Annotated in this window: 104 protein-coding genes, 1 tRNA gene and 2 pseudogenes (2 of these 107 running past the window's edge); 50 read left to right on the top strand and 57 right to left on the bottom strand. The window is 64.4% G+C overall.

Features of this window, described 5'->3' with window-relative positions; all coding sequences use genetic code 11:
- Together AB7M16_RS15030 and AB7M16_RS15025 are read left to right on the top strand one after the other, a co-directional pair.
- Nucleotides 1-1,423: the 3' portion of an acyl-CoA dehydrogenase family protein gene (locus AB7M16_RS15030; protein WP_453944344.1), read on the top strand. It extends 362 nt beyond the left edge of the window; only the last 1,423 of its 1,785 coding nucleotides appear in the window; its start codon lies off the left edge, out of view; it ends in the stop codon at nt 1,421-1,423.
- 201 nt (nt 1,424-1,624) lie between these two features.
- Nucleotides 1,625-2,713 carry a Zn-dependent alcohol dehydrogenase gene (locus AB7M16_RS15025; protein WP_453944343.1) on the top strand — a complete coding sequence of 363 codons (1,089 nt, stop codon included), beginning with the start codon at nt 1,625-1,627 and terminating at the stop codon, nt 2,711-2,713.
- A 147-nt stretch (nt 2,714-2,860) separates the two neighbouring features.
- On the opposite strand, the gene AB7M16_RS15020 is transcribed toward AB7M16_RS15025, so the two are convergent.
- The 8 genes from AB7M16_RS15020 to AB7M16_RS14985 all read right to left on the bottom strand — a co-directional run bounded on the left by AB7M16_RS15020 (nt 2,861) and on the right by AB7M16_RS14985 (nt 10,958).
- Nucleotides 2,861-3,214 (bottom strand): nuclear transport factor 2 family protein, encoded by a 354-nt coding sequence (locus AB7M16_RS15020; RefSeq protein WP_453944342.1) that lies wholly within the window; start codon nt 3,212-3,214, stop codon nt 2,861-2,863.
- Between the two features lie 162 nt (nt 3,215-3,376).
- Nucleotides 3,377-4,849 carry an amidase gene (locus AB7M16_RS15015; RefSeq protein ID WP_453944341.1) on the bottom strand — a complete coding sequence of 491 codons (1,473 nt, stop codon included), beginning with the start codon at nt 4,847-4,849 and terminating at the stop codon, nt 3,377-3,379.
- Nucleotides 4,850-5,091: 242 nt separating this feature from the next.
- On the bottom strand, nt 5,092-6,063 hold the full coding sequence (mbfA, locus tag AB7M16_RS15010) for an iron exporter MbfA (protein WP_172787040.1): 972 nt from the start codon (nt 6,061-6,063) through the stop codon (nt 5,092-5,094).
- 65 nt (nt 6,064-6,128) lie between these two features.
- Complete coding sequence (locus AB7M16_RS15005; protein WP_453944340.1) at nt 6,129-7,277, bottom strand: alpha/beta fold hydrolase; 1,149 nt, start codon at nt 7,275-7,277, stop codon at nt 6,129-6,131.
- A gap of 118 nt (nt 7,278-7,395) precedes the next feature.
- Nucleotides 7,396-8,262, bottom strand: a complete 867-nt coding sequence (locus tag AB7M16_RS15000) for an MBL fold metallo-hydrolase (RefSeq protein WP_453944339.1) — start codon at nt 8,260-8,262, stop codon at nt 7,396-7,398.
- Between the two features lie 16 nt (nt 8,263-8,278).
- Entirely contained in the window at nt 8,279-8,890 is a 612-nt protein-coding gene (locus AB7M16_RS14995) for a glutathione S-transferase family protein (protein ID WP_212260054.1), read from the bottom strand.
- A gap of 166 nt (nt 8,891-9,056) precedes the next feature.
- Nucleotides 9,057-9,899: a fumarylacetoacetate hydrolase family protein gene (locus AB7M16_RS14990; protein ID WP_453944338.1), complete on the bottom strand. Its 843-nt coding sequence runs from the start codon at nt 9,897-9,899 to the stop codon at nt 9,057-9,059.
- Between the two features lie 207 nt (nt 9,900-10,106).
- Nucleotides 10,107-10,958, bottom strand: a complete 852-nt coding sequence (locus AB7M16_RS14985) for an MBL fold metallo-hydrolase (protein ID WP_453944337.1) — start codon at nt 10,956-10,958, stop codon at nt 10,107-10,109.
- Between the two features lie 127 nt (nt 10,959-11,085).
- Between AB7M16_RS14985 and AB7M16_RS14980 the strand changes: the two genes are divergently transcribed.
- Nucleotides 11,086-11,562 (top strand): DUF3775 domain-containing protein, encoded by a 477-nt coding sequence (locus AB7M16_RS14980; protein ID WP_453944336.1) that lies wholly within the window; start codon nt 11,086-11,088, stop codon nt 11,560-11,562.
- 185 nt (nt 11,563-11,747) lie between these two features.
- Here AB7M16_RS14980 and AB7M16_RS14975 read toward each other — a convergent pair whose 3' ends face one another.
- Nucleotides 11,748-12,530 carry an SDR family oxidoreductase gene (locus AB7M16_RS14975; protein WP_212260058.1) on the bottom strand — a complete coding sequence of 261 codons (783 nt, stop codon included), beginning with the start codon at nt 12,528-12,530 and terminating at the stop codon, nt 11,748-11,750.
- A 139-nt stretch (nt 12,531-12,669) separates the two neighbouring features.
- Nucleotides 12,670-13,181, bottom strand: a pseudogene (locus tag AB7M16_RS14970) (CvpA family protein).
- Between the two features lie 121 nt (nt 13,182-13,302).
- On the opposite strand from AB7M16_RS14970, the gene AB7M16_RS14965 reads away from it, so the two are divergent.
- Nucleotides 13,303-14,064, top strand: coding sequence for an SDR family oxidoreductase (locus AB7M16_RS14965; protein ID WP_172787048.1), 762 nt, complete (start codon nt 13,303-13,305; stop codon nt 14,062-14,064).
- 116 nt (nt 14,065-14,180) lie between these two features.
- Here the strand turns inward: AB7M16_RS14965 and AB7M16_RS14960 are convergent, their stop codons facing one another.
- Nucleotides 14,181-15,773 carry a GMC family oxidoreductase gene (locus AB7M16_RS14960; protein ID WP_453944335.1) on the bottom strand — a complete coding sequence of 531 codons (1,593 nt, stop codon included), beginning with the start codon at nt 15,771-15,773 and terminating at the stop codon, nt 14,181-14,183.
- A 357-nt stretch (nt 15,774-16,130) separates the two neighbouring features.
- Between AB7M16_RS14960 and AB7M16_RS14955 the strand changes: the two genes are divergently transcribed.
- Nucleotides 16,131-16,207, top strand: a tRNA-Met gene (locus tag AB7M16_RS14955).
- 78 nt (nt 16,208-16,285) lie between these two features.
- Here AB7M16_RS14955 and AB7M16_RS14950 read toward each other — a convergent pair.
- Genes AB7M16_RS14950 through AB7M16_RS14930 form a run of 5 tightly spaced genes read right to left on the bottom strand, consistent with a single transcriptional unit; the run spans nt 16,286 to nt 20,256 of the window.
- The gene (locus tag AB7M16_RS14950; RefSeq protein ID WP_453944334.1) at nt 16,286-17,053 is read right to left on the bottom strand and encodes an ABC transporter permease; all 768 of its coding nucleotides are present in this window, start codon (nt 17,051-17,053) and stop codon (nt 16,286-16,288) included.
- On the bottom strand, nt 17,050-17,814 hold the full coding sequence (locus AB7M16_RS14945; RefSeq protein ID WP_212260065.1) for an ABC transporter permease: 765 nt from the start codon (nt 17,812-17,814) through the stop codon (nt 17,050-17,052). Before AB7M16_RS14945 ends, AB7M16_RS14950 begins: the two co-directional genes overlap by 4 nt.
- Complete coding sequence (locus AB7M16_RS14940; protein ID WP_453944333.1) at nt 17,811-18,617, bottom strand: ABC transporter ATP-binding protein; 807 nt, start codon at nt 18,615-18,617, stop codon at nt 17,811-17,813. The genes AB7M16_RS14945 and AB7M16_RS14940 overlap by 4 nt, the downstream gene beginning before the upstream one ends.
- Complete coding sequence (locus AB7M16_RS14935; RefSeq protein WP_453944332.1) at nt 18,614-19,318, bottom strand: GntR family transcriptional regulator; 705 nt, start codon at nt 19,316-19,318, stop codon at nt 18,614-18,616. The genes AB7M16_RS14940 and AB7M16_RS14935 overlap by 4 nt, the downstream gene beginning before the upstream one ends.
- Before the next feature lie 11 nt (nt 19,319-19,329).
- A complete protein-coding gene (locus AB7M16_RS14930) occupies nt 19,330-20,256 on the bottom strand; it encodes an ABC transporter substrate-binding protein (RefSeq protein WP_453944331.1) in 927 nt (308 codons plus the stop codon).
- Between the two features lie 112 nt (nt 20,257-20,368).
- Between AB7M16_RS14930 and AB7M16_RS14925 the strand changes: the two genes are divergently transcribed.
- The 8 genes from AB7M16_RS14925 to AB7M16_RS14890 all read left to right on the top strand — a co-directional run bounded on the left by AB7M16_RS14925 (nt 20,369) and on the right by AB7M16_RS14890 (nt 26,951).
- Complete coding sequence (locus tag AB7M16_RS14925) at nt 20,369-21,358, top strand: fumarylacetoacetate hydrolase family protein (RefSeq protein ID WP_453947184.1); 990 nt, start codon at nt 20,369-20,371, stop codon at nt 21,356-21,358.
- A gap of 73 nt (nt 21,359-21,431) precedes the next feature.
- Nucleotides 21,432-22,208, top strand: a complete 777-nt coding sequence (locus tag AB7M16_RS14920; protein WP_453944330.1) for a cyclase family protein — start codon at nt 21,432-21,434, stop codon at nt 22,206-22,208.
- A gap of 472 nt (nt 22,209-22,680) precedes the next feature.
- Nucleotides 22,681-22,908 (top strand): hypothetical protein, encoded by a 228-nt coding sequence (locus AB7M16_RS14915; RefSeq protein WP_453944329.1) that lies wholly within the window; start codon nt 22,681-22,683, stop codon nt 22,906-22,908.
- Between the two features lie 13 nt (nt 22,909-22,921).
- Nucleotides 22,922-23,986: a SagB/ThcOx family dehydrogenase gene (locus tag AB7M16_RS14910; RefSeq protein WP_453944328.1), complete on the top strand. Its 1,065-nt coding sequence runs from the start codon at nt 22,922-22,924 to the stop codon at nt 23,984-23,986.
- The gene (locus AB7M16_RS14905) at nt 23,983-25,065 is read left to right on the top strand and encodes a SagB/ThcOx family dehydrogenase (RefSeq protein WP_453944327.1); all 1,083 of its coding nucleotides are present in this window, start codon (nt 23,983-23,985) and stop codon (nt 25,063-25,065) included. The genes AB7M16_RS14910 and AB7M16_RS14905 overlap by 4 nt, the downstream gene beginning before the upstream one ends.
- The gene (locus AB7M16_RS14900) at nt 25,058-25,669 is read left to right on the top strand and encodes a hypothetical protein (RefSeq protein WP_453944326.1); all 612 of its coding nucleotides are present in this window, start codon (nt 25,058-25,060) and stop codon (nt 25,667-25,669) included. The genes AB7M16_RS14905 and AB7M16_RS14900 overlap by 8 nt, the downstream gene beginning before the upstream one ends.
- On the top strand, nt 25,666-26,220 hold the full coding sequence (locus AB7M16_RS14895) for a class I SAM-dependent methyltransferase (RefSeq protein WP_453944325.1): 555 nt from the start codon (nt 25,666-25,668) through the stop codon (nt 26,218-26,220). The genes AB7M16_RS14900 and AB7M16_RS14895 overlap by 4 nt, the downstream gene beginning before the upstream one ends.
- Nucleotides 26,221-26,228: 8 nt before the next feature.
- Complete coding sequence (locus AB7M16_RS14890) at nt 26,229-26,951, top strand: class I SAM-dependent DNA methyltransferase (RefSeq protein ID WP_453944324.1); 723 nt, start codon at nt 26,229-26,231, stop codon at nt 26,949-26,951.
- Between the two features lie 681 nt (nt 26,952-27,632).
- Here AB7M16_RS14890 and AB7M16_RS14885 read toward each other — a convergent pair.
- Nucleotides 27,633-28,328, bottom strand: a complete 696-nt coding sequence (locus AB7M16_RS14885) for a DUF899 family protein (RefSeq protein WP_212260072.1) — start codon at nt 28,326-28,328, stop codon at nt 27,633-27,635.
- 215 nt (nt 28,329-28,543) lie between these two features.
- Between AB7M16_RS14885 and AB7M16_RS14880 the strand changes: the two genes are divergently transcribed.
- The gene (locus AB7M16_RS14880; protein ID WP_453944323.1) at nt 28,544-29,440 is read left to right on the top strand and encodes an alpha/beta fold hydrolase; all 897 of its coding nucleotides are present in this window, start codon (nt 28,544-28,546) and stop codon (nt 29,438-29,440) included.
- 100 nt (nt 29,441-29,540) lie between these two features.
- On the opposite strand, the gene AB7M16_RS14875 is transcribed toward AB7M16_RS14880, so the two are convergent.
- Nucleotides 29,541-29,960 carry a RidA family protein gene (locus AB7M16_RS14875; RefSeq protein ID WP_453944322.1) on the bottom strand — a complete coding sequence of 140 codons (420 nt, stop codon included), beginning with the start codon at nt 29,958-29,960 and terminating at the stop codon, nt 29,541-29,543.
- 547 nt (nt 29,961-30,507) lie between these two features.
- On the opposite strand from AB7M16_RS14875, the gene AB7M16_RS14870 reads away from it, so the two are divergent.
- From AB7M16_RS14870 to AB7M16_RS14860, 3 genes are all read left to right on the top strand, one after another.
- Entirely contained in the window at nt 30,508-31,719 is a 1,212-nt protein-coding gene (locus AB7M16_RS14870) for an OpgC domain-containing protein (protein WP_453944321.1), read from the top strand.
- Between the two features lie 41 nt (nt 31,720-31,760).
- Nucleotides 31,761-32,249, top strand: coding sequence for a DUF2059 domain-containing protein (locus AB7M16_RS14865; protein ID WP_453944320.1), 489 nt, complete (start codon nt 31,761-31,763; stop codon nt 32,247-32,249).
- Between the two features lie 140 nt (nt 32,250-32,389).
- Nucleotides 32,390-34,003: an acyl-CoA synthetase gene (locus AB7M16_RS14860; protein WP_453944319.1), complete on the top strand. Its 1,614-nt coding sequence runs from the start codon at nt 32,390-32,392 to the stop codon at nt 34,001-34,003.
- Between the two features lie 36 nt (nt 34,004-34,039).
- Here AB7M16_RS14860 and AB7M16_RS14855 read toward each other — a convergent pair whose 3' ends face one another.
- Both AB7M16_RS14855 and AB7M16_RS14850 read right to left on the bottom strand, forming a co-directional pair.
- Nucleotides 34,040-34,990, bottom strand: a complete 951-nt coding sequence (locus tag AB7M16_RS14855) for an AraC family transcriptional regulator (protein ID WP_172787063.1) — start codon at nt 34,988-34,990, stop codon at nt 34,040-34,042.
- A gap of 203 nt (nt 34,991-35,193) precedes the next feature.
- On the bottom strand, nt 35,194-36,393 hold the full coding sequence (locus tag AB7M16_RS14850) for an MFS transporter (RefSeq protein ID WP_212260079.1): 1,200 nt from the start codon (nt 36,391-36,393) through the stop codon (nt 35,194-35,196).
- 186 nt (nt 36,394-36,579) lie between these two features.
- On the opposite strand from AB7M16_RS14850, the gene AB7M16_RS14845 reads away from it, so the two are divergent.
- From AB7M16_RS14845 to AB7M16_RS14835, 3 genes are all read left to right on the top strand, one after another.
- Nucleotides 36,580-37,383, top strand: a complete 804-nt coding sequence (locus AB7M16_RS14845) for an MBL fold metallo-hydrolase (RefSeq protein ID WP_453944318.1) — start codon at nt 36,580-36,582, stop codon at nt 37,381-37,383.
- A 145-nt stretch (nt 37,384-37,528) separates the two neighbouring features.
- Nucleotides 37,529-38,545: an alpha/beta fold hydrolase gene (locus AB7M16_RS14840; RefSeq protein WP_453944317.1), complete on the top strand. Its 1,017-nt coding sequence runs from the start codon at nt 37,529-37,531 to the stop codon at nt 38,543-38,545.
- Nucleotides 38,546-38,560: 15 nt separating this feature from the next.
- A complete protein-coding gene (locus tag AB7M16_RS14835) occupies nt 38,561-39,508 on the top strand; it encodes a fatty acid desaturase (RefSeq protein WP_453944316.1) in 948 nt (315 codons plus the stop codon).
- Nucleotides 39,509-39,564: 56 nt separating this feature from the next.
- Here AB7M16_RS14835 and AB7M16_RS14830 read toward each other — a convergent pair whose 3' ends face one another.
- Both AB7M16_RS14830 and AB7M16_RS14825 read right to left on the bottom strand, forming a co-directional pair.
- Nucleotides 39,565-39,813 carry a hypothetical protein gene (locus tag AB7M16_RS14830; RefSeq protein WP_027574962.1) on the bottom strand — a complete coding sequence of 83 codons (249 nt, stop codon included), beginning with the start codon at nt 39,811-39,813 and terminating at the stop codon, nt 39,565-39,567.
- 137 nt (nt 39,814-39,950) lie between these two features.
- Nucleotides 39,951-40,931: pseudogene (locus AB7M16_RS14825) on the bottom strand (helix-turn-helix transcriptional regulator).
- An 87-nt stretch (nt 40,932-41,018) separates the two neighbouring features.
- Between AB7M16_RS14825 and AB7M16_RS14820 the strand changes: the two are divergent.
- Nucleotides 41,019-41,663 (top strand): glutathione S-transferase family protein, encoded by a 645-nt coding sequence (locus AB7M16_RS14820; RefSeq protein WP_453944315.1) that lies wholly within the window; start codon nt 41,019-41,021, stop codon nt 41,661-41,663.
- A gap of 9 nt (nt 41,664-41,672) precedes the next feature.
- On the opposite strand, the gene AB7M16_RS14815 is transcribed toward AB7M16_RS14820, so the two are convergent.
- The 4 genes from AB7M16_RS14815 to AB7M16_RS14800 all read right to left on the bottom strand — a co-directional run bounded on the left by AB7M16_RS14815 (nt 41,673) and on the right by AB7M16_RS14800 (nt 45,657).
- Nucleotides 41,673-42,458: an enoyl-CoA hydratase/isomerase family protein gene (locus AB7M16_RS14815; RefSeq protein ID WP_260381067.1), complete on the bottom strand. Its 786-nt coding sequence runs from the start codon at nt 42,456-42,458 to the stop codon at nt 41,673-41,675.
- A gap of 15 nt (nt 42,459-42,473) precedes the next feature.
- The gene (locus AB7M16_RS14810; RefSeq protein WP_453944314.1) at nt 42,474-43,580 is read right to left on the bottom strand and encodes a cyclic nucleotide-gated ion channel; all 1,107 of its coding nucleotides are present in this window, start codon (nt 43,578-43,580) and stop codon (nt 42,474-42,476) included.
- Nucleotides 43,581-43,741: 161 nt separating this feature from the next.
- Nucleotides 43,742-43,960 (bottom strand): hypothetical protein, encoded by a 219-nt coding sequence (locus AB7M16_RS14805; RefSeq protein ID WP_035997220.1) that lies wholly within the window; start codon nt 43,958-43,960, stop codon nt 43,742-43,744.
- Between the two features lie 251 nt (nt 43,961-44,211).
- On the bottom strand, nt 44,212-45,657 hold the full coding sequence (locus AB7M16_RS14800) for a TAXI family TRAP transporter solute-binding subunit (RefSeq protein WP_453944313.1): 1,446 nt from the start codon (nt 45,655-45,657) through the stop codon (nt 44,212-44,214).
- A gap of 398 nt (nt 45,658-46,055) precedes the next feature.
- On the opposite strand from AB7M16_RS14800, the gene AB7M16_RS14795 reads away from it, so the two are divergent.
- Together AB7M16_RS14795 and AB7M16_RS14790 are read left to right on the top strand one after the other, a co-directional pair.
- Nucleotides 46,056-46,403, top strand: a complete 348-nt coding sequence (locus AB7M16_RS14795) for a DUF3307 domain-containing protein (RefSeq protein ID WP_172787180.1) — start codon at nt 46,056-46,058, stop codon at nt 46,401-46,403.
- A 192-nt stretch (nt 46,404-46,595) separates the two neighbouring features.
- Entirely contained in the window at nt 46,596-46,994 is a 399-nt protein-coding gene (locus tag AB7M16_RS14790) for a hypothetical protein (RefSeq protein WP_453944312.1), read from the top strand.
- Here the strand turns inward: AB7M16_RS14790 and AB7M16_RS14785 are convergent.
- Together AB7M16_RS14785 and AB7M16_RS14780 are read right to left on the bottom strand one after the other, a co-directional pair.
- Nucleotides 46,991-47,305: a YkgJ family cysteine cluster protein gene (locus AB7M16_RS14785; protein WP_453944311.1), complete on the bottom strand. Its 315-nt coding sequence runs from the start codon at nt 47,303-47,305 to the stop codon at nt 46,991-46,993. The genes AB7M16_RS14790 and AB7M16_RS14785 overlap by 4 nt on opposite strands.
- 5 nt (nt 47,306-47,310) lie before the next feature.
- Nucleotides 47,311-48,009 (bottom strand): helix-turn-helix transcriptional regulator, encoded by a 699-nt coding sequence (locus AB7M16_RS14780; protein ID WP_453944310.1) that lies wholly within the window; start codon nt 48,007-48,009, stop codon nt 47,311-47,313.
- 127 nt (nt 48,010-48,136) lie between these two features.
- Between AB7M16_RS14780 and AB7M16_RS14775 the strand changes: the two genes are divergently transcribed.
- Entirely contained in the window at nt 48,137-48,430 is a 294-nt protein-coding gene (locus AB7M16_RS14775) for a hypothetical protein (protein WP_212260088.1), read from the top strand.
- A 38-nt stretch (nt 48,431-48,468) separates the two neighbouring features.
- Complete coding sequence (locus AB7M16_RS14770; protein ID WP_453944309.1) at nt 48,469-49,197, top strand: glutathione S-transferase family protein; 729 nt, start codon at nt 48,469-48,471, stop codon at nt 49,195-49,197.
- A 256-nt stretch (nt 49,198-49,453) separates the two neighbouring features.
- Here the strand turns inward: AB7M16_RS14770 and AB7M16_RS14765 are convergent, their stop codons facing one another.
- The 6 genes from AB7M16_RS14765 to AB7M16_RS14740 form a co-directional block, all read right to left on the bottom strand.
- Nucleotides 49,454-50,605: an ABC transporter substrate-binding protein gene (locus AB7M16_RS14765; RefSeq protein ID WP_260381064.1), complete on the bottom strand. Its 1,152-nt coding sequence runs from the start codon at nt 50,603-50,605 to the stop codon at nt 49,454-49,456.
- Nucleotides 50,606-50,695: 90 nt separating this feature from the next.
- On the bottom strand, nt 50,696-51,115 hold the full coding sequence (locus AB7M16_RS14760) for an acyl-CoA thioesterase (protein ID WP_172787078.1): 420 nt from the start codon (nt 51,113-51,115) through the stop codon (nt 50,696-50,698).
- Between the two features lie 23 nt (nt 51,116-51,138).
- A complete protein-coding gene (locus AB7M16_RS14755) occupies nt 51,139-51,900 on the bottom strand; it encodes an SDR family NAD(P)-dependent oxidoreductase (protein WP_172787079.1) in 762 nt (253 codons plus the stop codon).
- Between the two features lie 233 nt (nt 51,901-52,133).
- A complete protein-coding gene (locus AB7M16_RS14750; protein WP_439401612.1) occupies nt 52,134-54,017 on the bottom strand; it encodes a feruloyl-CoA synthase in 1,884 nt (627 codons plus the stop codon).
- A 10-nt stretch (nt 54,018-54,027) separates the two neighbouring features.
- Nucleotides 54,028-54,837, bottom strand: a complete 810-nt coding sequence (locus AB7M16_RS14745) for a crotonase/enoyl-CoA hydratase family protein (RefSeq protein ID WP_172787081.1) — start codon at nt 54,835-54,837, stop codon at nt 54,028-54,030.
- Between the two features lie 125 nt (nt 54,838-54,962).
- Entirely contained in the window at nt 54,963-55,808 is an 846-nt protein-coding gene (locus AB7M16_RS14740) for an SDR family NAD(P)-dependent oxidoreductase (RefSeq protein ID WP_172787082.1), read from the bottom strand.
- Nucleotides 55,809-55,988: 180 nt separating this feature from the next.
- On the opposite strand from AB7M16_RS14740, the gene AB7M16_RS14735 reads away from it, so the two are divergent.
- The 4 genes from AB7M16_RS14735 (at nt 55,989) to AB7M16_RS14720 (ending at nt 61,402) form a co-directional block, all read left to right on the top strand.
- Entirely contained in the window at nt 55,989-57,485 is a 1,497-nt protein-coding gene (locus AB7M16_RS14735) for an aldehyde dehydrogenase family protein (protein WP_172787083.1), read from the top strand.
- 119 nt (nt 57,486-57,604) lie between these two features.
- The gene (locus AB7M16_RS14730; RefSeq protein ID WP_453944308.1) at nt 57,605-58,732 is read left to right on the top strand and encodes an alkene reductase; all 1,128 of its coding nucleotides are present in this window, start codon (nt 57,605-57,607) and stop codon (nt 58,730-58,732) included.
- A gap of 240 nt (nt 58,733-58,972) precedes the next feature.
- Nucleotides 58,973-59,476 carry a GFA family protein gene (locus AB7M16_RS14725; RefSeq protein ID WP_453944307.1) on the top strand — a complete coding sequence of 168 codons (504 nt, stop codon included), beginning with the start codon at nt 58,973-58,975 and terminating at the stop codon, nt 59,474-59,476.
- Between the two features lie 264 nt (nt 59,477-59,740).
- Nucleotides 59,741-61,402, top strand: coding sequence for a thiamine pyrophosphate-binding protein (locus AB7M16_RS14720; protein ID WP_453944306.1), 1,662 nt, complete (start codon nt 59,741-59,743; stop codon nt 61,400-61,402).
- Between the two features lie 137 nt (nt 61,403-61,539).
- On the opposite strand, the gene AB7M16_RS14715 is transcribed toward AB7M16_RS14720, so the two are convergent.
- On the bottom strand, nt 61,540-62,919 hold the full coding sequence (locus AB7M16_RS14715; protein ID WP_453944305.1) for an LLM class flavin-dependent oxidoreductase: 1,380 nt from the start codon (nt 62,917-62,919) through the stop codon (nt 61,540-61,542).
- 273 nt (nt 62,920-63,192) lie between these two features.
- Here AB7M16_RS14715 and AB7M16_RS14710 point away from each other — a divergent pair, with 273 nt between their 5' ends.
- The 6 genes from AB7M16_RS14710 to AB7M16_RS14685 all read left to right on the top strand — a co-directional run bounded on the left by AB7M16_RS14710 (nt 63,193) and on the right by AB7M16_RS14685 (nt 68,928).
- Entirely contained in the window at nt 63,193-64,578 is a 1,386-nt protein-coding gene (locus AB7M16_RS14710) for a M20 family metallopeptidase (RefSeq protein ID WP_453944304.1), read from the top strand.
- An 87-nt stretch (nt 64,579-64,665) separates the two neighbouring features.
- On the top strand, nt 64,666-65,577 hold the full coding sequence (locus AB7M16_RS14705; RefSeq protein WP_172787089.1) for an amino acid ABC transporter substrate-binding protein: 912 nt from the start codon (nt 64,666-64,668) through the stop codon (nt 65,575-65,577).
- 129 nt (nt 65,578-65,706) lie between these two features.
- Nucleotides 65,707-66,438: an amino acid ABC transporter permease gene (locus AB7M16_RS14700; protein ID WP_035997279.1), complete on the top strand. Its 732-nt coding sequence runs from the start codon at nt 65,707-65,709 to the stop codon at nt 66,436-66,438.
- 3 nt (nt 66,439-66,441) lie between these two features.
- A complete protein-coding gene (locus AB7M16_RS14695) occupies nt 66,442-67,134 on the top strand; it encodes an amino acid ABC transporter permease (protein WP_212260105.1) in 693 nt (230 codons plus the stop codon).
- Between the two features lie 12 nt (nt 67,135-67,146).
- Nucleotides 67,147-67,878 (top strand): amino acid ABC transporter ATP-binding protein, encoded by a 732-nt coding sequence (locus AB7M16_RS14690; RefSeq protein ID WP_260381056.1) that lies wholly within the window; start codon nt 67,147-67,149, stop codon nt 67,876-67,878.
- A gap of 189 nt (nt 67,879-68,067) precedes the next feature.
- Complete coding sequence (locus tag AB7M16_RS14685; RefSeq protein WP_212260108.1) at nt 68,068-68,928, top strand: D-amino-acid transaminase; 861 nt, start codon at nt 68,068-68,070, stop codon at nt 68,926-68,928.
- A gap of 130 nt (nt 68,929-69,058) precedes the next feature.
- On the opposite strand, the gene AB7M16_RS14680 is transcribed toward AB7M16_RS14685, so the two are convergent.
- From AB7M16_RS14680 to AB7M16_RS14670, 3 genes are all read right to left on the bottom strand, one after another.
- Nucleotides 69,059-69,520 (bottom strand): carboxymuconolactone decarboxylase family protein, encoded by a 462-nt coding sequence (locus AB7M16_RS14680; RefSeq protein ID WP_172787094.1) that lies wholly within the window; start codon nt 69,518-69,520, stop codon nt 69,059-69,061.
- Nucleotides 69,521-69,546: 26 nt separating this feature from the next.
- Nucleotides 69,547-71,160 carry an MDR family MFS transporter gene (locus AB7M16_RS14675; RefSeq protein ID WP_453944303.1) on the bottom strand — a complete coding sequence of 538 codons (1,614 nt, stop codon included), beginning with the start codon at nt 71,158-71,160 and terminating at the stop codon, nt 69,547-69,549.
- Between the two features lie 117 nt (nt 71,161-71,277).
- Nucleotides 71,278-72,459 (bottom strand): HlyD family secretion protein, encoded by a 1,182-nt coding sequence (locus tag AB7M16_RS14670; protein WP_453944302.1) that lies wholly within the window; start codon nt 72,457-72,459, stop codon nt 71,278-71,280.
- A 214-nt stretch (nt 72,460-72,673) separates the two neighbouring features.
- Between AB7M16_RS14670 and AB7M16_RS14665 the strand changes: the two genes are divergently transcribed.
- Nucleotides 72,674-73,585, top strand: a complete 912-nt coding sequence (locus tag AB7M16_RS14665; protein WP_212259287.1) for a LysR family transcriptional regulator — start codon at nt 72,674-72,676, stop codon at nt 73,583-73,585.
- A gap of 188 nt (nt 73,586-73,773) precedes the next feature.
- On the opposite strand, the gene AB7M16_RS14660 is transcribed toward AB7M16_RS14665, so the two are convergent.
- Nucleotides 73,774-77,223 carry an indolepyruvate ferredoxin oxidoreductase family protein gene (locus AB7M16_RS14660; protein WP_453944301.1) on the bottom strand — a complete coding sequence of 1,150 codons (3,450 nt, stop codon included), beginning with the start codon at nt 77,221-77,223 and terminating at the stop codon, nt 73,774-73,776.
- Nucleotides 77,224-77,375: 152 nt separating this feature from the next.
- On the opposite strand from AB7M16_RS14660, the gene AB7M16_RS14655 reads away from it, so the two are divergent.
- Both AB7M16_RS14655 and AB7M16_RS14650 read left to right on the top strand, forming a co-directional pair.
- Nucleotides 77,376-77,831, top strand: coding sequence for an Lrp/AsnC family transcriptional regulator (locus AB7M16_RS14655; protein ID WP_453944300.1), 456 nt, complete (start codon nt 77,376-77,378; stop codon nt 77,829-77,831).
- 373 nt (nt 77,832-78,204) lie between these two features.
- Nucleotides 78,205-82,311, top strand: coding sequence for a bifunctional diguanylate cyclase/phosphodiesterase (locus AB7M16_RS14650; protein WP_453944299.1), 4,107 nt, complete (start codon nt 78,205-78,207; stop codon nt 82,309-82,311).
- Here AB7M16_RS14650 and AB7M16_RS14645 read toward each other — a convergent pair.
- The 5 genes from AB7M16_RS14645 to AB7M16_RS14625 form a co-directional block, all read right to left on the bottom strand.
- Nucleotides 82,285-82,626, bottom strand: a complete 342-nt coding sequence (locus AB7M16_RS14645) for a hypothetical protein (protein ID WP_453947183.1) — start codon at nt 82,624-82,626, stop codon at nt 82,285-82,287. The two genes, AB7M16_RS14650 and AB7M16_RS14645, sit on opposite strands and share 27 nt — an antisense overlap.
- Before the next feature lie 224 nt (nt 82,627-82,850).
- Nucleotides 82,851-83,843, bottom strand: a complete 993-nt coding sequence (gene galE / locus AB7M16_RS14640; RefSeq protein WP_172787101.1) for a UDP-glucose 4-epimerase GalE — start codon at nt 83,841-83,843, stop codon at nt 82,851-82,853.
- Between the two features lie 19 nt (nt 83,844-83,862).
- Nucleotides 83,863-84,666 (bottom strand): WecB/TagA/CpsF family glycosyltransferase, encoded by an 804-nt coding sequence (locus tag AB7M16_RS14635; protein ID WP_453944298.1) that lies wholly within the window; start codon nt 84,664-84,666, stop codon nt 83,863-83,865.
- Nucleotides 84,659-87,034 (bottom strand): exopolysaccharide transport family protein, encoded by a 2,376-nt coding sequence (locus tag AB7M16_RS14630; RefSeq protein ID WP_453944297.1) that lies wholly within the window; start codon nt 87,032-87,034, stop codon nt 84,659-84,661. Before AB7M16_RS14630 ends, AB7M16_RS14635 begins: the two co-directional genes overlap by 8 nt.
- Before the next feature lie 291 nt (nt 87,035-87,325).
- Nucleotides 87,326-88,126 carry a class I SAM-dependent methyltransferase gene (locus tag AB7M16_RS14625; RefSeq protein WP_453944296.1) on the bottom strand — a complete coding sequence of 267 codons (801 nt, stop codon included), beginning with the start codon at nt 88,124-88,126 and terminating at the stop codon, nt 87,326-87,328.
- Between the two features lie 321 nt (nt 88,127-88,447).
- Between AB7M16_RS14625 and AB7M16_RS14620 the strand changes: the two genes are divergently transcribed.
- Nucleotides 88,448-89,476: a glycosyltransferase family 2 protein gene (locus AB7M16_RS14620; protein ID WP_453944295.1), complete on the top strand. Its 1,029-nt coding sequence runs from the start codon at nt 88,448-88,450 to the stop codon at nt 89,474-89,476.
- An 11-nt stretch (nt 89,477-89,487) separates the two neighbouring features.
- Here AB7M16_RS14620 and AB7M16_RS14615 read toward each other — a convergent pair whose 3' ends face one another.
- Nucleotides 89,488-90,474: a glycosyltransferase gene (locus AB7M16_RS14615; RefSeq protein ID WP_172787106.1), complete on the bottom strand. Its 987-nt coding sequence runs from the start codon at nt 90,472-90,474 to the stop codon at nt 89,488-89,490.
- Between the two features lie 251 nt (nt 90,475-90,725).
- Between AB7M16_RS14615 and AB7M16_RS14610 the strand changes: the two genes are divergently transcribed.
- Genes AB7M16_RS14610 through AB7M16_RS14600 form a run of 3 tightly spaced genes read left to right on the top strand, consistent with a single transcriptional unit; the run spans nt 90,726 to nt 94,327 of the window.
- A complete protein-coding gene (locus AB7M16_RS14610; protein WP_453944294.1) occupies nt 90,726-91,829 on the top strand; it encodes a glycosyltransferase in 1,104 nt (367 codons plus the stop codon).
- 3 nt (nt 91,830-91,832) lie between these two features.
- A complete protein-coding gene (locus AB7M16_RS14605; RefSeq protein WP_453944293.1) occupies nt 91,833-93,185 on the top strand; it encodes an O-antigen ligase family protein in 1,353 nt (450 codons plus the stop codon).
- Nucleotides 93,182-94,327: a GNAT family N-acetyltransferase gene (locus AB7M16_RS14600; RefSeq protein ID WP_453944292.1), complete on the top strand. Its 1,146-nt coding sequence runs from the start codon at nt 93,182-93,184 to the stop codon at nt 94,325-94,327. The genes AB7M16_RS14605 and AB7M16_RS14600 overlap by 4 nt, the downstream gene beginning before the upstream one ends.
- 21 nt (nt 94,328-94,348) lie before the next feature.
- On the opposite strand, the gene AB7M16_RS14595 is transcribed toward AB7M16_RS14600, so the two are convergent.
- Nucleotides 94,349-94,888 carry an RBBP9/YdeN family alpha/beta hydrolase gene (locus tag AB7M16_RS14595; RefSeq protein WP_453944291.1) on the bottom strand — a complete coding sequence of 180 codons (540 nt, stop codon included), beginning with the start codon at nt 94,886-94,888 and terminating at the stop codon, nt 94,349-94,351.
- Between the two features lie 122 nt (nt 94,889-95,010).
- Between AB7M16_RS14595 and AB7M16_RS14590 the strand changes: the two genes are divergently transcribed.
- Nucleotides 95,011-95,487, top strand: a complete 477-nt coding sequence (locus AB7M16_RS14590) for an Lrp/AsnC family transcriptional regulator (protein ID WP_453944290.1) — start codon at nt 95,011-95,013, stop codon at nt 95,485-95,487.
- 36 nt (nt 95,488-95,523) lie between these two features.
- Here the strand turns inward: AB7M16_RS14590 and wrbA are convergent, their stop codons facing one another.
- From wrbA to AB7M16_RS14575, 3 genes are all read right to left on the bottom strand, one after another.
- Nucleotides 95,524-96,123, bottom strand: a complete 600-nt coding sequence (gene wrbA / locus AB7M16_RS14585; protein WP_453944289.1) for an NAD(P)H:quinone oxidoreductase — start codon at nt 96,121-96,123, stop codon at nt 95,524-95,526.
- 151 nt (nt 96,124-96,274) lie between these two features.
- Nucleotides 96,275-96,973 (bottom strand): pirin family protein, encoded by a 699-nt coding sequence (locus AB7M16_RS14580; RefSeq protein ID WP_453944288.1) that lies wholly within the window; start codon nt 96,971-96,973, stop codon nt 96,275-96,277.
- Between the two features lie 37 nt (nt 96,974-97,010).
- Nucleotides 97,011-97,763: an SDR family NAD(P)-dependent oxidoreductase gene (locus AB7M16_RS14575; RefSeq protein ID WP_453944287.1), complete on the bottom strand. Its 753-nt coding sequence runs from the start codon at nt 97,761-97,763 to the stop codon at nt 97,011-97,013.
- Between the two features lie 119 nt (nt 97,764-97,882).
- On the opposite strand from AB7M16_RS14575, the gene AB7M16_RS14570 reads away from it, so the two are divergent.
- Nucleotides 97,883-98,818, top strand: a complete 936-nt coding sequence (locus AB7M16_RS14570) for a LysR family transcriptional regulator (RefSeq protein WP_453944286.1) — start codon at nt 97,883-97,885, stop codon at nt 98,816-98,818.
- A 152-nt stretch (nt 98,819-98,970) separates the two neighbouring features.
- On the opposite strand, the gene AB7M16_RS14565 is transcribed toward AB7M16_RS14570, so the two are convergent.
- Nucleotides 98,971-99,228 carry a hypothetical protein gene (locus AB7M16_RS14565; protein ID WP_172787117.1) on the bottom strand — a complete coding sequence of 86 codons (258 nt, stop codon included), beginning with the start codon at nt 99,226-99,228 and terminating at the stop codon, nt 98,971-98,973.
- 145 nt (nt 99,229-99,373) lie between these two features.
- On the opposite strand from AB7M16_RS14565, the gene AB7M16_RS14560 reads away from it, so the two are divergent.
- Nucleotides 99,374-100,360, top strand: a complete 987-nt coding sequence (locus AB7M16_RS14560; RefSeq protein ID WP_453944285.1) for a tripartite tricarboxylate transporter substrate binding protein — start codon at nt 99,374-99,376, stop codon at nt 100,358-100,360.
- 96 nt (nt 100,361-100,456) lie between these two features.
- On the top strand, nt 100,457-100,813 hold the full coding sequence (locus AB7M16_RS14555) for a hypothetical protein (protein ID WP_172787119.1): 357 nt from the start codon (nt 100,457-100,459) through the stop codon (nt 100,811-100,813).
- A gap of 53 nt (nt 100,814-100,866) precedes the next feature.
- Here the strand turns inward: AB7M16_RS14555 and AB7M16_RS14550 are convergent, their stop codons facing one another.
- The 4 genes from AB7M16_RS14550 to AB7M16_RS14535 all read right to left on the bottom strand — a co-directional run bounded on the left by AB7M16_RS14550 (nt 100,867) and on the right by AB7M16_RS14535 (nt 103,772).
- Entirely contained in the window at nt 100,867-101,721 is an 855-nt protein-coding gene (locus AB7M16_RS14550) for an adenylate/guanylate cyclase domain-containing protein (RefSeq protein WP_453947182.1), read from the bottom strand.
- Nucleotides 101,722-101,766: 45 nt separating this feature from the next.
- Complete coding sequence (locus AB7M16_RS14545; RefSeq protein ID WP_172787120.1) at nt 101,767-102,249, bottom strand: YbaK/EbsC family protein; 483 nt, start codon at nt 102,247-102,249, stop codon at nt 101,767-101,769.
- Between the two features lie 41 nt (nt 102,250-102,290).
- The gene (locus AB7M16_RS14540) at nt 102,291-103,022 is read right to left on the bottom strand and encodes a haloacid dehalogenase type II (protein WP_453944284.1); all 732 of its coding nucleotides are present in this window, start codon (nt 103,020-103,022) and stop codon (nt 102,291-102,293) included.
- Nucleotides 103,023-103,160: 138 nt separating this feature from the next.
- Nucleotides 103,161-103,772: a TetR/AcrR family transcriptional regulator gene (locus AB7M16_RS14535; protein ID WP_212259306.1), complete on the bottom strand. Its 612-nt coding sequence runs from the start codon at nt 103,770-103,772 to the stop codon at nt 103,161-103,163.
- A 114-nt stretch (nt 103,773-103,886) separates the two neighbouring features.
- Here AB7M16_RS14535 and AB7M16_RS14530 point away from each other — a divergent pair, with 114 nt between their 5' ends.
- From AB7M16_RS14530 to AB7M16_RS14520, 3 genes are read left to right on the top strand one after another with little or no spacing between them, the layout of a single operon-like run.
- Nucleotides 103,887-104,321 carry an ester cyclase gene (locus AB7M16_RS14530; RefSeq protein WP_453944283.1) on the top strand — a complete coding sequence of 145 codons (435 nt, stop codon included), beginning with the start codon at nt 103,887-103,889 and terminating at the stop codon, nt 104,319-104,321.
- Between the two features lie 43 nt (nt 104,322-104,364).
- Nucleotides 104,365-104,853 (top strand): DUF3237 domain-containing protein, encoded by a 489-nt coding sequence (locus AB7M16_RS14525; protein ID WP_453944282.1) that lies wholly within the window; start codon nt 104,365-104,367, stop codon nt 104,851-104,853.
- Between the two features lies 1 nt (nt 104,854).
- On the top strand, nt 104,855-105,556 hold the full coding sequence (locus AB7M16_RS14520) for an aquaporin (RefSeq protein ID WP_453947181.1): 702 nt from the start codon (nt 104,855-104,857) through the stop codon (nt 105,554-105,556).
- A 53-nt stretch (nt 105,557-105,609) separates the two neighbouring features.
- Here the strand turns inward: AB7M16_RS14520 and AB7M16_RS14515 are convergent, their stop codons facing one another.
- Entirely contained in the window at nt 105,610-106,533 is a 924-nt protein-coding gene (locus AB7M16_RS14515; protein WP_453944281.1) for a LysR family transcriptional regulator, read from the bottom strand.
- Nucleotides 106,534-106,645: 112 nt separating this feature from the next.
- On the opposite strand from AB7M16_RS14515, the gene AB7M16_RS14510 reads away from it, so the two are divergent.
- Entirely contained in the window at nt 106,646-107,341 is a 696-nt protein-coding gene (locus AB7M16_RS14510; protein ID WP_439364698.1) for an alpha/beta fold hydrolase, read from the top strand.
- A gap of 160 nt (nt 107,342-107,501) precedes the next feature.
- On the opposite strand, the gene AB7M16_RS14505 is transcribed toward AB7M16_RS14510, so the two are convergent.
- Together AB7M16_RS14505 and AB7M16_RS14500 are read right to left on the bottom strand one after the other, a co-directional pair.
- On the bottom strand, nt 107,502-110,912 hold the full coding sequence (locus AB7M16_RS14505; RefSeq protein WP_453944280.1) for an AAA family ATPase: 3,411 nt from the start codon (nt 110,910-110,912) through the stop codon (nt 107,502-107,504).
- 238 nt (nt 110,913-111,150) lie between these two features.
- Nucleotides 111,151-111,625, bottom strand: partial view of an AAA family ATPase gene (locus AB7M16_RS14500; RefSeq protein WP_453944279.1) — the final stretch only. The gene runs 2,936 nt beyond the window's last position; only the last 475 of its 3,411 coding nucleotides appear in the window; its start codon lies beyond the right edge, outside the window — the gene reads right to left on this strand; it ends in the stop codon at nt 111,151-111,153.

The following is a 111,625-nucleotide window of genomic DNA, read 5'->3' as shown; positions in this document are numbered from 1 at the left end:
CATCATGGGCTGGCCGGACAAATACCCTGTTGTCGCCAAGCATGCCTTCACCTTCCTGTTCAACCAGACCGAATTCGGCATGGGCTGCCCGATCAACGTCACCGACGGCTGCGCCAAGCTCCTGGCGAATTTCGGCAGCGAGGCGCTGAAGGCGAAATATCTCGACGGCCTGACCTCGACCGACATGAGCAAGCTGACGCAGGGCGGCCAGTTCATGACCGAGAAGGAAGGCGGCTCCGACGTCGGCACGCTGACCACGCGCGCGGTGCAGGAGGGCGACCATTGGCGCCTCTATGGCGAGAAATGGTTCTGCTCGAATGCCGATGCGAAAGTCGTGATGCTGCTGGCGCGGCCCGAAGGTGCCGGGCCCGGCACGCGCGGCGTCGGCCTGTTCCTGATGCCGCGCTTCCTCGACGACGGCACGCAGAACCACTACCGGATCGTGCGCCTCAAGGACAAGCTCGGCACGCGCTCGATGGCCTCGGGCGAGATCAAGCTCGAAGGTGCGATCGCCTACGCCGTCGGCAAGCTCGACCGCGGTTTCGTGCAGATGGCCGAGATGGTGAACTCCTCGCGGCTCTCCAACGGCGTCAAGTCCACCGCGCTGATGCGCCGCGCCTATCATGACGCGATGACGGTGGCGAAGAGCCGCGTCGTGTTCGGCCAGCGCATCATCGATCTGCCGCTGGGCCGGCGGCAGATGCTGAAGATCATGCTGCCGGTGGAGCAGGGCCTGTCGATGAGCTTCCTCACGGCGGATGCGCTCGACCGTGCCGAGGCCGGCAGCCAGGACGCCGCGGCGCTGCTGCGCATTCTCACGCCGACGCTCAAATTCCGCGCCACGCGCGATGCACGAAAGGTCTGCGGCGATGCGCTCGAGATGCGCGGCGGCATCGGCTATATCGAGGAATTCGCCACCGCCCGCCTGCTGCGCGATGCGCATCTCGGCTCGGTCTGGGAAGGCACCGGCAACATCGTCGCGATCGATGCGCTGCGGCGGGCGGTCGGTCGTCACGGCGCTGAGGCCGCACTCGCGGCCGATCTGCACGCCCGGCTCGACGACAGCGCCTCGGTGCCGCAGGCCTGGCGAGATCATCTGCGTGGCCTCACCGACCGCGCCGTCGGCTTCGCGCGCGAAGTCGCGGCCAAGTCTGAAAACGAGGCCGATGCGCGCCGCGCCACCAGCGTGCTCTATCACGTCGCCAGCGCAGTGGCCCTCGCCTGGGAAGCACACCGCATCCACGACATGCGCGGCGATGCGCGCCGGCTGCTGCTGTCGCGCCTCGTGATCGACCATCGCGTGACGCCGAACGATCCGTTCCGGCTGACGGAAAATGCCGCGCAAGCGAAGATCGCCGAACTTCTGCTCGGCGATCGCGCAGCCAGCATGAGCGAGGTTGGCGAACTGGTTCTGGCGGCGTAGGCTAACTGTGGCAGCGAGCGCAGTTCACCTCTCCCGTAGGGAGAGGTCGGATCGCGTAAGCGATCCGGGTGAGGGATTACGCGCTCACGTGAGACCCGAACCCCTCACCCGGAATCGCATCTTCGATGCGCTTCCGACCTCTCCCTTCGGGAGAGGTGCAGAGTCGACGACGAGTGAAACAAAAACAACGAGGAAACACCGATGAAGGCCGCCGTCCTCTATGAAGTCAACCAGCCGCTCGTCATCGAGGACATCAGCCTGCCGAAGCCCGGACCGCGCGAGGTGCTGATCCGCACCGCGGTCGCCGGGCTCTGCCACTCCGATCTGCACTTCATGGAAGGGCTCTATCCGCATCCGCTGCCTGCGGTGCTCGGGCACGAGTCCGCCGGCGTGGTCGAGCAGGTCGGCTCCGACGTCACCTATGTCAAGCCGGGCGACCACGTCGTCACGTGTCTCTCCGTCTTCTGCGGCACCTGCGACAATTGCAGCACCGGCCGCACCGTGCTCTGCACCGACGCGACGGTGAAGATGCTGCCGGGCGTCTCCAACCGCATGCAATGGTCGAAGCCGGAGAAGCTGCACCAATTTCTCAATCTCTCCTCCTTCGCCGAGCAGATGCTGGTGCACGAGAACGCCATCGTGAAGATCCGCAGGGACATGCCGCTCGATCTCGCCGCGCTGATCGGCTGCGGCGTCATCACCGGCTATGGTGCGGTGGTGAACACCGCGAAGGTGACGGCCGGCGAGACCGTCGCCGTGATCGGCTGCGGCGGCGTCGGCATGGCCGCGATCAACGGCGCGCAGATCGCCGGCGCCGGCCGTATCATCGCCATCGACACCAATCCGGCAAAACTCCAGCTCGCGACCAAGCTGGGCGCGACCGACATCATCAACCCGGCCGACGGCGATGTCGTGAAGCAAGTCCGCGACCTCACCAATGGCGGCGTACACCATTCCTTCGAGGTGCTCGGCCGCAAGGAGACTGCCGAGCAGGCGTTCGGCATGCTCGCCTCCGGCGGCACCGCCACGATCGTCGGCATGATCCCGTTCGGCCAGAAGATCGAGCTGCACGGCTTCGACTTCCTGCGCGAGCGCAAGATCCAGGGCTCCTCGATGGGCTCGAACCATTTCCGCGTGGACATGCCGCGCCTGGTCGATTTCTACCTGCGTGGCCGGCTGCATCTGGAGGACTGGATCTCGGCCAAGCTGAGGCTGAGTGAGATCAACGAAGGCTTTGCCAACATGAAAGCCGGCAAGACGCTGCGCAGCGTGATCGTGTTCGATAGTTGATCCAAAATGACGGTGTCATCGCCCGCGAAGGCGGGCGATCCAGTACGCCGCGGCGGTCGTTCGTCCGCCCAACTGCCGCCGCGGCGTACTGGATGCCCCGGTCGAGCCGGGGCATCCAGCGGAGAGTGTGTGGTCAGTGTGCCTTCTTCACCGCGACACGTGCGCCGACACTGCCAGCCACGTTCCGTTCGTCTTTGCCCAGCAATCGGTGTATCGCCCGCTCGCCTGCTGACCGTCCGCCGTCGTGTAACTTGTCGCGGCGTGGATGATCGCGAAGTCGCCCATGATGCGGATCTTGACGTCGTGTGCATGCAAATTGCGGATCGCGATCGGCCGCGCCGTCTGCTCCAGGAAGGCGGCGCGGTCGACCAGCGTCTTGTCGGGATTGGAGCAATAGAACTCCGGCGCCAGGATCTCGTCGAAGCGCTTGACGTCGCAGTTCTGCACGGCGGCGACGTAGTCGCGATTGAGTGCGGAGAGCTGCTCGAGATCCTGGCTCATGGTGCTTCCTCCCCGTCATTCCAGGGCGCGCGGAGCGCGAACCTGGAATCTCGATGGTATCTTACTCCGTCATTGCGAGCGAAGCGAAGCAATCCAGAAATGTCTCCGCGGACGCAGTCTGGATTGCTTCGTCGCAAGAGCTCCTCGCAATGACGGGAAGGACTAATCACCAAATAATGGCGGCGGCACGAAGCCGCCGAACTCCCGCTCGATCAGCTCGGCGAGCTTGAGCGGCGTCCTGTCCTCGAGGAAGGGACCGACGATCTGCACGCCGACGGGCAGGCCGCCTTTCGACAGGCCGAGCGGAACCGCCGTCGCAGGCAAGCCCGGAAGCGTTGCGATGCCCGGCCAGGCGAGCTGGTCGGAATAGGGGTAATCCTTGCCGTCGATGCTGATCGTTCGCAGGCGCTGCTCCGGCGAGTGATCGTGCGGAAAGGCCGGCGTCGGCATGATCGGGCAGATCACGGCGTCGAAGCTCTTGAATAGTGCCCGCCATTGCGCGCGGAGGCCAGCGCGGCTACCCGCATCGAGCACCCAGGCGCGATGGCTCGCGGTGATGCCGCGCAGTCGCTCGGCGCCGAGGCTCGTGTCCTCCGGCGAGAGTTGGCTTGCCCCTGCCTGCGCATCCGCCAGTTCGTCGGGAGGTAAGAACGCGCCGAGGAAGCCCAGCAGCATGCGCATGTAGAGCCGCGACGTCTCCGCGAAGTCCGGAAGCCGCGCGCTCTCGCGTGCAACGGTGACGCCGGCCTTCGCAAGATCGGTTGCAAGCTTGTCGATCGCGCCGCGGACATCCTTGTCGCTCGGCAGCAGCGGATGGCTGTCGATCACCAGGACACGAAAATCCCGCAGCGATTGATGCCGTGCGGCAGGCAAGTCGAGCTTGTAGGCGATCCCCCCGTCGAGCGGATCGGGTCCCGCCATGACGTCGAGCAGCAAGGACAGGTCCGCCGCCGTGCGCGCCATCGGTCCGATGACGGCGAGGTCGCCCTCGCGCGGAATCGCTGGAAACGGCGGCGGGGTCTCGCCGCGCGCCGCGCAGAGATTGATGGTCGGCTTGTGGGCGAAGACGCCGCAATGAAATGCCGGCGCACGCAGGGAGCCGCCGATGTCGGATCCGGTGGCGAGCGCGCAATAGCCTGCGGCGAGGGCTGCCGCCGATCCACCGGACGAACCGCCCGGCGTGCGGCCGAGATCGTAGGGGTTGTTGGTGGTGCCGTAGATGTCGTTGTAGCTCTGCCAGTCGCCGAGCCCGACCGGCACGTTGGTCTTGCCGAGGATCACGCCGCCGGCCTGCTTGATGCGGGCCACCGCTAGCGCGTCTTCCACGGGCTTGAAGTCCTTCTGCGGCACGAATCCCCAGGTCGTCGGCAGGCCGGCGATGTTGAAGGATTCCTTGATTGTCGTGGGCAGGCCGAGCAGCGGCTTGCGCTCGCCGCGCGCCAGCGCCGCATCCGCTTCGCGCGCCGCGACGAGCGCGCGATCGAAATCGCGCACGCACACCGCGTTGATGCTGCCGTCGTGCCGGTCGATACGCGCGATCGCATCCTGCGTGATCTCGACCGCCGAGACCTTCTTCGCATTCAATGCGGCCGACAATTCGACCGCGCTCTTGAAACTCCATTCCGATCCGGCCACGCGCTTCTCCCGCTCTGGTTGTTCGAGGATGATGCGCAGTTTGGCCCAACCTCGCAACGTCTGTTTGATCGAGATTGATATGCTGCTAGCCCTTAGCGGCACGGCCAACACCAAGTCGGTGTCATCGCCCGGCTTGACCGGGCGATCCAGTACTCCGCGGCGCCAGTTGTGTGAGTGAACTGCCGCCGCGGAATACTGGATGCCCCGGTCAAGCCGGGGCATGACAGCGAATGTGATGCGAACTACGCCGCCCCGATCACGATCCCCACCGCCAGCACGATGGCGCCGCCGAGCACGATCTGGAACACGGCCTGGAGGAACGGCGTGTCCATGTAGCGCGAGCGGATGAAGGCGATCGCCCACAATTCGAAGAATACGACGACGCAGGCGATCGCCGTCGCGATCCAGAACGCATTGGCCCAGCTGTCGGGCACCAGATAAGGCGCGGTGTGGCCGAGCCCGCCGAGCGTCGTCATCGCGCCGCAGGTGATGCCGCGCAGCCAGGGCGAGCCGCGCCCCGTCAGCGAGCCGTCGTCGGACAGCGCTTCCGCAAACCCCATGCTGATTCCGGCCCCGATCGAGGCGGCAAGGCCGACCAGGAATGTCTGCCAGTTCTGGTGCGTGGCGAACGCCGCCGCAAACAGCGGTGCCAGCGTCGAGACCGATCCGTCCATCAAGCCGGCGAGGCCCGGCTGCACATATTGCAGCACGAACATGCGCCGGCGCGTGCGGTCCTCCTCGGCGCGCACGTCGGGCTTCAGGATCTCGTCGGTCAGCCTCGCCGCGGTGTGCTCGTGGCTCTTCTCGGCCTCGGCGAGATCGCCGAGCAGCCGGCGTACGTTGACGTCCTCGGCCTGCTCGGCGGCCTTGGCATAGAAGCGCTCGGCCTCGAGCTCCATGGTCTCGACTTCCCGGCGGATCGTGTCGAGCGGCAGGTTCTTGGTCAGCCAGATCGGGCGGCGGCGCAGGAAACCCTTGACGTCCTCGCGGCGGATCGGCGGCAGGTGCTGCCCGAAGCGCTGCTCGTACAATTCCAGCAGCATGTGGCGATGGCCGCGCTCCTCCTCGGCCATCTGCTCGAACAGTTTTGCCGAGTCCGGATAGCGCTCCTTCAGATCCTCGGCGAAGGTCATGTAGATGCGGCTGTCCTCCTCCTCGGAGGAGATCGCGACCGCCAGCACCTCGCGCTCAGTCAGATCGGCAAAAGTCTTCACGGCGGCCCTGTCACTATAGTTTAGAATAGTTCTAAACTATAGGGCGCTGCCGGTTCCGGGTCAAATCAGGCCGTGTGGGCCTTTGCGAGGAAGTCGAGCAGCAGCCGGCTCACCGCGGCCGGCTGCTCCTGTTGCACCCAATGGCCGGCGCCGTCGACGAGATGGCAGCCGAGCATCTTGGTGCAGCCGCGGCCCTGCATCGCCTCGAATACGCCCGGCCGCTGATAAGTGCCCCAATCCTGCTTGCCCGAGATGAAGCAGGAGGGCACGTCGATGCTGCGGCCGGCAAACAATTGCATCTCGTTGTTGAGCATGCCCGACGTGCCGTAGCGGTACCATTGCAGCCCCCCCTGAAATCCTGTGCGGCTGTATTCGGCGCTGTAATAGGTGAGGTCGCTGTCCGGCAGCCATAGGTTCGCGGCGATTGCGGCGGGCGAGGGCATCTCCTTCGCGACCGTCTCCGCCATGGTCTCGTGCAAGTCCATCACGTAATAGGTCGGCAGCTTCGCCAGCTCCTGCGCCGACCATGCTTGCAGCGGATAGGGCTTGTTGTCGGTCCAGTCCGCGCTCTTGTGATGATAATAGGCACGCAGGAAATCATGCACGCCTTGCGGCGCGTGCTGCATGTCGGCGTTGGCCGGACGGGTCGCGTAGTACCATTGATAGTGCTTGCGCGGCCGCGGCAGCGCGGCGAGCTCGCGATGCACGGGGTCTTCCTCCGCGGGCTTTGCCGGATTGTCGACGGTGCCGAACGGCAACGGCGGCGGTCCGCCGAACGGCGCGCTCATCAGCGTCACCGAGCGAAACACGTCGGGCCGGATCAAGGCGCACCAGGCCGCAACCGGGCTGCCGAAATCGTGCCCGGCGAGATCGACCTGCCTGTAACCGAACGCCGACACCAGGCCGAGCGCATCGCGCACGAGATTGAAGAGCGAGAACGGCGCGAGATCGTCGCCATGCTCCGCGCTCCATCCCGTCGTGCGCCCATAGCCGCGCTGGTCCGGTGCGATCACGTGGTAGCCGGCCGCGGCGAGTGTCGGCATCACCTTGCGCCAGGAGAAGGCGAGTTCGGGAAAGCCGTGCAGCAGCAGGATGCAGGGCCGGCCCTTGGTCTCGAAGCCGGCCTCCAACACATGCATCCGCAAGCCGTTGATGCCGTCGACGTAGCGCGAGCGGATCCCGGCGGGGAGGGGGATGTCGGGGAGTGCGGTCATGGTATTCTCCACACGGGCAGTACCGTAGGGTGGGCAAAGGCGCAAAGCGCCGTGCCCACCATTCTTCAACGCTAGACTCCGTGGGCACGCTTCGCTTTGCCCACCCTACGACATCTCGCTAAACCGCCGCGCACACGAACGCGTTGCCCTTGCGCCGGATCTTCCCCACCGACGGCGAGGGAAAATGCGCCGTGCAGCACAGCGTGTCGGTGTCGCAATAGCGCTCCAGGAAGCTGCGGCGCGTTTTCGCGGCTGCGGCCGGATCGACGTCGAACTTGATCGACAGCTCCGGATAGAGCGTCTGCAGCGGCGAGTGCATGAGGTCGCCGGAGAACACGGCATCGTCCTTGCCGCGGCCCATCGTGATGGCGATATGGCCGGGCGTGTGGCCGGGTGTCGGCAGGATGCGGACGTGGTCGCCGATCTCGTGGTCGTTGCCGACGAGCTCGTGCCTGTTAGCCTCGACCACCGGCAACACGCTGTCAGCGAAAGGCGGGATCTCCGTCTTCGCATTCTGCTCGGACCAGTGATCGAATTCCTGCCTGGCGAAGATGTAACGCGCCTTGGGGAAGGTCGGCACCCAGCGGCCGTTCTGAAGCCGCGTGTTCCAGCCGACGTGGTCGACATGCAGATGTGTGCACATCACGAAGTCGATGTCGTCGACCCCGAACCCGGCGGCGCCGAGGCCGCGCAGATAGGTGTCGTCGGTCTTCATGTTCCACTTCGGACGCGGCCGCGGCTTGTCGTTGCCGATGCAGCTGTCGACCAGGATGATGTGGTGCGGCGTCTTCACCACGTAGGACTGGAAGCACAGCAGCAGCACGTCCTGCTCGTCCAGCGCCTTCGCCTCACGCATCCAGGCCCGGTTCTCGGCCAGCACGTCCGCCGTCAGTCCCGGCAGCATTTCCAGCGCCGGGACGAACGAGGTCTCCTGCTCGATGACGCGATGGATGGTGAGATCGCCGACCGAGAATTTGAGGCTCATGAGAACTCCCGAAATTTTATGCGGGCGGCGGCACCGAGATTTTCACCGAGGGCCGCTCCAGCATCTTCTGGTGGAAGGCGTCGAGCTTCGGATAGGCCTTGCGCCAGCCGCAATCGGCGAAGCGGAAGTCGGCATAGCCGAGCACGCAAACGAGGCCGATCTGCGAGATGTCGAACGGGCCGTTCAGCACGTCAGGCATGTTCTCGAAGCGCGCCATGCCGGTCCAGGCCCTGTTCCAGTGATCGTCCGACCAGGCCTGCCATTGCAGGCCCTGCGGCCGCACCATCTTCTCGTAGCGGCACAGCAGCATGGAATCGAGCATGCCATTGATCAGCGAGTGATTGGTCTTGGCTTTCCAGCGCCGCGGGCCGTAATCCGGGATCAGGCTGCCGCCGGCCATCTCGTTGAGATATTCGACGATGACGTAGGAATCCAGGATCACGTCGCCGTCGTTGGTGATCAGCACCGGCAGCTTCTTCAGCGGCGTGATCTTCGAATAGTCCTCGTTGGCCGTGCCCGGCGCGACGCTCGCGGGCACGAGCTCGATCTTGTCGATCAGCCCGAGCTCGATCGCAGCGATGCGCACCTTGCGGGCAAAGGGCGAGGCGGGGGAGAAGGTGAGCTTCATGGGAATGTCCTGCGCGGTGACCGGCAATTGGTTTTCGTCATTGCGAGGAGCCCGCGACAAATTGCAAAGCAATTTTGCGCTGGCGACGAAGCAATCCAGAGTGTCGCCGCGGTGGGATTCTGGATTGCTTCGCTTCGCTCGCAATGACGGGGAGAGAGCGGAGGCCTTACGCCGCGATGATCTCCTGGCGCTGCTCGCCGAGACCTTCGATGCCGAGCGTCACGACGTCGCCGACATTGAGGAAGGTCGGCGGCTTCATGCCGAGGCCGACGCCGGGAGGGGTGCCGGTGGTGATGACGTCGCCGGGCAGGAGCGTCATGAACTGCGAGACATAGGAGATGCACTTGGCCATCGAGAAGATCATGGTCTTGGTCGAGCCGGTCTGGCGGCGCTGGCCGTTGACGTCGAGCCACATCGACAGGTTCTGCACGTCCTTGATCTCGTCCTTGGTCGCGAGCCACGGCCCGAGCGGGCCGAACGTGTCGTGCGACTTGCCCTTGGTCCACTGGCCCAGGCGCTCGATCTGGAAGGCGCGCTCGGAGACGTCGTTGCAGACGCAATAGCCGGCGACGTGGTTCAGCGCGTCGGCTTCCGAGACGTATTTGGCGCGGGTGCCGATGATGGCGGCGATCTCGACCTCCCAGTCGAGCTTGGTCGAGCCGCGCGGCTTCTCGACCGGATCGTTCGGGCCCGACAGCGAGGTGTTGGCCTTCATGAAGATGATCGGCTCGCTCGGGATCTCCGCGCCGGTCTCCTTGGCATGATCGGAATAGTTGAGGCCGATCGCGATGAATTTCGAGATGCCGGTGACGGGCGCGCCGAACCGCGGCTTGCCGGAGACGGCGGGCAGCGAGGCGGGATCGAGCGCCGCCAGCTTCTTCAAAGATTCCGGCGAATAGGCCTCACCCGTGAGGTCCTTCACATGCGCCGACAGGTCGCGCAACTGGCCGGATCTGTCGATCAGGCCGGGCTTTTCCGCCCCCTTCTCGCCATAACGAACAAGCTTCATTCTCGTTTCTCCCTGGAGATTGGACCGATCGGTTGAATAGCTTCTTGGAACAGGGCGGCAGGAAATTCAACCGCTCAAAAGCGGCGCATTGCAGCCCCCCGATTCCGGCGCTCGTAGGGTGGGCAAAGGCGCAAGGCGCCGTGCCCACCATCTCTTCCAGTTAGCCCGGACCGGTGGGCACACTTCGCTTTGCCCACCCTACGAAGCCTATGATTGCAGCGCCACAAACCTGAACGCGTCCCCATCCCGCTTGATATGCCCGGCCGAATAGTGCCCGCCGATCACCAGCGTCGGCGTGTCGGCGAAGCGCGAGAACACCGCGCGCCGGCTTGCCGCCGATTGCGCGGGGTTGGTATCCACCGTCGAGCACCACTCCAGATGCGCCATCTGGCACGGATGATGGGCGACGTCGCCGGTCAGCAGCGCCTGCTCGCCGTCGGATTCGATCAGGACGCTCATATGCCCCGGGCTGTGACCGGGGGTCGGAATCAGCTTGATCTCCTCGCAGAGCCGGTGGTCGCTCGGGACCAGCTCGGCCTGGCCGGCATCGACCACCGGCTTCACGGAATCGTTGAACACCGCGACCTTGTCCGGCTCGGCCGTGTATTCACGCCAATGCTCATATTCGGTCTTGCCGAAGACATAGCGCGCCTTCGGGAAGGTCGGCACCCATCGGCCATCGACCAGTCGTGTATTCCAGCCGACATGGTCGACGTGAAGATGCGTGCACAGCACGGTGTCGATGCTGTCGGGCGGAAAGCCGGCCGCAATCATCGTCTCCAGGAACGGCGAGCTGCGGTTGTTCCAGGTGGGCACGCTGCGGCCCTGCTTGTCGTTGCCGAGGCCGGTATCGACCACGATGCGGCGCGAGGGTGTCTCCACCACGAGCGAATGGATCGACATCTTCAGTCGGCCTTCTTCGGTGGCGAAATGCGGGATCAGCCAGGGCAGCCTCTGGATCTCGTCATGGGTGGCTGCCGGCAGGATGAAGCGGGTCGAGCCGACCGTCTCCATTTCGACGAATTTGGTGATCCTGACCTTGCCGACCTTCCACTGCATCCGGCGCCTCCCCGTATTCTTGCTCTTGCGCTGGAACATGCACATTTTCTGCCATCGAGCGCAATGGATCATCTGACGCGGTGCGGCGTTATCGCCGGAACCCGAGACAGACGCCGAAGGGGAAGCCATGCCAGAGCTTGCGATTTCCGCGGAGAAGGCCGCCTTCATCATCGAGAAGGCGCGCGAATTCGACGTCAAGGAGGGGGCATCTGATCCCGACTCCGGCTCGAACGCGGCCGATGACGATATGATGGACGTCCTCGACGACGACGGCTCCGACCCTGTCGTCCAGGAGCTCGGAAGCTTCATGATCGCCTTGAACGAGGACGAGCAACTCGATCTCGTCGCGCTGACCTGGCTCGGCCGCGGCGACGGCTCGATCGATGAATGGGACGATCTGCGCGCCCGCGCGGTGGAGGCGCGGCGTGAGTATGGCAGCCCGCGCCGCGAAACCGTGCACTATCTGCTCGGCGAGCCGATGCTGGGCGACCTGCTTGCGAACGGCCTCGACGAATTCGGCGTCGATTGGACCGATGAGCGCACCACTGCCGATTCCTCCGCTCCGAGCCAGCAGGATGAGGACGAGCCGACCAAGCAGCGGTGATGATCTTACCTCGCCCCGCTTGCGGGGAGAGGTCGGCGCGAAGCGCCGGGTGAGGGGGGACTCTCCGCGAGTCCGACTGTCACCGTGTTTGCGGAGAGAGCCCCTCACCCCAACCCTCTCAGCGCGAGCGAAGCTCGTCGCGGCCCCGTAAGAATGGGGCGAGGGAGTACACCTGCGATGATGCGTTACAGCGTCCCCGGGAAAGCACCACCATCCAGCAGAATGTTCTGTCCGGTGATGAAGCCGGCCTTGGCACCGCACAGGAAGGCGCAGGCATAGCCGAACTCGTCGGGCTGGCCGAAGCGGCCGGCGGGGTTGAGCTTGGCGCGCTCCGCCAGGATCTGCTCAGGGCTGACGCCGCGCTTGTCGGCCTCGGCCTTCGCGGTGCCGGTGAGGCGATCGGTCTCGAACGGGCCCGGCAACAAGCCATTGATGGTGACGTTGTTGATGACAGTCTTGCGCGACAGGCCGGCGATGAAGCCGGTGAGGCCGGCGCGCGCGCCGTTGGAGAGGCCTAGGATGTCGATCGGTGCCTTCACCGCAGCCGAGGTGATGTTGACGATGCGGCCGAACTTGCGCGCCATCATGCCGTCCACGGTCGCCTTGATCAGCTCGATCGGGGTCAGCATGTTGGCGTCGATCGCCTTGATCCAGTCGTCGCGGGTCCAGTTGCGGAAATCGCCGGGCGGCGGGCCGCCGGCATTGTTGATCAGGATGTCGGGCTCGGGGCAGGCCTTCAGCACCGCCTCGCGGCCCGCCGGCGTCGTGATGTCGCCGACGATCTCGGTGACCGTCACGTCGGGGTAGGCCTTGCGGATCTCATCGGCCGTCTTCTTCAGCGCGTCAGTGCCGCGCGCGGTCAGCGTGACGTGAACGCCGGCCTCCGCCAGCGAGATGGCGCAGGCGCGGCCGAGGCCCTTGCTGGATGCGCAGACGATGGCGCGGCGACCTTTGATCCCAAGATCCACTGTTTCACTCCCGTAACTATCAGGCAGGTTTTGGACGGGCCGCACTCTAGCCAAGTGCGACGCCGCTGATAAGGGAGGGGCTCGCACCAAAATGCATGGCGCGCGATCGGGTGATGCAAAAGCGCGGGCATGGTCCGGACTAAATCCGCCGCTCCTGCTTGAGGCGATCGATTGCGGCGGCGGCTTCTGGCGGCAGCGACTTGAAGCCCATCTGGCCCACGGTCGAGAACAGCGGCCGCAGATGCGAGCCGGCGAGGAAGGGCGGCTGGCGGTTCGTCGGCACGATCTGGTCGAACACCAGCACCAAGGTGGTGGCGACGAGGCCGACCCTGGCGGCGCCGAGCGCGGCGCCGCCGAGCCGGTCGCCGATGCCGGCCTCGCCGATCGTGTCGTTCAGCGCAATGCGGCCGATCTGGCCGAACAGCATGCCGACGACCACGAAGATGGCGAAGAACCAGATCCAGTTTTGCAGCAGCGGCGAGTTCGGATTGCCGGCGATCTGCGGTGCGATCAGCGGCATCAGCGCCACCGCGATCGGCGCGGCGAGCAGATAGGCGAGGATGGTCATGGCGCTGCGCAGCAGCCCGGTCCGAAAGCCAAGCCGACCGCGACGGCGAGCGCGGCGTAGACGGCGAAATCGAAACTGTTCATGCGCGAAAGCCCTGCCTCGACGGAACGAATGAACGCCGAGCCGATCATTCCGGTTTCAGATCGCTAAAATCGTCTGTATTGGTGGCTCCAAAGCCCAAGGGAACCGCGCAAGGAACGCGTCATGTCAGACCTATTCGACGTCAGTAAAGAAACCATCCTCGTCACGGGTGCGAGCCAGGGGCTGGGCCGGCAATTTGCCCGGGTGCTGGCGGCGCATGGTGCGGCCGTCGCGCTGGCCGCACGGCAGACCGACAAATTGAAGAGCCTGGAAGAGGAAATTCGCGGCAAGGGCGGCCGCGCTGCGGCGGTCGCGCTCGACGTCACCGACACCGCCTCGATCGCCAAGGCGGTCGATGCCGCCGAAGCCGCGCTCGGCCCCGTCACCGTGCTGATCAACAATGCCGGCATCGCCATCGAGAAGCTCGCGACCGAGCAGACCGAGGCGGACTGGGACGCGGTGATCGGCGCCAATCTCAAGGGCGCCTATTTCCTCGCGACCGAAGTGGCGCGCCGCATGATCGCGCGCAAGCAGCCGGGCAACATCGTCAACATCGCTTCCGTGCTCGGCACCGGCGTCTTGAAGGCGCTCTCGCCTTACGCGATCTCCAAGGCCGGCATCATCCAGGCGACGAGAGCGATGGCGCTGGAGCTCGCGGGCCAGAACATCCGCATCAACGCGCTCGCGCCCGGCTACATCGACACCGAGATGAACCACGCCTTCTGGTCGACGCCATCAGGCGAGCGCCTCGCCAAACGCATCCCGCAACGCCGCGTCGGCGCCGAATCCGATCTCGACGGCGCGATTCTGCTTTTGGCGTCGAATGCGTCGCGCTACATGACGGGGAGCGTGGTGACGGTGGACGGCGGGTTCTTGTTGAGTTGAACGTGTATTCGCCGCCCTATCCACATCGTCATTGCGAGCGCAGCGAAGCAATCCAGAGTCTTTCCGCGGAGGGATTCTGGATTGCTTCGCTGCGCTCGCAATGACGGGAGGCGATGCTACCGCATCTCCCCCCGGATCATATCCGCCGCCTTCTCCCCGATCATGATGGTCGGCGCATTGGTGTTACCGCCGATCAGCGTCGGCATGATCGAGGCGTCGACCACGCGCAATCCTCCGACGCCATGGACCTTCAATGCCGGATCGACCACGGCCTTCGCGTCCGTGCCCATCTTGCAGGTGCCGACGGGGTGATAGACGGTGTCGACCCGCGCGCGCAGAATGGCGCGGATGTCGTCGTCCGTTCTCACGTCGGACGTGAACATGTCCTTCTTCTGTAGCGCTCGCAGCGCAGGCGTCTCCATCAGACGCCGCGTCGTCTTGAAGCCGGCGACCATCGCCTCGACATCCTCTTCCTCGCCGAGGAAATTCGGATCGATCATCGGTGCTGCCAGGGGATCGGCGCTTTTCAGCCAGATGCTGCCGCGGCTCTTCGGTCTGAGCAGGCAGACATGGCATGAGAAGCCGGCCTCCTTGTGCTTCTTGCGGCCGTGGTCGTCGAGCATCGCGATGACGAAGTGGAGCTGGATGTCCGGGACGTCGAGATCAGGCCGGGTCTTCAGGAAGCCGCCGCATTCGGCGAAATTGGTCGTCATCACGCCGCGCCGCTCGCGGCGATAGCGTTGGATGCCGCGCAGCAGGGAGGGTAGCCGACTGATCGAGGCGTGAACGAAGTGCGGATAATCGGAGGCGTAGACGAACACGAAGTCCGGATGGTCCTGCAGATTGCGCCCGACGCCCGGCAGGTGATGCACGACGCCGATGCCGTGCGCGGCAAGCGCATCGCCGTCGCCTATTCCCGACAGCATCAACAGCTGCGGCGACTGGAAGGCACCGGCGGCGAGGATCACCTCGCGGCGGGCGCGCAGCTGCTTCTTTTGTCTGCCCTGCACATATTCGATGCCGACCGCGCGCCCGCCTTCGAACAGGATCTTCGTTGCCTGCGCTCCGGTCTCGACCCGCAGATTCGGCCGCTTGTCGATGTGGGGAGCCAGATAAGCGCGCGCCGCGCTCCAGCGCTCGCCGTGGCGCTGGGTCACCTGGTAGCTGCCGAGCCCTTCATGGTCCTCTTCATTGAAGTCCTCGCGGATGCGGAACTGCGCCTCGCGCGCGGCCTGATGGAAGACGTCATGGATCGGGTTGTCCGAGCGCAGCCTGTTGACGTGCAGCGGGCCACCCTTGCCGTGATATTCGCCGTCGAAATCGGCGTTGTTCTCCGACCGCTTGAAATAGGGCAGCACGTCCGCATACGACCAGCCGGCATTGCCGAGCGCGGCCCAATGGTCGTAATCCCATTTGTGGCCGCGGATGTAGACCATGGCGTTGATGGCCGAGGATCCGCCGAGGCCCTTGCCGCGCGGTTGATAGCCGATGCGGCCGTTCAAGCCCTTCTGCGGCACGGTATCGAAGGCCCAGTTGGCCGCGGCATAGGGCAAAGCGAGCCCGAATGGCGTGGTGATCCGCCAAGTGTCGTTGCGTCCGCCCGCATCGAGCAGCGCGACGGATGTCGGCGCATCCTCCGACAGCCGACCTGCGACGGTGCAGCCGCCCGAGCCCGCGCCCACGACGACGAAATCGAATGTGTCGGTCAATTGTTGTTTCCCCCGTTTACCGTCATGCCGGAGCGCGCGAAGCGCGAACCCGGAATGACCCCCGGCGTTTCAGCCTTAATCTTGTTGCCGCAAGCTGGTCCTTTGTGGAACTTCTGGCAAGAGCGCGCGGAACGGCGCGGAAATTCGCTCATCCCCCTGTCACAAAGTCGAAAAAAACGTTCCCGCAGCCCTTTCCAAAGGCAGCCCGCCTTGATACATACCCCCCGCACCCGACGGGCATTGCCCGGGGGTCGCCTTCCAAGGAAGCCTTTGGGACGGAAGCGGCAAGCCAGCGCGACCAGCGCCGGCCTCAACCGACCGTCCCCAGGATTTAACCGAAGGCGCGCAAAGGTTTAACGCGGGGTGGAGCAGCCCGGTAGCTCGTCAGGCTCATAACCTGAAGGTCATAGGTTCAAATCCTATCCCCGCAACCAAATTCGGATTGACCGGATCCGAGACGACAACGGCCCGCTTGATGCGGGCCGTTTTTGTTGGGCGATGGGATCGCCGCGCTATCTCGCCGCGGTCTGCCAGGCGAGTAGCCGCTGCTCGACCAGTGACATCGCAATCGACGTCAAATATCCGGTCGCGCCGAGCAGGATGACGCCGGCGAAGAGGTCGGCGGATCGGAACGCGCGTGCCGAGAGCAGGACCCAGTGACCGAGGCCATCGAGGCCGGCCAGGATCTCGCAGACGACCGAGAGGATCAGCGCGACCGTCAGGCTGAGCCGCATGCCCGCGAGAATATCCGGCAATGCCGAGGGTAGGGCGATCTTGACGATGATTGCGGTGCGCGACATCTGCAGCGAGCGGGCGACCTCATAGAGCCGCGGCTCGACCGCGGCAAAGCCGTGAATGGTTGCGAGCATGATCGGCCAGATCGCGCCGAACGCGATCACGAACAGCGCCATGCCTTGCGTCAGCCCGAGCATCGCGATCGCCACCGGGATGATCGCCGAGACCGGCAGCGGCCGCAGGAATTCCAGCGACGGCGCGACATAGGCCCGCATCATCTTGGACGAACCGATCAGCGCGCCGAGCGCAATGCCCGCGATCGAGGCGGCGAACCAGCCATAGGCCATGTGCTCCAGCGTGCCGATCAGCTTGCCCGCGAGATCACCGCTCGAAAAGCCGCGCACCAAAGCGGCCCAGGCCCGGTCCGGACCGGGCAGGAACACCGGCGAGACCAGCTTCAGATTGGCGATGAGCTGCCACGCCGCGATGAAGCCGGCTGCGACGAGGACGCTGGCGACACGCCAGAGGATCGCTGCGCGGTTCATGGATTGTCTCCGGCAAGCGCGGCGCGGCCGAACAGGCGGCGCTGCGCCGTGATCAACAGGATGTTCAGCGCGTAGCCGATCACGCCGATCCAAACGAGATAGGCGAGCATCAGGTCGGCGCGCAGTGCCTGCTGCGCCAGCATGATGCCGGCACCGAGGCCAATCGGATTGATGGCGATCTCGACGGTGACGGCGACGATCAGGGCGATGCCGGCCGACAGGCGGAAGGCGACGAAGATTCGCGGCAGTGCGGCCGGGATCACGATCTTCGCGATCCGTTGCGGCGCGCTCAGCCGCAAGGCCCGCGACACTTCCATCAATCGCGGCTCGATGCTGCGCACCGCGCTGCGGGTCAGGATCAGCATCGGCCAGACGCAGGCGAACGCCACGATCACGATCTCCATGCGGTAGCCGAAGCCGAGCGCGATCAACGCAATCGGCAGCAGCGCGATCGAGGGAATCGGGCGGATCGCCTCGACCGTCACCTCCATCAGCCGGTCGAGGGGACGCGAAATGCCGAAGGCGATGCCGAGCGCAAGCCCGATGGCGCTGCCGATCGCAAGGCCTGCAAAGGCGGCGAACAACGTGTCGCGGGTCGCGATCGGAATCGAGAGATCGGCAAGCGCATTGGCCAGCGCCGCGAGGATTGCGCTCGGCGGTGCGAGGCTGTCGCTTTGCAGATGGGCGAGGCGCGCCCACAGCTCGAACGCCAGCATCAGCGCCAGCGGCAGCAACAAAGGCTTCGTGCGGTCGAGGCTCAATGTTCGGTCGCCTTGATGAAGTCGAACAATTGCCGGCGCAGCCGCAGGAATTCCGGATGCTCGCGGGTGGCGAGCTGGTCGCGCGGACGCGGCAGGTCGACGTCGAGCTCGATGCCGATCCGGCCGGGATGCGGCAACAGGCCGATGACGCGGTCGCCGAGATAGATGGCTTCGTCGAGATCGTGGGTCACGAAGATCACGGTGGTCTGGCTCGCCTGCGTCAGCGACAGCACCTCGTCCTGCAAGCCCTGCCGCGTCATCGCATCCAGCGCGCCGAACGGCTCGTCCATCAAAAGCGTGGTCGGCTCCTGCGCAAGGCAGCGCGCGATCTGCAGGCGCTGCTGCATGCCGCCGGACATTTCCGTCGGATATTTGTCGGCATGGCCGGGCAAGCCGACCTTGCGCAGCAGCGCCTCGATGCGCGCGCCGCGTTCGCGCGCCGGAACACGCGAGGCTTCGAGCGCCAGCGAGATGTTTCCGGAAGCGGTCCGCCACGGCAACAGCGCCTTGCCGTAATCCTGGAACACGATCGCGACCTCGCGCCGCGGCGCGGTGATCTCTTCGCCGTCGAACGTCACCGCGCCGCTCGTCGGGCGATAGAGGCCTGCGGCGAGCCGCAGCGCCGTGGTCTTGCCGCAACCGGAGGCGCCGACGATGCAGAGGAATTCGCCCGGCCGCACCTGAAGATCGAGATTCTCGATGATGGTCTTGCCGCCGAGCCGCAGCGTCGCGGCATTGAACGCGATCAGCGCTTTTTGCCGCCGCGCGGCGCGCGCCTCAATGAGCTTGGCAACGACGCTCATGATTGCTCCCCGCTTTCAGGCGGATAGACGAACTTGATGGTCGAGTGCAGATGCGCCGCCAGCATCTTCTGCGCGGCGGCCACGTCGCGGGCGAGCACATGGTCGGCGAGCATCTGGTGACTGCGGATGAAGCCCTCGCCGCTATCGATGGCGCTCATCATCACGCGGCGGTAGCGGTAGGCCTGGTCGTAGAGGTCGGAATGGGCGGCCAGCATGCGCCGCGAGCCGCAGGCGGCGAGCAGCGCGGTGTGAAAGCCCTTGTGCAGCCGGTCGAAATCGGCCGCGCCCTCGCGGAATTCGTTGCCGGTGCGCTCGATGTGCCGGCGCATCTGATGCAGCGCGCTGACGATGCCGGCCTCCCAGGCGACATCACCGTGGAGGATGGCGAGCCTGACCGCCTCGATCTCGATCGCCGTTCGCATGCAGGTGATGTCGGCGAGATCCTCGCGGCTGACCTCGGCGACGCGAAAGCCGCGCTGGCCGATGCCGACGATCAGGCCGCGCGACATCAGCCGCGACAGGCCTTCGCGCAAGGGGGTGGCGCCGATCTCGTAGCGCTGCACGAGGTCGATGATGCCGAGCCGCGATCCCGGCGCGAGATCTCCGGCCAGGATGTCCTGTTCGATCAGGCTTGCGGCGCGCTCGCTCAGGGTTCCGGTCTCAGCCGGCGGGCGTTCGAGAGTGCGCTCGGGAGCAGGCATCGTCGATATCCCTAGTTCAGCACCAGTTTCGCGGTGTCGAGCTTTGATTGCAGCATCTTCTGCGACGACATCACCTCGATCCACCAGCTGAGGTTTTGCGGCTTGAGGTTCGGCTCGGACTGGTTCGGCGGCGTCGCCTTGACGAGATCGAGCGGCTGCTTGGTGAATTTGGCGATCGAGGCCGAGGCCTTCTCGGGGTCGCTGTTGACGATGACGGCGGCCTCGGCGATGGATTCGCGGAATTTCTTCACATTCGCCGCATTCTTCTCCGCCCAGTCGCGCGATGCGGCATAGAAGATGATCGGATCGGTACGGCCGAGCTCGGCGCCGTAGCGCGCGCCGACCGAGCCGAGCCCCGCATTGCTCATGCGCGTGACGAACGGCTCGGCCGTGAGCACGGCATCGACGCCGCCTGATTTGATGATGTCGGCCATGGTCGGGAAGGTGACCTCGACGAAATTGACGCTTCGGGGATCGACGCCTTTCTCGACCAGCCATTTCACGAACAGCACGTGCAGGAAGGCGTTCAGGCCGGGCGCGCCGACCTTTTTGCCGGTGAAGTCCTTGGGATCCTTGATCGTGATGCCGTTGCGGACGAACGCCGCGATCGCGGTGTTCGAGGTCGGGTTCATGACCGAGGCGCCGGCGATCGCGACCAGGTCGAGGCCGCCGTCGACGGCCTGCAGGAAGACGGTGGAGGTGGGGCCGCCGACCTGAATCGAGTTCGACAGGATCGCCGCCGGGATGTTGGAGTTGATCGCGATCGCCGTCATCTCGACGTCCAGCCCGTGCTTTCTAAAAATGCCTTCGTCGACCGCGACCATGGCCGAGGCGCAGTCGGAGGTCGCGGTGCAGCCGATCTGGATCTTGGCCTGCGCCAGCGCTGTCGGCGTCAAGGCAACCGACACCCCGACGCCGAGCGTGAGACCTGCCAGCATGCTGCTTATCTGCGTTCGCCTCACCGCGCTCTCCCCAGTTTGTATTTTTCAGGCTTGTTTATCGATATTTTATCTGATCATATATTATGAACGATAGCAAGGGGTGCCCAAGGTGAAGCTCGCAACGTTCAGATCGGCCGGTCAGGAGAAGATCGGCGCCGTCCACGCCAATGACAGCCAGGTGTTCGACCTCGCCGCCGCGGCCGCACGGGACGGCGGGGCCGATCCGGCCTTCGCCTCGATGCTGGCGCTGATCGACGCCGGGCCCCGTGCGCTCGATTCTGCCCGGGCCCTGCTGGACAAGCACGGCCAGGACGCGACGCTGTCGGTTGCGGTCAGCGCCGTCGACATCCTCGCGCCGGTGCCGGAGCCTAGGCAAATGCGCGACGGCATGTCGTTTGCCCTGCACATCCTGCAAGCGCCGCGCGGGCAGCGGAAGCTCGCCGCACGCGCCAGGGGCGACATGGCGGAATTGGCGCGCATCGACGCCGAGCCGCTCGGCGAGCTGCCCGAGGTCTATCGCAAGCAGCCGATCTACTACATCACCAACCGCTTCAGCGTCCGCGGCACCAACACCACGGTGAAATGGCCGCGCTACAGCAAGGTGATGGACTACGAGCTCGAGTTCGGGATCATCACCAGGAACAAGGGCGCGAACATCACGCCTGCGAAGGCTGGGGATCACATCTTCGGCTACACCATCTTCAACGATTTCTCCGCGCGCGACGCCCAGCGCATCGAGATGGAGGGGCGGCTCGGCCCGGCCAAGGGCAAGAGTTTTGACGGCGGCAACGTGATGGGTCCCTGGATCGTGACGCCGGACGAGATCGGCGATCCCTATCGTTTGAAGATGGAAGCGCGCGTCAACGGCGAGACCCGCTCCAAAGGCGTCTCCGAGGGCATGCTGTTTTCCTTCGAGGAGATCATTGCCCACGTCACCCAGGACGAGACGCTGATGCCCGGTGAATTCATCGGCTCCGGCACGGTCGGCAATGGCTGCGGCCTCGAGCTCGGCTGGTTTCTCGAGCATGGCGATACGATCGAGCTCGAGGTCGAGAAGATCGGCATTTTGAAGAACCGCGTCGAGCGGCAAGAAACCTGAAGAAGACGTCTGAAGGCGCGTCTGAAGCGACCGCCTGACGGCCGCCAACGAGAACAATCAACGAGGAAGCGCCATGACGAGCAAGCTGATCGACATCTCCGTCCCCCTCCAGAACGACGTGCCGGCCGATCCGCCCGGCAATCATCCGACGATCCAGTATATCAATCACCAGCAGGGCCTGCCGCGCATGCTGCAGTTCTTCGACGGACTGAAGGCCGAGGATCTGCCTGATGGCCAGGGCTGGGCGGTGGAGCAGGTCAGCCTCTCCACCCACAACGGCACGCATCTCGATGCGCCCTGGCATTTTCACCCGACCATGAATCGCGGCGAGCGGTCCTGGACCATCGATGAGGTGCCGCTGGAATGGTGCTTCCAGCCCGGCGTGAAGCTCGACTTCCGGCACTTGCCGGACGGCTACGTCGCAACGGCGAAAGACGTCGAGGCCGAGCTGAAGCGCATCGGCCATGAGCTGAAGCCGCTCGAGATCGTCGTGGTCAACACCAGCGCCGGCGTCAAATATGGCCGGCAGGACTACGTCACCTCGGGCTGCGGCATGGGCTATGAAGCCACCATGTACCTGCTCGAGCGCGGTGTGCGCCTGACCGGCACCGACGGCTGGAGCTGGGACGCGCCGTTCGTTCACACCGCGAAGAAATACGCCGAGACGAAAGACGCCAGCCTGATCTGGGAAGGGCACAAGGCCGGCCGTCATATCGGCTATTGCCATCTCGAGAAGCTGCACAATCTCGAATTGCTGCCGCCAACCGGCTTCAAGGTGTCATGCTTCCCCGTGAAGATCGAACGAGCCTCGGCAGGATGGACAAGAGCGGTCGCGATTTTGGAGGGGTAGTTTCTTGAGGCACGAGTTGGGGAATTGCGGTGACAGTCGAGCGTTGTCACCGTGATTTCTGTCACCGTAATTTCGGGCTTGACTGGCAATGCCCCCCGGGGGCGCCTTCCAAGGAAACCTTTAGAATGGAAGCAAAGCCAGCGCGACCCGCACCGCTCTCAAACCTACCGTCCCCCCGGATTCAAGCGAAGGCGCGCAAAGGTTTAACGCGGGGGGGGGGGCGGTCCGGCAGCTCGCCAGGCATCGCCGACGTCCACCGAGGGGTCACTGCAGGTCACGAAGCGGCCCCTTAGTCCGCCGGAGGCTGCTGACCGTGTTCATCATTTGCAGGTGCCGCCGGCCGTAAATGCGGCTCCGGATACGGAGAAGCCGTTGGCTCACGCGGCAGCAAGGAGCGAAAAAGAAGTGTTGATAGAAGGGACCTTTGCTAATAACCTTTGATTGTATTGCAGTCCATTTTGAAGGTGCCGCCATGGCTGAAAAGCGTGACTTTCAGATTTCGCGTCCCCAACTCAAAGACCTCGTCCAACGCGCCGGCAAAGGGGCTGTCGAGGCAGCGCTGATCCAGAATGGTAGCGCCCCCGACGAAAAAGCCGCCTTCACGCTTTCGCCCGCCCAGCTCAAAAAGCTCATTGAGCACGCTGGACCTGAAGTCGTTGAAAGAGCTTTGATTCAAAACGGCAGTGCGCCAACCGATTAACGGGCGAGTGTTTATGCATCTGCGCATAAATCCTCTTCTCTTAATCTATCCCTCGACGATTAATGGGAACCGCAGTTTTGTCATCCAGACGAGTGCGTCCCGATCGCCACTCATTCAAAAAAGCGCCGACGTTGCTTGGGCGCTCGCTGCGTTGCCGGAGCGGTTCACAGTTGAGGATGCTACTCAATGCTGGTCGGAGGTTATCAGCATCGACGCCGCCACAAATTTGTTAGACACGCTAATTGCCGAGCGGGTGATCGTCGCCGAGGACGAGGGGGACGCCTCTATAGAACGAAGCGATTGCTGGATAAGCTACGGCTGGAACGAGGCGGCGAGCTTCCAAGAAGCGACCCGTGATTACCCCTTTGTGAAGATGAACGATCCGGGCGCTTTCGACGTCGATCGCCGTAGAATGCAATCTTACGTTGAAATTTCTCCGCCTCCGTCGATCTATCAGACCTTTGATGCTGCATTTTCAATCGAGTTTCCACCGCGTCTCGAAGGCAGCGAGTCTGCTAATGCAGCGCTGCGCAAGATGTCGCCGAGCGATAAGCGAGGCGTTCCCGGTCTGGGCCTCTTTTTTGATGTTTGCTTCGGCAAGCGTTCAGTCGAACCTTTCGACATTCAGGGAGAGTTTCTGAGAAAATCAATACCTTCAGGCGGCGCGCGACACCCGACCGAGATTTTTTTTGCCGCTTTCGATAATTCGCCGCTTGCAGCGGGTTCTTATCACTACAACGTCGAGCACCATCGGCTCGATTGCATTCGGCCAGGTAATCACGCGGTCGCTATGCGAAAAGCGACTTTCGACTTATTTCAGAAATTCGATCGTCATCCGATGGGGTTGATCACGTTCACATCTCTTGTAGAACGCGCTATGTGGCGCTACCGCGATCCTAGATCGCCGCGGGCCATTCTCATCGACGTCGGGCATGCTTTGATGATTTATCGCACGGTTGCGAATGCTCTCGGTTTCGACACTTATACGTATCAGAAGATCCGCGACTCGGAGCTTTGCGACGCAATCGGCATTGACAGGATCCGGCAGCCTCCGCTTTTTGTGGGAACGCTCGTATGAAGGGCTCACTACTTACGACCTCTCCCTTCTTCTTTGTTGCGCCAGCGGAGCGGAGGTGGAAGGCTATTGAGCTGTCATGCAATGACCGGTTCAAGAGCGTTGCTCGCGAGGTCTTTGAAGCCGCTGCTTATTTCTTGAATCCAAAGACCCGACAAGAGGCCGAAGAAAGCGGTATCTTGTCGGAAGCCATCGATGCGGGTCTGGAGAGCAAGATCCTGGTGTCTGCCGACGACCCTACATTGCAGAACATGCGTCTGTGGGAAGATTCACATTGGTCGAGGATAGCCTATGTCCTCTTCTCGCAGCAAAATCTGCGGTATCTTGAACCAACGGAAAACGATCCACCGCTAACGGACCTGGTTAACTTCCGTCGGAGTTCGATCAGGAACTATTTGGACGCGTCTGCTTATCCACCCCGTCATCTGGTGGAAGTCCCCCTAGCTATCGTCGACTTACCGCCGCAGCCCACCCGCCCTGCCGCGGATCTGGACGCTCTATTGCGGCGCCGTAGCATTCGTAACTTTTCTTCGGAACAGGTTGATCTCGAAACGTTTACGAAGACTCTTTCGGACGCCACTCACTTCGTGCGTGTTGCCGACCAATCGAAGCGCGGCGGTGATCCCTTTTTCTTACTAAATTCATTCTATACTTGGCTCGAACTCTATGTGGTCGTGCAAGGGGTCGAGGGTTTACGCTGCGGCGCTTATCAGTACGACATGAATGGCAATCGTTTGTTGGCCATCGACTGGGACGTGACGGACGAAAACATTTTGCCCTGTATCCAGCACCAGGATTGGATTGGAGGAGCTGGGTTCTGCGTATTTATCTGCGTGGATTGGCTACGATACCTCTGGGTTTATAGGCACGGCCGGGCATACGTGAATCTGGTCATACAGTTAGGAGAAATTGGGCAAGAAATTCTTCAATCAGCTTATCGGTACGGTCTTGTAGGATGGCCGACGCCGGCAGTTCATGAGAGCAACTGTGCTAAACTCTTGCAACTGGACAATCGCCGCCGCGACGCCATGTACTTTATAAAACTCGGCTTGCCGAGAGGAGGGGCTGCGGAACGTGATTGAGGTGTTGCGCAAAGACGGTTGGCTGCGCCTTTCCCGGAGTGATGATTTCGCGGAGATTTCCCTTCTGATCGCGGAGATTGAAGAGGACACGCCGCTGATGCGAGATATTGAGATCGCCTCATCCGGAAGCAGAGCACAGCTTCAGGCTAGCAGAGAGCAATTTGATTTCCATACCGATGGTGTCTTTTGGCAGGTGCCGCCGCGCTGGATGTGTATCGAAGTACTTAGGGCTGATTTTGGAGGAGCCTTGCACGTGGTCGACCTTAGACCTTTGAGTGAGGTACTTGATGCTTTCGGTCCGGTTTTTTTTGGTAATGGAAATGGCGGGCTTGTCGCGCGAGCGGTTGAAAATCATGACGGAAGTCAAGTTTTGCGTTATCGACAGGACTACATGCATTCCGTTAACGATGCAGAAGGGGTCAACTGGGGCGGCTTACACCTTACTGCTGCGCACCACATGCATCGACGTGCGCATCGCGTTGGTGAGCTCCGGGCAAACGAATGTCTTTTTCTTGATAACTGGCACTTTGCTCATTTTAGGGCGGCATTCTCAGGCGAACGTGTTATCCGTCGACTGTGGTTTGGTGGGGTATCGCATAGATGAAACCCTTCAACGTCCATACGGAAGCATTGCTTAGAGCCGCCCTGCCAAGCCCATCTTTGATTCTCGATGTCGGCTGCGGTCATGGAGAAATTGCGTTCTGGCTCGCAGAAAATGGCGGTCATACGGTCTACGGTATCGATCCTAGGCTTCCGTTGCCGCAAGGTTGCTGGCATTCGGTGACTGACTTATCAGGCGGCGAAGTGAATTTGTTAAACGGTACGATCCGAAGCTTAAAGCCTGCCCACGGATTTGACTGCGTTCTTGGACTTGGCTTGCTACACTCGCTCGGTAGCCGCGATGACGTCGACTTCGTGCTTAGGTATATGTGCGCTTGCGGTAGGCCAGGTGCACGGCTGGCCCTTTCATGGCTTGTGGCCACACGCTCTTTACAGAGCCGCCATTCCGAGGCCTACCATCCTCCTACCGAAGAAGTGTTCTCCAGCATGAACGAATTTGGCGGGACTTTGCAGTACAAACTGGAGGCCGAACTAGTGCACTACGATGGCGGCCTTCATAGCCACCAAGCGACCTATGCGCTGTGGCAGATGTAAGAATCAAGATGACGGCGACTTATGATGACTTCGCCCACGTTTATGACCGGTTGATGGGCGATACATCTGTTCGCCGATACGGTTCCTTTGTAAGCGAGACGCTGGAGGGGCTGGATGGGCGGCGCTTAAAAATCCTAGACCTTGCCTGTGGCTCGGGGCGCTTCGCGTCCTATCTGCTTCAGCGGGGACACGAAGTCACAGGTGTCGACCTTTCGCCAAAAATGCTTACATGCGCGCGGTTTAACGCTCCCGGCGCGCGCTTTGAACATTTCGATATGAATGCGCCGGTGCAACTTGGGCGACGTTTTGACGCCATCATATGCCTGTTCGATAGTGTTAATCATCTTTTGTCGATCTCTGCCGTGACGCGGCTATTTACCTATGCGCGCGAAGCCATCGCTTCGGGCGGAGTGTTTATCTTCGACGTCAACACTGCGGATGGCTTTGCAGCGCGTTGGAAGGGCGGTCTTTCTTATATCCAAAGCGACCTAGTCGTTGCAGGTACCCCTAGCTGGAACAGTCAATCCCTTCGCGGTATTTTCGCGCTAGCGTGGTTCGAAAGATCAGACGAACTGACCGGCGGCTGGACTAGACATGATACGAGGATTGAGGAGGCGGCGTATTCTGACGCCGATCTCTCGGCCGCTCTTAAAGCGGCCGGATTTGCCCGCTTCCAAAATGCCGAAATGATGGGCGAAGCGGGACGAACATTTTGGATTGCACGCGTTTGATCGCAGAGCCGCGGACACGTCTAGGAGCATCGGTCACTACTCATGAGCGGCACCTCGATAAGAGGGTGGGCACCTCGCATTTTGGCAGGTCAGACCTCTGCCGGGTCTAAGTCTTTGCAATTGCTAGAAATCTCTCGGCGGAAGTCCGTGGAGGTCACTGTTGCGGGTCCCCCGCATCCAAATTCGGATTGACCGGATCCGAGACGAAACGGCCCGCGCGACGCGGCCGTTTTCGTTTTTGAGGGCGCTGAAACCTGGACTTCGTCGGCTTTGCGAGGCCTTTGTCGCTGTCGCGATCTCTCTTCGCAGTCTCACCCAATGCTCCTGCCACACCCGGTTCGGTGCTTACGGTCGCGCATCACCCGGAGCTGCAATCAGCCGTTTCTCGCCAGGAAAACCGCGGAAGGCTCCACCTCCACGACGAACTCATCTCTGGCAAGGCTTGGCACGCCAATCCAGGTCGTACACGGCGGATGATCGCCAAACGCTGCCTTGAGGGCGGAGCTGATGGCTTTGCCTTCGTGGAGGTGACTCTGCTTGATGTAGAGCCGCAACGCACCCACCTGATCACGTTTCGCACCAATCGAGGCCCGCGCGACGCGGGCCGTATTTGTTTTGGGCCTTACGAGCTTGCATGCCCCGTGAAGCCGCGGCACGCATGACCAATGACAGGAGAAGCCCTCAGTACGCGAGCTTTGGATACCAGTCGGTGCCGCGCCCCTCTGGCGTGGTGTCGAGGATGGTCCAGAGCGGATCGATGTCGGGCGCGCCGCGTGGGTCCTGTTGTGGGTCGGCCATCGTGGCCCCCATCTCGCCGGACCAGAAATGCCGGATTGTGCCGTCGCGCTGCGTGAACACGCTGTAACCGGGCACGTCAGCGTCTTCGGCGCTGACGTAATCGCGGGTGTAATCGCCGGAGATGTCGGAGAAGATCTTGTGTCGTGACCAGCCACGCGCCTTCTTTGCCTCGATCAAACGCGCGATCGGCGACCGCGCGATGAAGACGAAGGCAATACGCTGCTCGACGTCGGGCAATTTGTGCTCCCACGTGCTCATGAATGAGGTGCACATCGGGCATGGCGTCTGCCGCTGCGGCCCGAACATGTAGCTGTAGATCGCGAGCGTCTGCTTGCCGTCGAACAAGTCGGAGAAATTCGCTTTGCCGTTCTCGCCCTCGAACACGTAGTTTTTCGTCACCTCGCCGCCGGGCGGCAGCGCCCGGCGCAGTTTAGCCACACGCTCGATTTGGCGACGCAGCTCGATCTCCTCGGCCAGCAGGCTTTGCCGGGCGCGGCGGTAGTCGGCGCTTTCGTTGGGAAAATGGGCCTTGTTCGTGCGAGCGAGTTCGGAAGCAGGCCTCAGGATGGAACTATCCATGGCTTAACCTCTGGTTAGGGCCGATATCTCTGAAGACGTTCGGCGACGCCTCGTTCCGACACCTCCACTCACCTATTCGGAATGTTTTCGCGATCGCAACATCGTTCGAACGACACGATATCGCGGCGGAACCCAACCTGCATCCGCGGCGTCGATGTCAGATGGCGGGATAGGATTGCTTCTTGGTTCGCCGTCGTTCGGAAAGGGCTCGTCCCATGAAGTTTGAGGATTTTGAAGCCGCCGATGTTCAGGCCGAGGACGCGCGGATTTTCATACGCCGGGGCGGTTCTGGACCGGCCATTCTCCTGCTGCACGGATTTCCCCAGACGCATCTGATGTGGCGAGACGTTGCGCCGTTGCTCGCGCAAGACTTCACCGTCGTTTGTGCCGATCTTCGCGGATATGGTCGCAGCGCTTGTCCGCCCTCCAGCCCGGACCACGCGCCATATTCGAAACGGGCGATGGCAAAGGACATGGTGTCCGTCATGACAAAGCTTGGCTTCACCCGTTTCTCGGTAGCGGGCCATGATCGCGGCGGCCGCGTCGCTTATCGGCTTGCGCTCGACCATGGCGAACGCGTGGAACGGCTCGCCGTCCTCGACGTCGTTCCGATCGCCGATGCCTGGGAACGCGCCGACAAGAAACTGGCCGTCGGCTATTGGCCTTGGTCATTGCTCGCGCAGCCTGAGCCGCTCCCCGAGCGCCTCTTGTCCGCAGCACCGGATACCGTCGTCGACAATGCGCTCCATGGTTGGGGGTCGAGCGCAGACAGTTTCAGTTCAGCCGTACGGGCGGCCTACGTCGAGGCGTTGCGCGATGAGGCGCATGTTCATGCGATCTGCGAGGAATATCGCGCGGCGGCGACAATTGATCACGAGCACGATCTGGCCGATCGCAATTCCGGCCGTCGGATCGATTGCCCTGTTCTCGTCCTCTGGAGCGGCCGCGGACCGTTGAATTCATGGTATGCGGGCGCGGGTGGCCCCTTGGGGTTATGGCGAAACTGGGCCGGCGACGTGCAAGGAAAGCCGCTCGATGGAGGACATTTCTTCCCGGAGGAGCTTCCGCAGCAGACCGCCGACGAGTTGAACCGGTTCTGCGGCATGCGCTAACGGCGTGGCCGGCATGCCGCCACCGTGATTCCTTGCGGCCAAACGCAATGCTCCTGCCACGGTCGGTTCGCTTACGGTCGAGCATCACGCCAGAGCTGAATCAGCCGTTTCGCGCCACGAAAACCGCGGAAGGCTCCACCTCGATGAGGAACTCCTCTCTGGCAAGGCTTGGCACGCCAATCCAGGTTGTACACGGCGGATGATCGCCGAACGCCGCTTTGAGGGCGCAGCTGATGGCTTTGCCTTCGTGGAGGTGACTCTGCTTGATGTAGAGCCGCAACGCACCCACGTGGTCGAGTTTCGCACCAACGGATGCCAACGCAGCGCCAAGGTTTTCCAAGCTCTTGCTGAGTTGACGGCCGATGTCGCCAGCGCCGACGATGTTCTGTTCTGCGTCCCAGGCAACCTGGCCGGATACATACACGACGTCGCCAAACGGCGTGGGGACGGTCGCAACCTGCGCAAACCCGTAGCGCAGGCTATCGAAAATTCCGACAGGAACATGCACCGATCGGCTCATGAACGCTTCCCCTGGCCAGAGCGCCAGTCGGCGGCGCCATCAGTAGTGCAGAAAGCCAGCAAGCGGTGAAACGCAGCAGCCCGAACCCCGGCCTGTCCGACCTCCTGCGATGATGCCACTATGCTCCTGTTTTGCCCGACGAAGCAAATCGCGGGAGACGTCATTCGGAATGGGCGGCAACGATCGCGGCCAATTCTCCTCGGCTCGCTTGGGCAAACCGGACAGGGCGAGTCAAACCACGATCCCTTGGCTTTTTCGCTCCTGAATTCCTGCCCGACCCGCACCCAATCCCGCTCCCCACCTAACCCATTGACCTTGCAACCATCGTCTACTGTGCATGGGGTTGTTTTCGCAGTTTTGAGGTCGGGCTCGCCTGTTGCAGCGCAAGAGCGCAGCTGGCTGCCCCACAAGTCCCTTGCGTGGCTCCCGGGGTCGGCTACCGTTGCCGGGCTAGCCAATGCGGCAGTCGACCTTTTGATTCACGTTTTTTAGCATCCGATTGTTCGGCGCCGCTTTTGGCGCGACGCCCAGCGAACGAGGCGGGGCCATGATCACACGGGACCAGTCGGCATTGTTGGCGCCGGTCGAGCGCGATTTGCGGCTCGATCTCTTCCGCGGCATCGGCTTGTGGATGATCTTCCTCGACCACATCCCGCACGATGTCGTGGCCTGGCTGACGCTGCGCAATTTCGGCTTCAGCGATGCCGCCGAGTTCTTCGTCTTCATCTCCGGCTATCTCGTCGGCTGGATCTACGGGCCGATCGTCGCCGGCGGCTGGTTCCTCGCCGCGCTCAAGCGGCTGTGGCGCCGCGCGGCGGAGATGTACGTCGCCCACATCATGCTGTTCCTGCTGTTCACCGCGCAGATCGCCCGCACCGCGCGCCGCTTCGACAATCCGATGTACGAGCACGAGTTCAACGTGTTCAATTTCCTGGCGCATCCGGACGAGCTGATCGGGCAGGCGATCCTGTTGAAATACAAGCCGGTCAATCTCGACGTGCTGCCGCTCTACATCACGCTGGTGTTGGCCGCGCCCTTCATCGTGTGGGGCCTGGTGCGGCGGCCGAACCTGACGCTCGCCGGCTCGGTCGTGCTCTACATTCTGTCGCGCTGGTTCGACTGGAACGTGGCGTCCTATCCGCCCGGCAGCCACTGGTACTTCAATCCGTTCTGCTGGCAGCTGATGTTCGTGTTCGCGGCCTGGTGCGGCATCGGCCAGATCGACAAGATCGCCCGCTGGGTGTGGTCGAAGCCGGCGATGGCGCTGGCTGCGGCCTGGCTCGTCTTTGCGCTGCTGATCGTGATGACCTGGCACGTCCACGCGCTGGAAGCCCTGATCCCGAAATGGATGATCAAGGCGATCTACCCGATCGACAAGACCGACCTCGACATGCTGCGCTTCACTCACTTCCTGGCGCTGGCGATCTGGGTGACCTACTTCCTGACGCGCAAATGGCGGCCGCTGTACCGCGGCTGGCTGCGCCCCGTGATCCTCTGCGGCCAGCATTCGCTGCCGATCTTCTGCCTGGGCGTGTTCTTGTCGTTCTCGGCGCACTGGATCCTCACTCAGTACAACAAGGGCATCTGGGAGCAGCTTGCCGTCTCCATCGCCGGCATCGTCATCATGATTGGCGCGGCCTGGCTGCTCGACCGGGCCAAGCGGGTGCCGAACCTGTTCGTGAAGGTGACGGAGGTCGAGGAGACGACATTGCAAAGCACGCCGGCGGCGACGGCCGCGGCAGTGCCTGCGGCTCGTTGAAACATCGCGCATCCGGCTACCACGCGGCGAAGGAGAGATTCATGTCGAGACGTGTGTTGACCATCTCCGGCGTCCTGCTGCTCCTCACTTGCGCTGCATCGGCACAGACGCCCTCGCCGGAGGCGATGGACGCGGCGCGCAAGCTCGTGGTCACCTTGAAGATCGCGGACCCCTATCGCGCGCTATTGCCGCAGCTGCTGCTCAAGCTCCGCCCGGTGGTCGCGCAGGACCGGCCGGAGATCGAGCGCGACTATGACGCGATGACGGCCGCCGGCTCCGAGATCTACGCTCCGGCCCTTGCGGCGATCACCGACCAGATCGCCGCGCTCTATGCTGCGAGTTTCAGCGTCGACGAGTTGCGCCAGATCGAGGCGTTCTATGCCCAGCCCGTGGGGCAGAAGTTCCTGGCCAAGTCGGATGCGCTGGCGCAGGCGAGCGCGCAGGTCGGCCAGGACGTCAGCCAGAAGGTCGCCGACGACCTGAAGCTGCGTCTGATCGAGACGCTCCGGCAGAAGGGGCGCAAGCCCTGAGCCCTACTGATGTGCGGCATCCGTCGCGCAGATCCATTCAGCTGCGGCCTCAGTTTGACGGCGCTGACAGCGCCGACTACGCTCCGCGGAACACGAAAGCTCGCGGCATTTGTGCCGAGCGAAAATTCCACGGGGAAGAAATGACCGTCGACACCGCAGCCACCATCTCGAAAGCGCGCGAGCATTCCATCGGCGATCTGCTGCGCCGCTCCGCAGGCCGCGAGCCGAACAAGCTCGCGGTGAGCTGCGGCGATGTGAGCTGGAGCTTTGCCGAGATGGACGCGATCTGCAACCGGCTCGGCCGCGGCCTGCTCGGGCTCGGCGTGAAGAAGGGCGACCGCCTCGCGGTGCTCTCGCGCAACTCGCACGCCTTCGCGGCGCTGCGATTCGCCGTGGCACGGATCGGCGCCGTGCTGGTGCCGATCAACTTCATGCTCAATCCGGACGAGATCAATTTCATCCTGAAGAGCTCCGGCGCAAAGCTGCTCGCGACCGGACCCGACTTCGTCGAGCCGGCACGCGCGGCGAGCGCGAAGGATTGCGCGGTTGAGAAGATGATCTGGCTGCCGGGCGAGGATCCCGCCACCGCGCCGGCCGGCCTCACCACCTTCGACGATCTCTTGCATGCCGACGGCTCGTTCCTGGAAGCGTCGGTGGACAGCCGCGATCTCGCGCAGATCGTCTACACCTCAGGCACGGAATCGCTGCCGAAGGGCGCGATGCTGTCCCATGAAGCCGTGATGTGGCAATATGTCAGCTGCGTCATCGACGGCGGCATGAGTGCGGACGACAAGTTCCTGCACGCCCTGCCGCTCTATCACTGCGCCCAGCTGGACGTGTTCCTGGGCCCGCAGGTTTATCTCGGCGCCTCCGCCGTCATCACGGGCAAGCCGACCGCCGACAACATCCTGGCGCTGATCCAGGCGCACAGGATCACCTCGTTCTTCGCGCCGCCGACGATCTGGATCGCGATGCTGCGCTCGCCGAACTTCGACAAGACCGATCTGTCGACCTTGCAGAAGGGCTATTACGGCGCCTCGATCATGCCGGTGGAAGTCCTGCTCGAGCTTCAGCGCCGTCTGCCCGCCGTGAAATTCTGGAATTTCTACGGCCAGACCGAGATCGCGCCGCTCGCGACCGTGCTGCGGCCGGAGGATCAGCTCCGCAAGGCCGGGTCGGCCGGCAAGCCCGTGATCAATGTCGAGACGCGGGTCGTGAATACGGCGATGGAGGACGTCAAGGTCGGCGAAGTTGGCGAGATCGTGCATCGCTCGCCGCATCTGCTCTCCGGCTATTACAACGATCCGGTCAAAACCGCGGCGGCATTCGCCGGCGGCTGGTTTCACTCCGGCGATCTCGCCACCGTCGACGAGGAAGGCCACATCACCGTGGTCGACCGCGTCAAGGACATGATCAAGACCGGCGGCGAGAATGTCGCGAGCCGCGAAGTCGAGGAGATGGTCTACCGCATCCCCGCCGTCTCCGAGGTCGCGGTCGTGGGCCTGCCCGATCCGCGCTGGATTGAGGCGGTGACCGCCATCGTCGTGGTCAAGACCGGGGAAAAGCTCGACGAAGACACCGTCATCAAGCACTGCGCCGGCCAGATGGCGCATTTCAAGGTCCCCAAGCGCGTGATCTTCGTGGACGCCTTGCCGAAGAATCCGAGCGGCAAGCTGCTCAAGCGCGAGCTGCGCCAGCGCTTCGTCGGCGGCGAGACGCTCGACAAGGCGGTGCAGAAGAGCTTCGGGACCTAGCAGGCATCGTTCCGGCGCCGTCGCGGCGGAAGCGGCCTATTCGGCCTCGCTGGCCAGCTTCCTGACATCGTCGGGCGTCGCCCCGAAACGGCGGCGAAACGCGCGATGGAAGTAGGAGACGTCGTGAAATCCAGCGAGGTGCGCGATCTCGATGATCTTGCGCGAGCGCAGGCCCGGGTTCCGAAGCAGCCGCTCGGCGCGCAGCAGACGTTGCTCGAGCACGAAGCCGCTATAGGTGATGCCGGCCTTCTCGAACAGCAGCTGGATCGTGCGCGCGCTGATGCGGTGCGTGGCCGCAATGTCGGACAGCGACAGCGCGGCGCTGTCCAGCTGCGCCAGAATGTCGGCCTTGATGGCTTCGAAACGCGCCGCCGCAAGGCCGCGCAGTCGCGCCTCCTCGGCGACATCGCCGCGCGCTCCGATCATCAGCACGGCGAGGTCGAACAGGTGCTGCGAGACCGCATCGAGCTCCGCGGGGGCGAGCTTGTCGGCATGCGCGTGTGCGAGGTCGTAATACCGCAGGAACATCGACGTGATCGGGTTGGCACCAGGAATCGCGCGTGCAATCAGGTCCTCGGCGTTCGGGCACGCGCGCAGCAGCGCCTTGCGCGGCAGCAGCGCGGTCTGGAAATTGCCATGCGTTATCTGCGTGATGCGGGCGCCCTTGATCGAGGGATCGCCAATCGTGACGTCGCCCGCCGCGATCTCCAGCGGGCGCTTGCCCATCGCCCCGCTCAAGGCCGAATTGGGCGACATCGTAACGATCAACTCATCGTTCGTCCCCAATGACACGAAAGACATCGGCGTGCCGAACGAGGCCGAGAGTCTGAGGCGGGGAAGAATGGCCGGCGCAATGGTCCGGTGAACCCGTCCTTCGCCCACCGGCACGAAATCGACGTTAGCGACCTGCCGACAGAACTGCTCGCGCCATTGTTCATAGGCTGCACCGTTCGGGTCGCCATCGAATGAGAGCTGCGGCTGGGTCATCGATCGCCGGAACGCCTATTGCCGATTCATTGCGGTTCGCACTTTCGTCGGCGCGCCGGGGATGCGGCAACTCAAAAAGCACCGGATTGCGCAAAAAACCACTCGCAACTACGCGCCGAGCCAGCGACCAGGTGCCGCAGCCTGCTTATTGGGCAGATCGAAGGCGGGCAGTTTGCGCCGCGCCGGCCGTGCGGCGCTGTGGCTCAATACTTCTTCACCGCCGCGCCGAAAGTCAGCCATAGCGCGATCGACGCGAGGCCGAAGCCGCCAAGCAGCAGGAAGGTCGGCCCATAGCCGATCCATTGCGCGATCCAGCCGCCGAGGGCGGGACTGAGGCTCGCGCCGACGCCCTGCACGGTGATCACGGCGCCCTGGCCGAGATTGATGCGGCCGGTGCCGTTGAGCGAGCGCGCGACCATGCCGGGGACGGCGACGGTCTGCAGTCCGGTGCCGATGCCGTCGAGCACCTGCATCGGCACCACGCCCCACCATCCCGTGACGAAGAAGGCGAGCACGCCGCGGACCGGCAAGAACATGAAAGACACCAGGATCACCGGCCAGTAGTTGCGCTTGCTCGCGGCCTTCATCGCGATCAGCGACGTCACGGTCATCACGCCTTGTGCGATCACCACGGTGGTTGCGACGAAGCTCGGCCCGTTGGCTTGTCCCTCGGCGACCGCGGCAAGTCCGTACAGCGGCACGATCGCGGCATTGCCGAGATGGAACAGCGCGAGGGCGAGAGCCAGCACGAGCAGCGCCTTGTGCTTCAGCAGCATCGCCATCGCATCCGGCGGCGCCTTGGAATCGTCTTCCTTGCTGCCGCGCGCGGCACGGTCGTCGATCGCCTCGGCTGGAATCATCATGACGCAGGCGATGGCGATGGCACCGAACACGGCCGCCAGCGCGAACACGGCGACATAGCCGAACTTGTAGCCGAGATAGCCCGACAATGCGGCGCCAACCATGTTGCCGGCATGGTTGAAGGCTTGGTTGCGGCCGTTGAGCGCATTGAAGCCCTTCTGCTTGGCGATGCCGAGCGTGATGCCCGTGACCGCCGGCACGATTGCGGCGCTCGCCAGCGATTGCGCGACTTGCGAGAACGTCACCGCCCAGAAATTTTGCGAGATCAGGATGATCGCGGATGCGAGGACGACGCAGATGCCGGGAATGACGACCCAGAGCCGCTTGTTGCGGCTGGAATCGATGAAGCCGCCGATCGGCGTGGTGATCAGCATGCCGGCGACATTGCCGATGGTCATGGCGGTGCCGATCAGCCCGCTGGCCCAGCCGCGCTCCTGGAGGAAGACCCCGACGAACGGCCCGATGCCCGACTGCATGTCGGCCATGAAGAAGTTGAGCGCGAACAGGGGCCAGATGCGAGACGTTGAAGGGCGCGATGTCATCGAGACGCTGAACTTGATGCTGCCGATCGAATCGGATCTCGCATGAGGCGGGGTCGGCGGGCGCTGCGGGTGCCCGAGGCGGACCAGAACTTAACCTGCTCTCATCGCATTGGTTCCGGTTGCTCTTGCGATCCGACGACTGCGACGTCATGTCTTGCAACGATGGAATTAAGATGGATCACCGCAATGGCCTTCTGGACCTGCGCAACCTGCGGCGCTCAATTCCCGGATAGCAGAAATCCCCCTGCGGCCTGTCCGATCTGCGAGGACGAGCGCCAGTTCGTCGGCTGGAGCGGTCAGGCCTTCCTCACGCGCGAGGAGCTCGCGCGCGAGCACCGACTGGTGATGCGCGACGATCTCGGCCTGACCGGGATCGGGATGGAGCCCAGCTTTGCCATTGGTCAGCGCGCGCTGCTGGTGCCCGACGGCAATGGCTGCGTGATGTGGGATTGCCTTCCGCTCGCGACCGACGAGGTCAACCAGCACGTCGCAGCACTCGGCGGCCTCAAGGCGATCGCGATCTCGCATCCGCATTACTATGGCGCGGCCGCCGACTGGAGCGACACGTTCGGCGGCGTGCCGGTCTATTTGCACGCCGACGATCGCGCCTTCGTCACGCGGCCTCATCCGGCGATCGTGCACTGGACCGGTGAAAGCCATCGCCTCTCCGAGGGCGTGCTGCTGCTGCGCACCGGCGGCCACTTTGCCGGCGCCACGGTGCTGCACTATGCGCATGGTGCGGACGGGAAGGGCGCGTTGCTCACGGGGGATATCGCGCAGGTGACGATGGACCGGCGCTTCGTCAGCTTCATGTATTCCTATCCGAACTACATGCCGCTCAACGCCGCCGCGGTGCGGCGCATTGCGTCAGCCGTCGAGCCGCTCGCCTTCGACCGGATCTACGGCGCCTGGTGGGGCCGTAACATCGCCAGCGGTGCCAAGGCTGCGTTTGCTGCGTCCGTCGCGCGCTATCTCGCGGCCATCGCCTGAGCCGGGCTGCGGATCGGATTTATCTTGCCGCTCTCGAATAACTGTACTAAAGGTACATTATAAGGCGAGCGGCGCAACTGCGAAAGCCGGCATGATCGATGCATCGCGGTCGCCGAGAAGGCCGCCGTGAGCGGGAGCTGGGTGCATGACGGCGCAACGCGATTACGAGATTTTCAAGGCCGGCGACGTCACGCTCCAGTCCGGGACCGTGTTTCCCGCGCTGAAGCTCGCCTACAAGACCTACGGCACGCTGAGCGCCGACAGGGACAACGTCATTCTCTATCCGACCTCGTTCAGCGCGCAGCACACCGACATTGAATGGCTGATCGGTCCCGACGGCGTGCTCGATCCCACGCGTTATTTCATCATCATCCCGAACCTGTTCGGCAATGGCCTGTCATCCTCGCCCTCGAACACGCCCGCGCCCTTCCCCGAGGTGAGCTATCACGATGCCATCGCGGTCCAGCACCGGCTGCTCACCGAACACTTCGGCATCTCGAAGCTTGCGCTGGTCTATGGCTGGTCGATGGGTGGCATGCAGGCCTATCACTGGTCGGCGCTGCATCCGGACATGGTCGCGCGCGCCGCGGTCGTCTGCGGCAGCGCCCGCTGTGCCCCCTACAACCACGTCTTCCTCGAAAGCGTGAAGGCCGCGCTCTCGACCGATCCCGCCTTCCGCGACGGCCGTTTCGTGGAAAGACCTGTCGCCGGCTATCGTGCCATGGGGCGCGTCTATGCCGGCTGGGCGATGTCGCACGGCTTCTATCGCGACGAAGTCTGGCGCGAAGCTGGCTTCACCTCACTCGAGGATTATCTCACCCGCGCCTGGGATGCGACCTTCGCGCGGCGCGATGCCAACGATCTTCTGGCGCAAATCGGCATCTGGCAGCGTGGCGACATCAGCCGCTGTGCGGCCTTCGCCGGCGATCTCGACCGCGCGCTGGCGGCGATCAAGGCCCACATGCTCCTGTTGCCTGGCGCGACCGACCGCTATTTCGACCTCCGCGATAACGAGGACGAGCTCGGCAAGCTCGTCAATGCAAAGTCAGCCGTGCTGCATCCGATCCCATCGCTGCATGGCCACCGCGCCGGCAACCCCGTCAACAATCCGCACGACCAGGCCTTCATCAAGGCCGAGATCGCCGAGCTTCTCCGCAAATAGGGCACGCAACCGATCATGAGCGACGCAACCAATTCGGACGCCGGCCATCGCCTGAAGCCGTTGACGCCGGCCACGCTGCGCGAATTGTCGGTTCGCTCCGACGTCAGCGGTGCGGTGCAGAGCATCAGTCATTACGGCGTGATCGTGCTGATGGGCGCGCTGATCTTTTTCGTTTCGTCGAGCTGGGGCGTGCTCTGGGCGCTGCCGCTGATGGTGGTGCAGGGCTATGTCGTCGCCTTCCTGTTCATGGCGGTGCACGAGACCGCGCACAAGACCGCGTTCAGGAGCCGCGGCCTCAATCTCGGCGTCGGTTATCTCTCGGCATTCATCATCGGGCTGCCTTACGAATATTACTGCCTGTTTCACTGGGACCATCATCGCTACACGCAGGATCCGGAAAGGGATCCCGAGCTGATCGTTGGCGTGAAGCCGACGTCCGACACCCAGCTTGCGCTCGCCTATAGCGGCCTGCTCCAGGTCGCCGGCCGTCTGCGGCTGATGCTGGGCCATGCGATCACCGGCAAGGTCGTCGTGCCATGGATACCCGAGAGCAAGCGCAGCACCATCGTGGCCGAGGCGCGCGCCTATGTCGCGCTCTACGCCCTGCTGCTCGCGCTCTCGCTGTGGTTCTCTTCAGCGCTGCTGCTCTGGGTCTGGATCGTGCCGCTGATCATCGGGCAGTGCTTCCTGCGGCCCTATCTCTATGCCGAGCATACCGGCTGCGACCGCACCCGCAGCGCCTTTCAGAACACCCGCACCACCTATACCGGTGCCATCGTCAAATGGTTCGCGTGGAACATGCCCTATCATGTCGAGCACCACGCTTATCCCTCGATCCCCTTTCACGCGCTGCCGAAGCTCAACGCGATCGTCGATGGCGAGATCGTCCATCGCGGCCGCGGCTACATCAGAACGACGCGCGAGACCTGGGCCTGGTTTCGCCGGCAGCGGCAGGCGGGCTAGCTCAATGCAAAACTCCGGCCGCGATGCGACCGGAGCTTTGTCGTGAAGGCGAGATATCAGTAGATCCCGTAGGCGCAGACATTCACGACGCGCACGCGCAGGCCGTGACGGGTCTGGACCAGGCGCTCCTGGTAGCAATTGCTGACGCCGGTGTTGACATAGACGCCGCCGAAGCCCCAGCCGGGACCCCAGTGATGACCCCAGTGGTGATGATGGAAGCCACCGGCCGAAGCGGCGGTGGGCGCGAGAGCGGCAACGCCGAGCGAACCGGCGGCGATCAGACCAAGTGCAAGCTTACGAAACATCTTCATTCTCCATTCGGCGCTAGGGCCAGTGTTGCGTCCCTGGCTTTCGGTCGAGACGAGACGCGATCGCGTTCATGGCAGGCGCGAAGAATCGTGTTTCAGGAATGTTTCGTCGGCTGCAGCAAAATGTGCCGCGATCAGGCTTTGCGCGCCGCGGGATAGCGCGCGGCCATCGCTTGCGTCATCTCGGCCATCTTGGCGCGGAGATCGGCGGGTTCCAGGACTTCGGCCTCCGGGCCAAGCCGCAGCAGTTCGGCCGCTGCGTGCCACGACGTCTTGCCGACCGGGACGCGCGCAATGCGCCAGCCGTCTGCGTCGGTCGTCTCCTCGAGCTGCGTGCGCGCCTTGACGTAGGGCTGGCTCAGCGCGTCGAGCAGCTTGACGCCGAACGGCGACAGCCGGACGATCGCGACATTGGGATGCATCTCGGCTTCGAGACGAAGTGTCGCAGCGTGCCAGTAAGCAGCGAGATCGAAATCGGCGGGGCGGTCGAAGCGGTCATCGAGCGCCGCGCAGTCGAGCACGCGTGCGACGCGATAGGTGTGCACGCTGCCGTCGACTTGTCCTGCGAGATACCAGCTGCCGCCCTTCAGCACGAGGCCGAGCGGTGCGACACGGCGCTGCTTCTCCGCACGCTAGCTCTGGTACCGAATCCTGATCAGCGTCCCGCGCAGCACCGCGCCGGCGATGGTGCGCAGGTGCTTCGGGTCTTCCGCTTCGCCGAACCAGCCGGGCGCGTCCAGGTGGAAACGCTCCTGCATCCGCCCGGCATCCTCCCGCAGATTCGCAGGCAGGGCCGCCATCAGCTTGTTTTGGGCGGCGATCATCGCGGCATCGAGCCCGAGCGCCGCGGCCGGGCCTGGCAACCCCGCCAGGAACAGTGCGCCGGCCTCGCTCTGCGACAGCCCGTTCAGCCGCACGCGATAGCCGTCGAGCAGGCGATAGCCGCCTTCCGCGCCACGGTCGGCGTAAACGGGAACGCCGGACGCCGCGAGCGCGTCGATGTCGCGATAGATCGTGCGCACCGACACTTCGCAGGCCTCCGCGAGTTCGGGCGCGGTGACCTGTCCCCTGGCCTGGAGGGTGGTGAGGATCGACAGCATCCGGCTCGCGCGCATGATCCCTTAAACCATACCTGACACAGGATGTCAGGTATGGTTCGCTACAAGGCTCGCCTCGCCAGACGGCACCGAGGAGACCCCGCCATGACCGATTCGAACCGCATCACGCTGTATTATTCGCCCCAGACGCGCGCCACCGGGACGCGGGTGCTGCTGGAGGAGCTGGGTGCGCCCTACGATCTCCATGTCCTCAACATGAAGGCCGGCGAGCAGCGCAAGCCCGCCTATCTCGCCATCAACCCGCTCGGCAAGGTGCCTGCGGTTCGCCACGGCGAGGCGCTGGTGACCGAGCAGGTTGCGATCACCATCTATCTCGCCGATCTGTTCCCGCAGGCGGGGTTGACGCCCGCTCTGAACGATCCGCTGCGCGGGCCTTATCTGCGCTGGATCGCCTATTACGGGTCGTCGTTCGAGCCGGCCTTGATCGACAAGTTCATGCAGCGTGAGCCAGCGCCGATCACGCAATCGCCTTATGCCGATTACGATACGATGCTGGGTGCGCTCGAGGCCCAGCTGGCGAAAGGACCCTATCTGCTCGGCGAGCGCATGACGGCGGCGGACGTTTTGTGGGGCGTCGCCTTCAGCTGGACCATGATGTTCGGCATCGTGCCGAAGAAGGACGTCTTCGTCCGTTACGCCGAGCGCATGACGGCGTGGCCGGCGTTCCAGCGCATCACCGCGGCGGATGAGGAGATGGCGGCGCAGCATGCCGCTGTGGCGGGCGAATGAGAGGGCGCTTCAAAACCGCGGTGCCCGCTTCTCGGCGAATGCCTTGATGCCTTCCTTGATCTCGTCGCCGCGCATGCTGTCGCGGTGGCGCCGGTCGGCGGCGGCTTCGTCGAGCTCGCCGCGGGCGAACTCGTTGATCGCGCGCTTCATGCCGCGCATCGCCTGCGGCGCGTTGCCGGCGAGGATCGCAGCGAGCTTGTCGACCTCCTCGTCCAGGAATTCGATCGGCACCATCGCCGTGAGATAGCCGATGCGCAGCATCTCCGGCGCGCTGATCTTCTGCGCGGTCAGGAACAGCTTCTTCGCATTGTCGACGCCGAGGCGGGTGACGTAGCGTTTGATCCCGCTCGGGTAATAATGCAGGCCGAGCCGCGCCGCCGGCATGAACATTTCCGCGGTATCGACGCCGATGCGGAAATCGCAAGCGAGTGCGAGGTCGGTCGAGCCGCCATAGACCCCGCCATTGAGCCGGCAGATCGTCGGTACGCCGAGATCCTCGAGCCGGTTGACCACCGCCTCGAAGGCGGAGCCCGCGCTCTGCTGCTCGCTCGCGCTGACCGCGCGTTCCGCCACTGAATTGAGATCGTAGCCGGCGGAGAAGGCGCGCCCGGTTCCGGTCAGCACCAGCACGTGAATTGCGGGGTCGGCCTCGATCCGGTCGAACAGTCTGACGAGCTCGTCGAGATCCTCCGCCTGCAGCCGGTTGAGATGTTTCGGCCGGTTGAGGCGGATGGTGGCGCGGGCGCCGGTGACTTCGAGCAGCGGGCCGGTGGCTGCGTCGGCTGTGTCCGACATTCTTGTCTCCATTACTTACTTGTTTTCGCGCGCGCGCCGCTTTGCTTCCGCATCGATGGTTTCGGCGAGATCCGGATGCCGTGCCATCAGCACGCGGAAATCGACGAGGTCGAGCACCAGCAGCTGCGACACCTTCGTGGTCGAGACGTTGGCCCCGCGCTTGTTGTTGCCGAGCAGCGCCATCTCGCCGAAGAAGGCGCCTTCGCCGAGCTGCACCTTCTTGCCGGGCAGATCGACCTCGACCTCGCCGGCGGCGATGAAATACATGCAGTCGCCCTGCGCACCTTTGCGGATGATCGTGCTGCGCGCCGGCAGCTCGATGGTGCGCAGCATGTGGGTGACGTCGGCGATCGCCGCCGGTCCCAGGGTTGCGAAGAACGGCACCTTGCTGACGGATTCCCAGGTCTTGAGGAAATTGTCGCGCCGTGTCTCCGCGGCAAAACCGGTCGCCAGGATACCGGTCCAGAGGCCGAACACGCCGAGGCCCGAGATCATCACCAGCGCTGCCACCAAGCGGCCAAGGGGGGTGACCGGCACGACGTCGCCATAGCCGGTCGTGGTCAGGGTCACCACCGCCCACCACAATGCGCTCGGGACGCTGCCGAATGTCTGCGGCTGCACGTCCCGCTCCAGGAAATATTCAGCGACGGAGGCGAGGAAGACCACCATCAGGAAGATCACGAGCACGCTGACCAACGGCCCCGATTCCAGCACCAGAACGCGGCGCAGCTGCCGCAGACCGGGAATGCCCGGCACCACCTTCAGCACCCAGAGCACGCTGAGCAACCAGGCCGTCTTCGGCTCGACGCCGAGGAGAAGCGCGGCCGGTACGGCCAGCGCCCCGATCGCATCGACGATACCGGCGGAGGAGGAGACGTAGAGCGAAAGCCGCCCTTGCCGCGCCATATGGCGCAGTCGCACCAGCCATTCGAACACGAAATAGGCGAGGCAGGTCCAGAGCAGGGCGCCGACCCAGCCCCACGCCTCTTTGGCCCGGTTGTCCGTCAGCAGCACCATGCCGAGCACGCCGACGGTCACCGCGACATAGGCCGCCTTGGTCATGTTGCGGCCGGCCGTGGCGGCCGCGAACTGGGCCAGAGCGGAGATCAGCGGCTTGGACATGCGAAGAAGGCTATTCGGTCTCGGGGCAGGTCTCGAGGCCCCGAATGGGACGTCGGCGCCAAAGTGCCTGCCCGGGCGGAGGCCGTCAACGACGGTGCAGGTCGTTTTGCCGGCGTCGCTGCGCCGGGCCCGCCGTCGGTGCCGCCATCGCCGGCGGGGTGCTACCTGAAATGTGGCGGTTCGTCGTAGCCGCGGCGACTGCTGAAGAACAGCAGCACCATCAGCCCGACGCCGACGATGACGGAAAACCCCGCGCCCAGCGCCAGTGCCACATAGCCTTCCGTCGGGATCGGCTCACCTTCGACCGCCATTGCGGAATAGGCAAAGTAGCCGGCCGCCGCCAGCATTGCCAGAAGGAGGATGATGAGGAGTGCACGCATGCCGCGTTCTCCGGTTGCAACCGGAAACCAACGGTTGCGAATGGGCAGGGTTCCAGGCGGCTGATCGGACGGGAAGCCTCCGCGTCGTGCCCCCGGACGCGGCGCAGCACGAAGTGATGCGTCGCAGAGCCGGGGCCCATGTGGCAACGCATACCGTGGTCGGTTCCTGGGTCCCGGCTCAGCGCTGCAACGCCTTCGGCATTACAGCTTGTCCGGGACACGAAAGTTTCTACTTGTCCAATCCGGCGGTATCAGGCGCTCTGGGCGGTCTTCACCACCACGACGTTGCTGTCGTCCAGCGGAGCCGGCCCGGCATCGCGCCCCGTCTTGTCAGCCTCGCCGGCATGACGTTTCAGATAGTCGCGGCGCATGCCGATCTCGTCGCGGACGAACTCGTAGCCGAGCTTGAAGGTGTCGAGCCCGTCGGTACTGATCGTGCCGTCCCTGAGGCCGATGACGGCACCGCGCAAGATGGTCTCGAGCTCATCCTGTAGACATTCGAGCTGATCCAGCGAGTGGGCGTGCTCGATCCGCTCGCCGATGTCGAGAATGGCAGTCGAAAGCTCGCTGGCCTTCTCCGGCGCGATACGGGTGATCTTGGCGTAGATCGCGGCGAAGATCGAGCCGATGATGCTGAGCGCTGCGGCGCCCAGATACATCAGGTCGCTGTATTTATCCATGAACGACTTGGTATCGTCGTTGATGTAGTCGGCGGCGCCCCGATGCGCGATCACGAAGGCGTCCTTCTCGACCGAGGCCGGCTCGATCCTGGTGGCAAAGCCGTTGTCGAGCCCGAGCGCCGACTTGTTCTCGTAGACGATGCGCGCGAGCTCGCCGGCCGTGGTCGGGGACATCCTGGATTGCGCGACCAGCAGCCATTCGAGCCCGATCGTGTCGAGATCGTCGTCGGGAATCTGCGGGGACGTCGACACCGAGCCCGCTGTCACGGTCTCGTCGGAAATGCCGGGGAATTTGCGCGCCAGCGTCTTGGCTTCGTCGATGGCGTTCAGCGTGAAGCCGCCGCGCTTGGCGGCTTGCTCGTAGGATTTGTCCCGGATCGCCTTCGAGGCATGGACGATGGCGATCACTGCGCTGAAGCCGTTTGCCGGGGCAAACAGCTTGTCGAGCGTCGCGCCCTGCGGCGCCATCTGGATTTTCGTAGCCTCGGGACCATCGGGGACGTCGAGGATGCTGCGCACGAAGGCGAGCGAGGATTCGTTCTCGGCGACGACGGCGACTTTCTTCTTCTTCAATTCGGCGAGCGACTTGATCTTCTTGTTGCCGGGACCGAGCAGGAGCACGAGATCGTGCTCGAGGATCGCGAGTGTACGCGCCCGCAGCGGCACCTTTGCGTCCGTGCGCAGCACGGTGAGGTCGGCCTGCCTGCGGTCGAACTGCGCGAGCGCCTTGGCATTGTCGGCGTTGCTGACGATGTTGATCCGGAAGCGCGATGCGTTGTTCTTCAGGAGGGCGGCGAGCTTGGCTGCGAACAGCGCCTCGTCGCTGTTGGGACCGCCGACGGCGAAGGTCAGCGTCTCCGAATTGTGCACCAGCGTGCGGCCGGCCCAGACGGTGGCAAGCGACAGCAGCAGGGTCAGCACGACGTAGAGGAAAACCTGCTGCTGGTTGGTCTTGATCACCTTGGGACGCCGGGGCGGTGGCACGGTCGGCGATGCAGTGGGGCCTTCAGTACTCATGGCAGCACTCTGGCCTTATCGTTTGGCTGACGGCGCCTGGCTTGGAAGCGCAGCCGGCCCGGTAATTCGTAAACGCCTGAAAAAAGAACGTTATTCCCGATCGCCGATGATAGCGCGAAGGGAGCGGAATGCAAATTTCGAGCCGGAGGTAACCTTACTCGAGATCTCCGCGGCGATTGGTCATCCTATCACCAGTTAGCCACACTTGGCGATTTTCCAGTTCCACCCGGCTGCATTCCGCCGCGGGAGATGTCATAAATCACGCGTCCCGGCGATTTGACCGGTCCAAGAAGAAGTTGCGCTGAACGCTCCAATTCTTCTCGTCACGTCAATGAGGCGTCAGCTTGTCGTTTCCACCCATGTCATCGGCGATTCCGGTTGAAGCGCTCATTGGCTGGATGTCGCTGCTCACCTTCAAGCACGTCATCGCCGATTTCGTTCTTCAAACCGCCTGGATGGCGCACGGCAAGGACCAGAAGCATGGCTGGGCCCTGCCGCTCCTGGTGCACTGCCTGGTCCACCTTGCCGTCGCGCTGCCGCTGATCGTGATCGTGGCGCCGAGATTCTGGTTCGTTGCCTTCATCGACTTCGCGATCCACATCACGATCGACCGCGCCAAGGGATTCGTCTCCGCCAATTTCGGCGTCGACCTCGCCCATCCCTGGTTCTGGACCCTGATCGGCGTCGACCAGGCGCTGCATCACCTGACCGGCTTCGGCCTCTCCATCTTCATGGCGGCGAACTGAGGCCTGCGGCCCAGTGGCCAGACGTGGATGGCCGGGCAAGCCCCGGCCATGACGCTGTGGTGGCATTTGCGCTCCACTGCGCCACTCTGATTCACGGTAAGGGCGCAAGCACCCCGGGTGACTACCGGGCAGCGTGGTTAACCTTTCGTTAGAGAATTGCGCTGCATCTTCCCCACACGAGGGAGAACTGCAATGTTTTCAAGCCGCGATGCCTTTGAAAGCGATTTCTGCCCGGTCCGCGACGAACTCCTTGGCGAGATGTATCGCGCCAGCGAGAGTGGCCTGCCGAGGCTGGTTGAGAGTGTTTCCCCTGACGTGCGCGCCAGGCTGGCGCTGTTCTGCTACCACCGCAGCCATTTGCACTCGCTGGCGGTCGCGATCGCAGCGAGCTGCAGCGAGCGCGACCTGATCGAGAATGGCGGCCGCGTCGGCTCGACGCTCTTCGTGCTGTCGCGCGAACGCACGGCGAAAGCTTCAACGTCGCTGTCGGGAGGGCGCAAGCCGATCACGCTGTCGACCAAGCCGCTCTCGGTGCTCGCACCGCTCGATGACGAGCTCGACGACGAGATCGGCGAAGCGGTTCCGGCCTAAGAGATCTCGATAACGGGCAGGCCGAACTTCCGCCGCGCCATCGCGCATTCGGCGTCGCCCGGCATGCAGGTGCGGCACACCTCCGGCCGCACGTCATAGATACCGCAGGCCGTCGTCTTTCCGATCTCGCCTTGCAACGCCGCGCAGCGATCGCCCTCGCAGCGCATGCCCGATTGCCGGTCGTTGACGAGCGCCGCCGGGATCAGCGCAAGCTCCTCGTCGCTCTCGATCGAGAAGCGCGGCCAGTCTTGCGAATAGCCGCAGCAGGCACCGCAGCCCTGGCAACAGCTCGACAGCTCGGTCTCGTTCATCGTCCTCACGTGTCCTTCGGCGGACCCCAGACCAGACTCTGCCGCCATCTCGCGCGCAGCACGTCGCGCCGCTCCGGATATTTCTCGTCGAGATAGGTCGCCTCGACCACGCGGTCGGTGCGGAAGCTGCGGAAGTCGCCGCGCAGCTCGCACCAGGCCGCCAGCAGCCGCACCGCTTCGGGATAGCCGACCGAGATCGGCCAGATCATGCGCTCGCTGGGGCGGCCCTGTTCGTCGCGATAGCGCAGCATGATCTTCTTGCCTTCGTGGATCTGGGTGCGGGTGCGCGCCATGTCCAGGCGGTCGGGTTCCCGGTTCCAGCTCGGCCGCGCCCGACTCGCCGGCTCCAGCACGAAGGGGCGCAGGCGCTCCGGCACGGTGTCGGCGATCTTGGCCATCAAGTCTTCGGCCGCGCGCGCCAGCGCGGAATCGGCGTGCCCGGCGACCCATTGCGCGCCCAGCACGGCCGCCTCGATCTCGTCGGGCGTCAGCATCAAGGGCGGCAGGTCGAAACCCTTTTCCAGGATGTAACCCATGCCGGCTTCGCCGCGGATCGGCACGCGCTGGCCGATCAGGGTTGCGATGTCGCGATAGATGGTGCGCTTCGAAGTCTCGAGCTCGGCCGCGATCGCGTCCGCCGTCAACGGCTTACGCGTGCGTCTCAGCACCTGGATGATTTGAAACAGCCGGTCGGCGCGTCTCATGACAGGTCTCTTGTCGCTGCTTTTTCTAAGGTGGTGTTTTCAGAAGGCGGCGCGCGGCTGCTGACAGGATGTTGGCAGCAGGGGAGTTCTATACCGGGACAACACATCGACTGAAGAGGATTTGTCCATGATCATTCCAACCCATTTCGGCCAGGCCGGCCCGTTGTGGCGGAGCCAGCCTTTCCAGGTCCAGCCTTTCCAGGTCAAGGCACGGCAGGCTTGGGCCTTCAGCCGCCTCGTCTCGCTTGACGTCACAACAATTGTCGACCTCCGCCTCGCGCTCGCGACCGCCGCGACGCGATCGCTGGTCCATGCTGCGGACGCGCTGGTCCGCCATGTGATGGGCCGCGCCTGGCGAGGGGCCCGCTTCGCAGAAGATATCACGGCTGCTGCCACCATGGTGGCAGCAGCCGGCCGCTAGGTTCCTTCCACTCGTTCGACAGGTTCAGGAGAGCTTGCATGATCACGCTTTACGGCTTTGGCGCTGGCTTCGGCCTGCCGGAAATCAGCCCCTTCGTCAGCAAGACCGAGGTGCAGCTCAAGATGGCAGGACTGCCTTACCGGAAAGAGCGGGCGATGCCGCCGGCTTCGCCCAAGGGGCAGCTGCCCTTCATCGACGACGGCGGCGAGGCTGTGGCCGATTCCACCTTCATCCGGGCCCATATCGAGCGCCGCTACGGCTTCGATTTCGACGCCGGCCTCTCCCTGGCTGAGCGCGCGCAGGCCTGGGCGTTCGAGCGCATGATCGAGCATCACGTCTATTGGGCACTGGTCGGCGCGCGCTGGGTCGATCCGGTCAATTTCGCCAAGGGTCCTGCGCATTTCTTCGACGGCGCGCCCGAGCACAATCGCGAGAAGCTGCGCGAGGATGCGCAGTTCCGGGTCGCCGAGAACTATCTGCTCTCCGGTCTCGGCCGTCACGCGCCGGATGACGACGTCGATCTTGCCGTGCGTTCGCTGTTCGCGCTGTCGGTGCAGCTCGGCGACAAGGCGTACCTGATGGGCAACAGGCCCTGCGGCGTCGACGCGACCGCCTTCGGCGCGCTGGCCGGAATCCTGACGCCGTTCTTCGAATCCGCCTTGCGCGAGCGCACGGAGGGATTTCCGAACCTCACCGCCTATGTCGACCGCATGATGGACGATTATTATCCGGAGTTCGCCTGGACCCCGCTGCGGCAGGCGGCTTAGCCAAAGTGGGTCCGCGGGCGCGGTGCAACCTCTCCCGCTTGCGGGAGAGGTCGGCGCGAAGCGCCGGGTGAGGGCTTTCTCCTCTGGGGATTGTCTCTGCAGGCCTCGGACGGTCCCAACGCGGAGGCACCCTCTCCCCAACCCTCTCCCGCAAGCGGGAGAGGGGGCGCAGCAACGCTCGTAGCCACAGCTCGATCCACACATGAAAAGAGCCGGCCCATCGGGCCGGCCCTCGTCGTCTCAAATCTCGCTAAGCCTACTTCACCAGCGTGTACTTGCCATCCTTCACGGTGAGCAGGATGCGGGAGCGCTCGTCGAGGCCGTAGCGGTCCTTTTCGGTGAAGTTGTAGACGCCCTGGCTCGCCGCGAGTTCCTTCTCCGTCAGCAAGGCCTGGCGGATCGCTTCGCGGAATTCCGGCGTGCCGGGTTTTGCGGTCTTCAGCGCGGTCGGGATGATGCGCTTGAGGATCTCGAAGGCATCGTAGGAGTGACCTGCGAACTGGCTGCGGCTGTTCGGGCCATATTTGGCCTCATAGGCCGAGTTGAGCGCGAGACCCGGCTTCTTGGTGGCGGCTTCATCCGGCTGGTCCTCGGGATCCATGACGGGACCGGAGGCCATCAGCACGCCCTCGGCCGCTTTGCCGGCGATGCGGATGAAGTCCATGCTGGCGGCGCCATGGGTCTGGTAGATCAGGCCCTTGTAGCCGCGTTCGCGCAGCTCGGTCTGCGGCAGCGCGGCCGCGGTGCCGGAGGCACCGACCAGGATGGCATCGGGATTGGCGGCGACGAGCTTGAGCACCTGGCCGGTCACCGAAGTGTCGGGACGGGCGAAGCGCTCCTCGTCGACGATGGTCATGCCCATCGGCACGGCCTGCGCCTTCAAATCGTTGAACCAGAGGTCGCCGTAGGAATCGGAATAGCCGATGTAACCGAGCGTCTTCACGCCCTTGGCCTTCATGTGGTCGTACAGCACCTTGCCGACGATCGGAATCGGCTGCGGCATCGCCACCGACCACTTCATGCGCTCGGGCGTGATCGGGAACGGCGCCAGACCAAAGTGCGGGATACCGGCTTCATTGGCGACGTTGGAGACAGCAATGGTCGGCGGCGTCAGCGCCGAGCCCATGATGATGTCGGCCTTGGATTCGGTGACGAAGCGGCGGGCGTTGGTGGTGGCGGTGGTGGGATCGCCGCCGTCGTCGAGCACGATCACCTTCAGCGGCACGCCGCCGATCTCCTTCGGCACGAATTCCAGCGCGTTGCGCTCGGGAATGCCGAGGGCTGCACCCGGGCCGGTCGTGGTGGTGGTGATGCCGATGGTGACTTCGCTGGTCTGGGCCAGCGCGGGCAGCACTGGCAGCGCCAGCGCAGCCGCAGTGATGGCAGCGGTCAAATAAAAGCGTTTCATCTATTCCTCCCTTGACGTGTTTATTTGAAAGCAGAAATCGCGGGGTAATTCAGCCCCCTCTTTCGGTGATGCGGCGATTTAGCTCCGGACTTAACTCCCCGTGAATTTGGTGACCATTTCCGCCGGGAATGGTGCGGATTTCAGCTTGTCGGGATTATCGGGATCGCGGCCGACCAGGACGCGGGTCTCGAAACCCTCGATCGCGAGCGCCTCGCCCTTGTAGACGTTGTGCTTCACCTCGAAGCTCGAGCGCTTGATGCTCTCGATTCTGGTCTCGATGGTGATCCAGTCGCCATAGGTCGAAGGGATGTAGAACTTGGCCCGCGTGTCGACCATGGGGATGCCCACCAGGCCGTATTTGCGGACCAGGTCCTGCTTGGAGAAGCCGGCGGCCTCGAACAGGGTCGAGGTCGAATCGTCGAACATCGCGAAATAGCGCGGGTAATAGACGATGTTGGCGGGGTCGCAATCGCCCCACTGGATCTGGACCTCGCGCCGGTTCACGAACATCTGGCTGGCCTTACTCTGCGAATTTACTTGGGCGCCATGCGCAGCGAGCCGTCGAGGCGCACCACTTCGCCGTTCAGATAGGCGTTCTCGACCATGTGCAGCGCGAGCGCGGCGAACTCGTCGGCCTGGCCGAGCCGGCGCGGGAAGGGGATGGCGGCGGCGAGCGAGTCCTGGGCCTCCTGCGGCAGGTTCGCGAGCAGCGGCGTCAGGAACAGGCCGGGCGCAATCGTCAGCACGCGGACGCCGAACTGCGCGAGCTCGCGCGCGATCGGCAGCGTCATGCCGACGATGCCGCCCTTGGAGGCCGAATAGGCGGATTGGCCGATCTGGCCGTCATAGGCGGCAACGGAGGCGGTGTTGATGATGACGCCGCGCTCGCCGGTCGCCTGCGGCTCGAGCTTGGACATTTCGGTGGCGGCGAGACGCAGCATGTTGAAGGTGCCGATCAGGTTGACCTTGATCACCTTGTCGAAATCGGCAAGCGCCATCGGACCGTCGCGGCCGACCACGCGCTTGGCAACGCCGATGCCGGCGCAATTGACCAGCACGCGCGCCGGGCCATGGGCCTTGGTCGCCTGCGCGATCGCGGCTTCAGCGGAGGCGGCATCCGAGACGTCGCAGGTGACGGCAACGCCCTTGATCTCGGCGGCAACGGATTCCGCAAGCTTGGTGTTGAGGTCGCACACCGCGACCTTGGCGCCCTGCGCGGCCAGCTTTCTTGCGGTGGCCGCGCCAAGTCCTGATGCGCCGCCGGTGACGATGGCTGCCTGATCCTTCAACAACATGGCGTTCTCCTTTGATCGTTCTTATTAGGTGCGACCGGATCGGCCGGTCTGCTCCCTCTCCCCGTTCTTACGGGGAGAGGGTTGGGGTGAGGGGCTTGCTTCCGCGAATGCGGTGGCAGTGGGACTCGCGGCGGCTCCCCGTCACCCGAATTTGCGCTTTGCGCAAATTCGACCTCTCCCCGCAAGCGGGGAGAGGTGAAGAAAGAGCCGACTGGTTCATCCCAATTGTCATCTTAGCCGACCGATATCACACGGTTCGACGGATTGGCAGCGTAGAGCTCCTCGATCAGCTCGCCGCGATGCTCAAGCACCGCGCGCTGGTTGATCGAGCCCTTGTCGGTCACTTCGCCCTTGTCGATCGAGAGCGGCGTGTCCATCAGGATCGCGCGCGTGATCCGCGTCGAGGAACCCGTGGCCTGGCCGAGGAAACGGGTCAGGCGCTCGCGGAAAGCCTCGCGCACCAGGCGGTCGCGTGTCGCGACGACGAGATCGTCGGGCGGCAGCGTCGGGTTGATCAGGCGGCAGCCGTCGAGATCGAGCACGACCAGCGCGGAGACCTCGTCGCGGTTGATCCCGGCGATGACGACGTCGCGCACCAGCGGCGCGCAGGCCGCGGTGAGGCGCGCGCGCAGCGGGCCGACGCTGACCCAGGTGCCGCTCGCGAGCTTGAAGTCCTCGCTGACGCGGCCGTCGAAATCGAAGCCGGCATTGAAGTCATCGGGATCGGCGGGCTTGAGCGCGTCGCCCATCTTGTAAAATCCTTCCTCGTCGAAGGATTTTGCGGTGATGTCGCCTTGGCGCCAGTAGCCGGGCATCACGTTCGGCCCTTTGGCGCGCACCTCCAGCTTGCCGTTGTTCGGCACCAGCTTGGCGTCGTTGCCGGAGACGGGCAGGCCGACATGGCCGGAGCGGCTGGTGCGCGGATTGACCGACATGAAGAACGGCGCGGTCTCGGTCGCACCGAGACCGGTCAGCATCGGCACGCGATAGCCCTTCTCCTTCGCCGCGAGCTCGTCGAGGCTGTTCCAGACGAACGGCGACAGCGCCGCGCCGGAGAAGAACATCGCATGCAGCCGGTCGAAGAACTTGGCGCGCAAGCCCTGGTCGTCGCGCAAATAGGGCAGCAGCGATTCGTAGCCCTTGGGCACGTTGAAATAGACCGTCGGCGAAATTTCCCGGAGATTGCGCACGGTCTCCTCGATGCCGCCAGGCACCGGCTTGCCGGCGTCCAGATACATCGAGCCGCCGTTGTAGAGCGTCAGGCCGATATTGTGATTACCGCCAAAGGTGTGATTCCACGGCAACCAATCGATGATGACCGGCGGCTCGTCCTTCAGGAAGGCGAGCGTTTCGCGCAGCATCACCTGGTTGGCGCAGATCATGCGCTGGGTGTTGATGACGGCCTTGGGATTGCCGGTCGAACCCGAGGTCAGCAGGAATTTTGCGATCGTGTCGGGGCCGATCCTGGCGTGGACGTCGTCGAGATCGCCACGGATCGGCGTCGCCATGAGATCGGCGAGCAGGGTGACGTCGCGGCCCGGCACGTGCCCATAGGACGCGGCGATCTCGGTGCCGAGCGAGACGTTCGCGGCGAGCGCATCGGCGAACTTGTCGGCATCGTCGGCGAAGACGAGGCCCGGCGTCAGCAGCTTCATCAGATAGGACAGCTTGCCGTAGTCCTTCGACACCAGCGAATAGGCCGGCGACACCGGGCAGAACGGAACGCCGGCGTAGAACGCGCCGAAAGCGAGGAGCGCGTGGTCGATCGAATTGCCCGAGAGGATGACGACCGGCCGCTCCGCCGACAGGCCGCGCGCAATCAGGCTTGAAGCGATGTGCCGGCTCGCGGTGAGCAGCTCGGCATAGGTGATCTTGCGCCAGCCGCGACCACCTTCGCGCTCGGCCATGAAGACGCGGTCCGGCGTCGTCGTGGCCCAATGATGCAGGCGGTCGGTGATGCGGACCGGGTAGTCGCCGAGCGGCTGCTTTGGCCGCAAGTAAATCGTGCCGTCGTTGCGCCGCTCGATGTTGACGACGGGATCGCCGAACGAGATGGGCCGCAGCGGGAAATCGCTCGCGCCGCGCTCCATGCCGGAAGAGGATGGCTCCGCGCTCATGACTTTACGCTCATGATTTGGGCTTCACCTTCGCGGTCTTGTGCTCGAGGAATTCGCGGATCCGCCGTTTGGCCTCCTTGTCGCTCTGCGCGACGGTGGCCATCAGCGACTCCATCAACAGGCCGGTCTGCGGATTGGCCTCTGCGATCATCGGCAGCGCCTGGAGCACGGCAAAATTCGTCAGCGGGGCATTGGACGCCACCTTGGTCGCAAGCTCAAGCGCCTTCCCGAGCCCGTTGCCGGCCTCCGTCAGATATTGCGCGAAGCCGTAGGACGCGCCCTCGGTCGCGCTGTAGACGCGTCCCGTCAGCATCATGTCCATCATCCGGGCAACGCCGATCAGCCGCGGCAGCCGCACCGAGCCGCCACCGCCGACGAAAATGCCGCGCTGCCCCTCTGGCAGCGCGAAATAGGTCGAGGGCTCGGCGACGCGGATATGGGCCGCGCAGGCCAGCTCCAGCCCGCCGCCGATCACGGCGCCCCTGAGCGCTGCGATCACGGGCACGCGGCTGTACTGGATGCGGTCGAACACCCGGTGCCACATCTGGGAATGCAGCAGCCCGCCGGTGGCGTCGTGCTCGGTCAGCTCGGAGAGGTCGAGGCCTGAGGAGAAATGGTCGCCGATGCCATGGATGACGACCGCGCCGATGTCCTCGGGCAGGTTCGCAAAGCACTCGCCGATTTCCAGGATGATGCCGTCATTGAGCGCATTGCGCTTGGCCGGCCGGTTCAGACCCACGGTCAGAACCCGGTCCGCCCGCTCGATCCTCAAAAGCCCGGAGGCGCCCGCGTCCGCGGTCTCGGCGTTTCCCTGTGTCATTTGCGTCCTTGTCAGAATAGTTATGTTGTATAACGAATTTTGAGGGAGTCAAGGTGGGGGCACAGCCAGGTGGCGGGGCCCACCCTCTCCGCGAGCACCGGGGCCAGCGACAGAGCGGTGCGGGCCTACTCTTGCGCCACAAACTTGGCGAACGCGTCGCCGTAATCCGGGTGCCATCGCGACAATGGCGGGCGGTTCTCGACGATGTCGCCGGCGGCCCACAGCATGCGCTTCTCGTCGAGCGCCCGCGGCACGTCATTGTCCGGGCAGAGAATGTAGAAATCGCCGGCCTCCAGCCGCGCCAGCATGAAATCGACCGTCTGCTCCGGCGTCCAGGCGCCGGCCGGCTTCTCGGTGCGGCCCTTCGCGGTCAGGCCGGTGAAGACGAAGCCTGGGATCAGCAGGTGTGCCGTGACGCGACAGTCCTTCGTGTTGCGCAACTCGTGCTGGAGCGCCTCGGTGAACGCCTTCACGCCGGCCTTCGAGACATTGTAGGCGGGGTCGCCCGGCGGCGTGGTGATGCCCTGCTTGGAGCCGGTGTTGATGATGAGGCCGCATTTGCCGCGCGCGATCATGTTCGGCGCGAAGATGCGCGAGCCGTTGATGATGCCCCACATGTTGACGGCGATGATGCGCTGCCAATTGTCCGGCGCGTCGAACAACGTGCTGCCGGGCTGAATGCCGGCATTGTTCATGAGGACGTCGGTGCCGCCGAACCGCTCATGGACTGCGCGCTCGAGTTCCGTCACGCTCTCAATCTTGCTGACATCGACGGCCGAGGTCATCACGTTCGCGGCCGACGTAACGGATGACAGTTTTGTTGCAGCTTCTGCCAGGCGTGCCTCGTCGACATCCGCGATACACACTTTCATTCCAGCGCGCGCAAAGGCCGCAGCGGCGGCAAATCCGATGCCTGCTGCGCCACCCGTGATCACGGCAACATTGTCTTTGACGATGGCGGGATGTGACATGGATCGTCTCCGTGGAAAGCCTTCAGTCGAGCTATAGCATGGCAGCGATGCGACCCTGCACAAGTCGGCATGGGAGGTCTTCGTTCCGCGCTGCCTTTACGCTGATCAGGCACGGCTGTATCCTTTGCAGAACGATCCCGCCCAGATCGAACCAACCAATAACCGACAGGGAGTGCAGCCATGGCTGTGTCGCAGGCTATTCCGATCGCGCGCCATCCGTTCGCAAACGGGTCCTACAAGCAGATGCTGATCGACGGGAAGTGGGTCGATGCAGCCTCGGGCAAGCGCTTCGAGACCCGCAATCCCGCCACCGGCGAGCTGCTCGCAACCGTCGCCGAGGGCGACAAGGAAGACATCGATCGTGCGGTCGCGGCCGCCCGCCGCGCCTTCGAAGGTCCGTGGAGCAAGGTCAAGCCGTTCGAGCGGCAGAACTTGCTTCTGAGGCTCGCCGACCTCGTCGAGAAGAATTTCGACGAATTGTCGCAGCTCGATACGCTCGACATGGGCGCGCCGCTGAGCCGCACCCGTGCCTACCGCCTGCGCGCCGTCGGCATGCTGCGCTATTACGCCGGCCAGACCACCGCGATTCACGGCGAGACCATCGAGAACTCGCTGCCCGGCGAAATCTTCTCCTACACGCTGAAGGAACCGGTCGGCGTCGTCGGCGCGATCATCCCCTGGAATGGCCCGCTCACGGCGACGATCTGGAAGATCGGTCCTGCGATCGCGACCGGCTGCACCGTGGTGCTCAAGCCGGCCGAAGAAGCACCGCTGACCTCGCTGCGCATCGCCGAGCTTGCGATGGAAGCGGGCGTGCCGCCCGGCGTCATCAACGTCGTTCCCGGCTATGGCGAGACCGCGGGCGCGGCGCTCGCTTCGCATCACGACGTCGACAAGGTCGCCTTCACCGGCTCGCATGTCACGGGCCAGTCGATCATCCGTGCCTCGGCCGGCAACCTCAAGCGCGTCTCGCTCGAGCTCGGCGGCAAGTCGCCGGACATCGTGTTCGCCGATGCCGATCTCGACGCCGCCGTGCCGGGCGCGGCGATGGCGGTGTTCGCCAATTCGGGGCAGATCTGCAGCGCCGGCACGCGCCTGTTCGTCGAGCAGTCGATCTACGAGGAGTTCGTCGGCCGCGTCGCCGAGTTCGGCAAGAAGCTGCAGGTCGGCAACGGCCTCGATCCCAACGTGCAGATCGGCCCGCTGGTCTCCGAGCAGCAGCTCGAGCGCGTCACCGGCTATCTCGATATCGGTCAGAAGGAAGGCGCCCAGGCGCTCGCCGGCGGCGGCCGCGTCACCGAAGGCGCATTGTCGAAGGGCTTCTTCGTCTCGCCGACGGTGTTCGCGGGCGTCCAGGACAACATGCGCATCGCGCAGGAGGAGATTTTTGGCCCCGTCATCTCCGCGATCGCGTTCAAGGACATGGACGAGCTGGTCAAGCGCGCCAACAACACCACGTTCGGCCTCGGCTCCGGCCTCTGGACGCGCGACGTCAGCAAGGCCCATGCGGTGGCGAAACGCTTGCGTGCCGGCTCGGTGTGGGTCAACTGCTACCAGGCGATGGATCCGGCCGTGCCGTTCGGCGGCTACAAGATGAGCGGCTATGGCCGCGAGTCCGGCAAGCAGCACGTCGAGGAATATCTCAACGTGAAGGCCGTCTGGATCAAGACGGCGTAGCATCCATTCCTTCCCGCGTTCCGCGAGGGGGAATATCTATTTTTGCAGGGGCGGCGCCTTTTCGAAGGGCCGCCCCTCGCTATATGATCCGCATCCTTCCATAGAAAGTCGGTGTCAGCATGAAATTCGAGGCGTTGTTCAAGCCGTTGCAGGTCGGTCCGTACAAGCTTGCCCATCGCGTCGCGATGGCGCCGTTGACGCGTATGCGGGCCGAGCGCGAGAGCTTTTCGCCGCGCTCGCTCAACGCCGAATATTACGGTCAGCGCGCAACGAAGGGCGGTTTGCTGGTCGCCGAAGCTTCGCCGGTGCTCTCGCACGGCCGCGGCAACCCGGCGACACCCGGCATCTATTCGGACGCGCAGATCGCCGGCTGGCGCAAGGTGGTGGATGCCGTGCATGCCAAGGGCGGCATCATCTTCCTCCAGCTCTGGCATGTCGGCCGCGTCTCGCATTCCTCCTTCCACGGCGGTGAACTTCCGGTTTCGGCCTCGGCAATCCCGATCAAGGCCGAAGGCATGAAGGCGATGACGGCGGACGGCAAGATCGCCGAGTACGAGACGCCGCGCGCGCTGGAGACCGAGGAGGTGAAGGGCATCGTCGAGGCGTTCCGGCAGGGCGCCAAGAACGCGCTCGCCGCCGGCTTCGACGGCGTCGAGATCCACGGCGCCAACGGTTATCTGCTCGAGCAATTCCTGCAATCGCGCAGCAACCAGCGCACCGATCAGTATGGCGGCGGAATCGAGAACCGCGCGCGCCTGCTGCTCGAGGTCACGCAGGCCGCGATCGACGTCTGGGGCGCGAACCGCGTCGCCGTGCGGCTGTCGCCCCACGGCATCGCCAATGATTCCGGCGAACCCGACCCGATGCCGCTGTACACGCATGTGGTGAAGGCGCTCGACAAGCTGGGTCTCGCCTATCTGCATTTCATCGAGCCGCGCTCCAGCGGCACCGGCCGCGCCGATGTCCACTGGGAGAACGTGCCCTCCGCCATGATGCTGTTCCGCCCGCTCTACAGCGGCGTCTTGATGACGGCCGGCGGCTTCACCGGCGAGACCGCCAATGCGGCGATCGCGGAGGGCCACGCCGACATCATCGCCTTCGGCCGCATCTTCATCTCCAATCCGGATCTGCCGCGGCGCCTCGAGCATGATTATCCGATCACGCCGTACAACCGCGCGACGTTCTACGGCGGCGAGGAGAAGGGGTACACGGATTATCCGGCGTATGACGAACTGACGCCGGCCTAATCTCACCCGTCATTCCGGGGCGACGCGCAGCGTCGAGCCCGGAATCTATTTCAGTCTTGGCTTGCCGCCAATGGATTCCGGGCTCGCGACTTCGTCGCGCCCTGGAATGACGATCTTGATTTGTGGCGCGGCCGCCACCACAATTTCCGTCATTGCGAGCGCAGCGAAGCAATCCAGAATCTTTCCGCGGAGACGGCCTGGATTGCTTCGCTGCGCTCGCAATGACGACGGAGAGAGACGATGGCCAAAGCCGCAGCCGCCGCAGGGATCGCCACCGGCCAATGCCTCTGCGGCAAGGTCACCTTCGAGATCGACGTGCCTGCGCGCTGGGCTTGGCATGATCATTCCGCCGCCAGCCGCCGCGCTCACGGCGCGGCCTACGCAACCTATGTCGGAAGCTGGAAGAAGCGCTTCCGCATCACCGCCGGCAAGTCCGCGCTGACCCGCTACGAGGACAAGGCGACGAAGACCGCGCGCAGCTTCTGCTCGCATTGCGGCACGCCGATCATGTACGAACGTCCGCGCGGCCCGCACATGGTCAACATCCCGCGTGCGCTGTTCAGCGAGCGCACCGGCCGCCAGCCGCTCTATCACATCGCCATCGAGGAGCTGCAGGAATGGGCCTATACCGGCGAGCCCCTGGTGCCGCTGAAGGGCTTTCCCGGCGTCGTCTGGCAGCGCGCGAAAAAGAAGAAGCGCCCGGGCGGCGAGGATCCGTTCGAACTCGGTCGCGAGGAGATGTAGGGCAAGTCGCGCACTCCGCGCGTGCCCAGGACGCAGTGCGGCGCGAAGTGCCGCACTGCTGAGCCGGGGCCCATGCATCTGCGAGTTCGGCAACTGGGTCCCGGCTCTGCGTCGCAACGTTGCACGTTGCGCCGCGTCCGGGACACGAGAGCGTGGTTTGCCTCTCCCGCGCAACGCAGCCATGACAGCGCTTTCTTGCGCGTCTGCCGACACTTCGGCCATCATGCCTCGTCCTTGCGGCAACGGTCCGCTCCTGGAGGAAACATGAAGAACAAGATCACCGGCCGCTCCGCCTTTCTCGCGCTGCTCAAGGACGAGGGCATCACGCATCTGTTCGGCAATCCCGGCACCACCGAGCTGCCGATCATGCACGCGCTGAAGGACCATCCCGATCTCACCTATGTGATGGCGATGCAGGAGAGCCTGGTGGTCGCGATCGCCGACGGTTACAGCCGCGCTTCGGGTAAGCTCGTCGCCTGCAACGTCCATGTCGCGCCCGGCCTCGGCAATGCGATGGGCTCGCTCTACAACGCCCAGTTCACGGGCACGCCGATGATCTTGACCGCGGGCCAGCAGGAGCAGGGCCACGGCCTGATGGAGCCGGTGCTCTACGGCCCGCTGGTGCGCATGGCCGAGCCGCTGGTGAAATGGGCGGTCGAGGTGACGCGGCTGGAGGACCTGCCGCGCATCGTGCGCCGCGCCGCCAAGGTGGCGATGACGCCACCGACCGGGCCGGTGTTCATCTCGCTGCCCGGCGACATCCTCAACAGCGAAGCCGGCATCGATCTCGGCCGCTCCACCCGCATCGATGCACGCACGAAACCATCGGACGAGGCGCTGAAGGCCTTTGCCGCACGCCTGCTCAAGGCCGAGCGTCCTGTGATCGTCACCATGGACGAGGTGGTCAAGAGCGACGCGCTGAAGGAGGCCGCCGAACTGGCCGAGCTGCTCGGCGCTGCGGCCTATCAGTCCTCGACACCGTACGGCTCGCACTTCCTCTCGGAAAGCCCGAGCTTCGTCGGCACGCTCGCGCGCGTGCAGAAGGCCGCCCGCGATACGCTCGCGCCGTATGATCTGCTGATCGCGCTCGGCGGCGATCCCTTGCGGATGTCGGTCTACAGCGAGGTCGACGCGCTGCCTGACGGCCTCGGCATCGTGCAGATCGGCCTCGTCGATTGGGAGATCGCCAAGAATTACGGTGCCGAGATCGCGCTGAAGGCGGATCTGAAGGAAACGCTGCGCGCGCTGATCCCGGTGCTGAAGGAGATGGGCGGCGCGACCCTCGCGAGCCGCGCAAGGCAGCGTCTCGCCGAGCTCGCGCCGAAGAACTGGACCGCGCGCCGCGCCGCTTTGGTCGAGCAGATCGGCAAGAGCGCCGGCCGCACGCCGATCGATCCGGACTTCCTCGTGCTGCAAATGGTCGAGGCCATGCCTGATAACGCCATCCTGGTCGATGAAGGCCTCACCTCCAGCCGCCAGGTCACGGCCCTGCGGCCGCATCGCGATCGCTACGGCTATCACGGCCTCGCCTCCGGCGGCATCGGCTGGGGCCTGCCGGCCTCGGTCGGGGCCAGCATTGCCAATCCGGATCGACCCGTCGTGTGCTTCTCCGGCGATGGCAGCGCGATGTACTCGATTCAGTCGCTCTGGACTGCCGCCCACCACAAGCTGCCGCTCAACGTCGTCATCGCCAACAATGGCGGCTATCGCATCATCAAGCAGCGCCTGCTCGCCTTCCACGGCGACGACAATTACGTCGGCATGGATTTCGTCGATCCGCCGGTGGATTTCGCTGGCATGGCGAAAGCGCTCGGCTGCGAGGCGATCAAGGTCAGCGATCCCCGCGAGCTGAGGGCGACGCTGACGTCGGCGTTCAATCGGCCGGGGACGAAGCTGATCGAGGTGATGGTGGACGGAAAGGTGTAGGTCGGGCTCTATCCACCGTCATTGCGAGCGCAGCGAAGCAATCCAGGATCTCTCCGCGGTGGCGGTCTGGATTGCTTCCGCCTTCGCTAAAGCTTCGGCGGACAAGTCGCTGCGCTCGCAATGACGAGAGGAAGCAGCTACACCTTCCTCCCCACGCGATATCCCGCTGCCGGATGCGGCGCATCTAACCTCGCACGCCCCCCACCAAACAGCTTCTCCCGCAACGTGCCCTTGGCATACTCGCTCTTGTACCGCCCGCGCCGGGTCAGCTCAGGCACCAGCATGTCGGCGATATCCTCGAAGTCGCCGGGCGAGATCGCGAACGCGACGTTGAGCCCGTCGACGTCGGTCTTCTCGAACCAGTCCTCGATCTTGTCCGCGACCATCTCGGGCGTGCCGACCACGACCGGGCCGGCGCCGCCGATGCCGACATGCTCGATGACGTCGCGCACGGTCCAGACGCGGTCGGGATCGGCGCGGGTGACGTTGTCCATGGCGCTGCGGCCGGCATCGTTCTGGACGTGCCGCACCTGCTGGTCGAGGTCGTAGCCGGAGAAGTCGACGCCGGTCCATCCCGACATCAGCGCCAGCGCGCCTTCGGGGCTGATGTGGCGGCGATAATCGGCGTATTTTTCCTTTGCCTCGGCTTCCGTCCGTCCGAGGATGATCGTCATCATCGAGAACATCAGGATCTCGGCCGGGTTGCGGCCGAGCGCGGCGGCCTCCTGCCGGATCGCAGAGACGCGCGGCGCAATCACCTTGGCCGACGGTCCCGACATGAACACGCACTCGGCATGCCTGGCCGCGAATTGCCGGCCCCGCGGCGAGGTGCCGGCCTGGTACAGCACGGGCGTACGCTGCGGCGAGGGCTCGCTGAGATGAATGGTGTTGTTGATGCGGTAATTCGCGCCCTCGTGATTGACGCGATGAACCTTTGCCGGATCGGTGAAGATGCCGCGCTTGCGGTCGCGCAGCACGGCATCGTCCTCCCAGCTGCCTTCCCAGAGCTTGTAGACGACCTCCATATATTCGTCGGCGATGTCGTAGCGGTCGTCATGCCCGGTCTGCTTGTCCTTGCCCGCGCCGCGCGCGGCGCTGTCGAGATAGCCGGTCACGACATTCCAGCCGATCCGCCCCTCGGTGAGGTGATCGAGCGTCGACATCCGCCGCGCGAACGGGTAGGGCGGCTCGAACGACAGATTGCTGGTGACGCCGAAGCCGAGATTTTGCGTCACTGCGGCCATCGCCGACAGCAGCAGCAGCGGCTCGTTTGACGGCGTCTGCGCTGCATTGCGCAAAGCTGCGTCAGGGCTGTTGCCATAGACGTCATAGACGCCGAGCACGTCCGCCAGGAACAGCCCGTCGAAGCGGCCGCGCTCCAGCGTCTTGGCCAGATCAATCCAGTAGGGCAGGCGATTATAGTCGGCGGTGCGGTCGCGTGGATGGGTCCACAGGCCCGGCGACTGGTGCGCGACGCAATTCATCGCAAAGGCGTTGAGCCTGATCTCTTTGGCCATGCTGGTCCCTCGGCGCCCCTGTACTGAGCGCTCTTCGAATGATAGATGTGCCCGAACTTGGCGAACTTCTTGCATATCGCTTGCGCTTGGCAAGGCCAAAGTCGGCGTCGCAGCTGCGCTCGGCAGGCCAATCCTAGGGAAGCAAGAACGAAATCCCAAGAGAGCTACAAGAAAACTACAAGAGAACTACAAGAGCAATCCAAGTCCCCGCCACTTTCGAGGGCCACCCCGTATCGGGTAAGGTCCTTCGTCTCACAGCCTCGAAAAGCAAGTATGACCAGAGCCGACGCCATCGCCCGCGCCCGTGAGGATTTCAAGTCCGGCGCGTTCCTCGCTGAACTCGACCGCCGCGTCGCCTACAAGACCGAGAGCCAGAATCCGCAGCGCGGCCCCGAGCTGCGTGCCTATCTGGAACAGGAGATGCAGCCGGCTTTCGCCGCGCTCGATTTTTCCAGCCGCATCGTCGAATCCCCGAGCGGCAAGGCGCCGTTCCTGTTCGCCGAGCACCACGAGAGCGCGTCCGCGCCGACCGTGCTGGTCTACGGCCATGGCGACGTCGTCGACGGCATGGAACGCGAGTGGCGCGATGGCCGCGATCCCTGGCGCACCAATGTTGCGGGGACGCGCCTCTACGGCCGCGGCACCGCCGACAACAAGGGCCAGCACAGCATCAACATGGCGGCGCTCCGCGCAGTGCGCGACGCGCGTGGCGGCAAGCTCGGCTTCAACGCCAAATTCATCATCGAGATGGGCGAGGAGATCGGCTCGCCCGATCTCGGCAAGGTCTGCGATCTCCATCGCGACGCGCTCAAGGCCGATTTGTTCATGGCCTCGGACGGGCCGCGCCTCTCGGCCGATCGGCCGACGCTCTTTCTCGGCTGCCGTGGCGGCATCCGCATCCATCTCGACGTGAACTTGCGCGACGGCGGTCACCATTCCGGCAATTGGGGCGGCGTGCTCGCCAACCCCGCGACCATCCTGGTCAACGCGATCTCCACCCTGGTCGACGGCCATGGCCGTCTCCAGCTCGATGCGCTGAAGCCGCCGCGCCTCACCAACCAGATCCGCAGCTATCTTGCCGACGTCGAGGTGGTGCCGACCGCGGACGAGCCCGCACTCGCGGAGAACTGGGGCGAGGAGGGGCTTTCGGCCGCCGAACGGCTCTACGCCTGGAACACGCTGGAAGTGCTGGCGATGTCCTCAGGCAATATCGAGAAGCCGGCCAACGCTATTCCGGGCCAGGCCAACGCCGTGCTGCAACTGCGTTTCGTGGTCGGGACGAAGGTCGAGGGGCTGATCGAGGCGATCCGTGCGCACCTGGTCGGACGCGGTTTCCCGATGGTCGAGGTGCGCGCGGCGCAGAGTTTTGCTGCATCGCGCACCGATTTCGACAGCCCGTGGATCAAATGGGCCGCGGATTCGGTGCAGGAGACCACCGGCAAGGCGCCGGCCGTGCTGCCGAATTTCGGCGGTTCGCTGCCCAATGACGTGTTCTCCGAGATCCTCGGCCTGCCGACGATCTGGGTGCCGCACTCCTATCCCGGCTGCTCCCAGCATGCGCCCAATGAGCACATCCTGCTGCCATTGACCGAAGAGGCCTTGACGGTGATGGCCGGGCTGTTCTGGGATCTCGGCGAGTTGCCGGCGCCGTTAACCTGAGCCGTTAATCCAGCCGAAAGTTACATTCTAATCCGGCCCGATTTGTGCTTGCATCCGGGCCGCACCATCCGAAAGGGGAAGTAAAACGTGAAACATTTCCGTCACATCGGGCTCGCGCTCGCCGCGACCTTCGTCGTCAGCCAGGCCGGGGCCCAGGAGCTGACCGGCACGCTGAAGAACATCAAGGACACCGGCGCGATCACGCTCGGTTTCCGCGACTCCTCGATCCCGTTCTCCTATCTCGACGACAACCAGAAGCCGGTCGGGTTCGCGATGGACATCTGCTACAAGATCGTCGACGCCGTGAAGAAGGAGCTCAAGCTCGACAAGCTCGAGGTCAAGCTCAACCCGGTGACGTCGGCGACCCGTATCCCGCTGATGGCCAACGGCACCATCGATCTCGAATGCGGCTCGACCACCAACAATGCCGAGCGCCAGAAGCAGGTTGCCTTCACCAACACCCACTTCCTGACCGCGAGCCGCTACGTCTTCAAGAAATCGAGCGGCCTGAAGTCGATCGAGGACCTCAAGGGCAAGACCGTGGTCTCGACCGCCGGCACCACCAATATCAAGCAGCTCACCGAGGCCAACGTCGCCAAGGGCCTCGGCGCCAACATCATTCCCGCCAAGGATCACGCCGAGGCCTTCCTGATGGTCGAGACCGATCGCGCGATCGCCTTCGTCATGGACGACATCCTGCTCGCGAGCCTCGTCGCCGGCTCGAAGTCGCCGGGCGATTATGAGGTCTCCAAGGACGCGTTCTCCAAGCCCGAGCCCTACGGCATCATGCTGCGCAAGGACGACGCGCCGTTCAAGAAGGTGGTCGATGCTGCGACCGCCGCGCTCTACACCTCGGGCGAGGCCGAGAAGATCTACAACAAGTGGTTCACCCAGAAGATCCCGCCGAAGGGCCTGAACCTCAACACGCCGATCTCGGCCGAGCTGAAGAACGAGTTCGCCAAGCCGACGGACTCGCCGAACCCGGACGATTACAAGTAAGATGCATCATCCGCCTCTCCCCGTTTGCGGGGGGAGGCGGTACATTCGGCCTTTTCTGGAGGGAGAATGGCCGGACATTTGCATAGGCGCCCAGGACATCCATGACGGGCGCGTTCGCGCGGGGGACACGTGAACTACAACTGGAACTGGGGAATTTTCTTCCAGCCGAATCCGATGGGGACCGGCACCTATCTCGACATGCTGCTGTCGGGTTTGGCGCTGACCCTCAAGACCGCGGCGTTGGCCTGGGTGATCGCGCTGATCACAGGATCGATCGTCGGCGTCATGCGCACGCTGCCGTCGAAAGGCGCCAATTGGTTCGGCTTCGCCTACGTCGAATTCTTCCGCAACATGCCGCTGCTGGTGCAGCTCTTCCTGTGGTTCTTCGTGCTGCCGGAGATCCTGCCGAGGGCCGCGGGCCTGTGGCTGAAGCAATTGCCGAACGCGCCGTTCTGGACGGCTGCGATCGGGGTCGGCTTCTTCATGTCGGCGCGCGTGGCCGTGCAGCTGCAGGCCGGCATCTCCTCGTTGCCGCGCGGGCAGAAGATGGCGGCGACTGCGCTCGGCCTGACCACCGTGCAGGGCTATCGCTACGTGCTGCTGCCGATGGCCTTCCGCATCATCCTGCCGCCGCTGACGTCCGAATTCCTCAACACCATCAAGAACACCGCGGTCGCCATCACCATCGGCCTGCTCGAGCTGACCGGACAGGCGCGCTCGATGCAGGAATTCTCGTTCCAGGTGTTCGAGGCCTTCACCGCCGCGACCATCCTCTATCTCCTCGTCAACGCCGTCGTCGTCACCGCCATGCGCTTCCTCGAGCGCTGGGTGGCGATCCCCGGCTACATCACGGGGAAATAAGCGATGCTCGGCAATCTCGATTTCGATGTCATCCGCCGCGCGCTGCCCTATCTGTTTTACGAGGGCATGACGTTCACACTGACGCTGACGGCACTGGCTGCCCTCGGCGGCCTGGTCTTCGGTACGGCGCTCGCCCTGATGCGCCTGTCCGGCTTCAAGATTCTCGGGCGCATCGCCGGCATCTATGTCGACTTCATGCGCTCGCTGCCGCTGGTGCTGGTGATCTTCTGGTTCTACTTCCTGGTGCCCTATATCGGCCAGTGGCTGACCGGCGCCTCACGTCCGATCAGCGTCGGCGCTTTCGCATCCTCGCTGATTACCTTCATCATGTTCGAGGCCGCGTATTTCTCCGAGATCATGCGCGCCGGCATCCAGTCGATCTCGCGCGGCCAGCCGGCCGCGGCCAGCGCGCTGGGACTGACCTATGCGCAGACGATGCGCTACGTCGTGCTGCCGCAGGCTTTCCGCAACATGCTGCCGGTGCTGATCACGCAGACCATCGTGCTGTTCCAGGACACCTCGCTGGTCTACGTCCTGTCGATCACCGACTTCCTGGGCGCGGCGAGCAAGGTGGCGCAGCGCGACGGCCGCCTGGTCGAGATGTATCTGTTCGCAGCGATCGTCTACTTCACCATTTCCTGTATCGCGTCCTACGGCGTCCGTCGCCTGCAGGCGCGCATCGCCATCATTCGATAGAGCGTGTCGATCATGATCGAAATCAGCCATGTCAACAAATGGTACAGCCCCACCTTCCAGGTGCTGACCGACTGCACCACCAATGTCACCAAGGGCGAGGTGGTCGTGGTCTGCGGCCCCTCGGGCTCGGGCAAGTCGACGCTGATCAAATGCGTCAATGCGCTGGAGCCGTTCCAGAGCGGCGACATCCTGGTCGACGGCACCAAGGTCAACGATCCCAAGACCAATCTGCCGAAGCTGCGCTCGCGCGTCGGCATGGTGTTCCAGCATTTCGAGCTGTTTCCGCACCTCAAGATCATCGACAATCTGTGCCTCGCGCAGGAGAAGGTGCTGGGCAGGGGGCATGACAAGGCGCAGACCAAGGGCATGCAGCTGCTCGAGCGCGTCGGCTTGAAGGAGCAGGCGCAGAAATTCCCGGCGCAGCTCTCCGGCGGCCAGCAGCAGCGCGTCGCCATCGCCCGCGCGCTCGCCATGGATCCGATCGTGATGCTGTTCGACGAGCCGACCTCGGCGCTCGATCCGGAAATGGTCAGCGAGGTGCTCGACGTCATGGTCGATCTCGCCCGCGAGGGCATGACCATGATGGTCGTGACCCACGAGATGGGTTTTGCCCGCAAGGTCGCCAACCGCGTCATCTTCATGGACCGCGGCGAGATCGTCGAGGACGCGGCGAAGGACGATTTCTTCGGCAAGCCCCGCAGCGACCGCGCGCAGAAGTTCTTGTCGAAGATTCTGTCGCATTAACCGGTCGTCATCCCGGGGCGCGCTTAGCGCGAGCCTGGGATCCATCGGGCGCCAGTACCGGGGTGAGATGGATTCCGGGCTCATTCGCTTTACGAATGCCCCGGAATGACTGATCGAGGGTTTATCGGGCTCGCCAAATCTCCTATACCGATAGCCAATTCCCCCCTTTTCCCTCCCAGGAGACCTGCCTTGGACTCGATCGCCTACGTCAACGGCTCATTCGTCCCGCTCTCGGAAGCCAGGATCTCGGTGCTCGATCGCGGCTTCCTGTTCGCCGATGGCATTTACGAGGTCTCGGCCGTGCTCGACGGCAAGCTGGTCGACAATGCTTCGCATCTGGCGCGGCTGGAGCGGTCCGTCGGCGAGATCAGCTTGAGGCTGCCGGAGACCATCGAGCGCATCACAGAGCTGCAGAAGGAGCTGATCGCGCGCAACAAGCTCGTGAACGGCCTCGTCTATCTCCAGGTGACGCGCGGCGCCGACAAGGGGCGCGACTTCCCGTTTCCCAAGGCTGACGTCAAGTCGAGCCTGGTGATGTTCACCTCGGAGAAGGACATCATCAACACCCCGGTGGCCAAGACCGGCATCAAAGTCATCACGGTGCCCGACATCCGCTGGGAGCGCCGCGACATCAAGAGCGTGGCGCTGCTGGCGCAGGTGCTGGCGAAGCAGGCCGCGGCCGAAGCCGGCGCCGGCGAAGCCTGGATGCTGCAGGATGGCTATGTGACCGAGGGCGGCTCGTCCACGGCGTTCATCCTGACCAAGGACGACGTCATCGTCACCCGCAAGAACTCCAACGCGATCCTGCCCGGCTGCACCCGCAAGGCCGTGATCGCGCTTGCAGAGGAGCGCCAGCTCCGCGTCGAGGAGCGTTCCTTCACGGTCGCCGAAGCGCTCGCCGCCAAGGAAGCGTTCATCACCAGCGCATCCTCCTTCGTGCAGCCGGTCGTCGCCATCGACGGCAAGACGATCGGCGACGGCAAGCCCGGTCCGACGGCGACGCGCCTTCGCGAGATCTACGTTGAGTTCGCCAAGGCGACGGCGGTTTAGGCCACACGCTCAGCTGCCGTAGGGTGGGCAAAGCGAAGCGTGCCCAACTTTTCTTGAATTCATGGAGAGATGGTGGGCACGGCGCAAGTGCGCCTTTGCCCACCCTACGAGACCGTCTGTTACGGCCGGCTCACGCCACCGATGCCTTCACCTTCACCGGATGGACGGCGCGGAACGCGATCGCGATCCTGTTCCAGGCATTGATGGCGCCGATCAGCATGGTCAGGTTCACCGTGTCCGCCTCGGAGAACTGCGCGCGGACCTGTTCGTAGACGTCATCCGGCGCATGCGTCTCTGAGATCAGCGTCACCGCTTCCGTCCAGGCCAGCGCCGCGCGCTCACGGTCGGAATAAAGCGGGGATTCGCGCCAGGCATTGAGTAGATAAATGCGCTGCTCGGTCTCGCCGCGCTTGCGGGCGTCCTCGGTGTGCATGTTGATGCAGAAGGCGCAGCCGTTGATTTGCGACGCCCGGATCTTGACCAGCTCGATCAACGATTTCTCCAGGCCCGTCGACTGGATCTGCGCTTCCAGCGCCATCAGCGCTTTGATCGTGTCGGGCGCGGCCTGGTAGTAGTTCATGCGGGGCTTCATGGTCGTTCTCCTTATTTTTGGCTGGGTCAGTGGGCTCCGCCGGCCGAGACTTGGCCGGGCTTCTTCAGGAAGAGGACGGCAACCAGGGCAACGATCAGCGCCATGCCGAGCAGATAGAACGTGTCGCTGAAGGCGAAGATAAAGGCCTGCTTCTGCACGGTATGGCCGATCGCTACATAGGCGCGATGCGCGGCGTCCGCACGGTCGAGAACGCCGTGATTGACGAAATATTGCGTGAGCTGCTCGATCCGCGTGCGTGTGGCTTCTTCGAACACAGAGACCGACTGCATCAGCACGTTGGAGTGATATTGCTCGCGCTTGGTCAGAACGGTCTGCAGCAGCGCGATGCCGACGGCGCCGCCGAGATTGCGCATCATGTTGAACAGGCCGGAGGCCGAGCCCGCATTCTCCGCTTCGATGCCTGCGGTTGCGACCGCCGACAGCGGCGCCATCACCAGCGCCTGGCCGATGGCGCGAACGACATTGGGCCACAGCAGCTGGTCGGCGGCATAGTCGTTGGTCATGTCGATGTTCATGAAGTTGGATGCTGCGAACAGAACGAAGCCGACGCCGATGATAATCCGCGCATCGAATTTTTGCATCAGGCGCGGCACCAGCGGGATCAGCACGAGCTGCGGCAGCCCGGTCCAGGCCAGCACCGTGCCGATCTGCTCGGCGTTGTAGCCCTGGATGCGCGACAGGTATTGCGGCAGGATGAACACGGAGCCGTAGAGCGCGATGCCGAGCAGGAAGTTCGCGAGCATGCCGAAGCCGAAATTGCGGCGCACGAGCAGGCGCAGATTGAGCAGCGGCTTCTTCACCGTGAGCTCGATGATCAGGAAGGCGGTCAGCGCAACGGCGGCAATGACCGAGAGCTTGACGATGAAAGGCGAGCCGAACCAGTCGTCCTTGTTGCCTTCCTCCAGCACGGTCTGCAGTGCGGACAGGCCGATCGCCATGGTGATGATGCCAGCCCAGTCGCCCTCGCGGAGCAGCGCCAGTTTCATCGGCTTCGCCTCGAGCGCGTACCAGAGCATGCCGACCATGATCGCGCCGGGCACGAGGTTGACATAGAAGATGTATTGCCAGCCGAAATTCTCGGTGAGATAGCCGCCGATGGTCGGGCCGATCGCCGGCGCGAACGTCGCCGACAGCGCGAACAGCGCAAGGCCGACCGGCTGCTTGCCGCGCGGCAGCAGCATGATGATCAGCGTGAAGGCCATCGGGATCAGCACGCCGCCGGTGAAGCCCTGGATGGCGCGCAGCACGATCATCTGCGACAGATCCTGCGCCAGCGCGCAGGCCGCGGACAGAACCAGGAACAGGATCGCGTTGGTGAGCAGATAGATGCGGATCGAGAACACCTGCGCCAGCCAGCCGGACAGCGGGATCACCACTATCTCGGCGATCAGGTAGGAGGTCGAGATCCAGCCGCCGTCGTCGATGCCGGCGCCGATCGCGCCCTGGATGTCCGCGAGCGAGGCGTTGACGATCTGGATGTTCAAAACCGCCATGAAGGCGCCGAGGGTGGCGCCGATCACCGCGATCCAGGTCCTTGTGGATACAACCGGCATCGTGGGCTCAGCAGGGACGGGGAGATTGGCGGAGGTGGCGTTGAGGGCCGGTTGGAGCGTGCTCATGGAAGCCTCGTCTCGGGTACTGAGACTGGATGCGTTATGCGGTTGGTTTCGATCATCGTGGAAGCTTTGGAAGGATCATCCGGGCGGATTTGACGGTCCGGCCGGAGCCTTCCGGCTTCAGTCTCCGCTTGCGTGGGGTGCGTTGTCAGCCAGACGTTTCGCGCTGTCGCGCTCGGCCAGCACCGCCTGTTTGGTGTCGACGGTCGGCACCGCGGACATGCCCGGCCGGAGCAGGCCCGTGAGGCTGTGATCGTCGAGCACGATCTTCACGGGAACGCGCTGCACGATCTTGGTGAAGTTGCCGGTGGCGTTGTCGGGCGGCAACAGCGCGAATTCGAGCCCGCTTGCCGGCGATAGGCTGTCGACATGGCCGCGTAGGGTGGTGTTGCGGAAGCTATCGACGTGGAGCTCGACCGGCTGGCCCGGCCGCACATGGGTGAGCTGGGTTTCCTTGAAATTGGCGACGACATAGACGGCATCGAGCGGCACCACCGCCATCAATTGCGTGCCGGCCTGCACGTATTGGCCGACGCGCAAGCTGCGGGCGCCGACCGTGCCGTCCACGGGAGCGGTGATCTCGGTATAGGACAGGTTCAGCGCGGCTCGCTGCGCGACCGCACGGGCGCGTTCGAGCTGGGCGGCAGCCTGGGCGCGCTGGGTGGTGAGCACGTCGACCTTGCGCTGCGCGGCGACGAGGCCGGACTTGGCATGCTGCAATTGCGCGCTGCTGGCGCGCAGCGCCGCATCGGTCTGCTGCGCGCGCTGGATCGTGCCGGAGCCCGACTTCATGAGGTCGTCGTAGCGGGCGCGCTCCTCCTGCGCGAATTTCAGATTGGCGTCCGCAGCCGCCACATCAGCCGTGCTCTGTTCGATGATCGGCTGTTGCAGTTCGAGTTGGGCATCAATGTTGCGGACCGAGGCTTCGCCGGCAGCAACGTCGGCTTTCGCCTGGTCGAGCGCCGCCTTGAAATCGCGGTCGTCGATCTTGGCCAGCAGTTGGCCCGACCGAACCTTCTCGTTGTCGCCGACCAGCACCTTGGCGATGTAGCCGGAGACCTTCGGCGCGACGATCGTCGAGTCGGCCTTCACATAGGCGTCGTCGGTGGATTCGAGGTATCGGCCGTTGGTCCAGTAATCGTGTCCGTAGTAGGCCATGGCTGCCGTGCCTGCGAGGAGCGCGAGCGCCAATGCCGCGCGCCGAACCATGTTCCGGGCCGGGATAGCGGGTGGCGTCTTGGCATATTCGTGCGCGATTTCAGTTGCTTGCTGGAAGGTCTCGGTGCGGGGCATTTCGGACATTTGCGTCTCCTGTCGTCTCGCTGAGACTATCGGTCTTGCTGGCTCAGGTGATAATCAGCTAAATTCTGGAAGGATTATCCATTGAGAGTGGATAATCTAAGCCGTCACCCTGGTTCGTGATGTCTACCGGGTCAGGGGCGCGACCGCGCCAGCGCGATTGCCGTCTCTGTCGCGCGATTGCTGCCGAGGCGCACATCCCAGTGCAAGGAAAGCCATGGATCGATTGACCAGCCTCGAAGTGTTCAGCCGGGTGGTCGAGGCCGGCGGTTTCTCTGCAGCAGCCCGCAAGCTCAACATGTCGACCACCATGGTGAGCAATCACGTGCAGGCCCTGGAAGACCGGCTCGGGGTGCGGCTGCTTCACCGCACCACGCGCAAGGTCAATCTGACCGAGATCGGCAAGGCCTATTACGACCGCTGCGTCCAGATTCTCGCCGACATCGAACAGGCCGACGACATCGCGAGCGAATTGCAGTCGGTGCCGCGCGGCACGTTGCGCATTCACGTCGCCACGCACATGGTGCCGTTCGTCGCGCCGATTGCGGCGAAACTGCTGTCGGCCTATCCGGAGCTCAAGATCGATCTGCGCATGGGCGAGGCCGAGGTCGACCTCATCGAGGAAGGCTATGACGTTGCCCTGCGCATGATACAGCCGCCGGATTCGAGCCTGATCGTGCGGAGCCTTGCCACCTGGCGTCACGTGCTGTGCTGCTCCCATGACTACATCGAGAAGCACGGCCGAGTGCAGAAGCTCGACGAGCTCGCCGCGCACAATTGTGGTCGGCACTTGAACTATCCGTTCGGCGACGAATGGCGTTTCCTCGATCGCAAGGGCTCGCCGGCCTCGGTGCGCATCTCCGGCAGCTTCGTCACCAACAGCGGGGAAGCATTGCGGAAGGTCGCGCTGGAGGGCGCCGCAATCTGCCTGATGGCGGGGTTCCTCATTCAGGACGATCTCGAAGCTGGCCGCCTCGTGCGCCTGTTGCCGGAATATCGGACGGTCGAGCTCTCCATGAATGCGGTCTACCCGCATCGTCATCATCTATCGGCGAAGGTGAGGACCTTCATCGACCTGCTCGTGCATCACAGCGCCGAGCAGCAGAAGCTGATCAACCCGTATTCGTAAGCGACGGCGGGCAGAGCCGTAGGGTGGGCAAAGGCGCGTTGGCGCCGTGCCCACCATCTCTTCGTCATTGCGAGCGAAGCGAAGCAATCCAGAATCCCTCCGCGGAAAGATTCTGGATTGCTTCGTCGCAAGCGCTCCTCGCAATGACGAGAGGGCGTCGCGTTGGCCACGATTCCGGCAGCGCTGCGTCAACCGTAGGCCTGCATCCTTGCCGGCGGTGGAGTGTCAAGTTCAACGAACTGCCGTTCGACCTCGGTCTTCACTTTCACGATCGCGGCGTCCTTCACCGGGCCATAGCCGCGGATCTCCATCGGGCCTTTGGCAATCGCCACGAGATTTGGCAGGCGCGCCGCGTCGAGCTCGCCCAGCATCCGCTCGATCAGGCCTTCATACCAGGCGATCAGTTCACGCTCGGCGCGCCGTTCCGCGGTGTAGCCGAACGGATCGAACGGCGTTCCGCGCAACCCTTTCAGGCGCGCGAGCATGGCCAGAGGCACCTGGATCCACTGGCCGAAGGCGCGCTTGCGCGGCCGGCCCCGGGCGTCGCGCCGGGACGTCAGGAACGGCGGGGCGAGGTGATACTGGACGCTGAAGCCGTCCTCGAACTCGCGCTTCAATTCATCGAGAAAGCCGGTTTGCATGTGCAGCCGCGCCACCTCGTACTCGTCCTTGTAGGCCATCAGCTTGAACAGCGCGCGCGCGACCGCCTCGGTCAGCGCCTCGCTGTTCAGCTTGGCCTCGGCATTGCGCACCTTTGCGACCATCGCCCGGTAGCGCGCCGCGTAGGCTTCGTTCTGATAGGCCGTGAGGAACTCGATGCGCCGGGCAATGGTCGCATCGAGCGTCTCGGCCTTTGGCGCATCCTCCGCCTTCGGCAGAAAATCCGGATCGGCAGCGGCGATCCGGCCCCAGGCAAAGGCTTGCTTGTTGCGTTCGACCGCGACGCCGTTAAGCTCAATCGCCCGCAACAAAGCCTGCAGCGAAACGGGGACAAGACCGCGCTGCCAGGCAAAGCCCAGCATGATGATGTTGGCGTAGACGGCATCGCCGAGCAGGCGCTCGGCCAGTACGTTGGCATTGATCGTGTCGAGATTGTGCTCGCCGATGACCTGATCGATTGCGCGCAGGCGGGCTGGCGCAGCGAGATCGGCGTCGCGGAAGCGGACCACGTCGCCGGTCGGCATTTCCGCGGTGTTGACGGCGGCACGGGTACCGCGGCGATAGGTGCCCGAGGCCTTTGGCGAGGAGCTGACGACGAGATCGCAGCCGATCAGCGCATCGGCCGCGCCCTGGTCGATGCGGACCTGGTGCAGCGCCTCGGGGCTCGCGGCCAGGCGAATGTAGCTCAGCACAGGCCCGAATTTCTGCGCAAAGCCGGTGAAGTCGAGCACCGAAACGCCGCGGCGTTCCAGATGCGCGGCCATGCCGATCAGCGCGCCGACGGTGATCACGCCGGTGCCGCCGACGCCGGTCACCATGAGGTCGTAGGGCCGGTCGAGCGTTGCGGGCGCGGGCAGGGGAAGCGTTGCGGCGCGCTCGGTCGCATCGATCCGGCTCGCGCTCTTCTTGCGGCGCGTCGCGCCTTCGACCGTGACAAAGCTCGGGCAGAAGCCGTTGAGACAGGAAAAATCCTTGTTGCAGGCGGACAGATTGATCTGCCGCTTACGGCCGAACGGCGTCTCCTTCGGCTCGACGCTGAGGCAGTTGGATTCGACCGAGCAGTCGCCGCAGCCTTCGCAGACGAGATCGTTGATGTAGGCGAACCGCTTGGGATCGGCCATCTGCCCGCGCTTGCGCCGGCGCCGCTTCTCAGTGGCGCAGGTCTGCTGGTAGATCAGGACCGAGACGCCGGGAATATTGCGCAGCTCGCGCTGCACGGCATCCATCTCCTCGCGCGGATGGATGGTGACGCCGGCCGGCAGATCGGACGGCGAGAACTGCGCGGGATTATCCGACACCAGGGCGATGCGCTCAACACCTTCGGCGCGGACGCTGTGGGCGATGGCATGGACGCTGACGGGCCCGTCGACCGGCTGGCCGCCGGTCATGGCGACCGCGTCGTTGAACAGGATCTTGTAGGTGATGTTGGCCTTGGCCGCGATCGCCTGGCGAATCGCCATCGAGCCCGAATGGTAGTAAGTGCCTTCGCCGAGATTCTGGAACACGTGCTTGTGCCCGGTGAATCGCGATGAAGCCGCCCAGTTCACGCCCTCGCCGCCCATCTGGATCAGCGAGGAGGTTTCGCGGTCCATCCAGCTCGCCATGAAATGACAGCCGATGCCAGCGAGCGCCTTCGATCCTTCCGGCACTTTGGTCGAGGTGTTGTGGGGACATCCCGAGCAGAAATAGGGCGTGCGTGTCGCGCCGCTGACATTGATCGTGCGCGCGGCCTCCGGCAACAAGGCGGCCGCGCGGGCGGCGAGATTGAGACCCGGAAACATCGGATCGAGCCGGCGCGCCAGCACGCTCGCGAGCGCGCGGGGCGACAATTCGCCGATCCAGGAGATCAGCCGTGCGCCGGTTTCGTCGTGCTTGCCGACCATGCGCTCGGGCTTGCTGCCGGGATAGTCGTAAAAATACTCCTTGAACTGGCTCTCGATGATGCCGCGCTTCTCCTCGACCACCAGGATCTCGCGCTTGCCCTTCACGAACTCCATCGCGTCGTGCAGCGCCAGCGGCCAGACCATGCCGACCTTGTAGACGTCGATGCCGATGCGGCGGCAGGCCGCTTCATCGAGGCCGATCAGCCGCAGCGCCTCCATCAAATCGAGATGCGCCTTGCCGGTCGTGACGATGCCGTAGGTGGCGCCAGGGATATCGTAGATGTGGCGGTCGATCGGATTGGCTTTGGCAAAGGCATAGACCGCGTGCTTCTTGGCTTCCAGCCGCTCCTCGATCTGCGGGCCCGGCAAATCGGGCCAGCGATAGTGCAGTCCGCCCGGCGGCGGCGTGAAGTCGGGCGTGCGGAAGAGGCGCGGCGGGCGCAGCGCGACGGATGCACCTGATTCCACGATCTCCGAGATCGCCTTGAAGCCGACCCACATGCCGGAGAAGCGGCTCAGCGCGTAGCCATATTCGCCGAACGCCAGATATTCGCCGACATCGGCCGGATGCAGCGTCGGCATGAACCAGCTCATGAAGGCGACGTCGGACTGGTGTGGCATCGAGGAGGAGACGCAGCCGTGATCGTCGCCGGCGACAACCAGCACGCCGCCATGCGGCGAGGAGCCATAGGCGTTGCCGTGCTTGAGCGCATCGCCGGAACGATCGACGCCCGGGCCCTTGCCGTACCAGAGCCCGAATACGCCATCGACCTCGCGGTCGCCTTGCGTCTCGACCTGCTGCGAGCCGAGCACAGCTGTCGCCGCGAGGTCCTCGTTCACGGCGGGGAGGAATTCGATGCGGTCCTGCTTGAGCCGCTGCTGGATGCGCCAAAGCTCGAGATCGATGCCGCCGAGCGGCGAGCCGCGATAGCCGGAGATGAAGCCGGCGGTGTTGAGCCCGGCCGCGCGGTCGCGTCGCGCCTGGTCGAGCGCGATGCGGACGATCGCCTGCGTGCCCGTGAGGAAGACGCGGCCCTCCTCGCGCTCGTAGCGATCGGAGAGCTCGTACGTGTCGAGTGAGGAAATGGCGTCCATGGCGGACCTCGCGCGGCATCCTGCCCAGCGATGGAAGGTTATGCCTGGGGCGCTGGTAGGTCTTACCTATTTATCCCCTCTGTTGTAGAAATTCGGTAGGATTTTGCAGACATGAGCTCAATCTGGTATATCTGCCCGAACTGGAGCCTCCCATGATCGAAGAGCAGGACACCCGCATTCTCGCCCATCTCCAGGGAGATGGCCGCGCCACCAACCAGCAGCTCGCCGACGAGGTCGGCATGTCCACCTCGGCCTGCTGGCGGCGGGTGCGGGCGCTGGAGGAGAGCGGAATCATCCAGGGCTATGCGGCGCTGGTCGCGCGCGAGCCGGCGGGCTTTGCGATGTCCGCCATCCTCCACGTCTCGCTGGAGCGGCACGACGCGAAGTTCGTCGACGAATTCGTGGCGAGGGTCACCAAGCGCCGCGAGGTGCTGGAGTGTTTTGCGACCACCGGGGACGCCGATTATCATTTGCGCGTCGTCGTCCAGGACATGGCGGCCTACAACCGCTTCCTCGATGAGTTCATGTTCCGCATTCCCGGCATCCGCTACGTCCGCAGCAACGTCGTGCTGAAGGAGATCAAGACCAGCGTGGCGCTGCCGTTTTGAGATGCGGAAAGTCCTGTAGGGTGGGCAAAGGCGCACTTGCGCCGTGCCCACCATCTCGCCTCGATTTGCGAAGGTCGGTAGGCGCGCTTCCGCCTTCGCTCATCGAGCTACGGCGGACAAGTCGCTTTGCCCACCCCAGGGCACCGCGATATCAATCTCCCGTAAACCAACACAGGGCGGCAAATTGGTAAACGGAACATGCCTTTCGTCGACGGTTCGGCCTCGCAGCGGTATTCCCGTCGGTTTTGTCGCGCTCATTCGCAGCTCGTTCACTTTGATCGACGGTTTGCGCCGCGCAATAACGACCACTTAGGCGGTCGCCGCGCATAAAGGCCCCGGGAGAAATAGGCAGAAATGCCCGGGAGCTGAGATCGTGTCGACGACACTCGCGCGCACCTTTGCGGCGTTGAGCGCCATCAATGAAGCGATTCTCTACGCGAGATCGCCGGAGGAGCTGTACCAGAAGGTCTGCGACGCCGGGTTTTCGAGCGGGGATTTTCTGGCCGTTGCCGTGTTCCTGGTCGAGCCGGACGGCCGAAGGTTGTGCTTCGCGGCCGGCTGTGGCGATGACATTGCGCGGCTCCGCTCGATCGTGATCACGACGGTAGCCGGCACGCCCGAAGGATCCGGCGTCGGCGGCGAGGCGTTTCGCGATCAGAAGCTGTGCGTCAGCAACGATTATCTGAACGATCCACGCTCGCTGGCCTGGCGCGAGGGCGCCGCCCAGGCCCACATCGGTGCGGCAGCGGCGCTGCCGCTGCTCTGCAACGGCAATAGCGTCGGCGTCCTGTATGTGACGCGGAGCGAGGCCAACTCGCTGAACGAGCAGATGGTGTCGCTGTTCGAGCGCATGTCGGCGAACATTTCCTACGCCCTGGACAATTTTGCGCGCGAGACAGCGCGGCAGACCAGCGAGCGGGCGACACGGCGGCTCAACCGCATGTTCGGCGCCATCAGCGCCACCAACGAAGCCATCCTGCACGCCGAGACCGAGCAGGAGCTGTACCAATTGGTATGCGACGCCTCGGTCCACAGCGGCAAGTCGCTGGCGACCATCGTGCTGCTTCGCGAGCCGGATTCGCATTGGTTGAAGCCCGTCGCCGCCACCGGGCAGAACCTCGAACTGGTCACCCAGGCGCGCTATTCGGTCGATCCGGAGAATCCCTACGGCAAGGGCATTTCGGGCGAGGTGTTCCGGACGCAGAAGGCCGTCGTCGAGGACGATCTTGCCAGCCGAACCAAGGGCACGCCGTGGGAGCAGGCCAACGTCAACACCGGCGTCGCGGCCTGCGTCGCAGCGCCGCTGATCAGGCGCGGCGAGAGCGTCGGCGTGCTGCTGTTCTTCATCAGCCGGTCCTGGGCCAAGGACGAGGAGATCGTCGCGCTGCTGCTGCGCATGGCCGAGAACGTCTCGTTCGCGATCGAGAATTTCGGCCGCGAGGCCGAGAAGGCCCGCATCGCCGCGGAAGAAGAGTGCCTGGCGCGCATGTATGCGGCGCTAAGCGCCACCAACGAGGCGATCCTGCGGGCGCGGTCGCGGGCCGAGCTGTTCGATCTCGTCTGCGAGGCGACCGCGAAGGGGGCCAAGTTCACCTCGGCCACCATCGCGCTGGTCGACGATCGGACCGGGCTGCTGCGCGTCGCCGCCTGCTACGGCCCGAACGCCGATCATGTTCGCAGCTTCACGTTCTCGACCTCCGACCAGGTGCCTGAAGGGCGCGGCCTGACCGGCACCGCGTTTCGCACGCGCCAGCCCGCCGTCAGCAACGACGTGCTCGCCGACGACCGTATCGCGCCCTGGCACGCCAGCGCCCGCCGTACCGGCATCGCATCCTCGGCGGCATTGCCGCTGCTCAACGGCGAGCGGGTCGAGGGCATCTTTCTGTTCAACTCCCCGGAGCGCGGCACCTTCACGCCGGAGCTCGTCGAGCTGCTGTGCAGGCTTCAGGCCAACGTCGCCTTCGCGCTCGAAAGCTTCGATCGCGCCGAAGAGAAGGCGCGGGCGGACAAGCAGCGCAATCGTCTCAGCGGCATGTTCGAGGCACTGAGCGCAACCAACGAAGCCATCATGCGCGCCAAGACGCGCGAGGAGTTGTTCGAGGTAGCTTGCCAGGCGGCCGTGCTAGGCGACCTGTTCGCCGCGGCGACGATCGGCATCATCGACGAAGCAGGCGAGCTCGTCCGCGTCGTTGCGGTCAAGGGGCGCCTGCAGGAGCGCATAGCCGGACGGACCTGCGTCATTTCCGCCGACCATCCCGAGGGCCAGGGCATCATCGGCATTTCGCTGCGGACGCGCCGGCCCAGCGTCATGAACGATTATCTGAGCGAGCCGCGGTCCGCCTATTGGCGCGCGATGGCCATCGAGGATGGAACGCGGGCTGCGGCGAGCTTTCCGCTTCTCCGCGCCGGCCAGGAACCGGTCGGCATGCTGCTCTTCCTCGCACCGGAAGAGAACACGTTCACGCCCGATCTGGTCGAGCTGCTGGGGCGCCTCGCGGAGAACGTCTCCTTCGCGCTCGACAATTTCGAGCGCGCCGAGGAGAAGGCCCGCACCGAAGCGCAGAAGGAGCGCCTCACCCGCATGTTCGCGGCCTTGAGCGCGACCAACGAGGCGATCATGCGCGCGAAGTCGCGTGCCGAGCTGTTCGACCTCGTCTGCCTTGCGGCATCGAACGGCGCCAAGTTCACCTCGACCACGATTGCCCTGGCCAGGCCCGACACGGACCAGCTCGAGATCGTCGCCGCCGCCGGTCCGTCCGCCCGCACCACGCGCAATGTCCGTCTCTCGATCGATCCCGAGCGGCCGGAGGGGCGCGGCATGAGCGGCACGGCGTTCCGCACGCGCCAGCCCTGCATCAGCAACGATTATCTCAACGACGACCGCGTCCGTGTCTTCCACCCCATCGTGCGCGGCGACGGCGCGCGGTCGGGCGCCGCGTTTCCGCTCGTCACGCACGATGAGGCCGTCGGCGTCATGATCTACATGTCGACCGAGCCGGCGACCTTCACGCCAGAATTCGTCGAGCTGTTGCAGCGTCTCGCCGACAACGTCTCCTTCGCGATGGAGAATTTCGATCGCACCGACGAGAAGAACAAGGCCGACGAGCGCATCGAATACCTCGCGTCGCACGACAGCCTGACCGACCTGCCGAACCGCGAGACCTTCAACGGGCTCTTGCGCGAGGCGATCGATGCGGCGCAGCGCCATGATCACCGCTTTGCGGTGCTGTTCATCGACCTCGACCGCTTCAAGGTCATCAACGATTCGCTCGGCCACGAGGCCGGCGACCTGCTCCTGCTCCAAGTCGCGAACCGCTTGCGCGGCAGCTTGCGGGCGAGCGACGTGGTGGCGCGCCTCGGCGGCGACGAGTTCGTGGTGATCCTCGACCAGTGCGGCGAGATCGACGACGTTCAGCGCATCGCGACTGAATTGCTCGCCGCGCTCGCCGAGCCCATGGAGCTCGCCGGCCACGAGTGCCACACCACGGCCTCGATCGGCATCGCGATGTATCCGGCCAACGGCTCCGATGCGCAGACGCTGACCAAGAACGCCGACATGGCGATGTACCTCGCCAAGGAGGACGGCAAGAACGGCTATCGATTCTTCTCCAACGAGGTGAAGACGCAGTCGATCGAGCGGCTGTCGCTGGAGAGCGCGCTGCGCCGCGCGCTGGAACGCGAGCAGTTCTCGCTCAACTACCAGCCCAAGGTGGACATGGCGACCGGTCAGATCACGGGTGTCGAGGCGCTGCTGCGCTGGACGCATCCCGATCTCGGCAACGTCTCGCCCGCGCAGTTCATTCCGCTCGCGGAGGAAACCGGGCTGATCGTGCCGATCGGCCGCTGGGTGCTGAAAGAGGCCTGCGCGCAGGCCATGGCCTGGCAGCGCCGCGGCCTGCTGCCGCTGTCGATGGCGGTCAACCTATCGCCGCGGCAGTTTGCCGACGAGCATCTGCTGCAGGACGTCGACGAGGCGCTGGCGGCGTCCGGCATGTCGCCGGTGCTGCTCCAGCTCGAGGTCACCGAGAGCATGATGATGCGCAATGTCGGCCGCGCGCTCAAGGTGCTCGACTCCATCCAGAGCCGCGGCATCCGTCTCGCCATCGACGATTTCGGCACCGGCTATTCGTCGATGTCGCTGATGAAGCACTTCCCGATCGACACGATCAAGATCGACCGCTCCTTCGTGCGCGACCTGCCGCAGGATTCGGAGGATCAGGCGATCGCGCAGGCGATCATCAGCATGGGCAAGGCCCTCGGCATGACCGTCGTCGCCGAGGGCGTCGAGAATGCCGAGCAGGAGGCGTTCCTGCGCACCCATGGCTGCGACGAGATGCAGGGCTTCCTGATCTCCAAGCCGCTGCCGGCCCGGCAGATGGCTGAGCTGCTGCGGCCGATGGTGCTGCCCGTCGCGCCGCCGCTCCAGCCGGAAGCGGCCGATGAAGACGCAGCCTCAGGGCTGAAACGCGCTGTCGTCTGACGGCTGCGGGTGCAACTCGCGGACCTCGTGCTCTTCCCCCTCGGCCTTGCTCGGAAAATCCTGGGGGGCCGTCAGCGACGTCTGCTCGGTGAACAGCGCGAGAATGGCACGCCCGCCCTCGGCGAAGCTCGTCCCGTCGCTCACGTCCAATGCGCAGCAGCATGTTGCGCTCATCGGCCCCTGGTCGTCGACCACGGCCATGGCAGGCCCCCACCACCAGGCAGGCGCGGGCGAACGCTCGTCCTCCGGCACGACATGCCAGCGGACGAACTCCTCCATCACGCGCTCGAATTCCAGGCGGGCAGCCCGATGCATGTGGTCGATGCTCCCAGAATCGCGTCCGACGACGGGCCGACACGCCGACTTGATAGTCACTTCGCTCGGAAAATTCGGTTCGTGCAACTGGGCCGAACCATGCAGGTCGACGTCGTCGTCGACAATGCGGAACGCGCGGCGGTCGGCGATGCGCCGGCGCGGCCGCGACAATTCATTCTAGCCGCTCGAGGGCACGGCAAGCAAGCGATTGCAGCCGCGATTGCCTAACGCGGCCTGAACGGATGCGCCTTCTGGTGCCAGGCCCAGGCCGTGCGGACGACCGTCGGCAGGTCGGAGTGACGCGGCACGAAGTTCAGCACCTTTCTCGCAGCAGAGGGATCGGCGACCAGAAAGGTGGGATCGCCGGCGCGGCGCGGCTTGACCGTGTGCGGCACCTCGCGCCCGGTCTCCTTCTTGATCGCGTCGAGGATCTCGCGCACGGAAAAACCGGAGCCGGTGCCGAGATTGAAGCTGCCGCCGGCATGGCCTTGTTCCAGAAGCTTCAAGGCCGCGACATGCGCGGCCGCAAGGTCCGTGACGTGGATGTAGTCGCGGATCGCGGTGCCGTCGGGCGTGTCGTAATCGTCGCCGAACACCGCGAAGTCGACATGGCCCTGAAGCGCCATCATCGCGCGCGGAATGAGGTGGGTCTCGTTGTCGCGCAGCTCGCCGATGCCGCCGGCCGGATCGGCGCCGCTGGCGTTGAAATAGCGCAGGCAGAACGCACCGAAGCCATAGGCCGTGCGGTAATCGGCGAGCATGCGCTCGATCATCAATTTCGATGCGCCGTAAGGATTGATCGGCGCGCAAGGAAAGTCTTCCGGCAGCGCCTTGGAATCGGCGTTGCCGTAGACGGCGCCGGTCGAGGAGAACACGATACGATGGCAGCCCGCGTTGCGCATCGCCTGCAACAGCGACAGTGTGCCCTGGACGTTGTTGATGTAATATTTCTGCGGGTCGGTCATGGACTCCCCGACGAGGCTCGCCGCCGCGAAATGCATCACCGCCGTGATCTTGTGGTCGGCGAAGGCGCGCGCCAGCGCCGCGCCGTCGAGCAGGTCGCCCGTCACCAGCGGGCCGGATACGAAGCTGCGATGACCCGTCGAGAGATTGTCATAAACGACGGGCTGATAGCCGGCGGCGGTCAATGCGCGGCAAGCATGCGAGCCAATATAGCCAGCGCCCCCGGTGACGAGGACGGTCGGTCGGTCAGTCATATCGTATTCTGCTCTTCTCTTAGCGGAGGGGCCGGTTGCGGCTGAAGAGAAGATAGAGCGCGCGGGGGTTGGTGGTCAAATAACGCCAGAGCAGACGGCGCGGCTCGAGCAAGGTGCGCCAGGCCCATTCGAGCCCGATCTTCTGCATCCATTGCGGCGCGCGGGAACGGCTCCCTGACAAGAAGTTGAATAGTCCGCCGGATGTCTTGATCACGCCAACATTGGTCAGATGCGGCGTGAACTCCTTCACGAATGCCTGTTCGTTGGGCACACCGAGCGCGACCCACAGATAATCCGGCGCCAGGGCATTGATCTCCTCGACCTTGGCACGCAGCGCCTCGCCGCGAAGATAGCCGTGGCTACGCCCGACGATCTTGAGACGTGGATACATCTTCTGGACGTTTGCGACCGCAGCGGCATTCTCGGGCTCGCTTGCGCCGAACATGTAGAAGGTGCGGCCGGCGGCTTCGGCCTTGCGCGCGACGACGTGGAACAGGTCCGTGGTTGCGACGCGCTCCGGCAGCGGGAACCAGGATTGCAGCTTCGAAGCTGCGACCAGCGGCTGACCGTCGGCGTTGATCAAATCAGCGGCACGGAACAGGCGTTCGGTCTGCGGCTCGGTCGAGCAGCGCGCCAGCACCTCGCCATTAGCCGAGGTCAGGAACAGCGGACGGCCGATGCGATGGTCGGGATTGGTCGCCTCGATCATGAAATCGGCGGTCTCTTCCAGGTCGAGCGCGGCCATGCGAAGTCCGCCGACGGTGATTCTCGGCACCTCGGCAGTTGCTGCCCGTCCGTCGAAGTTGACGCGGCGCTCAAGCATATTGTTTGCCTCGCTGGCGCGTTTGCATTGCAGGGGTCAGCTCGTCGAGCACGACGCCGACGAGCTTGCGCTCGGCCTGGCCGAGCGCGGTCAGGATCTCTTCCAGGCTGTCGTTGACGTCGAGGCTGGTCGGCAGCACGGCCACCAGCGAGTCGATGTCGTCGAGCAGCTTGCGGCCGCCGGAAGCGAGCGGCATGGCCGGGCCGTCGAGGATCACGAGATCATAGCCGCCGGCGGAACGGGCCTGCGCAATCGCCTTGCGGATGGCGTCGGCGGCCTTGCCGGCGTCGCCCTCCGCGGCGGGCAGCACCGAGATGCCGTTGACCGTCCTGATCTCGCGTGCGTCCTTGCTGCCGATCGAGAGCCAGCCGAGCCTGCTCGGCTCGCTCTTGCCGGGACGGATGACCTTGTTTGAGAGCGAGCGCGCCTGATGGTCGGCATCGATCATCAGCACGCGGGCGCCGTCGCGTGCGGCCGCCAGCGCGAAATTCAGCGCGGTCACGCTGCGGCCGCTGGTCCTGCCGGCACCGACCAGCGCAACCACCGGCATCGCCTTGCCGCCGGCGCGCCGCGCCACCGCCGCGCGCAGGTCGCGCCAGGCGTTGAGCAGGCTCGTCAGGGGAAAGCCCGGGCGCAGCGTCGGCCAACCCAGCCGTGTGAGATCGACGCCGCCGCCGGTGGGAAGTAGGGCGCCGAGCGTGTGGATGACGTCGGCCTCCTGGAAGCGTGCGATCAGCGGCTTCTCGATCAATGGCTGCTCGACCATGGAAGGCTGCAGCGGAGGCGCGGCAAGTTCCGGCGGAGCCGACGCAGCTTCAGATGCGCGCGGGCTCTGCCGCGGTTGGGCAACCTCCGCAGCCCGCGGGAGCTCCGGTGCTCGGGATGCCTGTGGCATCGGCGAGCGCTCACGTCGGGCGGGTGTCGGCGTCGCAGGCGCGGTTGCGCCAGCGAACAGCAAATCTGCCACAACGAACCAGCTCGATGCAGCGATCGCTCCGAAAACGAAGCCGATCATCGCGAACAGGCTCATGGCCGGCGGGAACGAGCGCCGCTGCGGCACCGTCGCCTCGCCGATGACGCGGGCGGCCGAGGTGTTCAAGCTCTCCTGCTCCTCGGTCTCGCGGGAGCGCTTGAGAAAGGACTGATAGACCTCGCGGCTGGCATCGGCTTCGCGCTCGAGCTCGCGCAAGCGCACGGCGGCCTGGCTGAGCTGGACACTCTGCCGCTTCTGCGCTTCCAGCGCCCGGTTGAGCGAGGCCTCGAAATCGCGGGCGCGCGTCAGATCGTTCTTGGCGGACTGGGCGAAGCGGTCGATCTCCTCGTTGATGGTGCGCTTGAGGTCCTCGACCTGCTTCTCGGTCTGGCGCAGTGCCGGATGGCGCGGGCCGAGCTCGCCGGCCTGCTCCGCATATTTCTTCCGCGCATCGGCATATTGCGCGCGCAAATTCGCAATGGTCGGCGATTGCAGCGCCTCCGGAATCGCGCCCGCGTCGGCAGCTGTACGCCGGCTCGCCTCGATCTGGTCGAGCCGCGCCTGCGCATCCATCGTCGCCGCGCGGGCCGCGGAAAGCCGCTGGTTGCTGGCGGAGAGCTGCTGATCGCTGATCAGCGCATCCTGGGTGCCGACGAAATTGTTCTGGGCCTTGTAGGTCGCCAGCGCGGTCTCGGCGTTGCGCAGCCGGTCGCGCAGCTCCTTCAGGCGGCTGGAGAGATCGTTGGTGGCCCGCCGTGCCGCCGAAGCCTGCGAATTGCGAGATTCGGCGAGATAGGCATTGGTCAGCGTGTTGGCGAGCATCGCCGCCTTCGCTGGATTCGTCGACCAGACCTCGACGTCGACGATGAAGCTCTTCTCGGTCTTGCGAACGGCGATGTGCCTGTTCAGCGCCTCGAGCGCCGCAAGCTGCACCTCCTTCGTCTCCGCGGCGGACGGCGCGCGGGGCTGCAGGCCGATCAAGCCGAGCAGCGACGACATCAGGCTCGCAGCGTCACCGCCTCCGAATTCCGGGTCCTTGTCCAGACCCGCCTGCTGGATCACCTGGAGCAGCACGCTGTTGGAGGTGATCAGGCGCGCCTGGCTCTCCACCACCATGGACATGCCGGACACGTCCTGGGCGCGCGGCGTGAGCTCGCGGTCGACGAGCTGAAGCTCGCGCGGGTCGACATAGAGCTGAGCGGTGGCGGTGTAGCGGGGCGTCACGCTCTTGCCGATGGTGACGGCAAGCGTTGCGCCGAGCAGGGCGGCCGCGGCGATCGCGACCTTCCGCCGCCAGAGCAGAGTGGCGAGCTCCAGCACGTTGAAGCCGGCCTGAGGCTTCAGCTCTGAGGCCTCCGGTCCGGCTCGATCGATCGGCTGGTTATAATCAAGCATGATCCCCAGCTTTCATTCCAAGTGCCGCGGGCTGAGGGGTTACTCTTCGCTTTACGCCACGCACCCGGGATATAGGTGCCCAATCAACGCAACAGGGAAAATTAACCATACTCATTGAGGGACTATTCACCGAAATGGCAAACAAAGCGTTTAAGCGCATGCCATCCCTCGGCGCGTCCTTATGACGCCCGCGATACCCGCCTCTTCCAGCAATTAACGGTTCGTTACCGCGCGCAGCATGGCCGCGAGCCGCCGTTCGTCCGGTGATGGGCCGCGCACGTGCCATCGCCGTCACTTCCTCCGAAGAATGACGTGATAGTCGCCGCGGCGGACGTCGGTGCCGCGCGGCAGCACGGCGTTCAGCACCGCGGCGCCGGCGTCGACCAGGGCCGCAACCAGCGGCTTGCGCCGGCGCATCTCGGGATAGCGCGGACTTTCGACTTCACGGCGGTAGATCATCTCGAGGCCGTTGGCGGCAGCGAATGCCTGGAGCCGGGGCAGCGTCACCAGCGGATGAAAGAAGGTCGGGAACGGAGGCTCGCCGGGCAGGCCGGCGTCTTTGATGCCGCGGATGTGCCGGTAGAACCAGACGTGAAACCAGTGCGGCGAATATTTGGTGACGACCCCGGAGAGCGAGCGCGGATTGGGCGCGCCGATCAGGATCATCCCGCCGCGCTTGAGCGCGTCACGGAAATTCAGCAGCGCGGCGTCGACATCAGGCAGATGCTCGATCACGTTGTAGCAGATCACGAGATCGAAGGTCTCGCGGGCGAAGCGGTAAGTCTGGACGTCGCCGAGGATGGCCTCGTCGGCGTAGGTGTTGTTGCGGACCTGGTCCTCGTCGATGTCGACGACGGTGACCTTGCTGCGGCTCAACAAGTCCGGCGGCAGAACGCTGCACGAGCCGCCGCCTGCTTCATAGATCGCAAGCCGGCCTTGCGGCAGCTCGCGGCACAGCACGTCATGGACGGCGAGCAGGCTGTCGCGGGCTTCTCCGGGGACGAGATCATGCAGCGCCTCGGCATAGGGCGCGGCCGCGGGAAGTTGGATCGCCGTGGCTGTCGCGAAATCGATGGTGGCTGGCTTGTTCATGGATTCTGACCGCGCTTGTTCTATTCAAATTTACAGGAAAAAATGCGCCTGCCCGAAGAGCAAATCCGATGCCGCATCGTCTCACCGGTCGCAGTGCTTACGGCCCGGTTAATGCGCATGCGCATTAACTACAGCATTGTTCATGTTGGAGCGTTGTCCGCGCGTGGACCGCCAATTGCAGCATGACGCGCGGCGAACTTGGTGGTCATGTGCCGCGCGGCAGTCGTCCATTATGGGACGCATCTGTTCCGCGGCGATGTGCCGTCGTGGGACGCGTATCGAAGCAGGGCTTTTTCAATACATCTCGGACATCTAGACCTCATGACATTGATCCCGACAGACCTGTCTGTGGCGCGCATCTCGGATGCCGTGGGCGATCCCAACCGGGAGATCGTGGCGAGCTCTCGCGTCATCGACCTGTCGGTCGGCATCGTCGTCTGCGTTCCCTGCTTCCGTCGTCCGCAACACCTGCGCCTGACGCTGGAATCGCTGGCGAACCAGCGCACCCCGCGTTCCTTTGCCGTCGTCATGGTCGAGAACGACGCGATGCGGCGCGAAAGCGCGCCGGTTGCCGCGGAGTTCCTGGCCGCTGCAAGGCTCAAGGGCGTTTGCCTCATCGAGAAGCGGCAGGGCAATTGCCAGGCGATCAATGCTGCCTTCGAGACCGCGCAGGAGCTGTTTCCCGCTGCAACCCGTTTCCTGATGATCGACGACGACGAGATCGCATCAAGCGACTGGCTCGAGCTGATGGTCCGCACCGCGGAGGCGACCGGCGCCGATGTGGTCGGCGGGCCGGTGCTGCCTGTGTTCGACGACGACAGCAAGCCCTGGCTGTCACGTCATCCCGCCTTCTGTCCAGCCTACGAGTACAGCGGCGCGGTGCCGCTGATCTACGGCTGCGGCAATTGCCTGATCACGCGTGCCGCATTCGAACGGTTCGACCGTCCCGCGTTCGACCTGCGCTTTAATTTTCTCGGCGGCGGTGATTGCGATTTCTTCGTGCGGTGCCGTGACGCCGGCATGCTGTTCCACTGGACGGCGGAGGCCGTCATCACCGAGACCGTGCCGCACAACCGCACCAGCCTCGGCTGGATCGCAAAGCGCGGCCTGCGTATCGGTGCGATCAACTATCGCGTGCAGTACAAGGCCGCGCGAAGCGCATCGGCGCGGGTGCGGGTGTTCGCGCAGATGCTTGGACGGTTGCCGCTGTCGCTGCTTCGCGCCGCGGCCTTGTCGACGTCGTCGAAAGCCGTGGTCGCGATGCATCCGGTGATGGTCGCGTTTGGCGCCGCCCTGGCGGCCCTCGGCCTCGAGCCGAAGCCTTACGAGGCCTCGAAGATCGCGTCTTGACGCGGCGGGGACTAGATGCCGAAGCGGGCGAGGGCGACCCGGATGGCCGAGCGTGGCAGCGATCTGAGCGACCGCCGGCCGATCATCGCGAGATAAGCGAACGCCTGGCGATACCTGCCGAAGCGGACCGCCTGCATCGCCGAGTAGGTGACGAGATGAATCTCGGCGGCGAGACGCAGCCCGGCCGTCATCCGCCCGGGCAGTCGCGCCAGGATCAACCCGTCATCGAACACCCGCGCAATGGCCGGGAAGAAGTCCTTTGGCGTCCGGACCGCAGCGTTCATGGTGTTGGCGGTGTGCAGACGATAATCGAGCAGCAGCTCCGGCGCGAACTCGAACTCGCCGATCGCAGCGAGGCGGCACCAGCAATGCCAGTCCTCGCAATATCTAAGGGACGTATCGAAGCCGCCGATGGCACGGAAAGCTTCGGCGCGTGCGAGCGCGATGCCGCCATTGACAATGAAATTGCCGGCGGCGAGCCGCGTCAGCACGTCGCCCGACGGCTTCCGGCGCCCCTTCAAGAGGCCGCGCCGACCGATCTGGCGACCTTCGCTGTCGATCGTGTTGTAGTCGCCATAGACGAGAACGGCGCGCGGCGCGCCGCGCGCCGCAGCGAGCAGCGCCGCCACCGCACCAGGACGCAGGCGATCGTCGGCATCGAGAAAGAGCAGCCACTCGCCGCTTGCCTGTCGCGCGCCGAGATTGCGCGCGGCCGATACGCCGGCGGAATCGTTGCGGATCAAGCGCAGCCGCGGGTCACGCACGCCGCGCACGATCGCAACGGTTTGGTCGGCCGAGCCATCGTCGACGACGATCACCTCGGTCACCTCGCGTTGCGCCAGTGCGCTGGCGAGGGTTTCGCCGACATAGGCCGCAGCGTTCTTGGCGGGAATGACGACCGATACCGATGTGGTCGAGCCGACCTGAAGCGGCAAGCGCGCCGGCACTGTCGCGCGTGAGGCGGCTGGCAGTTCGAGAACCTCTTCGGCGGTGATCACGCTACGGCTCGCCTTTAATGATCTGTTAACCAGGACCCGTGTGCCGCGCTAAGAAACGCTGACGATCGCCAAGTCCGGCGGCCTCGGATGATACCCGCATTGCGCTCGAACCCGTTGCCGAGAAGGCCCGCGTCTCGCCGGTTTCGTAGAATAACGTTAAGTCGCTGGCATTAAGCCTGTGGCAAATTTCAAAGAGTGCGGCAGACGGCCCCGTGCGAGAATGCGCATCGGACTGCCGCGGATGGAATCCAGTGCCCGCAAACACGTTCGAACACGGCCCCGATGCGATGATCCTGAACCTCTTCTATGAGGACAAGGACGACCGCTGGTTTCCCGGCGACCGGCATCTGCGGCGCATGGCCCGCCGGTTGCTGCTCGGCGAGCCGCGCATGAGCGGCCAGCTGCGCGTGTTCCTCAATCTCTGTGCGGGGCTCGACCGGCTCGGCATTCGCTACCGCGTCAACGATTACGGTTATATCGCGCAACATCCCGACGAGCTCGCCTGCATCGTCGGTCGCACCTTCCTGCTCGACAAGTTCGCGTGGAAGAACCCGATCCTGCTCGGCGTTGCCGCCCACAATCATCCGCTCGACGACCCCGACTTGTTCAAGCGTCTGCCGGTGAAGAAGGTCGTGGTGCCCGGTCCCTGGTACGTCGACATGTACCGGCCATATTGGCCCGAGACCGAGGCCTGGCCGGTCGGCATCGACACGAATCTCTGGGCGCCGTCGGCTCGAGCGCAAAAGACCGTCGACGTCCTGATCTACGACAAGGTGCACTGGGACCGCGAGCGCTACGCGCCGGAGATGATCGAGCCCGTTCACGCCCGGCTCGTCAAGGAAGGCCGCTCGTTCACGGAGCTGCGCTACGGCAGCTATAAGGAAGCGGATTATCAGGACGCGCTCGGGCATTCGCGCGCGATGATCTTCCTGTGCCAGAGCGAGAGCCAGGGCATTGCCTATCAACAGGCCTTGTCCTGCGGCGTTCCGGTGTTTGCCTGGGATCCGGGCGGACCGTGGCGCGACCCCGATTATTATCCGCACCGGGTGCAGTTCGCGCCGGTGTCCTCGGTGCCCTATTGGGACGAACGCTGCGGCGTCAAGTTCACCGACGTCGCGGGCTTCGAGGCCGGCTGGGACAAGTTCTGGGCCGGGTGCAACGCAGGCGCGTTCGATCCCCGCGGCTACATCCTGGACAATCTCACGCTGGAGCAACGGGCGCTGCAATACTACGAGATCGCGCTGAGCATCATGCGGCAGCCCGCGGTGTCGCAGACCTCCGCAACGCCCGTTGACGGACCGTCAGAAGTGTCGAGCCAGGACCGGAAGCTTCACCGGCGTCATCAGATGTCTTGAGCCATGGACCGCAGCGCCGCCGACATGACCGACGTCGAGGCCCAATCGTTCGGCCAGACCCTGCGCGATCGCCTTGCAGGTCTCGATGCCGTGCCGCTGGCGCGCTGCCTCGTCGCGGTCGGGGCGCTGCTGCTGGTGCTGGTGACGCTCGATCCGTTCCCGGACCTGCGCAATCCCGACGTCACCATCATCGTCGGCGGACGAATGGCGCTGACCTATGTCGCCTGGGGCCTCCTGGCGGCGGTGGCAATGCTGTGTGTCGCAGCCACGGATGCGCCCGCGCTGAAGAGCCTGGTGACACCGTTGCATCTTTGCCTGCTGGGCTGGCTCGCGATCAATATCGCCTTTTCCGAGAGCCGCGGCGTCTCGATGCAGCGATTCGTGCTCACGGTCAGCGTGACGTCGCTCGCCATCGTGTTGCCGTTGCTGCCGCCGACGCAGCGCAGCTTCAATTTATGCCTCGGTGCCGCCGCACTCGTGCTGCTCACGCTGTGCTATCTCGGCGTCTTCCTCGCCCCGCAATATGCGATCCACACGGCGCTCGACGTCACCGAGCCGCAGCTCGCCGGCGACTGGCGCGGCAGCTTCGGCCACAAGAACATCGCCTCGGCCGTGATGACGATCCTGGTCTATGTCGGCTTCTACCTGTCCGCCGTCGGCTCGTTCGTGATGGGGCCTGCGATCGCCGTGCTGGCCGGCACCTTCCTGATCTTCACCGGCGGCAAGACGTCGTCGGTGCTGTGCCTTGCGATCTACGCGCTCGCATCACTGGTCTATGTCACCCCAGGCCTCTGGCTGAAGCGGATCATCTGCTTCGTGCCGCTGGTTGCGATGAACCTGTTGACCGTCGGCAGCGTCCTCAGCCCTGTGCTCGCGTCGATGACGCGGCTGCTTCCGCTCGATCCCACCTTCACCGGACGCTCCGCGATCTGGGACTTCGCGCTCGCGGCCGTCGCCGAGAAGCCGATCATTGGCCACGGCTATGCGGCGTTCTGGGACGACGTCAGTGCGCGGGCCACCGCCCAGGGCGCCGAATGGGCGACGTCGGCGGCGCACAGCCACAACAGCTATCTCGATCTCGCGGTCACCATCGGCTTGCCGGGGCTGCTGCTCGTGATTCTCATCTTCGTGCTGGCCCCGCTCGGCAATTTCCAGACCGCCCATGCTCACAGCCGCAGTGGCGCACTTGCCAAGCTGTTCCTGACCGTGTGGTTGTTCGGCCTGTATTACGGCGCCACCGAGACCTTCCTGCTCGAACGGCAGAATCCGATCTGGTTCATATTCGCGCTGTCGGTGGCCGGACTGCACTTCCTGGCCAGGTTTCAATGCGTCGAGCAGATCGAGCCCCGCGGATGACCTTCCTCAGCGCAGATCAGCCCGCTGATGTTGCGTGCAGCGCGTCGGCCTTCGCGGTCGATATCCTGCGTGATTGGCGGCACGCGGCCTTGCGCCTGGGAGCGGGGCACCGCACCGCGTTTCAGCATGTCGACTGGCTCGGCGCCTGGTACGCGGCGTTTCACGACGTCGCTCCGCTGATCGCATTGATTTCCGATGCTGCCACCGGCAGGGACATCGCGGTCGTGCCGATGATCAGCCATGTCAGGCGCGGCATCCGCATCGTCGAGTTCGCGGACCTCGGCGTCTCCGACAACAACGCACCGATCCTGGCGCTTGATGCCGCGTTGGATGCGGGCGCGGCGGACACGATCAACACGGCGCTGATCGGCGCGTTGCGCGCGCTGCCCGACCGTCTCGATCTGCTGCGCCTGAGGAAGATGCCGGCGGAGGTCGGCGGCAAGCCGAACCCGCTGGTCGCGCTCGGCCGGATCGGATCCTCCTCGCTCAACGGCAATCTCGTGTCGATGGACGACGCCTATGACGACTATCAGGCCTCGATCAAGCGCCTGCAGATGGGGCGCTGCTGGCGGGTCTTCAGCCGTCATGCCGGCGCACGGTTCGAGATCGCCGCCGATGTCGGGCGTGCGCACGAGCTATTGGACGTGATGGATGTCCAGCAGCAGGCGCGCATGCGAAAGCTCAAATCGCCGTTCGTTCTCAACGACGAGACCCATGCGCGATTCTATCGCGAGGTCGTCCGCCGCGGCGTGGCGGACGGTTATGCCATGGTCTCGGCGCTGGTGTGCGACGAAGGCGTCGTCGCCACCGCGCTCGGCGTCAAGCATGGCGCGACCTATTTCCTGCTGCGCATCAGCCATGCCGGCGATCCATGGTCGAACTGCTCGCCGGGCCTGCTCGTCACCGAGCGCACCATGGCCGCGCTGCACGCGCAAGGCGTGCGCCGTTTCGACCTCAGCATCGGCAATCAGGCCTACAAGCGCCGCTTCCGCGCCGAGAGGGTACCGCTGACCGACGTCAGCGTCGCGCTGTCCTGGCGCGGTCTGCCCTATGTCTGGCGCGATCACGCCGCGCAGGGCGTGCGCCGTCACCCCAGGCTCGCTGCCTTCGCCGCGCGGGCGATGGGCAAGGGCGCGCGCTGACGGGCGCCGTCTGTTTCGCCATCATCTCGGAAGGCCCGCGCGGAAGGCATCCAGCAACGCGCGTCCTTGCGGCCAGTCGCCGAGCCCGCTCGCGGCATTGATGTGGCCGAGCGCGCCCGGCACGATCAGGCCGGACTGCCAGTCCTGCGCCCGCCGCCGCGTCACCTCGAGCGCTCCATATGGATCATTCGTGCTCGCGATGATCAGCGCGGGAAAGCGCAACGCGCGGCGGGGGACCGGCTTGAACGCCGCGGCCTCGGCAGGAAAATGGCTGCCATCCGGATCGGGCACGGCGACCAGAAAGGCGCCCGCAATCGCGGAAGGGAAGCGCACGGCCCAGTGCGCCACCAATAGGCAGGCGAGGCTGTGTGCGACCAGGACGGGCGGCCTGGCGCAGCGCGCGACCGCGTGCTCCAGGGCCTGCTCCCAGTCGTCGAGCTCCGGCTGGTCCCAGCTCGCCGGCCGGAAGCGCGTGAAGCGCGCATCAGCGCGCTCCCATAGCGTCTGCCAGTGATTATCTCCGGAGCCGCCGAGCCCAGGCAATGTGATGATGTCGTGCATGTACGTCCCGTGATATCTGAGGTGACGCCGCAGTGTGACCGATTGCGGTCCTGCATCACATGGCAAGTCATCGGCGAAATCGACCATCTGCCGATGATCTCAAGGTGGAACGGAGAATTGAGTTGGATCGCTTCGGGAGCATCGATGCCAAGGATTTGAAGATCCTCGAGGCGCTGCAAGCCAATGCGCGCGTGCCGTTGTCCGAGCTCGGCCGTTCCGTCGGGCTGTCCCAGCCGGCCGTGTCCGAACGCGTCAAGCGGCTCGAGGAAGCCGGCATCATCGAGGGCTACGGCGCCCGCATCAACCCGCGCGCCCTCGGGCTCGGCCTGATGGCGCTGGTGCGCCTGCGCACCTCGCACGAGCACATCAAGACCTGCCTCAAGCGGTTCAGCGAAATCCCTCACATCATCGAGGTCCATCGCGTCACTGGCGATGACTGTTTCGTGCTCAAGGTGCTCGTTCCGGCGCCGGAGGATCTCGAGACCATCGTGGATCGCATTGCCGGCTTTGGTGCCGTCACAACCTCGCTGGTGCTACGGAGCGAACCCGCGCGGCCGATCGGCAAGGACCTCGTCAGGAAGAAGATCGAGCGGAGCTGAGGCGGCATTCCTCGAGGGAATGCCGCTCGGGCCGCATCAGCCATGCAGCTTTTTGGCAGTCTCCGCGATCTGGCGGCCCTGATAGCGCGCGCCGGCGAGCTCGTTGGCGCTGGGCTGGCGGCTGCCGTCGCCGCCGGTGATCGTGGTGGCGCCGTAGGGCGCGCCGCCCGTGACCTCGTCGAGCTTCATCTGGCCGGCAAAGCCGTAGTTCATGCCGACCACGACCATCCCGAAATGCAGCAGGTTGGTGATGATCGAGAACAGCGTCGTCTCCTGGCCGCCATGCTGGGTCGCGCTCGACGTGAAGGCGCCGCCGACCTTGCCGTGCAGCGCGCCCTTGGCCCAGAGGCCGCCGGCCTGGTCGAGGAAGTTCGCCATCTGCGAGGCCATGCGGCCGAAGCGGGTGCCGGTGCCGACGATGATCGCGTCGTAATTGGCGAGGTCCTCGATCTTCGCAACGGGGGCTGCCTGGTCGAGCTTGTAATAGGAGGCTTTGGCGACCTCGGCCGGCACCAGCTCGGGCACCCGCTTGATGTCGACGGTCGCGCCGGCCTCGCGCGCGCCTTCCGCGACGGCATTGGCCATCGCCTCGATGTGGCCATAGGCGGAATAATAGAGGACGAGAACTTTAGTCATGGTGGTCTCCGTTGGGGGAAGAAATGAGTCGTTCGGTTCGGTGTCGTTGCCGGGCTTGACCCGGCAACCCATCGTTCTTTGAACAGCTCCTTGCGAAGGGCGATGGATGCCCGGCTCAAGGCCGGGCATGACGAGTTCATGTGGATGCGGTTTACGCGGCGTCGACGAGCACGAGCTCGGAATCTTCCAGCGCCGTGATCTTCAGCTTGGCTTCGTCGCGGATCGCAGCGCCGTCGCGGGCGTTGACCCGGACACCGTTGATCTCGACGGAGCCTGCCGCCGGCACCAGATAGAGATGCCGCGACGCCTGCGGCGCGTACTCGGCGCTCTCGCCCGCCTTCAGCGTGGTGGCGAGCACCCGCGCATCGGCGCGGATCGGGAGCGCATCCGTGTCATCCTCGAAGCCGCTCGCGATGGTGACGAGCTTGCCGGAGCGATCGGCTTTCGGGAAAGGTTTTGAGCCCCAGGTCGGCTGCCCGCCGCGCTCGGTCGGCTCGATCCAGATCTGGAAGATCCGCGTCCTGGTCGGCTCGAGATTGTACTCGGAGTGGCGGATGCCGCTGCCGGCGCTCATCACCTGCACGTCGCCCGCTTCAGTGCGGCCCTGGTTGCCCAGGCTGTCCTGATGGGTGATCGCGCCCTCGCGCACATAGGTGATGATCTCCATGTTGGCGTGGGGATGGGCGGGAAAGCCGGTGTTCGGCGCGATCTCGTCGTCGTTCCACACCCGCAACGCGCCGTGGCCCATGTTGTTCGGATCATAGTGGCTGGCGAACGAGAAATGATGTTTTGCCTTCAGCCAGCCGTGATCGGCGCCGCCGAGTTTTGCGAAAGGTCTGAGTTCGATCATCTTCGTAATTCCCTGGGTTGGACGAGCGGCGCCTTGTTCAGGCGCCGAACCCGCCGTCGACGTTGAGCACGGTGCCGGTGACGAAGGAGGCTTCCGGGCTTGCGAGGAACACGATTCCGGCGGCGACTTCCTCGGGGCGGCCGAAGCGCTGCAGCGCGTGCTGCTTGCGCTGCGCTTCCGCGAAGTCGCGGTCGTCGTCCGGATTCATGTCGGTGTCGATCGAGCCGGGCTGCACCACGTTCACGGTGATGCCGCGCGGGCCGAGGTCGCGTGCCGCGCCCTTGGTGTAGCCGACCACGGCCGCCTTGGTGGCGACGTAGTCCGCAAGGCCAGGGAATGTGGCGCGGTCCGCGAGCATCGAGCCAACGGTGACGATACGGCCGCCTTCACCCATCAACTGCGAGGCGGCGCGGATCGCCGCGATCACGCCGTGAACGTTGACCTGGTCCTGCCGAGCCAGCGCTTCGGTGTCGGCCTTGGCATCGTCGGTCGCGCCGCCGGCGGCGACGCCGGCATTGTTGACGAGGATGTCGAGATGGCCGAATTCCTTGGCGACGTCGTTGACGAGCTGCGTCACGTCCTTCGCGGAAGCCTGGTCGGCCTTGAACGCACGCGCCTTGACGCCCTTCGCCTTCAGCTCAGCGACGACGGCCTCCGCCTTGTCGGGCGAGGCGACGTAGCTGATGGCGACATCAGCGCCTTGATCGGCGAGTGCGCGGGCAGAGGCCGCGCCGATGCCGCGCGAGCCGCCGGTGACGAGGGCAACCTTGCCTGAGAGCTTCTTGGTCATTGGATTTTCTCCATGTTCCGAATGTCTGATGGCTCTTGGATAAGCTCTCGCCTGTGGTATAGAAATAGAAACTGTTGAAACCCATTGTTTCCTTAAATGCCCCCTCAGGACCGCCCGCCATGGCAAAACTCCCCGACTTCGAGGCACTCGCGATCTTCGCAAAAGTCGTGGAGCTGCGGTCCTTTGCCGGGGCCGCGAGCGAGCTTGGGATGTCCAAGGCCACGGTGTCCAAGGCGGTCACGCGGCTCGAGGAGCGGCTGGGCGCCCGCCTGTTCAACCGCACCTCGCGCCGGCTCGCGCTGACCGATGCCGGCCACAAGCTGGCCGAGCGTGCGACGCGCCTCTTGGCCGACGGCGAGGCCGCCGAGAACGAGGCGCTGGCGCAGTCGGTGGCGCCGCGCGGCCTGGTGCGGCTCGCCGTCCCCATGACGTTTGGCATCAAGGCGGTGGCGCCGCTGCTGCCGGAATTTTTCGAGGCCTATCCGGAGGTCTCGGTGGACCTTCACCTGAGCGATGCGACCGTGGATCTGATCGGCGAAGGTTTCGACATGGCGGTACGAATCGCGCGGCTGCCCGACTCGTCGCTGATCGCGCGGCGGCTCTTCACCATGCCGCGCTACACGGTCGCCGCGCCGTCCTATCTCAAGCAACACGGCCGGCCGACGCACCCGATGCATCTCGCCGAGCACAAATGCTTCGCTTACGCCTATCTCTCCACGCCCAACGTCTGGCACTACACCAATTCGGCCGGCGAGCAGGCCAGCGTGCGCCCGGGCGGCCAGCTTCGCGTCAACAACGGCGAAGCCGTGATGCCGGCGCTGATCGCGGGCCTCGGCATCGCCGAGCTGCCGGAATTCATCGTCGGTGAAGCGATCTTGTCAGGCGAGGTCGAAGTGATCCTGAAGGACTGGAAGCAGGCCGAAGGCGCCGTGCACCTCGTGACCCCGCCCGGCGGCCCGCGCCCGGCGCGCGTCGAAGCGCTCGCCGATTTCCTCGCAGCGAAGCTGCCCGGCACGTGCAAGCGGCGGCCGCGCGGGAAGGTGAAGGGGCCGTAGCGCGAACGGCTTCAGCGCCCCTGTCGTTGCGAGCCACCGGGTCCGCGTAAAGCGCGGCCCGATGACAGGCTCCGCGAAGCAATCCAGAATCTTTCCGCGGCGAAAGTCTGGATTGCTTCGTCGCAAGAGCTCCTCGCAATGACGGGGTGCGGCTACGACACCTTCACGCCATGGCTCGCGACTACGCGCAGGCTCGGCTTCAGCGTCCCCTCCAATTGCGCCTTCAATTCGTGAACGCGTGGGTCGCTCGACCGCGCCGCGCACACCCCGTATTGATGGACGGATTGCGCCAGCGCGCGCCGCGCTTCCGGCGTTCGCGTCAATTCGGGCGTCGAAAGCCGCAACACGATCGCTGCGAGATTCACCAGCATCTCGTCCAAGGCGACGTCGATGGTTCCAAGATTGTGCATCACTCACTCCCTGGAAGGCCAACAATGGCTGCAGGCACGCGTTCCTGGCCACCCTGGACATGGCTAACGCTTGGTAAACGTCTTGTTCCTGGCCGTCCCTACGTTAGGCTGGCCCGTGAACAAAGAAAATCAGGGGAGGCCCACCATGGATCGCCGCGATCTCTTGCGCGCCGCTGCGGCATTGCCGTTGGTGCGGGCAGCCCTACCGGAGAGCGCGTTCGCGCAAGCCTATCCGGCGCGCAACATCACCATGATCGTGCCGTTCCCGGCCGGCGGACAGGCCGATCTCGCGGCGCGTCCCGTGGCACAGGCCCTGGAGCGGATCCTCGGCAAGCCCGTGATCGTCGACAACCGGGCGGGAGGCGGCGGCGGATCGGTCGGCAATGCCGCGGCCGCGCGTGCCGAGCCCGACGGTTACACACTGCTGATGACGCTGTCCTCGCTCGCGGTGCTCCCCGAGGCCGACCGGCTGTTCGACCGGCCTGTCGCGTACGAGGTCTCGCAGTTCATGCCGATCGCGCGCGTGCTCGCCGATCCGACGCTGCTCGCGGTGCCGGCCTCGGCGCCGTGGAAGACCGCGCAGGATTTCGTCGAGGATGCGAAGACGCGGCCGGGCCAGATCGCCTATGGCTCGTCCGGGCCGTACGGCACGCTGCATGTCGCGATGGAGATGTTCGCGAGCAGCGCCGGCATCAAGCTGCTGCACGTGCCGTTCCGCGGCGCGGGCCCTGCGCTGACCGCGATCCTCGGCGCCACCGTGCAGGCGATCGCCGCCGCACCCGGCACGCTGAAACCGCAGGTCGACGACGGCAGGCTGCGCGTGCTCGGCAATTGCGGCGCGCAGCGCATCGCGAGCTTCCCGGACGTGCCGACCTTCCAGGAGCTCGGCTACAAGGACGTCGAGTTTTACATCTGGGCCGGGCTCTTCGCACAGAGTTCTCTTCCTGCGCCGATCGCGACCCGCCTGCGTGAGGCGATGGCGCAGGTGATGACGAGTCCTGATGTGCTCAAGGCGTTCGAGACCTCGGGCAGCCTCGTCGCCTATCAGGACGCGCCGGCCTTCGCGCAGTTCATCGCCGCCGACAGCGCGCGTCTGATCGCGGCGGTGAGGAAGATCGGCAAGGTGGAGTAGGTTCCAGCCGCGCTTTTCACATTTTGTTGTTGGTCCAGAACAAGCCCGTGTCTCATTGATTGAAGATAGTTCGAAAGACTTGGGAAGGATCTGGACATGCGAGCAGAGCGGATTGCGCTGGGTGTGGCGCTTGCGGTCGGCGGCATCGTGGCGCAGAGCGCTGCGTCCGCGCAGGAGTACCGCGGCACGATGGAACAGCAGATGGCTTGCACGCCCGATGTGTGGCGGCTGTGCAGCGATCAGATTCCCGATGTGAACCGTATCGTGGCGTGTCTGCAACAAAACACCCCGCAGCTCTCCAGCGGCTGCCGTGCCGTGTTCCAGTCGAACAACCAGGCTCAACCGCAGCAGCCGGTCCCGCGCAATCGCGCCGCACCGCCGCCGCGCTTTAACAATGCGCCGCCGCCACCGCCGTACGGGCAACCGCGTCCTTATTACGAATATGACGATTAGGCTCTGAGGAGCGCATGAGAGATGCGCGCCGGCATGCGATCGTGCCGCCTCGTTCAGCGCTCCGGCCTGCTGCCCGATTGAGGACGCGGTCCGAGCACCATCCGCAAGACGACACCGAACAGAATGGCTGCGACCGGCCAGTGAAACCAGATCCTGTTGCTGGTGAACAGATTGATCAGGATCAGGAAGGCCGACACCGTGAGAGCCGCTGCAACCGGGCGGGGCAGCCTTGCGAGCCAATCCGAGACGACATTCGTCGGCGAAGACGGCACGCGCCTGTCGTCCATCCGCGGAGCCCGCGCTCGCTCTGAGGGCGTTGCACGCTCCTCGATCGGGAAGCTCCCCGGCCCGGCGGCTTGACCACCCACTTGTCCGCTCACTTGGCCACCCAGGGTCAGCCGGTAACTGGTCAGCGGAGCAATGTTCTTCATCGGGCGCTGGCCGAGGCAGTCGAAGCCAACGGCTAGTTTGTTGTGCACCTGATCGTAGACGGAGCTCGAGATCACGACGCCGCCGGGGTCGGCGAGCTCCTGCAGGCGCGATGCGATATTGACCCCGTCGCCATAGATGTCGGAGCCGTCCACCATCACGTCGCCGAGGTTGATGCCGATGCGAAACCGCATGGGGTTGGCCTGGGACGCATCCGAAGCCTGGCTGGAGATCTCCTGCTGAATCTCGACCGCGCATTGCACAGCCTCCACGACGCTGGCGAACTCGGCGATCACGGCATCGCCCCAGGTGTTCACGATCCGGCCGTCATGGCGCTCGACCAGGCGCGCGATGGCCGCTCGGTAGCGGCGGAGCGTCTCCAGCGTTCCGGTCTCGTCCGCTTCCATGAGACGAGAATAGCCGTACACGTCAGCGCACAGCACGGTGGTCAGTCGTCGTTTCACCTTGTCGTCGGTCATCGCCGCCATGCTAGCCCGCCTGACCGGCAATGCAACCAGGCATCGTTATCCGGCGCCGTCCTGCGGCCTGACCTCGCAGACGTCCACCCATTCGGCGGCGGTCAGCTCGGCCATGCGATCGGGGGTGATGCGCACCGCACTGTGGGTAGAGCCCGCCGCCGGCACCACGACATCGAACGCCTTCAGCGAGACGTCGCAATAGACCGGCAGCGGCGACTTCAGCCCGAACGGGCAGACGCCGCCGACCTCGTGCCCGGTGATTTCGGCGACTTCCTCCAGACCCAGCATCTTCGGCTTGCCGCCGAACTGCGCCTTCACCTTCTTGTTGTCCATGCGCGAGGTGCCGCTCGCGACGATCAGGATCACGCGCTCCCCGACGCGCAAGCTCAGCGTCTTGGCGATCATTCCGGGCTCGACGCCATAGGCCTCGGCCGCCAGCGCCACGGTCGCGGAGCTGATCGGGGATTCGATGACGGAAATATCGGGGGCTTTCTCGGCGAAGAAGGCGCGAACGGATTGCAGGCTCATTCCGGGCAGCTCATTCCAATCTCACAGGCGGGCGACGACCCCTAAGCGACTCCTGGCAGCTCGGAGAGCGCGCGGACACGATGATCCGGTGCGAAGCCGAGCTCATCCATCTGGGTCCGGATCGCCCTGAACATGGTGAGCGGTGCCACGAGTTCGGTCTCGACGCAAGCCAGCGCCATCGCTTCCGGCGTCACCCGCTCGATCCAGGCGACCTTCAATCCGAACGATTTCGCCCCGGCGGCGTCCCAGGGATTTGAGGAGACGAACAGAACCTCATCAGGCGCGGTGCCGAGCACCTCGCCGATCAGCTCATAGGTCTGTGGGCTCGGCTTGAAGATTTTCTTCGCGTCGACGCTGATGGTGGCATCGAGCAGGGCATCGAGGCCGGAATTGCGCACCAGCGCATCGAGCATGTCCGGGCTGCCGTTGGAGAGGATGGCGAGCTTGCGCGGTCTCAGGGCCGCAAGCGTATCCGCCGCATCCGGATAGAGATCGAGATGCAGATACTTCCCGATCACGCGCTCGAACGTCTCGTTCTCGTAGGCCAGCCCGAGCACGCGCAGCGTATAGGCGAGCGAGTCGCGCGTGACCGCGTCAAAATCCTGGTAGCGCTGCATCAGCGAGCGCAGCCAGGTGTATTCGAGCTGCTTGATGCGCCAGACCTGCGTGATGATCTCGCCATAGCCGGGAAACGCATCCTCGGTCACGTCAGCGACCGACTGGATGTCGTAGAGCGTGCCATAGGCGTCGAAGACGACGGCTTTGATGCTCATCAGCTGTCCTTCCGGGCCGTTGCGGTCACGGGCAACTTTGATCGGCAGGGTACCTCATCCCCAGCCTACCAAGGAACAACGGACGTCTGCCACTGCAACCGTGACCGGCGGCCCCTGGACCCATGTGCTCGCAGCCCGCTATTTACGGCGAAACGCGTCCAGCAACCCCTCTATGATCTTGCGACCGTGAATGCGGGTTTTCTTGGGGTCGGACGCCGTTGGAAGCTTGATCGACAGCTCGCAAATGACCGCGTCAAGCATGTGTCCAAGCAGATCTATATCATCGAAGACCAGCTCACCTTCGCGCTTGAGCGCCCTCAGCGTCGCCTTCAAAAGCGCCATTGGGTACTGCTCTTCGATCTCTGCGAAGCGGGCATGGCCGAGAACGACCGGCGCTTCTTGAACCACAATTCGCGCGTAATCAGGCTCGATCGAAACATCCAGATACGCATCGATGCCGGTGTAGAGCCGCTCCCAAATTTTCGACTTCCGCTTGGAGAGCTCCTGCACGCGTGCAGCGGCATCCGATTGCAGCGAAACGACGACGGCGTCGAACAGAGCCTTCTTATCCTCGAAGTGGTGATAGAACGCACCGCGCGTCACTCTCGCAGCTCTTGAAATCGCCTCGATGCCCGCGGCCTGATAACCCTCACGGGCGAATATTTCCCGCCCGGCAGCAAGCAGCGCTTGCCGGGTGGCTTCCGCATATTCCTCACGCCGCGTTCGTTGGTCAGTAGCAGCCTTGTTCATAGGCCATTTACATACCGCTTGACATGAAACATGCAAATTGAATATTACATACTCATAGTATGTGGAATGGTCCTGGTATGTCAGACCGAGGAGGTTGCCGTGAATGGAGACCGGATGTTCGAGCTGGCGCAGGGTCTGGCTGTTGCCAAGAGCAGGCAAAACGTCGCCTCTGCACTTGCCTTTCTCGACAGGGACATGGTGCTCGAAGGACCCGCGTTCGGCACCCGCGCAAAGGGACTTGCGGAAAACGAGGCGGCGCTGGCGCGGTTTTTCAAGTCTTTCCCGGATTACAACGTCGTGCTGTCCGGCCACGCCAACGACGCCGAGACGCTGGTTTGCTGGGGAGAGGTGCGAATGACCATGACGGGAGACCGCTTTGGGGTCACTCCCAACGGAAAGCGCGCCGAACTTCCGGTCTTTATCCGCTTCACCTTCCGTAATGACCTCATTGCAAGCGAATACTTCTTCTTCGATCTCTCGGCCCTGTGCGCGCAGTCAGGGGTCTCGACCGATCAGGTCCGTCGGAAGCTCTTTGGCGAAGTTCTCTAGTCGTCTGGGGGCATCACACGTTTACGCAATGGAGAATGGCACGATGGATCCGCGCATAAAACCTGTTGCCGATATCAAAACGGTGCCGCTGTTCGACATCGTCGTTGATCTCGATCCACGTCTTTCCTTTGGCGAGACGCCCATCGGCCGGCGGGTTCTATTCGGCGCCGCGGGGGGATCGTTCGCCGGAGAGCGCGTGCGCGGCGAAGTTCTTGCTGGCGGCGGCGACTGGGCCCTCTTCCGGCCCCACGGAGAGATGGCTCTCGACGTGCGTCTGACCTTGCGTACTGAGGACAACGAACTGATCTACATGACCTATGGCGGACGCTGGATCACCCCGCCCGAACTGAAGGCCGACATGGCCGATCCGGCCAAGCGCTACACAGTCGATCCCTCACGCTACTATTTCCGAACGCAGCCGTTGTTTGAGACAGGCTCTTCCGCCTACGCCTGGATGAACGACATCGTGTGCGTCGGAACCGGATATCTCGTCGAGGGCGCGGTGGCCTACAAGATCTTTCAGGTTGTCTGACGTGACAGCAAGCGAGGGCTCGGAATCCCCTTCTCCCGACTTCAATTTGTCGCAAAGACTCGCGGCGGAGGGACTCGGGACCTGCTTTCTGCTGATGGCCGTGGTGGGCTCCGGCATTCTCGGGGCCCGGCTGGCCAGCGGCAACACGGCTGTCGCGCTCATTGCCAATGCACTTGCGACGGCGGCGGCGCTATATGCGCTGATTGAATGGTTGGGTCCTGTGTCCGGGGCTCATTTTAATCCCCTGGTGACCGCCGCGCTCGTCATCAGAGGCGATTTGCCGCTTCGAACGGGAATTTCATACGTTCCCGTTCAACTCGTCGGCGCCTTGTTGGGAGTGGGTGTGGCGAATGCAATGTTTGCAGCGCCGGTCTTTTCCTTCTCGGTCAACGACCGAAGCGGCTTTTCCAATTTGTTGAGCGAGTTCGTCTCGACATTCGGACTGCTCGGAGCGGTGTGGGTTTGCTCACGGCTTCGTCCGGCATCAGTTGCTGGCGTTGTCGCCGCTTACATCGGCGGTGCCTTCTGGTTCACAGCGACCGACTTTGCCAATCCAGCGGTGACCATCGCACGCGCTTTTACCGACTCATTCGCAGGCATAAGGCCCCAGGATGTCATCGGCTTCATCGCGGCAGAGGTCATCGGCGCGGGTGCCGCGATCGTTGTGTTTCGCTGGTTGTTGCCGGCACGAGCTGGTGTTTGAGGTTTGAAGCGAACACCGCCTAGTCGACTTCATCGGACTTTCCGCATCCCAAATTATTGAACCTCGACATAGCGGATGATGCTCTGGTTCTGAACGTTTGCGATCAATTCATCTGCCCGAGACAACAGCCGATGCAGCAACGGTGAGGAATTTGCCTGGTTGTAGCCCAAGGCTAAATCGACCGTTGGCGTTCCCCCGTCGAGCGCTCTGGCGACAACGTTGGGTGCCAGCATATTCTGCGCATAGAGGGGAACCAGGCTAACTCCGCCCGTGGACGCGACCAGCGACATGGCCGAAGATATGTTTTCGCCTTCGTACTTTGCCTTGAGCGTGATTCCCGCCCTTGTTGCGTAGTCTTGAATGACGGCTTGGAGCACCGGAGAGGTTCTTGCCGAGCTGACGTAGACTTCCCGAGCGAGATCCTGCGGCCGAATCTTCTTGCGCGATGCCAAACGGTGATCAGCCGGCAGCACGGCGATCAGGGGCTCCTTCGCCAGCGTCTTGAAGACCAGACCAACACTCTCCTTTTCAGGCCGTAGGAAACCGACGTCCAACTTTCCCCGCATCAATGCGAGGGCGATTTCTGGGGAAGATAGAGTACACAGCGTGACTTCGACCTCGGGTGCGTCCTCGCGGAGGATCCGCAATAGATGAGGCAGCCAAGTCACCTCCAATCCGACCAGGAAGCCCATCGACAGCACGGGTCTTTGCGGCTCGGCCGTCCGCCGAGCGCCATCCACCGCCGCCTCGACCTGCAACAGCGCCAGCCGTGCGTGATCGAGAAACACTTTTCCTGCGGCCGTCAGCGTCACGCCGCGCGCCTGGCGCTCGAATAATTGTACGCCAACTTCGTTTTCCAGATCGCGAATCTGCCGGCTCAAGGACGGCTGCGAGGTGTTCAGCCGCCGCTGGGCTGCGGTCAACAAGCTGCCTTTCTCCGCGACGGCAACGAAGTAGCGCAAGTGCCGAAGTTCCATTTGCCCTCGTATATCTCCAAGGCATAGCTCCGAGCCTACAAGGTCTTAGTCATCAACAGAAGGAGGATTTAGCTTCGCGCAGTTTTCCAACCACCAAGGGACAAGAAAGAAAATGTCGACAACCTCCAAGCCCAGCATCGTGTTCTGTCACGGCCTCTGGGCCGACGGCTCATGCTTCAGCAAGGTCATCCCCACCCTGCAGGCCGACGGTCACCAAGTGATCGCCGTCCAGTACGGGCTCAATAGCTATGCAGATGACGTCGCGACCGTGAAGCGCACGCTGGGGCGGGTCAACAGTCCCGCAATCCTCGTCGGTCACTCGTACGGAGGCGCCACCATCACGGGCGCGGGGACCGACGAGCGCGTCGCCGGCCTGGTTTACATCGCCGCCGTCGTTCCGGATGTTCACGAGACCGTACAGAGCGAGCTCAACAAATACCCCACGGAGATATTCTCCCAGATCGAGGTCGCAGGCGGACGCGTGTGGATCAAGCCGGAAGGTGTCAAGTACTTTGCTGGAGATCTTCCCGAGCAGGAGCAGAAGCTGGTGTGGGCGACCCACTACCCGCCCGCCGCCGACCTGCTCGAGCAGCAAGATCTCGATGAGGTCGCCTGGAAGACGAAGCCGAGCTGGTACATCCTCGCTCGCAAGGACCAGACCGTGCATCCCGATCTTCAGCGCTTTTTGGCCAAGCGCATCAACGCCACCACGATCGAGACCGACAGCAGCCATGTCACCATGCTGTCGCAGCCCGATCTCGTCATCGACGTCATCCGCAAGGCCGCAGCCGCCGTTCAAAAAGGCTGATCGAACCAGGTGTTGGCATGGACGAAGCCGCCATGGGGCGGCTTCGCCCCGGCGGCCAGGCCGTTGTGGTCACAAGAACTCCGCTTGGAGGCGTGCGCATGAACGGCAGCGCGCCACTGCTCAACACACGAGGTCGAGGTCGGATCGGCCAGGCGCATCTCTATGGGTATTTGGAATCCGTCGTCGTCTCGGAGCGGGCGGTGATCTCTCGAAGTACTACCCTGGCCGCCTGCAGGTCCGGTGTCGAAAAACCCTCCGTGAACTGGCTATAGAGTGGTGCGAGCAGGTCTCGTGCCTCGACATACCGATCCTGTTCTCTCCACAATGCTGCGAGGCGTGTTGCTGCGCGCAACTCCCAGAGCTTGGCGCCCTGCTGGCGCGCAATTGCCGCGGCATGGCTTAACCGAGCTTGCGCGGCGCTCGCATCGGCGTTCGGCAGCCGTAGCATCAGCTCGCCCATCATCCGGTGCAGCTCGGCCTCGAACCATCGCTCGCCGGTTTCTTCCACGCGGTGCAGCGCCTCGCTAATAATATCCAGGCCCTCGTTCACTGCACCGGACCGGCCGTGGACCTCGGCAAACAGACTTCGGAAATAGGGCACTAGGAAGCCTGCTCCGGTGGCCTGCCACATCGAAAGCCCGTCTCGGATCTGCGCGAGACCGGCCCGAAGATCTCCAGCCTCGGCCAGCGTCCAACCGCGAATGATGATACCGGCTCCGAGGAAGTGTGGGGAATCCTGCTCGGCTGCCAGTGCGATCAGCGCATTCGCCCGATCGCCGGCCTCGTCGTGGTTCTGGCAAAGCTGCGACAGGATGCAGCCGTACAGTAGGGCATAGCCGAGGGTGTTGCGGTGGGACAACTCCTTCGCGCCGCTCAGTGCCTCTCGGCTCCTCGCCTGAGCCTGCTCAGGATACCCCAGGGCAAACAGTGCCCAGGATAGAACGGAAAGTCCCGCCACACTGGGATCCTGCGCGAACAGGAAGGCAAGCGACCCGTGAGCGGTCGGATCGTAGAGGGCGAGCGTCCGCTCCAAATGGGCGCGCGCAGCTGTCAACTCGCCGCGAAGCAATTCAGCGGTTCCGACGATGCGATTGCCGATGGTTTCGGCGGCAGTATCGTTCTGTGCCTGGGCGCGGCGGAGCAAATCCTCGCCTGCAGTCCGACCGGCCTCGAGCTCCGCCCGTACGACGTGAAAAACCCACTTCCCATAGAGAACGGGAAAGAGCCGCGACGTCTCGCCGAGGCGCTCGCACAGGTCTCGGGCCCGTGCGTTGGTCCGGCCGACCTCCGGTGCGGCCCAGCCCTTTGCCGCCATCAAGGCGACGCCGAGCGCGATCTGCAGCTCGAGTTCCCGCCTCCATCGTGGGGCGTCGTCGGGGAGAGCAGGAATCAAGTCGAGCCCTTTGGTCAATTGCGTGATCGCCTCTGCTGTGGCCGACCGCGCGATCTCTGCTTGTCCCGCCTTCAGCCAATAGTCGATCGCCGGTTCGGCCAATCCTGCCTCCGTGTAGTGATGGGCCAGAAGCTCGGGCTGCGTCTGCACTGTCTCCGGAAAATGCTGCTCGAGCGCGGCGGCGATCCGGGCGTGCAAGCGCTGCCGCTTCGCCCGCACCAGGGTCGCATAGGCGGCGTCCCGCACGAGTGCATGCTTGAAGCTGTAGGTCGCTTGAGGCGGCGTGCCGCGCCGGAACACGAGGCCCGAACCGACGAGGTCATCCAACCCCGCCTGCAGGTCGCTCTCCGGAAGCGCCGTCGTCCTCGCGAGCAGTTCATGAGAGAATTCCCGGCCAATCGCAGCCGCGACCTGGGCCACCTCACGAGCGGGGGCCAGCCGGTCGAGCCGGGCCAACAGCGACTCCTGGAGCGTGGTTGGGATGGCCATGGGCGGCAGCGGCCCGGCGAGCGCGTAATGGTCGCCCTCATCGCGGAGCAGGTTGGTCTCCAGCACCGTCCGCGTCAGCTCCTCGACGAACAGCGGCACGCCGTCCGTCTTGGCGACGATCTGATCGAGCACCGCAGGCGGCAGAGCCTTACCACCGCTCAGCCGCGCGACCATTGCTGCGCCCTGCCGGCGGCTCAACCGACTGAGGGTCAGCGAGGTGACGTGGGCATAGCGCGTCCAGCGCGGCACGAACTCGGGCCGGAAGGTGATGAGGACCAGCACCGGGGCGCGCTGCACCCTGTCGGTCAGAAGATCGAGCAGCTCAAGGGAGGTTGGATCTGCCCAGTGCACGTCCTCGTACAGCGCCAGCACGGGCCGGCGCGTTGCGAGACCGAGCACCTGATCGACCAGAACTTCGAGCGTCCGCTCCTTCTGCCGATGCGGGCTCATGTCGAGCGGCGGGTAGCGCGCATCTGTCTCCAGCGATAACAACGCCGCGAGCAGCGAAGCCACCGCGATGACGTGCTCGGTCGATAGCGCAAGCAGCGCCTCGAGTTTGTCGAGCCGGGTTGCAGCGGGATCGTCCGCAGCAAAGCCCGCTGCCCGTTCCAAAAGCCCGATCACCGGATAGAGTGGGCTGGTCTGATGGTGCGGTGAGCAGTAGTGACTCAGAGGCGTATGCGGCTCATGTTCCAGTCGCCCGCGCAGCGCCCGCACGAGGCGTGACTTGCCGATGCCAGGCTCGCCTCCGAGCAGGATCACCTGGCCCTCGCCCTCTTTGGCGCGCTCCCAGTGCTCGAGCAGGAGACCGATCTCGTGGTCGCGACCGACCAGCGGCGTCAGGCCTGCGCCGTGCAACGCCTCGAACCGGCTCTCGGCGGCGCCTTCGCCGACCACACGCCATGCACGCAGGGGATCGGGAAATCCCTTTAAGATCTGCAGGCCGAGCTCGGCGAGCTCGAACAGGCCGCCAATGAGCTCTCGGGTCCGTGTGGAGATCACCACGGTGTCGGGCTCGGCCAGGGTTTGCAGGCGCGCGGCAAGGTTCGGCGTGTCGCCGACCACCGTCTCCTCGCGCGCCGCGCCTTCGCCGATCAGCTCACCGACAACGACCGGGCCGGTCGCGATGCCGATGCGGACCGCCAGCATCTCACCATGCGCCGATGCCAGACTATGTACCGCCGCGACCGCGGCGAGGCCGGCCCGCACCGCGCGTTCGGCCTCATCTTCGTGGGCGCGCGGATAGCCAAAATAAGCCAGGACACCGTCGCCCATGTACTTCGCGACGTGCCCTTCGAACCTTCCGATCGCGCCCGCCACCGCGTTCTGATAGGTCCGCAGGACTTCGGCCATTTCCTCCGGATCGAGCCGGGCCGCGAGCGCGGTCGAGTCGACAAGGTCGACAAACATCACGGTGAGTTGGCGGCGCTCGGCCTCGGATGCAAGCGAGGCCTTCCAGGAGATAGCAGCGCTCGCGGCGTTGGCGGGAGTCCTCGCCGAAATTGAGCCGTCGCGCAGAGCGGCAATGGCGGCGAGCAGCTTGCGGCGATGACCGATCGAGACGACGCCGATCCCGATCAAATCCTCCGCCGTGAGGTCCATGAGGACCTCGGCATCGATGTCGTTCTCCCGGAACGCCTGTTCATACTGTCCCAGCCCCAGACTGCACAGCCAAGCCATGACGTCCATGGGGGCCTCCCGGCTCTTGTCTCAGCACCAGGTACATCAGCCTACCGCAAAACGGTCTGAGCGAAGCGCGATAAAACGTCACGAACGACTGCGGGAAAACGGCAATTCCTGGGAGCAGGCACTCGAATAGATAACCGCGCGGTGCAACGCTCTCCAGGTCCGGTCCGGCCCTATGGGAGCAAAACCGACGAGATCCACAGACGATCTGGCCAAGAGATCCCCATGCCCGAATGCGGAATTAACTGCCGGAACGTGGGATCGGCTTCTTCGGCTTGGCGCTGGCAATGGTCTCCCGAAGCACTGCGCTGGCAGCCTGCAGATCCGGCGTCCCAAAGCCCTCGGTGAACTGGCTGTAGAGTGGACTCAGCAGGTCGTGCGCCTCACCGCACCGACCCTGTTCTTTCCACGATTGAGCGAGGCGTGTCGCCGCACGCAACTCCCACAGCTTGGCGCCCTGCTGGCGCGCGGTTGCAGCCGCAATGCCGAACCGTGCTCCCGCGGCCCTCGCATCGGCGTTAGGCAGCCGCAGCATCAGCTCGCCTGTCATCCGATGCAGCTCGGCCTCGAACCATCGCTCACCGGTTTCTTCCACTCGGTGCAGGGCCTGTGCGACCAGATCCAAGCCTTCTTCCGCCGCGCCGGAACGGCCGAGCACCTCGGCCTGAAGACCGAGGAAATAAGGCTCATAGAGCCCAGCTCCGGTGGCGCGCCAC

The organism is Bradyrhizobium sp. USDA 372 (assembly GCF_053629095.1).
Note: the sequence above shows the minus strand (reverse complement) of the source record. Positions and strands in the feature narration are given on the sequence as shown.

Excerpts from the sequence above, each read along its gene's own strand:
- AB7M16_RS14815 (WP_260381067.1), bottom strand. The coding sequence starts at position 42,458 with ATGTCGGACACAGCCGACGCAGCCACCGGCCCGCTGCTCGAAGTCACC.
- AB7M16_RS14540 (WP_453944284.1), bottom strand. The coding sequence starts at position 103,022 with ATGAGCATCAAAGCCGTCGTCTTCGACGCCTATGGCACGCTCTACGAC.
- AB7M16_RS14740 (WP_172787082.1), bottom strand. The coding sequence starts at position 55,808 with ATGTCACATCCCGCCATCGTCAAAGACAATGTTGCCGTGATCACGGGT.
- AB7M16_RS14895 (WP_453944325.1), top strand. The coding sequence starts at position 25,666 with ATGAAACCCTTCAACGTCCATACGGAAGCATTGCTTAGAGCCGCCCTG.
- AB7M16_RS14635 (WP_453944298.1), bottom strand. The coding sequence starts at position 84,666 with ATGCTTGAGCGCCGCGTCAACTTCGACGGACGGGCAGCAACTGCCGAG.
- AB7M16_RS14535 (WP_212259306.1), bottom strand. The coding sequence starts at position 103,772 with ATGAACAAGGCTGCTACTGACCAACGAACGCGGCGTGAGGAATATGCG.
- AB7M16_RS14930 (WP_453944331.1), bottom strand. The coding sequence starts at position 20,256 with ATGCTGGCAGGTCTCACGCTCGGCGTCGGGGTGTCGGTTGCCTTGACG.
- AB7M16_RS14510 (WP_439364698.1), top strand. The coding sequence starts at position 106,646 with ATGTCGACAACCTCCAAGCCCAGCATCGTGTTCTGTCACGGCCTCTGG.
- AB7M16_RS14720 (WP_453944306.1), top strand. The coding sequence starts at position 59,741 with ATGAAGAACAAGATCACCGGCCGCTCCGCCTTTCTCGCGCTGCTCAAG.
- AB7M16_RS14630 (WP_453944297.1), bottom strand. The coding sequence starts at position 87,034 with ATGCTTGATTATAACCAGCCGATCGATCGAGCCGGACCGGAGGCCTCA.
- AB7M16_RS14770 (WP_453944309.1), top strand. The coding sequence starts at position 48,469 with ATGATCACGCTTTACGGCTTTGGCGCTGGCTTCGGCCTGCCGGAAATC.
- AB7M16_RS14565 (WP_172787117.1), bottom strand. The coding sequence starts at position 99,228 with ATGCACAATCTTGGAACCATCGACGTCGCCTTGGACGAGATGCTGGTG.
- AB7M16_RS14915 (WP_453944329.1), top strand. The coding sequence starts at position 22,681 with ATGGCTGAAAAGCGTGACTTTCAGATTTCGCGTCCCCAACTCAAAGAC.
- AB7M16_RS14625 (WP_453944296.1), bottom strand. The coding sequence starts at position 88,126 with ATGAACAAGCCAGCCACCATCGATTTCGCGACAGCCACGGCGATCCAA.
- AB7M16_RS14950 (WP_453944334.1), bottom strand. The coding sequence starts at position 17,053 with ATGAACCGCGCAGCGATCCTCTGGCGTGTCGCCAGCGTCCTCGTCGCA.
- AB7M16_RS14515 (WP_453944281.1), bottom strand. The coding sequence starts at position 106,533 with ATGGAACTTCGGCACTTGCGCTACTTCGTTGCCGTCGCGGAGAAAGGC.
- AB7M16_RS14545 (WP_172787120.1), bottom strand. The coding sequence starts at position 102,249 with ATGAGCCTGCAATCCGTTCGCGCCTTCTTCGCCGAGAAAGCCCCCGAT.
- AB7M16_RS14680 (WP_172787094.1), bottom strand. The coding sequence starts at position 69,520 with ATGAAGCCCCGCATGAACTACTACCAGGCCGCGCCCGACACGATCAAA.
- AB7M16_RS14530 (WP_453944283.1), top strand. The coding sequence starts at position 103,887 with ATGTTCGAGCTGGCGCAGGGTCTGGCTGTTGCCAAGAGCAGGCAAAAC.
- AB7M16_RS14675 (WP_453944303.1), bottom strand. The coding sequence starts at position 71,160 with ATGAGCACGCTCCAACCGGCCCTCAACGCCACCTCCGCCAATCTCCCC.
- AB7M16_RS14850 (WP_212260079.1), bottom strand. The coding sequence starts at position 36,393 with ATGACATCGCGCCCTTCAACGTCTCGCATCTGGCCCCTGTTCGCGCTC.
- AB7M16_RS14600 (WP_453944292.1), top strand. The coding sequence starts at position 93,182 with ATGACCTTCCTCAGCGCAGATCAGCCCGCTGATGTTGCGTGCAGCGCG.
- AB7M16_RS14910 (WP_453944328.1), top strand. The coding sequence starts at position 22,922 with ATGCATCTGCGCATAAATCCTCTTCTCTTAATCTATCCCTCGACGATT.
- AB7M16_RS14820 (WP_453944315.1), top strand. The coding sequence starts at position 41,019 with ATGACCGATTCGAACCGCATCACGCTGTATTATTCGCCCCAGACGCGC.
- AB7M16_RS14860 (WP_453944319.1), top strand. The coding sequence starts at position 32,390 with ATGACCGTCGACACCGCAGCCACCATCTCGAAAGCGCGCGAGCATTCC.
- AB7M16_RS14875 (WP_453944322.1), bottom strand. The coding sequence starts at position 29,960 with ATGAGCCGATCGGTGCATGTTCCTGTCGGAATTTTCGATAGCCTGCGC.
- AB7M16_RS14985 (WP_453944337.1), bottom strand. The coding sequence starts at position 10,958 with ATGCAGTGGAAGGTCGGCAAGGTCAGGATCACCAAATTCGTCGAAATG.
- AB7M16_RS14785 (WP_453944311.1), bottom strand. The coding sequence starts at position 47,305 with ATGAACGAGACCGAGCTGTCGAGCTGTTGCCAGGGCTGCGGTGCCTGC.
- AB7M16_RS14560 (WP_453944285.1), top strand. The coding sequence starts at position 99,374 with ATGGATCGCCGCGATCTCTTGCGCGCCGCTGCGGCATTGCCGTTGGTG.
- AB7M16_RS14730 (WP_453944308.1), top strand. The coding sequence starts at position 57,605 with ATGAAATTCGAGGCGTTGTTCAAGCCGTTGCAGGTCGGTCCGTACAAG.
- AB7M16_RS14670 (WP_453944302.1), bottom strand. The coding sequence starts at position 72,459 with ATGTCCGAAATGCCCCGCACCGAGACCTTCCAGCAAGCAACTGAAATC.
- AB7M16_RS14580 (WP_453944288.1), bottom strand. The coding sequence starts at position 96,973 with ATGATCGAACTCAGACCTTTCGCAAAACTCGGCGGCGCCGATCACGGC.
- AB7M16_RS14765 (WP_260381064.1), bottom strand. The coding sequence starts at position 50,605 with ATGAAACGCTTTTATTTGACCGCTGCCATCACTGCGGCTGCGCTGGCG.
- AB7M16_RS14710 (WP_453944304.1), top strand. The coding sequence starts at position 63,193 with ATGACCAGAGCCGACGCCATCGCCCGCGCCCGTGAGGATTTCAAGTCC.
- AB7M16_RS14885 (WP_212260072.1), bottom strand. The coding sequence starts at position 28,328 with ATGGATAGTTCCATCCTGAGGCCTGCTTCCGAACTCGCTCGCACGAAC.
- AB7M16_RS14655 (WP_453944300.1), top strand. The coding sequence starts at position 77,376 with ATGATCGAAGAGCAGGACACCCGCATTCTCGCCCATCTCCAGGGAGAT.
- AB7M16_RS14755 (WP_172787079.1), bottom strand. The coding sequence starts at position 51,900 with ATGTTGTTGAAGGATCAGGCAGCCATCGTCACCGGCGGCGCATCAGGA.
- AB7M16_RS15000 (WP_453944339.1), bottom strand. The coding sequence starts at position 8,262 with ATGAGCCTCAAATTCTCGGTCGGCGATCTCACCATCCATCGCGTCATC.
- AB7M16_RS14890 (WP_453944324.1), top strand. The coding sequence starts at position 26,229 with ATGACGGCGACTTATGATGACTTCGCCCACGTTTATGACCGGTTGATG.
- AB7M16_RS14505 (WP_453944280.1), bottom strand. The coding sequence starts at position 110,912 with ATGGACGTCATGGCTTGGCTGTGCAGTCTGGGGCTGGGACAGTATGAA.
- AB7M16_RS14570 (WP_453944286.1), top strand. The coding sequence starts at position 97,883 with ATGGCAAAACTCCCCGACTTCGAGGCACTCGCGATCTTCGCAAAAGTC.
- AB7M16_RS14525 (WP_453944282.1), top strand. The coding sequence starts at position 104,365 with ATGGATCCGCGCATAAAACCTGTTGCCGATATCAAAACGGTGCCGCTG.
- AB7M16_RS14965 (WP_172787048.1), top strand. The coding sequence starts at position 13,303 with ATGTCAGACCTATTCGACGTCAGTAAAGAAACCATCCTCGTCACGGGT.
- AB7M16_RS14840 (WP_453944317.1), top strand. The coding sequence starts at position 37,529 with ATGACGGCGCAACGCGATTACGAGATTTTCAAGGCCGGCGACGTCACG.
- AB7M16_RS14660 (WP_453944301.1), bottom strand. The coding sequence starts at position 77,223 with ATGGACGCCATTTCCTCACTCGACACGTACGAGCTCTCCGATCGCTAC.
- AB7M16_RS14665 (WP_212259287.1), top strand. The coding sequence starts at position 72,674 with ATGGATCGATTGACCAGCCTCGAAGTGTTCAGCCGGGTGGTCGAGGCC.
- AB7M16_RS14905 (WP_453944327.1), top strand. The coding sequence starts at position 23,983 with ATGAAGGGCTCACTACTTACGACCTCTCCCTTCTTCTTTGTTGCGCCA.
- AB7M16_RS14595 (WP_453944291.1), bottom strand. The coding sequence starts at position 94,888 with ATGCACGACATCATCACATTGCCTGGGCTCGGCGGCTCCGGAGATAAT.
- AB7M16_RS14830 (WP_027574962.1), bottom strand. The coding sequence starts at position 39,813 with ATGTTTCGTAAGCTTGCACTTGGTCTGATCGCCGCCGGTTCGCTCGGC.
- AB7M16_RS14880 (WP_453944323.1), top strand. The coding sequence starts at position 28,544 with ATGAAGTTTGAGGATTTTGAAGCCGCCGATGTTCAGGCCGAGGACGCG.
- AB7M16_RS14995 (WP_212260054.1), bottom strand. The coding sequence starts at position 8,890 with ATGAAGCTCACCTTCTCCCCCGCCTCGCCCTTTGCCCGCAAGGTGCGC.
- AB7M16_RS14810 (WP_453944314.1), bottom strand. The coding sequence starts at position 43,580 with ATGTCCAAGCCGCTGATCTCCGCTCTGGCCCAGTTCGCGGCCGCCACG.
- AB7M16_RS14575 (WP_453944287.1), bottom strand. The coding sequence starts at position 97,763 with ATGACCAAGAAGCTCTCAGGCAAGGTTGCCCTCGTCACCGGCGGCTCG.
- AB7M16_RS14805 (WP_035997220.1), bottom strand. The coding sequence starts at position 43,960 with ATGCGTGCACTCCTCATCATCCTCCTTCTGGCAATGCTGGCGGCGGCC.
- AB7M16_RS15025 (WP_453944343.1), top strand. The coding sequence starts at position 1,625 with ATGAAGGCCGCCGTCCTCTATGAAGTCAACCAGCCGCTCGTCATCGAG.
- AB7M16_RS14935 (WP_453944332.1), bottom strand. The coding sequence starts at position 19,318 with ATGCCTGCTCCCGAGCGCACTCTCGAACGCCCGCCGGCTGAGACCGGA.
- AB7M16_RS14845 (WP_453944318.1), top strand. The coding sequence starts at position 36,580 with ATGGCCTTCTGGACCTGCGCAACCTGCGGCGCTCAATTCCCGGATAGC.
- AB7M16_RS14715 (WP_453944305.1), bottom strand. The coding sequence starts at position 62,919 with ATGGCCAAAGAGATCAGGCTCAACGCCTTTGCGATGAATTGCGTCGCG.
- AB7M16_RS14555 (WP_172787119.1), top strand. The coding sequence starts at position 100,457 with ATGCGAGCAGAGCGGATTGCGCTGGGTGTGGCGCTTGCGGTCGGCGGC.
- wrbA (WP_453944289.1), bottom strand. The coding sequence starts at position 96,123 with ATGACTAAAGTTCTCGTCCTCTATTATTCCGCCTATGGCCACATCGAG.
- AB7M16_RS14990 (WP_453944338.1), bottom strand. The coding sequence starts at position 9,899 with ATGAAGCTTGTTCGTTATGGCGAGAAGGGGGCGGAAAAGCCCGGCCTG.
- AB7M16_RS14775 (WP_212260088.1), top strand. The coding sequence starts at position 48,137 with ATGATCATTCCAACCCATTTCGGCCAGGCCGGCCCGTTGTGGCGGAGC.
- AB7M16_RS14855 (WP_172787063.1), bottom strand. The coding sequence starts at position 34,990 with ATGACCCAGCCGCAGCTCTCATTCGATGGCGACCCGAACGGTGCAGCC.
- AB7M16_RS14645 (WP_453947183.1), bottom strand. The coding sequence starts at position 82,626 with ATGCATCGGGCTGCCCGCCTGGAATTCGAGCGCGTGATGGAGGAGTTC.
- AB7M16_RS14550 (WP_453947182.1), bottom strand. The coding sequence starts at position 101,721 with ATGACCGACGACAAGGTGAAACGACGACTGACCACCGTGCTGTGCGCT.
- AB7M16_RS14725 (WP_453944307.1), top strand. The coding sequence starts at position 58,973 with ATGGCCAAAGCCGCAGCCGCCGCAGGGATCGCCACCGGCCAATGCCTC.
- AB7M16_RS15005 (WP_453944340.1), bottom strand. The coding sequence starts at position 7,277 with ATGACCGCACTCCCCGACATCCCCCTCCCCGCCGGGATCCGCTCGCGC.
- AB7M16_RS14920 (WP_453944330.1), top strand. The coding sequence starts at position 21,432 with ATGACGAGCAAGCTGATCGACATCTCCGTCCCCCTCCAGAACGACGTG.
- AB7M16_RS14750 (WP_439401612.1), bottom strand. The coding sequence starts at position 54,017 with ATGAGCGCGGAGCCATCCTCTTCCGGCATGGAGCGCGGCGCGAGCGAT.
- AB7M16_RS14760 (WP_172787078.1), bottom strand. The coding sequence starts at position 51,115 with ATGTTCGTGAACCGGCGCGAGGTCCAGATCCAGTGGGGCGATTGCGAC.
- AB7M16_RS14695 (WP_212260105.1), top strand. The coding sequence starts at position 66,442 with ATGCTCGGCAATCTCGATTTCGATGTCATCCGCCGCGCGCTGCCCTAT.
- AB7M16_RS14795 (WP_172787180.1), top strand. The coding sequence starts at position 46,056 with ATGTCGCTGCTCACCTTCAAGCACGTCATCGCCGATTTCGTTCTTCAA.
- AB7M16_RS14780 (WP_453944310.1), bottom strand. The coding sequence starts at position 48,009 with ATGAGACGCGCCGACCGGCTGTTTCAAATCATCCAGGTGCTGAGACGC.
- AB7M16_RS14790 (WP_453944312.1), top strand. The coding sequence starts at position 46,596 with ATGTTTTCAAGCCGCGATGCCTTTGAAAGCGATTTCTGCCCGGTCCGC.
- AB7M16_RS14745 (WP_172787081.1), bottom strand. The coding sequence starts at position 54,837 with ATGACACAGGGAAACGCCGAGACCGCGGACGCGGGCGCCTCCGGGCTT.
- AB7M16_RS14980 (WP_453944336.1), top strand. The coding sequence starts at position 11,086 with ATGCCAGAGCTTGCGATTTCCGCGGAGAAGGCCGCCTTCATCATCGAG.
- AB7M16_RS14605 (WP_453944293.1), top strand. The coding sequence starts at position 91,833 with ATGGACCGCAGCGCCGCCGACATGACCGACGTCGAGGCCCAATCGTTC.
- AB7M16_RS14940 (WP_453944333.1), bottom strand. The coding sequence starts at position 18,617 with ATGAGCGTCGTTGCCAAGCTCATTGAGGCGCGCGCCGCGCGGCGGCAA.
- AB7M16_RS14800 (WP_453944313.1), bottom strand. The coding sequence starts at position 45,657 with ATGAGTACTGAAGGCCCCACTGCATCGCCGACCGTGCCACCGCCCCGG.
- AB7M16_RS15020 (WP_453944342.1), bottom strand. The coding sequence starts at position 3,214 with ATGAGCCAGGATCTCGAGCAGCTCTCCGCACTCAATCGCGACTACGTC.
- AB7M16_RS14865 (WP_453944320.1), top strand. The coding sequence starts at position 31,761 with ATGTCGAGACGTGTGTTGACCATCTCCGGCGTCCTGCTGCTCCTCACT.
- galE (WP_172787101.1), bottom strand. The coding sequence starts at position 83,843 with ATGACTGACCGACCGACCGTCCTCGTCACCGGGGGCGCTGGCTATATT.
- AB7M16_RS14870 (WP_453944321.1), top strand. The coding sequence starts at position 30,508 with ATGATCACACGGGACCAGTCGGCATTGTTGGCGCCGGTCGAGCGCGAT.
- AB7M16_RS14690 (WP_260381056.1), top strand. The coding sequence starts at position 67,147 with ATGATCGAAATCAGCCATGTCAACAAATGGTACAGCCCCACCTTCCAG.
- AB7M16_RS14735 (WP_172787083.1), top strand. The coding sequence starts at position 55,989 with ATGGCTGTGTCGCAGGCTATTCCGATCGCGCGCCATCCGTTCGCAAAC.
- AB7M16_RS14620 (WP_453944295.1), top strand. The coding sequence starts at position 88,448 with ATGACATTGATCCCGACAGACCTGTCTGTGGCGCGCATCTCGGATGCC.
- AB7M16_RS14835 (WP_453944316.1), top strand. The coding sequence starts at position 38,561 with ATGAGCGACGCAACCAATTCGGACGCCGGCCATCGCCTGAAGCCGTTG.